Source organism: Nitrospira lenta, from assembly GCF_900403705.1.
GTDB classification, from domain to species: Bacteria; Nitrospirota; Nitrospiria; order Nitrospirales; family Nitrospiraceae; genus Nitrospira_D; species Nitrospira_D lenta.
Genome location: NZ_OUNR01000001.1, coordinates 115,343 through 225,984, shown reverse-complemented (window position 1 = coordinate 225,984; position 110,642 = coordinate 115,343). Strand labels below are relative to the sequence as shown.

At 58.1% G+C, this 110,642-nt stretch carries 117 protein-coding genes and 1 tRNA gene (2 of these 118 running past the window's edge); 76 read left to right on the top strand and 42 right to left on the bottom strand.

What is annotated here, in order from left to right:
* The 26 genes from NITLEN_RS01090 to NITLEN_RS00965 all read left to right on the top strand — a co-directional run.
* Window positions 1-771, top strand: the 3' portion of a protein-coding gene (locus NITLEN_RS01090) for a formylglycine-generating enzyme family protein (RefSeq protein WP_121987734.1). Its footprint begins 192 nt before the window's first position; 771 of the gene's 963 nt are visible here — the last part of the coding sequence; its start codon lies beyond the left edge, outside the window; the stop codon is at window positions 769-771.
* 17 nt (window positions 772-788) lie between these two features.
* Window positions 789-1,751, top strand: a complete 963-nt coding sequence (locus NITLEN_RS01085; protein ID WP_121987733.1) for a formylglycine-generating enzyme family protein — start codon at window positions 789-791, stop codon at window positions 1,749-1,751.
* 101 nt (window positions 1,752-1,852) lie between these two features.
* Window positions 1,853-2,563, top strand: a complete 711-nt coding sequence (locus NITLEN_RS01080; RefSeq protein ID WP_181416563.1) for a Crp/Fnr family transcriptional regulator — start codon at window positions 1,853-1,855, stop codon at window positions 2,561-2,563.
* 321 nt (window positions 2,564-2,884) lie between these two features.
* A complete protein-coding gene (locus NITLEN_RS01075) occupies window positions 2,885-3,433 on the top strand; it encodes a hemerythrin domain-containing protein (protein WP_121987731.1) in 549 nt (182 codons plus the stop codon).
* 232 nt (window positions 3,434-3,665) lie between these two features.
* Window positions 3,666-4,358: a hypothetical protein gene (locus NITLEN_RS01070; RefSeq protein WP_121987730.1), complete on the top strand. Its 693-nt coding sequence runs from the start codon at window positions 3,666-3,668 to the stop codon at window positions 4,356-4,358.
* A gap of 239 nt (window positions 4,359-4,597) precedes the next feature.
* Window positions 4,598-5,077 (top strand): hypothetical protein, encoded by a 480-nt coding sequence (locus tag NITLEN_RS01065; RefSeq protein ID WP_121987729.1) that lies wholly within the window; start codon window positions 4,598-4,600, stop codon window positions 5,075-5,077.
* Window positions 5,078-5,181: 104 nt separating this feature from the next.
* The gene (locus NITLEN_RS01060; protein WP_121987728.1) at window positions 5,182-6,435 is read left to right on the top strand and encodes an LVIVD repeat-containing protein; all 1,254 of its coding nucleotides are present in this window, start codon (window positions 5,182-5,184) and stop codon (window positions 6,433-6,435) included.
* A gap of 411 nt (window positions 6,436-6,846) precedes the next feature.
* On the top strand, window positions 6,847-7,320 hold the full coding sequence (locus NITLEN_RS01055) for a hypothetical protein (protein WP_121987727.1): 474 nt from the start codon (window positions 6,847-6,849) through the stop codon (window positions 7,318-7,320).
* Between the two features lie 142 nt (window positions 7,321-7,462).
* Window positions 7,463-8,014, top strand: coding sequence for a QcrA and Rieske domain-containing protein (locus NITLEN_RS01050; protein ID WP_121987726.1), 552 nt, complete (start codon window positions 7,463-7,465; stop codon window positions 8,012-8,014).
* Window positions 8,015-8,115: 101 nt separating this feature from the next.
* Window positions 8,116-9,441, top strand: coding sequence for a cytochrome b N-terminal domain-containing protein (locus NITLEN_RS01045; protein ID WP_121987725.1), 1,326 nt, complete (start codon window positions 8,116-8,118; stop codon window positions 9,439-9,441).
* Window positions 9,442-9,626: 185 nt separating this feature from the next.
* The gene (locus NITLEN_RS01040) at window positions 9,627-10,313 is read left to right on the top strand and encodes an HAD family hydrolase (protein WP_121987724.1); all 687 of its coding nucleotides are present in this window, start codon (window positions 9,627-9,629) and stop codon (window positions 10,311-10,313) included.
* Window positions 10,313-11,527 carry an acetate/propionate family kinase gene (locus NITLEN_RS01035; RefSeq protein WP_121987723.1) on the top strand — a complete coding sequence of 405 codons (1,215 nt, stop codon included), beginning with the start codon at window positions 10,313-10,315 and terminating at the stop codon, window positions 11,525-11,527. The genes NITLEN_RS01040 and NITLEN_RS01035 overlap by 1 nt, the downstream gene beginning before the upstream one ends.
* Before the next feature lie 7 nt (window positions 11,528-11,534).
* Complete coding sequence (locus NITLEN_RS01030) at window positions 11,535-13,913, top strand: phosphoketolase family protein (RefSeq protein WP_181416562.1); 2,379 nt, start codon at window positions 11,535-11,537, stop codon at window positions 13,911-13,913.
* Window positions 13,910-14,143, top strand: a complete 234-nt coding sequence (locus NITLEN_RS01025) for a hypothetical protein (RefSeq protein ID WP_146216054.1) — start codon at window positions 13,910-13,912, stop codon at window positions 14,141-14,143. Before NITLEN_RS01030 ends, NITLEN_RS01025 begins: the two co-directional genes overlap by 4 nt.
* Window positions 14,144-14,243: 100 nt before the next feature.
* Entirely contained in the window at window positions 14,244-14,609 is a 366-nt protein-coding gene (locus tag NITLEN_RS01020) for a c-type cytochrome (protein ID WP_121987720.1), read from the top strand.
* A gap of 96 nt (window positions 14,610-14,705) precedes the next feature.
* On the top strand, window positions 14,706-14,924 hold the full coding sequence (locus tag NITLEN_RS01015; RefSeq protein ID WP_219999362.1) for a YgaP family membrane protein: 219 nt from the start codon (window positions 14,706-14,708) through the stop codon (window positions 14,922-14,924).
* Between the two features lie 10 nt (window positions 14,925-14,934).
* A complete protein-coding gene (locus NITLEN_RS01010) occupies window positions 14,935-15,792 on the top strand; it encodes a c-type cytochrome (RefSeq protein ID WP_121987718.1) in 858 nt (285 codons plus the stop codon).
* 46 nt (window positions 15,793-15,838) lie between these two features.
* Window positions 15,839-16,252, top strand: a complete 414-nt coding sequence (locus NITLEN_RS01005) for an OsmC family protein (RefSeq protein ID WP_181416561.1) — start codon at window positions 15,839-15,841, stop codon at window positions 16,250-16,252.
* Window positions 16,249-17,433, top strand: coding sequence for a sulfite oxidase (locus NITLEN_RS01000; RefSeq protein WP_121987716.1), 1,185 nt, complete (start codon window positions 16,249-16,251; stop codon window positions 17,431-17,433). Before NITLEN_RS01005 ends, NITLEN_RS01000 begins: the two co-directional genes overlap by 4 nt.
* Window positions 17,430-18,047: a c-type cytochrome gene (locus NITLEN_RS00995; RefSeq protein ID WP_181416560.1), complete on the top strand. Its 618-nt coding sequence runs from the start codon at window positions 17,430-17,432 to the stop codon at window positions 18,045-18,047. Before NITLEN_RS01000 ends, NITLEN_RS00995 begins: the two co-directional genes overlap by 4 nt.
* A 38-nt stretch (window positions 18,048-18,085) precedes the next feature.
* A complete protein-coding gene (locus NITLEN_RS00990; protein ID WP_181416559.1) occupies window positions 18,086-19,096 on the top strand; it encodes a cytochrome c in 1,011 nt (336 codons plus the stop codon).
* A 346-nt stretch (window positions 19,097-19,442) separates the two neighbouring features.
* Window positions 19,443-20,504 carry a polyphosphate kinase 2 gene (ppk2, locus tag NITLEN_RS00985; protein WP_245924357.1) on the top strand — a complete coding sequence of 354 codons (1,062 nt, stop codon included), beginning with the start codon at window positions 19,443-19,445 and terminating at the stop codon, window positions 20,502-20,504.
* An 8-nt stretch (window positions 20,505-20,512) separates the two neighbouring features.
* A complete protein-coding gene (locus NITLEN_RS00980) occupies window positions 20,513-21,043 on the top strand; it encodes a c-type cytochrome (RefSeq protein WP_121987713.1) in 531 nt (176 codons plus the stop codon).
* A gap of 494 nt (window positions 21,044-21,537) precedes the next feature.
* Window positions 21,538-22,473: a DnaJ C-terminal domain-containing protein gene (locus NITLEN_RS00975; RefSeq protein ID WP_121987712.1), complete on the top strand. Its 936-nt coding sequence runs from the start codon at window positions 21,538-21,540 to the stop codon at window positions 22,471-22,473.
* Window positions 22,470-22,793, top strand: coding sequence for a chaperone modulator CbpM (locus NITLEN_RS00970; RefSeq protein WP_219999361.1), 324 nt, complete (start codon window positions 22,470-22,472; stop codon window positions 22,791-22,793). The genes NITLEN_RS00975 and NITLEN_RS00970 overlap by 4 nt, the downstream gene beginning before the upstream one ends.
* A gap of 368 nt (window positions 22,794-23,161) precedes the next feature.
* The gene (locus NITLEN_RS00965; protein WP_181416558.1) at window positions 23,162-23,605 is read left to right on the top strand and encodes a hemerythrin domain-containing protein; all 444 of its coding nucleotides are present in this window, start codon (window positions 23,162-23,164) and stop codon (window positions 23,603-23,605) included.
* A gap of 307 nt (window positions 23,606-23,912) precedes the next feature.
* Here NITLEN_RS00965 and NITLEN_RS00960 read toward each other — a convergent pair whose 3' ends face one another.
* From NITLEN_RS00960 to NITLEN_RS17965, 3 genes are all read right to left on the bottom strand, one after another.
* Complete coding sequence (locus NITLEN_RS00960) at window positions 23,913-24,770, bottom strand: universal stress protein (RefSeq protein WP_121987710.1); 858 nt, start codon at window positions 24,768-24,770, stop codon at window positions 23,913-23,915.
* A 68-nt stretch (window positions 24,771-24,838) separates the two neighbouring features.
* On the bottom strand, window positions 24,839-25,540 hold the full coding sequence (locus tag NITLEN_RS00955) for a phosphoribosyltransferase (protein ID WP_181416557.1): 702 nt from the start codon (window positions 25,538-25,540) through the stop codon (window positions 24,839-24,841).
* 40 nt (window positions 25,541-25,580) lie between these two features.
* Window positions 25,581-25,739, bottom strand: coding sequence for a hypothetical protein (locus NITLEN_RS17965; protein WP_181416556.1), 159 nt, complete (start codon window positions 25,737-25,739; stop codon window positions 25,581-25,583).
* 486 nt (window positions 25,740-26,225) lie between these two features.
* On the opposite strand from NITLEN_RS17965, the gene NITLEN_RS00950 reads away from it, so the two are divergent.
* The 5 genes from NITLEN_RS00950 to NITLEN_RS00930 all read left to right on the top strand — a co-directional run bounded on the left by NITLEN_RS00950 (window position 26,226) and on the right by NITLEN_RS00930 (window position 32,198).
* The gene (locus NITLEN_RS00950) at window positions 26,226-27,275 is read left to right on the top strand and encodes an aldo/keto reductase (RefSeq protein ID WP_121987708.1); all 1,050 of its coding nucleotides are present in this window, start codon (window positions 26,226-26,228) and stop codon (window positions 27,273-27,275) included.
* Window positions 27,276-27,337: 62 nt separating this feature from the next.
* Entirely contained in the window at window positions 27,338-28,801 is a 1,464-nt protein-coding gene (gene zwf, locus NITLEN_RS00945; protein WP_121987707.1) for a glucose-6-phosphate dehydrogenase, read from the top strand.
* 215 nt (window positions 28,802-29,016) lie between these two features.
* Window positions 29,017-29,751: an FAD-binding oxidoreductase gene (locus NITLEN_RS00940; protein WP_181416555.1), complete on the top strand. Its 735-nt coding sequence runs from the start codon at window positions 29,017-29,019 to the stop codon at window positions 29,749-29,751.
* Between the two features lie 23 nt (window positions 29,752-29,774).
* Window positions 29,775-30,812 (top strand): methyltransferase, encoded by a 1,038-nt coding sequence (locus tag NITLEN_RS00935; RefSeq protein WP_425464132.1) that lies wholly within the window; start codon window positions 29,775-29,777, stop codon window positions 30,810-30,812.
* 84 nt (window positions 30,813-30,896) lie between these two features.
* On the top strand, window positions 30,897-32,198 hold the full coding sequence (locus tag NITLEN_RS00930; RefSeq protein WP_121987704.1) for an NAD(P)/FAD-dependent oxidoreductase: 1,302 nt from the start codon (window positions 30,897-30,899) through the stop codon (window positions 32,196-32,198).
* 23 nt (window positions 32,199-32,221) lie between these two features.
* Here the strand turns inward: NITLEN_RS00930 and NITLEN_RS00925 are convergent, their stop codons facing one another.
* Together NITLEN_RS00925 and NITLEN_RS00920 are read right to left on the bottom strand one after the other, a co-directional pair.
* Entirely contained in the window at window positions 32,222-33,154 is a 933-nt protein-coding gene (locus NITLEN_RS00925; protein ID WP_121987703.1) for an AEC family transporter, read from the bottom strand.
* Between the two features lie 78 nt (window positions 33,155-33,232).
* Complete coding sequence (locus NITLEN_RS00920) at window positions 33,233-34,327, bottom strand: serine hydrolase domain-containing protein (RefSeq protein WP_121987702.1); 1,095 nt, start codon at window positions 34,325-34,327, stop codon at window positions 33,233-33,235.
* A gap of 188 nt (window positions 34,328-34,515) precedes the next feature.
* Between NITLEN_RS00920 and NITLEN_RS17960 the strand changes: the two genes are divergently transcribed.
* Window positions 34,516-34,668, top strand: a complete 153-nt coding sequence (locus NITLEN_RS17960) for a hypothetical protein (RefSeq protein ID WP_181416554.1) — start codon at window positions 34,516-34,518, stop codon at window positions 34,666-34,668.
* Between the two features lie 47 nt (window positions 34,669-34,715).
* Here NITLEN_RS17960 and NITLEN_RS00915 read toward each other — a convergent pair whose 3' ends face one another.
* From NITLEN_RS00915 to NITLEN_RS18760, 4 genes are read right to left on the bottom strand one after another with little or no spacing between them, the layout of a single operon-like run.
* Window positions 34,716-35,921: a hypothetical protein gene (locus NITLEN_RS00915; RefSeq protein WP_219999359.1), complete on the bottom strand. Its 1,206-nt coding sequence runs from the start codon at window positions 35,919-35,921 to the stop codon at window positions 34,716-34,718.
* A gap of 38 nt (window positions 35,922-35,959) precedes the next feature.
* Window positions 35,960-37,063, bottom strand: a complete 1,104-nt coding sequence (locus NITLEN_RS00910; protein ID WP_121987701.1) for a hypothetical protein — start codon at window positions 37,061-37,063, stop codon at window positions 35,960-35,962.
* A 4-nt stretch (window positions 37,064-37,067) separates the two neighbouring features.
* Entirely contained in the window at window positions 37,068-39,797 is a 2,730-nt protein-coding gene (locus NITLEN_RS00905) for an ORC-CDC6 family AAA ATPase (protein ID WP_121987700.1), read from the bottom strand.
* Between the two features lie 12 nt (window positions 39,798-39,809).
* Window positions 39,810-40,919, bottom strand: coding sequence for a DNA methyltransferase (locus tag NITLEN_RS18760; RefSeq protein WP_181416553.1), 1,110 nt, complete (start codon window positions 40,917-40,919; stop codon window positions 39,810-39,812).
* 317 nt (window positions 40,920-41,236) lie between these two features.
* On the opposite strand from NITLEN_RS18760, the gene NITLEN_RS00895 reads away from it, so the two are divergent.
* Together NITLEN_RS00895 and NITLEN_RS00890 are read left to right on the top strand one after the other, a co-directional pair.
* On the top strand, window positions 41,237-41,797 hold the full coding sequence (locus NITLEN_RS00895) for a pyridoxamine 5'-phosphate oxidase family protein (RefSeq protein WP_121987698.1): 561 nt from the start codon (window positions 41,237-41,239) through the stop codon (window positions 41,795-41,797).
* Window positions 41,798-41,932: 135 nt separating this feature from the next.
* Window positions 41,933-42,358 carry an OsmC family protein gene (locus NITLEN_RS00890; RefSeq protein WP_121987697.1) on the top strand — a complete coding sequence of 142 codons (426 nt, stop codon included), beginning with the start codon at window positions 41,933-41,935 and terminating at the stop codon, window positions 42,356-42,358.
* 201 nt (window positions 42,359-42,559) lie between these two features.
* On the opposite strand, the gene NITLEN_RS00885 is transcribed toward NITLEN_RS00890, so the two are convergent.
* Entirely contained in the window at window positions 42,560-42,814 is a 255-nt protein-coding gene (locus NITLEN_RS00885; protein WP_121987696.1) for an RNA recognition motif domain-containing protein, read from the bottom strand.
* A 501-nt stretch (window positions 42,815-43,315) separates the two neighbouring features.
* A complete protein-coding gene (locus tag NITLEN_RS00880; RefSeq protein WP_181416552.1) occupies window positions 43,316-43,891 on the bottom strand; it encodes a Tll0287-like domain-containing protein in 576 nt (191 codons plus the stop codon).
* A 196-nt stretch (window positions 43,892-44,087) separates the two neighbouring features.
* On the opposite strand from NITLEN_RS00880, the gene NITLEN_RS00875 reads away from it, so the two are divergent.
* The 4 genes from NITLEN_RS00875 (at window position 44,088) to NITLEN_RS00860 (ending at window position 47,807) form a co-directional block, all read left to right on the top strand.
* Window positions 44,088-44,573, top strand: coding sequence for a universal stress protein (locus tag NITLEN_RS00875; RefSeq protein WP_121987694.1), 486 nt, complete (start codon window positions 44,088-44,090; stop codon window positions 44,571-44,573).
* A 316-nt stretch (window positions 44,574-44,889) separates the two neighbouring features.
* Window positions 44,890-46,338, top strand: a complete 1,449-nt coding sequence (locus NITLEN_RS00870; protein WP_121987693.1) for an MFS transporter — start codon at window positions 44,890-44,892, stop codon at window positions 46,336-46,338.
* Between the two features lie 378 nt (window positions 46,339-46,716).
* Window positions 46,717-47,019 carry a hypothetical protein gene (locus tag NITLEN_RS00865; RefSeq protein ID WP_121987692.1) on the top strand — a complete coding sequence of 101 codons (303 nt, stop codon included), beginning with the start codon at window positions 46,717-46,719 and terminating at the stop codon, window positions 47,017-47,019.
* Window positions 47,020-47,072: 53 nt separating this feature from the next.
* Window positions 47,073-47,807 carry a cytochrome b5 reductase family protein gene (locus NITLEN_RS00860; RefSeq protein WP_121987691.1) on the top strand — a complete coding sequence of 245 codons (735 nt, stop codon included), beginning with the start codon at window positions 47,073-47,075 and terminating at the stop codon, window positions 47,805-47,807.
* A gap of 1 nt (window position 47,808) precedes the next feature.
* On the opposite strand, the gene NITLEN_RS00855 is transcribed toward NITLEN_RS00860, so the two are convergent.
* The 3 genes from NITLEN_RS00855 to NITLEN_RS00840 all read right to left on the bottom strand — a co-directional run bounded on the left by NITLEN_RS00855 (window position 47,809) and on the right by NITLEN_RS00840 (window position 52,510).
* Window positions 47,809-50,373, bottom strand: a complete 2,565-nt coding sequence (locus tag NITLEN_RS00855) for an AsmA family protein (protein WP_121987690.1) — start codon at window positions 50,371-50,373, stop codon at window positions 47,809-47,811.
* A gap of 237 nt (window positions 50,374-50,610) precedes the next feature.
* Complete coding sequence (locus NITLEN_RS00850) at window positions 50,611-50,844, bottom strand: CHASE2 domain-containing protein (protein WP_121988526.1); 234 nt, start codon at window positions 50,842-50,844, stop codon at window positions 50,611-50,613.
* Window positions 50,845-51,025: 181 nt separating this feature from the next.
* Window positions 51,026-52,510 carry a mechanosensitive ion channel family protein gene (locus tag NITLEN_RS00840; RefSeq protein WP_121987688.1) on the bottom strand — a complete coding sequence of 495 codons (1,485 nt, stop codon included), beginning with the start codon at window positions 52,508-52,510 and terminating at the stop codon, window positions 51,026-51,028.
* A gap of 349 nt (window positions 52,511-52,859) precedes the next feature.
* On the opposite strand from NITLEN_RS00840, the gene NITLEN_RS00835 reads away from it, so the two are divergent.
* Complete coding sequence (locus NITLEN_RS00835) at window positions 52,860-53,279, top strand: hypothetical protein (RefSeq protein WP_121987687.1); 420 nt, start codon at window positions 52,860-52,862, stop codon at window positions 53,277-53,279.
* A 94-nt stretch (window positions 53,280-53,373) separates the two neighbouring features.
* Window positions 53,374-53,736 carry a c-type cytochrome gene (locus NITLEN_RS00830; RefSeq protein ID WP_121987686.1) on the top strand — a complete coding sequence of 121 codons (363 nt, stop codon included), beginning with the start codon at window positions 53,374-53,376 and terminating at the stop codon, window positions 53,734-53,736.
* 48 nt (window positions 53,737-53,784) lie between these two features.
* Here NITLEN_RS00830 and NITLEN_RS00825 read toward each other — a convergent pair whose 3' ends face one another.
* A complete protein-coding gene (locus NITLEN_RS00825) occupies window positions 53,785-54,861 on the bottom strand; it encodes a cytochrome-c peroxidase (RefSeq protein WP_121987685.1) in 1,077 nt (358 codons plus the stop codon).
* 252 nt (window positions 54,862-55,113) lie between these two features.
* Between NITLEN_RS00825 and NITLEN_RS00820 the strand changes: the two genes are divergently transcribed.
* A complete protein-coding gene (locus NITLEN_RS00820; RefSeq protein WP_121987684.1) occupies window positions 55,114-55,683 on the top strand; it encodes a Slp family lipoprotein in 570 nt (189 codons plus the stop codon).
* Between the two features lie 39 nt (window positions 55,684-55,722).
* Here NITLEN_RS00820 and NITLEN_RS00815 read toward each other — a convergent pair whose 3' ends face one another.
* Window positions 55,723-56,343, bottom strand: a complete 621-nt coding sequence (locus NITLEN_RS00815; protein WP_121987683.1) for a short chain dehydrogenase — start codon at window positions 56,341-56,343, stop codon at window positions 55,723-55,725.
* Between the two features lie 143 nt (window positions 56,344-56,486).
* Between NITLEN_RS00815 and NITLEN_RS00810 the strand changes: the two genes are divergently transcribed.
* Together NITLEN_RS00810 and NITLEN_RS00805 are read left to right on the top strand one after the other, a co-directional pair.
* Entirely contained in the window at window positions 56,487-57,731 is a 1,245-nt protein-coding gene (locus NITLEN_RS00810) for a TCR/Tet family MFS transporter (RefSeq protein ID WP_121987682.1), read from the top strand.
* A gap of 4 nt (window positions 57,732-57,735) precedes the next feature.
* Window positions 57,736-58,458, top strand: a complete 723-nt coding sequence (locus tag NITLEN_RS00805) for an SDR family NAD(P)-dependent oxidoreductase (protein ID WP_121987681.1) — start codon at window positions 57,736-57,738, stop codon at window positions 58,456-58,458.
* A 41-nt stretch (window positions 58,459-58,499) separates the two neighbouring features.
* Here NITLEN_RS00805 and NITLEN_RS00800 read toward each other — a convergent pair whose 3' ends face one another.
* Together NITLEN_RS00800 and NITLEN_RS00795 are read right to left on the bottom strand one after the other, a co-directional pair.
* Window positions 58,500-59,402 (bottom strand): lytic transglycosylase domain-containing protein, encoded by a 903-nt coding sequence (locus tag NITLEN_RS00800; RefSeq protein ID WP_245924356.1) that lies wholly within the window; start codon window positions 59,400-59,402, stop codon window positions 58,500-58,502.
* A gap of 151 nt (window positions 59,403-59,553) precedes the next feature.
* Complete coding sequence (locus NITLEN_RS00795; protein WP_121987680.1) at window positions 59,554-59,919, bottom strand: hypothetical protein; 366 nt, start codon at window positions 59,917-59,919, stop codon at window positions 59,554-59,556.
* A 446-nt stretch (window positions 59,920-60,365) separates the two neighbouring features.
* Here NITLEN_RS00795 and NITLEN_RS00790 point away from each other — a divergent pair, with 446 nt between their 5' ends.
* Entirely contained in the window at window positions 60,366-61,706 is a 1,341-nt protein-coding gene (locus tag NITLEN_RS00790; RefSeq protein WP_121987679.1) for an ArsB/NhaD family transporter, read from the top strand.
* A 256-nt stretch (window positions 61,707-61,962) separates the two neighbouring features.
* On the opposite strand, the gene NITLEN_RS00785 is transcribed toward NITLEN_RS00790, so the two are convergent.
* From NITLEN_RS00785 to NITLEN_RS00765, 5 genes are all read right to left on the bottom strand, one after another.
* Window positions 61,963-62,967 carry a hypothetical protein gene (locus NITLEN_RS00785; protein WP_121987678.1) on the bottom strand — a complete coding sequence of 335 codons (1,005 nt, stop codon included), beginning with the start codon at window positions 62,965-62,967 and terminating at the stop codon, window positions 61,963-61,965.
* A 347-nt stretch (window positions 62,968-63,314) separates the two neighbouring features.
* Window positions 63,315-63,926 carry a VOC family protein gene (locus NITLEN_RS00780; RefSeq protein WP_121987677.1) on the bottom strand — a complete coding sequence of 204 codons (612 nt, stop codon included), beginning with the start codon at window positions 63,924-63,926 and terminating at the stop codon, window positions 63,315-63,317.
* Window positions 63,927-63,964: 38 nt separating this feature from the next.
* Window positions 63,965-65,491, bottom strand: coding sequence for an L-piperidine-6-carboxylate dehydrogenase (gene amaB, locus NITLEN_RS00775; RefSeq protein WP_121988524.1), 1,527 nt, complete (start codon window positions 65,489-65,491; stop codon window positions 63,965-63,967).
* Entirely contained in the window at window positions 65,488-66,576 is a 1,089-nt protein-coding gene (locus tag NITLEN_RS00770; protein ID WP_121987676.1) for a saccharopine dehydrogenase family protein, read from the bottom strand. The genes amaB and NITLEN_RS00770 overlap by 4 nt, the downstream gene beginning before the upstream one ends.
* Before the next feature lie 229 nt (window positions 66,577-66,805).
* Window positions 66,806-67,750, bottom strand: a complete 945-nt coding sequence (locus NITLEN_RS00765) for a glutathione S-transferase family protein (RefSeq protein WP_121987675.1) — start codon at window positions 67,748-67,750, stop codon at window positions 66,806-66,808.
* A gap of 120 nt (window positions 67,751-67,870) precedes the next feature.
* On the opposite strand from NITLEN_RS00765, the gene NITLEN_RS18755 reads away from it, so the two are divergent.
* Window positions 67,871-68,062, top strand: a complete 192-nt coding sequence (locus tag NITLEN_RS18755) for a cation-transporting P-type ATPase (RefSeq protein ID WP_425464130.1) — start codon at window positions 67,871-67,873, stop codon at window positions 68,060-68,062.
* A 542-nt stretch (window positions 68,063-68,604) separates the two neighbouring features.
* Window positions 68,605-69,027 (top strand): cupredoxin domain-containing protein, encoded by a 423-nt coding sequence (locus NITLEN_RS00760; RefSeq protein WP_121987674.1) that lies wholly within the window; start codon window positions 68,605-68,607, stop codon window positions 69,025-69,027.
* A 754-nt stretch (window positions 69,028-69,781) separates the two neighbouring features.
* Here NITLEN_RS00760 and NITLEN_RS00755 read toward each other — a convergent pair.
* On the bottom strand, window positions 69,782-70,003 hold the full coding sequence (locus tag NITLEN_RS00755) for a hypothetical protein (RefSeq protein ID WP_245924355.1): 222 nt from the start codon (window positions 70,001-70,003) through the stop codon (window positions 69,782-69,784).
* A 207-nt stretch (window positions 70,004-70,210) separates the two neighbouring features.
* Between NITLEN_RS00755 and NITLEN_RS00750 the strand changes: the two genes are divergently transcribed.
* The 3 genes from NITLEN_RS00750 (at window position 70,211) to NITLEN_RS00740 (ending at window position 73,910) form a co-directional block, all read left to right on the top strand.
* Window positions 70,211-71,044: a hypothetical protein gene (locus NITLEN_RS00750; protein WP_146216053.1), complete on the top strand. Its 834-nt coding sequence runs from the start codon at window positions 70,211-70,213 to the stop codon at window positions 71,042-71,044.
* A 22-nt stretch (window positions 71,045-71,066) separates the two neighbouring features.
* On the top strand, window positions 71,067-72,329 hold the full coding sequence (locus NITLEN_RS00745; RefSeq protein ID WP_121987672.1) for a hypothetical protein: 1,263 nt from the start codon (window positions 71,067-71,069) through the stop codon (window positions 72,327-72,329).
* Window positions 72,330-72,656: 327 nt separating this feature from the next.
* Entirely contained in the window at window positions 72,657-73,910 is a 1,254-nt protein-coding gene (locus tag NITLEN_RS00740; protein WP_121987671.1) for a cation:proton antiporter, read from the top strand.
* Between the two features lie 40 nt (window positions 73,911-73,950).
* Here NITLEN_RS00740 and NITLEN_RS00735 read toward each other — a convergent pair whose 3' ends face one another.
* Both NITLEN_RS00735 and NITLEN_RS00730 read right to left on the bottom strand, forming a co-directional pair.
* On the bottom strand, window positions 73,951-75,144 hold the full coding sequence (locus tag NITLEN_RS00735; protein WP_245924354.1) for an outer membrane beta-barrel protein: 1,194 nt from the start codon (window positions 75,142-75,144) through the stop codon (window positions 73,951-73,953).
* Window positions 75,090-76,775: a mechanosensitive ion channel family protein gene (locus tag NITLEN_RS00730; protein ID WP_121987670.1), complete on the bottom strand. Its 1,686-nt coding sequence runs from the start codon at window positions 76,773-76,775 to the stop codon at window positions 75,090-75,092. Before NITLEN_RS00730 ends, NITLEN_RS00735 begins: the two co-directional genes overlap by 55 nt.
* Window positions 76,776-77,830: 1,055 nt before the next feature.
* Between NITLEN_RS00730 and NITLEN_RS00725 the strand changes: the two genes are divergently transcribed.
* Complete coding sequence (locus NITLEN_RS00725; RefSeq protein ID WP_121987669.1) at window positions 77,831-78,010, top strand: hypothetical protein; 180 nt, start codon at window positions 77,831-77,833, stop codon at window positions 78,008-78,010.
* 223 nt (window positions 78,011-78,233) lie between these two features.
* Here NITLEN_RS00725 and NITLEN_RS00720 read toward each other — a convergent pair whose 3' ends face one another.
* Window positions 78,234-78,599 carry a c-type cytochrome gene (locus NITLEN_RS00720; protein WP_121987668.1) on the bottom strand — a complete coding sequence of 122 codons (366 nt, stop codon included), beginning with the start codon at window positions 78,597-78,599 and terminating at the stop codon, window positions 78,234-78,236.
* Between the two features lie 169 nt (window positions 78,600-78,768).
* Entirely contained in the window at window positions 78,769-79,632 is an 864-nt protein-coding gene (locus NITLEN_RS00715; RefSeq protein ID WP_121987667.1) for a universal stress protein, read from the bottom strand.
* A 475-nt stretch (window positions 79,633-80,107) separates the two neighbouring features.
* On the opposite strand from NITLEN_RS00715, the gene NITLEN_RS00710 reads away from it, so the two are divergent.
* From NITLEN_RS00710 to NITLEN_RS00685, 6 genes are all read left to right on the top strand, one after another.
* Entirely contained in the window at window positions 80,108-80,332 is a 225-nt protein-coding gene (locus NITLEN_RS00710) for a universal stress protein (protein WP_121987666.1), read from the top strand.
* 34 nt (window positions 80,333-80,366) lie between these two features.
* Window positions 80,367-80,795 carry a cupredoxin domain-containing protein gene (locus tag NITLEN_RS00705; RefSeq protein WP_181416550.1) on the top strand — a complete coding sequence of 143 codons (429 nt, stop codon included), beginning with the start codon at window positions 80,367-80,369 and terminating at the stop codon, window positions 80,793-80,795.
* Entirely contained in the window at window positions 80,792-81,751 is a 960-nt protein-coding gene (locus tag NITLEN_RS00700; RefSeq protein ID WP_181416549.1) for a universal stress protein, read from the top strand. The genes NITLEN_RS00705 and NITLEN_RS00700 overlap by 4 nt, the downstream gene beginning before the upstream one ends.
* Before the next feature lie 30 nt (window positions 81,752-81,781).
* Window positions 81,782-81,997 (top strand): DUF2934 domain-containing protein, encoded by a 216-nt coding sequence (locus tag NITLEN_RS00695; protein WP_121987664.1) that lies wholly within the window; start codon window positions 81,782-81,784, stop codon window positions 81,995-81,997.
* Complete coding sequence (locus NITLEN_RS00690) at window positions 81,981-83,387, top strand: hypothetical protein (RefSeq protein WP_121987663.1); 1,407 nt, start codon at window positions 81,981-81,983, stop codon at window positions 83,385-83,387. The genes NITLEN_RS00695 and NITLEN_RS00690 overlap by 17 nt, the downstream gene beginning before the upstream one ends.
* A 274-nt stretch (window positions 83,388-83,661) precedes the next feature.
* Window positions 83,662-84,519: a universal stress protein gene (locus NITLEN_RS00685; protein WP_121987662.1), complete on the top strand. Its 858-nt coding sequence runs from the start codon at window positions 83,662-83,664 to the stop codon at window positions 84,517-84,519.
* A gap of 27 nt (window positions 84,520-84,546) precedes the next feature.
* Here NITLEN_RS00685 and NITLEN_RS00680 read toward each other — a convergent pair whose 3' ends face one another.
* The 5 genes from NITLEN_RS00680 to NITLEN_RS00660 all read right to left on the bottom strand — a co-directional run bounded on the left by NITLEN_RS00680 (window position 84,547) and on the right by NITLEN_RS00660 (window position 89,434).
* A complete protein-coding gene (locus NITLEN_RS00680) occupies window positions 84,547-84,873 on the bottom strand; it encodes an Hpt domain-containing protein (protein ID WP_121987661.1) in 327 nt (108 codons plus the stop codon).
* On the bottom strand, window positions 84,870-87,128 hold the full coding sequence (locus NITLEN_RS00675; RefSeq protein ID WP_121987660.1) for a GAF domain-containing hybrid sensor histidine kinase/response regulator: 2,259 nt from the start codon (window positions 87,126-87,128) through the stop codon (window positions 84,870-84,872). Before NITLEN_RS00675 ends, NITLEN_RS00680 begins: the two co-directional genes overlap by 4 nt.
* Before the next feature lie 44 nt (window positions 87,129-87,172).
* Window positions 87,173-88,177, bottom strand: a complete 1,005-nt coding sequence (locus NITLEN_RS00670) for a GGDEF domain-containing response regulator (RefSeq protein ID WP_121987659.1) — start codon at window positions 88,175-88,177, stop codon at window positions 87,173-87,175.
* Window positions 88,178-88,221: 44 nt separating this feature from the next.
* Complete coding sequence (locus NITLEN_RS00665; protein WP_121987658.1) at window positions 88,222-88,860, bottom strand: response regulator; 639 nt, start codon at window positions 88,858-88,860, stop codon at window positions 88,222-88,224.
* 127 nt (window positions 88,861-88,987) lie between these two features.
* On the bottom strand, window positions 88,988-89,434 hold the full coding sequence (locus NITLEN_RS00660) for a GatB/YqeY domain-containing protein (protein WP_121987657.1): 447 nt from the start codon (window positions 89,432-89,434) through the stop codon (window positions 88,988-88,990).
* Between the two features lie 184 nt (window positions 89,435-89,618).
* Between NITLEN_RS00660 and NITLEN_RS00655 the strand changes: the two genes are divergently transcribed.
* On the top strand, window positions 89,619-89,819 hold the full coding sequence (locus NITLEN_RS00655; protein WP_146216052.1) for a hypothetical protein: 201 nt from the start codon (window positions 89,619-89,621) through the stop codon (window positions 89,817-89,819).
* On the opposite strand, the gene NITLEN_RS00650 is transcribed toward NITLEN_RS00655, so the two are convergent.
* On the bottom strand, window positions 89,816-91,210 hold the full coding sequence (locus NITLEN_RS00650; protein ID WP_146216051.1) for an MFS transporter: 1,395 nt from the start codon (window positions 91,208-91,210) through the stop codon (window positions 89,816-89,818). The two genes, NITLEN_RS00655 and NITLEN_RS00650, sit on opposite strands and share 4 nt — an antisense overlap.
* Window positions 91,211-91,401: 191 nt before the next feature.
* Between NITLEN_RS00650 and NITLEN_RS00645 the strand changes: the two genes are divergently transcribed.
* Together NITLEN_RS00645 and NITLEN_RS00640 are read left to right on the top strand one after the other, a co-directional pair.
* Window positions 91,402-92,010, top strand: coding sequence for a hypothetical protein (locus tag NITLEN_RS00645; protein ID WP_146216050.1), 609 nt, complete (start codon window positions 91,402-91,404; stop codon window positions 92,008-92,010).
* A 56-nt stretch (window positions 92,011-92,066) separates the two neighbouring features.
* Window positions 92,067-92,354 (top strand): hypothetical protein, encoded by a 288-nt coding sequence (locus NITLEN_RS00640; protein ID WP_121987653.1) that lies wholly within the window; start codon window positions 92,067-92,069, stop codon window positions 92,352-92,354.
* A gap of 5 nt (window positions 92,355-92,359) precedes the next feature.
* Here NITLEN_RS00640 and NITLEN_RS00635 read toward each other — a convergent pair whose 3' ends face one another.
* Together NITLEN_RS00635 and htpX are read right to left on the bottom strand one after the other, a co-directional pair.
* Window positions 92,360-92,953: a glutathione peroxidase gene (locus NITLEN_RS00635; RefSeq protein WP_245924353.1), complete on the bottom strand. Its 594-nt coding sequence runs from the start codon at window positions 92,951-92,953 to the stop codon at window positions 92,360-92,362.
* Between the two features lie 16 nt (window positions 92,954-92,969).
* Window positions 92,970-93,890, bottom strand: a complete 921-nt coding sequence (gene htpX / locus NITLEN_RS00630; protein ID WP_121987652.1) for a protease HtpX — start codon at window positions 93,888-93,890, stop codon at window positions 92,970-92,972.
* Between the two features lie 233 nt (window positions 93,891-94,123).
* Between htpX and NITLEN_RS00625 the strand changes: the two genes are divergently transcribed.
* The gene (locus NITLEN_RS00625) at window positions 94,124-94,537 is read left to right on the top strand and encodes a cupredoxin domain-containing protein (RefSeq protein WP_121987651.1); all 414 of its coding nucleotides are present in this window, start codon (window positions 94,124-94,126) and stop codon (window positions 94,535-94,537) included.
* 61 nt (window positions 94,538-94,598) lie between these two features.
* A complete protein-coding gene (locus NITLEN_RS00620) occupies window positions 94,599-95,588 on the top strand; it encodes a phytoene/squalene synthase family protein (protein ID WP_219999358.1) in 990 nt (329 codons plus the stop codon).
* A 7-nt stretch (window positions 95,589-95,595) separates the two neighbouring features.
* Here the strand turns inward: NITLEN_RS00620 and NITLEN_RS00615 are convergent, their stop codons facing one another.
* From NITLEN_RS00615 to NITLEN_RS00600, 4 genes are read right to left on the bottom strand one after another with little or no spacing between them, the layout of a single operon-like run.
* Window positions 95,596-95,892 carry an ATP-binding protein gene (locus NITLEN_RS00615; RefSeq protein WP_121987649.1) on the bottom strand — a complete coding sequence of 99 codons (297 nt, stop codon included), beginning with the start codon at window positions 95,890-95,892 and terminating at the stop codon, window positions 95,596-95,598.
* Window positions 95,889-96,302, bottom strand: coding sequence for a hypothetical protein (locus tag NITLEN_RS00610; protein WP_121987648.1), 414 nt, complete (start codon window positions 96,300-96,302; stop codon window positions 95,889-95,891). Before NITLEN_RS00610 ends, NITLEN_RS00615 begins: the two co-directional genes overlap by 4 nt.
* Before the next feature lie 17 nt (window positions 96,303-96,319).
* A complete protein-coding gene (locus NITLEN_RS00605; RefSeq protein WP_121987647.1) occupies window positions 96,320-96,670 on the bottom strand; it encodes a (2Fe-2S) ferredoxin domain-containing protein in 351 nt (116 codons plus the stop codon).
* A 10-nt stretch (window positions 96,671-96,680) separates the two neighbouring features.
* On the bottom strand, window positions 96,681-97,064 hold the full coding sequence (locus tag NITLEN_RS00600; RefSeq protein WP_121987646.1) for a hypothetical protein: 384 nt from the start codon (window positions 97,062-97,064) through the stop codon (window positions 96,681-96,683).
* 139 nt (window positions 97,065-97,203) lie between these two features.
* On the opposite strand from NITLEN_RS00600, the gene NITLEN_RS00595 reads away from it, so the two are divergent.
* The 13 genes from NITLEN_RS00595 to NITLEN_RS00540 all read left to right on the top strand — a co-directional run bounded on the left by NITLEN_RS00595 (window position 97,204) and on the right by NITLEN_RS00540 (window position 105,486).
* Entirely contained in the window at window positions 97,204-97,401 is a 198-nt protein-coding gene (locus NITLEN_RS00595; RefSeq protein WP_121987645.1) for a hypothetical protein, read from the top strand.
* 45 nt (window positions 97,402-97,446) lie between these two features.
* Window positions 97,447-98,550, top strand: coding sequence for an alanine dehydrogenase (gene ald, locus NITLEN_RS00590; RefSeq protein WP_121987644.1), 1,104 nt, complete (start codon window positions 97,447-97,449; stop codon window positions 98,548-98,550).
* A gap of 34 nt (window positions 98,551-98,584) precedes the next feature.
* Window positions 98,585-98,661 (top strand) — tRNA-Pro (locus NITLEN_RS00585).
* A gap of 348 nt (window positions 98,662-99,009) precedes the next feature.
* Entirely contained in the window at window positions 99,010-99,291 is a 282-nt protein-coding gene (locus NITLEN_RS00580; protein ID WP_121987643.1) for an acylphosphatase, read from the top strand.
* Window positions 99,292-99,349: 58 nt separating this feature from the next.
* Window positions 99,350-100,273 (top strand): sigma-70 family RNA polymerase sigma factor, encoded by a 924-nt coding sequence (locus NITLEN_RS00575; RefSeq protein ID WP_181416548.1) that lies wholly within the window; start codon window positions 99,350-99,352, stop codon window positions 100,271-100,273.
* Window positions 100,274-100,287: 14 nt separating this feature from the next.
* Complete coding sequence (locus tag NITLEN_RS00570; RefSeq protein WP_121987641.1) at window positions 100,288-100,803, top strand: adenine phosphoribosyltransferase; 516 nt, start codon at window positions 100,288-100,290, stop codon at window positions 100,801-100,803.
* A 104-nt stretch (window positions 100,804-100,907) separates the two neighbouring features.
* Window positions 100,908-101,468, top strand: coding sequence for a TraR/DksA family transcriptional regulator (locus NITLEN_RS00565; protein ID WP_181416547.1), 561 nt, complete (start codon window positions 100,908-100,910; stop codon window positions 101,466-101,468).
* 110 nt (window positions 101,469-101,578) lie between these two features.
* Window positions 101,579-102,283, top strand: coding sequence for a 7-cyano-7-deazaguanine synthase QueC (gene queC, locus NITLEN_RS00560; protein WP_121987639.1), 705 nt, complete (start codon window positions 101,579-101,581; stop codon window positions 102,281-102,283).
* A gap of 23 nt (window positions 102,284-102,306) precedes the next feature.
* The gene (locus NITLEN_RS17955) at window positions 102,307-102,474 is read left to right on the top strand and encodes a hypothetical protein (protein WP_181416546.1); all 168 of its coding nucleotides are present in this window, start codon (window positions 102,307-102,309) and stop codon (window positions 102,472-102,474) included.
* A gap of 7 nt (window positions 102,475-102,481) precedes the next feature.
* The gene (locus tag NITLEN_RS00555; protein WP_121987638.1) at window positions 102,482-102,874 is read left to right on the top strand and encodes a c-type cytochrome; all 393 of its coding nucleotides are present in this window, start codon (window positions 102,482-102,484) and stop codon (window positions 102,872-102,874) included.
* A 198-nt stretch (window positions 102,875-103,072) separates the two neighbouring features.
* Window positions 103,073-103,909 (top strand): SPFH domain-containing protein, encoded by an 837-nt coding sequence (locus NITLEN_RS00550; protein ID WP_121987637.1) that lies wholly within the window; start codon window positions 103,073-103,075, stop codon window positions 103,907-103,909.
* Between the two features lie 510 nt (window positions 103,910-104,419).
* Window positions 104,420-104,743 carry a hypothetical protein gene (locus tag NITLEN_RS00545; protein ID WP_121987636.1) on the top strand — a complete coding sequence of 108 codons (324 nt, stop codon included), beginning with the start codon at window positions 104,420-104,422 and terminating at the stop codon, window positions 104,741-104,743.
* A gap of 17 nt (window positions 104,744-104,760) precedes the next feature.
* Window positions 104,761-105,486, top strand: coding sequence for a hypothetical protein (locus tag NITLEN_RS00540; RefSeq protein ID WP_121987635.1), 726 nt, complete (start codon window positions 104,761-104,763; stop codon window positions 105,484-105,486).
* A gap of 280 nt (window positions 105,487-105,766) precedes the next feature.
* On the opposite strand, the gene NITLEN_RS00535 is transcribed toward NITLEN_RS00540, so the two are convergent.
* Window positions 105,767-105,964 (bottom strand): hypothetical protein, encoded by a 198-nt coding sequence (locus NITLEN_RS00535; RefSeq protein WP_121987634.1) that lies wholly within the window; start codon window positions 105,962-105,964, stop codon window positions 105,767-105,769.
* Between the two features lie 632 nt (window positions 105,965-106,596).
* Between NITLEN_RS00535 and NITLEN_RS00525 the strand changes: the two genes are divergently transcribed.
* A complete protein-coding gene (locus tag NITLEN_RS00525; protein WP_181416545.1) occupies window positions 106,597-108,303 on the top strand; it encodes a ShlB/FhaC/HecB family hemolysin secretion/activation protein in 1,707 nt (568 codons plus the stop codon).
* Here NITLEN_RS00525 and NITLEN_RS18355 read toward each other — a convergent pair.
* Window positions 108,300-108,686 (bottom strand): hypothetical protein, encoded by a 387-nt coding sequence (locus NITLEN_RS18355; protein ID WP_245924352.1) that lies wholly within the window; start codon window positions 108,684-108,686, stop codon window positions 108,300-108,302. The two genes, NITLEN_RS00525 and NITLEN_RS18355, sit on opposite strands and share 4 nt — an antisense overlap.
* A 9-nt stretch (window positions 108,687-108,695) precedes the next feature.
* Between NITLEN_RS18355 and NITLEN_RS00520 the strand changes: the two genes are divergently transcribed.
* Window positions 108,696-110,642, top strand: partial view of a YDG domain-containing protein gene (locus NITLEN_RS00520; protein WP_245924351.1) — the 5' end (the start) only. It continues 6,072 nt past the right edge of the window; 1,947 of the gene's 8,019 nt are visible here — the first part of the coding sequence; the start codon lies at window positions 108,696-108,698; its stop codon lies off the right edge, out of view.

The following is a 110,642-nucleotide window of genomic DNA, read 5'->3' as shown; positions in this document are numbered from 1 at the left end:
GTGCCGGCGGGCGAGTTTTTGATGGGCAGCGATCCCCGGAAAGATCCGGCGGCCGGGCCGCAAGAACAACCGCTGCACCGGGTCACGCTCGACGCGTTTGAGATCGATCGCTACGAAGTCTCGAACGTGGAGTACCTTAGATTTGCGCTGTCCACCGGCGCGAGTTGGCCGCAATTCTGGCGGGCGAAACCGTTCCCGGACAAAATGGCGACGCATCCGGTGATCAATGTCAGCTGGCAGGAAGCCGATGCCTATTGCCGCTGGGCGGGCAAGCGTTTGCCGACCGAAGCGGAATGGGAGAAGGCGGCACGGGGTTCCGATGGCCGGATGTTTCCCTGGGGCGATGAACCGGCCGGCTGGATTAAGAGCAACATCGCGCATCCCGGGTCCAAGCGAGGGGCCAAGTACCCGCCGTTAGCCAACATCAATCGCTACGACAAAGGGGTGAGCCCGTACGGGGTCTACCAGCTGGCCGGCAATGTCAGCGAATGGGTGTCCGATTGGTTCGACCCGGAGTATTACCGCTTGGGGGTCAACGAGAATCCGCAAGGTCCGAAGACCGGTGAATTAAAAGTGTTTCGAGGCGGCTCGTGGAATGAAGATCCGGAAGTAGCGAGATCCGCCGGACGCAACGGCGGAGAGCCGACCAGGAAGAGTTATCTCACAGGGTTTCGCTGTGCAAAATCATCTCAACAGGAGAGCGCCGGTCCGGTGTTGACGACGGAAGTCGTGGTACCCCCACCGCCGGTGCCGCATCGTCCGCATAAATGATCAGAGGAGGCCGAGTTATGGAGCGGAAGGGAACGAAGCAGTGCAGAATATGGGAGCGGATGATCAGCGCAGTCGTGATGACGGCAGCGTTCCTGGTCGTGGCGCAGGCCGCCTGGGCGCTCGATACGCAGGATATTGTCGTCGAGTGGACCGCGGCCGGCAAGAAACTCGCTGCGCAGCGGGTGGCGAACGTGAAGAGCAAGGATGAGCTGGTGCTGGTGCCGGCCGGTGAATTCATCATGGGCAGCGATAAAAAGACGGACCGGTTGGCCTATCGCGGGGAAATGCCGCAGCGCCGGGTCTATCTGGATGCCTTCGAAATCGGCAAGTACGAAGTGACGGCGCTGGAATATCTGAAGTTTATTCTGGCGACCGATCGGAAGCCGCAATTGGACTGGCGGTATGACGGCGGGAATTTCCAGGAGACGATGGCGCACCATCCCATCATGCATGTCTCCTGGTATGACGCGGATGCGTACTGCAAGTGGGCGGGACGCCGGCTGCCGACCGAAGCGGAATGGGAGAAGGCGGCGCGCGGCACCGATGGACGGCTGTTTCCCTGGGGGCCTGAACTGGCCGGCCCGACGCGAGCGAATTTCGGACGAACCGGCCTGTCCGGTCCCGTGCGCGATCGTCCGGAGCGGCTGTTGTTGTATCCCCCGATCATTTCAGTCGACCGATACGACAAAGCGGTGAGCCCGTACGGACTCTATCAAGTGATCGGGAACGTGTCCGAATGGGTGTCCGACTGGTACGACAAGGATTATTACGCATCCGCGCCGGATCGCAATCCGAAAGGTCCGGAGGCCGGCACACAGAAAGCGTTCCGGGGCGGCGGATGGATGGACAGCACCACGACGATGCGCGTCGCCATGCGCAATGGGACCGACCCCCACACCAAGATCAATTGGATGGGATTCCGTTGTGCGCGTGACGCACAGGAGCCCGCGGGGACGAAAGTGTCGATGGTGGTGAAGTAGGACGAGAGTGGCAGTGAGAGAGTGTTATCAGGCTGGAGTCTTTGGCCGGCATCATGTCGATGCCGGCCAAAGTTCTTCTCGCTCTGAATGATCGGCACATCGTGAAACGGAAACCCTGTTCCATTGAGCGGTGCGACACCTGCGCGCTTCGCGCGAAGGTCGTGTTGTGCGATCTCAAAGGCAGCGACCTCGCCGAATTCCAGACAATCAAACGCACCCTCGACTACGCGCCTCACCAGACCGTCTTCTATGAAGGCCATGCATGTTTGGGCCTCTATTTGTTGTGCGCGGGCAAGGTCAAGCTGACTCGTTCTTCGGCGCGAGGCCAGCGGCAGATCGTCCGGATCTTGGGCCCTGGTGAGCTGATCGAGAAACATGTCTTTGGGGAGCGTGCGCTCCATGAAGTGACGTGTGAGACATTGGAACCCTCGCAAGTTTGCGTCATCGACAAAGAACGCTACCTTGCGGTCATCCATAGAAATCCTCAACTGGCGATCAAACTGATTCAACTCCTCAGTCATGAGGTCGGGGTCAATATGGATCATCTCGATCAGTTCACATTCAAGACGGCTCGCGAGCGATTGGCCGGCCTGCTGCTGGAGCTCGGCGATCGGTTCGGCAAAAAAGACGACGATCATGTCCGGGTTGGACTGACGCTCAAACGGGAAGAAGTGGCTGAGATGGCCGGGATCACGGTTGAAACCGCCATCCGCCTGCTCGGCCTGTTCCGGGATGAGGCGTTGCTCACCATCGATGGACGCACCATCACCTTACTGAATCCAGACCGTCTCGCCAGAATAGCTCGGCGCTAGAAGCCGTCTTCAGCGTTCGGCCATCAGTCTGAAACGGCATTCCTCTTCGATTCCCTCTCGGCAGCATCGCACGACCCCTTCGGAATTCCGCCCCGCGCCCCCAGCATGTAGCCATCAGTCTTGTGCGTGCGACTCCATCGCGGACGGCTGATGGCGATTCTCGCTATAGGCCCAATGGCCTATCCAAAACATTGAGATACATCATAGACCGGACCGGCCAATCCCAGTGTGGCTCTGCCTTGCTGCTCGGTACAGTGAGCGCGGCATAAGGCGGACGCATCGCGCGCAGGTTTGAGCTTTCGTACAGGGGATCCTGGAACGATGGTGTCTCCAGAATGCAGGCGAACGAGTATCACCGTCGATCCGGTTGCCCTTCTCAAGCGAGAGCACCGAAAGATTCTGGATCAATTGGCCATGATTGAAACGGCGATGAGTCCTCGCTCCGTCGGGGGCGGTGAGGCGAGGGGAATGGATAGAGGTACGTTGCGGGAACTGCTCCGATTCTTTACCGGCCCCGTGGACGTTCATTTCAAACGGGAAGCGGTGTTGGTCGGAGATCTCCAGCGAATCCTTGGCCGGAAGCAGGAGAAGCAAGAGCAGTTCCAGAGCTTCTTGGACGAACACCGGATACTGAAAGCCGACGCGACAGCGGTGATGAGAACGCTTCGGAGAAAACGGGCCGATGGCCGAGATCCAGCGGCGCTACAGAGCCTCGGCGGAGTGCGGACGCTGAACACAGAGCTACGCGCGCTGATTCGTCGTTATCGTGGCCACATCTCCTCCGAGGAACGGCTGCTGTTCGTATTGGCTGAGATGCGGATGACTGCTGAGCAGAAACGGCGGATCAGCCGGCGCATGTTGGAAGTGTGATGTCACCGATGTGCGGGAAAGGCGTGATGCGCGAGATTTGCTTGAGCGAGGCCACACGAGAGCCGCTGCTGCTTCGACGATCGTAGCCGGGCTAAGGAGAGGAACGTCACGATGTTGAGACGAGTGAACCACATGCTGACGGTGCTCATGCCTCGGGCCGGCGAGTGTAAGACGGTAAGCCAACGAGAGAGCCACGAACGCTCTCATGTGCCCAATCAAGGAGGGGGACATCATGCAGGTCCAGAGAGTTGTGCGGAGCATTGGAGTGTGGTGTGTCGGAGTTGCGATCGCCGGGGGGCTCGCTGTCTCTGGTGTGTCGCCGGTCTCGGCTGAAGACACGACAACGACCGGGAATCGCGTGTTCTTTCGAGGAGGGTATCCTGGCTTGAACAGCAGCCGGGGCGGTGAGTTATTCACCGACGGGCATAATACAGCCGGCCGCAATGATGCCACCGGTGGCTATTATGTGGGAGCAGGAACGGACCTCATGCTGACCCGAGATCTGTGGGGGATGATGAAAGGGATTGGGATCGTGGGTGAGATCGGAGTGGAATTCAAGCGGTTCAATTCACACACGGTGGCGAACTCGGATACATCCACGGTGACCGGGGTCAGCAACGGCGGCCTGGCCAAGGTACCCTTGACCATGTTGACCATCGATGTCGCACCCAAAGTAAAATTCATGCAAGGCGGCGATTTTCAGCCATGGATCATTCCGATCGGGTTAGATTTCCATGTGATCAGTCCGCCGTCAAATCAGACCACTGTGCTGGACATCGGAGTCCAGTTCGGTGGCGGCGCGGAGTATCGGATTTGGAAAGAGCTGTGGCTGGGCGTCGATGCCCGGTATCACGTCGCCTCCAATCAAACCAGTACCGTGAATAATTATGGAACGGTTGGAGCGTTCGTCGGCATCGGATTCTAAGTGACGAGTGTCATACGTGGGGCCGTGTCCATCTCGCGCCGGATGACGGACGAGAATCCCAGCGCGCTGAGCAAGGCTCAGCGCGCCCACCGTCACGGTTGAGTATGTCGTTGCATGTCGCGGTGGTGACGCTGAGATCGATTGGTGTCCGCATCGTGCGTTCCTCAAGGGGGCGTTGAGTTTCCCGTGGGCAGGCCTCTTGATACCGAGGCCGCGTAAGCCGTAGAGTCGCATCGATTATGTCGCAATTTGTTCTCGTCTGGATCCATCTCCTCGCCGCAGTCGGCTGGGTGGGAGGCACAATCTTCCTCTCGCTGGCACTGGCCCCTTCCTATCGCGCGCTGGCGTCGAAGCCCGATGCCGGCGCGTTGTTCAGGACGTCGGCAAAACGGTTTCGTCTGATTGTCTGGGGAGCGGTCGCCGTTCTGGTATTGACCGGTCCCATGCTGGTGCTCTCCCACGGATGGCCGCTCTTCGAGCCCGCTCGATGGCCGTTCCCGTTGGGACTCAAGTTGTCGTTGGTGGCCGCGCTGCTGATGCTGACCCTCGCTCACGATCTTGTGTTTGGCCCTCGTGTCCGGACGATTCTGGCCCTTCCGACTGATAAAAGAACGGTCTCCGATCAAACATTTCTGACGGCTGCTACCTGGCTTCCTCGCATCGCGTTGCTGCTCTCGCTGGGCGTGTTGTTTGCCGCCGTGGTACTGGCCCGGTCATAGCCGGTGCAGGTGGCTGGTCCGGTCGGTTGCTCTCCCTCAGCAATCCTTCTAAGCTATGGGCCGGGGAGAGCATTTGTGTCGTGCGATATAGAAGGAGGCCAGCGATGAAGAGACCACATCAGCAGTCGTCGATGCGTACCATGCTCGTCGGCGGATGGGTGGCGTTGGGAGCGATGTTGGGCGGCGGCTCACCGGCTTCGGCCTACGAAGTCTGGTTGACCGATCAGTCGGATACCGGAAAGGAAAGCGGCGGCTATCTCCATATCTATGACGGCGCGCAGTTGACGGCGAATCCTGCCTCGGCGAAGCCGACGCTGACGATCGATTTTGCTGGCGACATCGGGAAGTTCTGCGAAGAGGCGACCAAGAAGGCCGTGCGTCGCCCGCATATGCTGTTCTTCAATAAAAATCAGGACCACGCGATCATCTCTTTCCTGAGCGGCCATGTGTTGTTCATGGACGCGGCGACGAAGAAGCCGGATGCTTGTCTCTCCATGGGGAAGAACGTCCACGCCGCCTGGCCGACGCCGGATCAGAAGATGGCGATTGCGGCAAACATTGCAGAAAAGAAATTCATCCGGATCTGGACGGACTATGCCGCGCATACCTTCAGCTTCGATCCTGAAAAAGATGTCGTGAACCTGGTTGCGTTCGAAGGGGGTGAGCGCCCGGATACGTCGCCGATCTGTCCGATCACTGAATCGTCGAGCCGCTATGCGTTTGTCACGCTGCGCGGCGGCGGGTTACTGGTCTTCGATGTGACGACGACCCCGATGAAGGCGGTGGCGATGCTGGATAACAACCAGGTTCATCCGGCCGGCTGCGGCGGCGTGCAAGTCGGTGACACGATGTATATCAACTCCGGCGGCGGATGGCCGGTGGCGCCGCTCTCTTATGATGTGTATGCGCTCGATATGTCGGGTCTGCCCGCGAAAGTGTCAGCCCGGCTGGTCTCGCAGCGGGACGACAAGTTTGCCGACTCGCACGGCATGGTCGGAGTCGGTCGCTATGTTTGGAGTGCGGATCGCGCCGGCAATAACGTCGAGATCATCGACACGCTCAGTAATTTTTCAGTGGGTTCCATTGCCCTCGTGAGTGACGCCAACCAGGATCCGGCTCCCGATTTGATGGATGTTGCGCCGGATGGCCAATACGTCTTTGTCGGTCTGCGTGGCCCCAATCCATTAACCGGCAACGACAAGGGCGTCCATAACGCCAAGGGAACCGTTCCCGGCGTCGGCGTGATTCATGTGGATGCCGGCGGCAAAGTCGGACACTACAAGGGACAGGCGGCCATTTCGAATAAGAAAGACGACAAAGAAACCGCCGACACGCACGGGCTCGCCGTGCGAAAGTAAGACGAGTTCTCTGGGGGCCTCCGGATTCAGGTCCGGAGGCTCAGGCTGTGTGTCGTGTGGCGTTTCAATCTCAGACCTGCTCGGCGTATTCCCGCATGTGCCCCGTTCTGCCCCAGTATGATTCATAGGACTGGGGAAAGACGTCCCTCATGAAGTCTTTCGTTCGTCTGAGATGGTACGTGTACTGGGCGTTTCTGTTAGGGCGAAGCGTTCGGATCCTGGCCGCTGCTCAGGCCCTCGGCTTGCATTTATAAATCGAGATCGCTACATCTTAGGAGGCAATCAGTACAGACTGGCCTTTGGATGTTTCAAGATACGGTGACAGTGGTCTCTGGAGCCGCGGCGGAAGATGCAGCTGAGCAGCGCGTGGGTGTGATGGGATATTCTCCGACGGGTTTTTGAAAGCATAAGATGAAAGCACGCCTCTGTCTGGTTCTGGCGGTTTTGTGGGTGGTGACGGTGGCCGTCGCCGGGTGGTCGTTTGTAAAGGGATGGACGACGCCATCATCTGACGGCCGTACGGAGATCCTCCTCGCTCCGAGCGAACGGGATATGATTCTCGGAGAAATGCGGCAGCTGTTGAAAGCGGTGCATGGTGTCGTCGTCGGTCTGGCAGAGCAGGATCAATCGGGAGACCGGCAGCAAATCGAACAAGCCGCTCGTGGAGCCGGGATGGGCATGGCAGTGGATGTGAATCCGGCGGTCATGGCGAAGCTGCCGCTTCCCTTCAAGCAGATGGGGATGTCGATTCACCGCGATATGGATGCGTTGGCCGATGCGGTCGTGAATAAGGAAACGACGCAGCAGATCCTCCTGCGTCTGTCGAGCATGACCGCCCGCTGTACCACGTGCCATGATCTCTATCGATTCGGAGTGGAGCGGTAGTGAGTAGCGGGAGAAGAATGGTCGAGGTTGCCATGATCGGAGATGATGCTTCGTCCATGAAGAGAATGCGCGGGCGGGAGCGGACGCTCGTTGAGCCCACCCGCGTAAATGCGAATGCGAGGATGAAACGGGAGAGGGAGCTATGACGTCTGATGGCAGCGGGCCAGTCAAGGGAGATGCTGGGTTTCATACGCCGGTCGGTTCGCGGCGCACGTTTTTCAACTGGGCCACGGCGGGCATTGCCGGCCTGATCGGCGCCGGACTGGCGGTTCCATTGCTGGGCTATATCATTGCGCCTGCCTTGAAACGGCGTGAGCGTGCGTGGGTCGATGTCGGCGGCGTCGGGGATGTTCCTGTCGGCGAGCCGAAGCAGCTCGACTATGCGATGACCATCCAGGATGGCTATTTGGAGACCCGCTCCCAGAAAGCGGTCTGGGCCGTGAAACAAGCAGATGGGCAAGTGACGGTCTTCGCCCCCAAGTGCACGCATCTCGGTTGCGGGTATCGCTGGGCCGGCGAGGAGAAACAGTTCAAGTGCCCCTGTCACGGCAGCGTGTTCGGCATCGACGGCCAGGTGTTGGCCGGACCGGCGCCGCGCCCTTTGGATCGCTTGCCTGTCAAAATCGAGAACGGCCGGCTCATGGTGGTCTTTGAAGAATTCAAATCGGGCAGTTCCACCTCAGAGGCATTGTGATGCGGGGTGAAGGGGCGGCAACGCTTCTGTGGCGCGGAGCGAATGGGTGCCGCGCACGATCTGGCCCGGCATTCCTGGCCTAGGATAATTACGAGGGACTCATGGCTTCACGGTTCTATCAGTGGTTGGACAGCCGGCTGAATCTCAAGCCGGTAGAGCGAACCCTTCTTGACGAGCCCATCCCGGGCGGCGCGAGCTGGATCTACGTCTTCGGATCGGTCACGCTGTTTCTCTTCGTCATGCAAGCCATCACGGGAATGTTTCTCGCGGTCTATTACGCGCCGACCCCCGACCATGCATACGACAGTATCCGATTCATCGAGACGGAGGTGTTGTTCGGCGCGTTTGTACGAGGGTTGCACCATTGGGGCGCCTCGGCCATGGTGGTGGCGATCGGGCTCCACATGCTGCAAACGTTTCTCTACGGGGCGTACAAGCCACCGCGCGAAGCGATGTGGATGGTCGGGGTCGTCTTGTTTCTCGTCGTCATGACCTTCGCCTTTACCGGATATCTGTTGCCGTGGGATCAGACCGCCTATTGGGCGACGCAAGTCGGGGTCAATATGGTGGGGACGGTTCCCGTGATCGGCGACTTCATGATGCGCGTGATGCGTGGAGGCGAGGTGCTTGGCGCGCTCACGCTGTCTCGGTTCTTTGCCATCCACGTGCTGTTTTTGCCCAGCGTCATCGTCACCTTCATCGTGCTGCATCTCTTCATCCTGCGCCGCGTCGGACCGGCCGGACCCTGGACCGACGAGCGCAGCGCCCTGACCAAAGAGACGTTCTATCCCCGCCAGGTCTATATGGACGCCGTGGTGATCGGAGCCGTGTTCGCTTTGGTGGCGACGGCGGCCTGGATGCTTCCATTCCCACTGACGGATAAGGCCGATCCATCCGATACGAGTTTTGTCCCGGTGCCAGAATGGTACTTTCTGTTCTATTACGAGTTATTGAAGTACGTGCATGGGCCGCTGGAACCGCTGGCGACCTGGGTGCTTCCGATGGTCGTGATTCTGATTATGTTGTTTTGGCCATTTATCGATCGCAACCCTGCGCGCAATCCGATCAAGCGGCCTGTGGCGCTCGGCGCAGGCGTTCTTTTTCTGGCCGTCGTCCTGTCGTTGTTGGGGCTGTCGATCAAGAACCTCTATGCCGTGCCGCGAGCCGATCCGGCGGTCGCTCGCGGGCAGGCGCTGTATGCGGGGTTCGGATGCGCGGGCTGTCATCGAATTCATGGCGCCGGTGGAGCTGTCGCACCGGACTTGTCGTTTGTCGGCGACACAAGGCCGGAACGGGAATGGCACCTGAAGCATTTCAAGGATCCGCAATCGGTATCGCCCGGGTCTTTCATGCCGAAGTTCCCACTCACCGATCAACAGTTGCAAGATCTGACGAGCTACGTGCTCAGCCTCAAGCGCACGCCATAACCGTCGGGAAAAACCTCCGTTGCGTCGTCTGAACGGAAGGTGCATTATTTGTGGGCTGGCGATGGCGCTTCGCTCGCCAGAGCGTGCCGGGGGGAAACCCATTTGATCGGCATCGGTCTCCGGCAACGGCTGCATGTGGCTCCTGAGGGGTGGAGCGGGTCTGTACGTCTGAGAAGGAGGGCCTTATGTCGTCATCAGACATCGTGTTTCTGTTTGATGTCGATAATACGCTGTTGGACAACGATCGGGTCACAGAAGATCTCGCGAATTACCTCGAGCAGGAAGTCGGACATGAGCGTCAGCAACGCTACTGGATCATCTTCGAACAATTGCGGGCCAAGCTAGGCTACGCAGATTATTTGGGCGCCCTCCAGCAGTACCGCATCGAGTACCCCCACGATCCCCATCTGTTAACCGTCTCTCACTTTCTGATTCAGTATCCGTTTGCCGATCGGCTGTACCCGCAGGCGCTGGCCGTCGTCGAACACGTCAAACAGTGGGGCAAGGTCGTCATTCTGTCCGATGGCGATGTGGTGTTTCAGCCGAGGAAAGTCGAGCGGTCGGGATTGTTCGAGGCCTTTGAGGGGAACGTATTGATCTATGTGCATAAGGAGCTGGAGTTACGCGATGTAGAGCAGCGGTATCCGGCTCGGCAGTATGTCTTGATCGATGACAAGTTGCGTATTCTCTCCGCGGTGAAAAAAGTGTGGGGCTCACGGGTGACGACGGTGTTTCCTCGGCAGGGGCACTATGCGTTGGATCCGCATCTGCCGGGCCGTTATCCGGCGCCGGATATGACGGTCGAGCGCATCGGTGACTTGCTGGCCCATGATGGTTCGGCGTGGCCGAACTCTCCTCAGCGGAGATCCTGATGTCGTCATCGCCTCAGCCGGCTCCTGGCATTCTGACGATCAATGCTGGGTCGTCCAGTATCAAGCTGGCGTTGTTTGAAGCTCAGCCGGCGCTGCGCCGCCTCATGGAAGGCCAAGTCGAACGCATCGGATTGCCCGGCACCCGGCTGTCGATGACGGATGTCGTAACCGGCCGGACGGAGCAGGTTGCGATACAAGGGGCCGATCATGCGGCTTGTATCGGGCCGCTGTTGGATCGGGTTGAACAGCGAGTCGGTGCCTCGGCGCTGCAAGCCGTGGGGCATCGCATCGTCCACGGCGGAGCGATGTACAGCCGGCCTGAGCCGGTGACTCCGGCCGTGATCGCGGAATTAAGGCGAATCAGTTCCTACGATCCGGAACATCTTCCTGCAGCGATCGGCCTGATGGAACTATTCGCCCGGCGTTATCCGCGGGTGCCTCACATCGCGTGTTTTGACACGACGTTTCATCGTGACCTGCCGCGCGTGGCTCGCCTGCTGGCGATTCCGAGACGGTACGACAAGCTGGGCATCCGGCGGTATGGATTTCACGGGTTGTCCTATGCGTACCTGATGAAGGAGCTGGCTGGAATCGGCGCGTCGGGAGAGGCCGAGGGGCGGGTCATTCTCGCGCATTTGGGCAACGGGGCCAGCATGACGGCGGTGCTGGGCGGGAAGAGCCTCGAAACGACCATGGGGTTTACGCCGGCTTCGGGTCTACCGATGAGCCGTCGCTCGGGCGATCTCGATCCGGGCGTGATGTCCTATCTCACCAGAACGGAAGGCCTGACCGTGGAGCAGTTCCACACGATGGTCAATTCAGAGTCTGGCCTGCTCGGCCTGTCGGAGAGCAGTTCCGATATCCGCGATTTGCTCGCCCTGGAGGCGCATGACCCGCGGGCCTCCGAAGCCGTCGCGCTGTTTTGTTATCAGGCGAAGAAAGCGATCGGCGCGCTGGCCGCTGCGTTAGGCGGTGTGGACACCCTGGTGTTCAGCGCAGGAATCGGCGAACACTCACCGGCTATCCGCGCCAGAATTTGTGACGGGTTGGGGTTCCTTGGCATCGCGATTGATGCTCGGCGGAACAAGGCCAATGACGCAGTGATTTCAGCCGAACAGAGCCGGGCCATCGTGCGCGTCATCCCGACCGATGAAGCGCGCGAGCTGGCGCACTCTGTGTTTCACCTACTGGCAACGACAGGAGAGGAGGGGTGAGAAGACGATGCTGCTGACAAAGAAAAAGCCGCTCACGCAGGATGTGCTCAAGAAAATGGATGCCTACTGGCGGGCGGCGAACTACCTGTCCGTCGGTCAGATCTATCTGTACGATAACCCGCTCCTGAAGAAGCCGTTGACGCGCGCGCATATCAAGCCGCGGTTATTGGGACATTGGGGAACCACGCCGGGCCTCAACTTCATCTACCTGCATTTGAACCGGGTGATCGCGCAGCATGACTTGAACATGATCAATATCACCGGTCCGGGGCACGGCGGTCCGGGCATCGTCGCGAATGCGTATTTGGAAGGCACCTACAGTGAGGTCTATCCGAATATCTCACAGGACGAAGCGGGCATGAAGCGGCTCTTTAAGCAGTTTTCATTTCCCGGCGGCATTCCGAGCCACGTGGCGCCGGAAACACCGGGCTCCATCCATGAAGGCGGTGAGTTAGGGTATTCGTTGTCGCATGCCTATGGAGCCGTGTTCGACAATCCCGACCTGATTGCCGCGTGCGTGGTCGGCGACGGCGAAGCGGAAACCGGTCCGCTCGCGACGAGCTGGCATTCGAACAAGTTTCTAAATCCGGCGACGGACGGCGCCGTGTTGCCCATTCTCCATTTGAACGGATACAAGATTGCGAATCCCACCGTCCTGGCCCGGATCAGTGACGAGGAGCTAGACCAGCTGTTTCGCGGGTATGGCTACACACCCTATGTCGTCGAAGGGCGGGAGCCGCGCGCGATGCATCAGCTGATGGCGGCGACGCTGGACGTCGTCGTCGCGGAGATCAAGAAGATTCAGCAGGCCGCCCGTGTGAAAGGATTCACCGGCCGTCCGCGCTGGCCGATGATCATTCTGCGTTCGCCGAAGGGCTGGACCTGTCCGAAGACGATCGACGGCAAGCGAACGGAGGACTACTGGCGTTCTCATCAGGTGCCCATGGGCGATATGGACAAGCCTGGGCATATTGCGATTCTTCAGCGATGGATGAAGAGCTACAAACCGGAGGAGTTGTTCGACAAGGCAGGGCGGCTTAAGCCTGAACTTGCCGCGCTGGCCCCGAAGAAGTCTCGCCGCATGAGCGCCAATCCCCAGGCCAACGGCGGGCTCCTCCTCAAGGATTTGCGCCTGCCGGATTTCCGCGCGTATGCCGTCAAGGTGACGAAGCCGGGCAAGATTGACGCGGAGTCGACCCGCCTCATGGGGCAGTTTCTGCGCGACACGATGACGCTCAATATGGACAGTCGCAACTTGCGCCTCTTCAGTCCGGATGAAAACAACTCGAATCGCTGGCAGGATGTCTTGGAGGTCACCGATCGCGCGTGGGTGGCGGATCGGTATCCGTACGACGATCACCTGGCGCCGACCGGCCGGGTCATGGAAATGCTCAGCGAGCACCAGTGCCAAGGGTGGTTGGAGGGGTATCTGCTCACCGGCCGGCACGGATTCTTTTCCTGTTATGAGGCCTTCAGCCACATTATCGACTCGATGTTCAACCAGCATGCCAAGTGGTTGAAGGTCTGCCGACACATTCCCTGGCGGCGGCCGATCGCGTCGCTCAACTATCTCTTGTCGTCCCACGTGTGGCGGCAGGATCACAACGGGTTCAGCCATCAGGATCCCGGTTTCATCGATCACGTCGTCAACAAGAAGGCCGAGGTGATCCGGGTCTTTCTTCCGCCCGATGCCAACACCTTGTTGTCTGTCACGGATCATTGTTTGCGCAGCCGCAACTATGTGAACGTGATTGTCGCCGGCAAACAATCCGCGCCGCAGTGGCTCGATATGGAGGCCGCGATCATCCATTGCACGGCCGGTATCGGTATTTGGGAATGGGCCAGCAACGACCGGGACAGCGAGCCGGACGCGGTCATGGCTTGTTGCGGGGATGTGCCGACGATGGAAACGCTGGCGGCGGTCGCCTTGCTGCGCGAGCACCTGCCGGAATTGAGGATTCGGGTCGTCAATGTCGTCGATTTGATGAAGCTGCAGCCGACGAGAGAACATCCCAATGGGCTGAGCGACAAGGAGTTCGATGCGCTGTTCACGGCGAATAAGCCGATCATCTTTGCGTTCCACGGCTATCCCACGTTGATTCACCGGCTTACGTACCGGCGCACCAATCATGGGAATATGCATGTGCGGGGCTATAAGGAAGAAGGCACCACGACGACGCCGTTCGACATGGTGGTGATGAACGACCTCGACCGGTTCCACTTGGCCGGGGACGTCATCGACCGGGTCGCGTTGCGCGGGGCCCGCGCCGATTATGTGCGGCAGGCGATGCGGGACAAACTGATCGAGCACAAGCGATACATCGCTGAACACGGCGAAGATCTGCCGGAGATTCGCCGCTGGACATGGCCGGGATTCCGGTCATGAATAAGAAGATATCCTTTTCCATTTGGTATTTCTTCATTCGCCGACTGGGGCAGGCCCAGGGTGGATTTATGCAGGTTGGGCAATCCAAAGCGAAGATTTATGCCGAGACCGACATCAAAGTCACCTTCGCCGATCGCATCGCATTGGGGCATCCTGGGACTGTCTGTGAGAACCGGTGTGGGGTGTTTCTCACCAGTTGGCGTTCGCGCGTTCATCTGTCTTCCAGATAGAGAAGCTAACTTGCTGGGATTATTGAATAGCGTTCTCGCCTGACTTCCACGCTGGTGGCACATCGCTCGCATTACTCTCCTCACGAACAGGTGAGGTGCTATGCGTGTTGTTGGAATCATGTTGTGCGTGTTCATCGGGATTGCGTCAGTGGGGTTTGGCGGCGGCGAATTGAAAAAACTTCCCGCGTCGGGGAAAGAATATGACGCGGTGACCGGTCGAGAAATCTATTCCAATACCTGTATCCGCTGCCATGGGATCGACGGCAAGGGAACGAGGGGACTGCATCTCGTTCCCTTGCCGGCCGATCTGACCTCACCGAGTATACAGAGCCGGTTAGATGGCAGCCTCTTCAAGCGAATTCACGACGGCAAACCGAATACGGCGATGGGGGCATGGCGCACGGCGTTATCAGACGACGAAATCTGGGATGTCTTAGCCTATGTGCGGACGTTCCGGCAGGAGTAGGTGGGGTGACGTTCGGACGAATCTCTTTCAGCCGCCGTGCCTCCAACCAGCCGATAGCACAGAGTTCATGCTTCTCTCAGACCAGGAGGTGCCATTGTGACATGTAACGTGGGTGGAATTGAGCGACCCATTCGGATGATCGTTGGTATTCTGGCGCTTGGAATCGGAGCCTTTGCGGAGTTACCGCCGGTGGGGACCGGGGTGGCGCTGGTGGTTGGGACCATTGCGCTGGTGACGGGCGCCATTGGATTTTGCCCGTTGTGGAGGGTATTCGGAATCAATACCTGTCCCATCACTGCTGGGAGAAAAAGCTAGCGAGGCGCTTATGCGGCTATCTCTTTGGACCTGCTGCGTCATTGTCGTTGGATTACTGGTTGGCGAGAGTGGGTGCACGCCGACCCCCAAGGCCGTTTCGGCCCTGGAGTCCGGCCACAGGGGTGACGGGTTAACATCCGCCGATATGCTGTTTGCGCCGCCGTCGCCGCAGATGATCCCGGGCGATCAGCGAGGGGAACAGATCCGCTTGGGCTACGAAATCATCGCCAATACGCAGGAATATGGGCGGTCCTATGTGGGCAATCGGCTGAATTGTACGAATTGTCATCTCGATGCCGGCCGGAATCCGAACGCCGCGTCTTTTGTGGGCATCAGCCGGTTATATCCGGAGTATCGGGCGCGGGTGGACCGGCAGATGACGCTGGCGGATCGCATCAATGAATGTTTCGAGCGCAGTATGAACGGCAAAGCCCTTCCCCCCGATAGTTCTAAGTTGCAGGCTGTCGTGGCCTACATCGAGTGGTTGTCGCAAAACGTCCCGCCGGGCAGTGCGGTGCCCTGGCGTGGGATCCCACGCTTAACCTCCAGTCACATTCCTGATCCCGTGAATGGAAAAAAACAGTTTGCCGTGAAGTGTGTGTCTTGCCATGGAGCGGACGGCCAAGGGACGAGGGCTGCGCCGCCGGTCTGGGGTCCGCATTCCTACACGATTGCGGCTGAGATGGTTCGCGTCACGGTCGCGGCGTCGTTTATCAAGTCCACTATGCCGAGAGGCTGGGGTTGGACACTCACGGACGATGAAGCCGTCGATGTGGCGGCCTATGTCAACAGTCAGCCGCGTCCGGATGTCCCCGGCAAGCAGCATGATTGGCCGAAGGGCGGCAAGCCGGCGGATATACCCTATTGAACCGTCGCTTGTCAGGCGGTCATCGGGCGTAGTCAGGAGGTGCGCGATGAATCTTACGGTGGCCTATCACGGCGGCACACGGTACGACATTACTAGCGGTCGGCATCGGGTAGTGACCGATCAGCCTGAAGAAGACGGCGGCCACAATGCGGGGATGAGTCCGGTCGAACTCTTTGTCGGTTCGGTCGCCGGCTGCGTCGGCTACTTCGTCGGTCAGTTCTGCGCGCGGCATGACATTTCGCGCGAAGGCCTGGCGGTGGATGCCGAGTGGGAGATGGCCGAAGGGCCTCATCGCGTGGGGACGATGGTGTTGGCGATCCGGTTGCCGCATCGCCTCACACCGGAGATGAAAGAGCGCTTGTTGAAGGTCGCCCACGGGTGCACGGTGCACCAATCCCTGTCCGGCGCTCCCGCCGTCACGATCCAGCTCAATCCTCATACCACCGGAGTCCATTCATGAGTGAGTCCGTGTCATCCTCTCGTCGAACACTGTTCAAGCGGATGGCCGAAATTATCGGCGGGTTCGCGGCCTGGCGTCAGGTACGACCGGCGCAGGCTCAGCAGGCGAGCTCGCCGGAAACCGGCCCGCAGACCGTGCGCGTGATGCGACCGTACGATGCGGAAACGCCGGTGCGCGAATTCACGTCCTATCTGACCCCCAATCATCGGTTTTTCGTGCGGAGTCATTTCGGTCCGCCTGCGCCTGAATTGATTGCGGAGGCCAATTGGCGGCTGCATGTCGGAGGATTGGTCGCACATCCGTTGGAACTCACGTTCAAGGATCTTAAAGAATTCGAACAGGTGACGATTACGGCTATGGTCCAATGCAGCGGCAACGGGCGCGCGTTCCATCGCCCGAAAGTGCCGGGCGTGCAATGGGAGCGCGGCGCGGTTGGGAACGCACAATGGACCGGCGTGCGATTGCGCGACGTGCTGGCCAAGGCCGGCATACGGCCGTCCGCGAAGCATGTGCAGCTTCAAGGCGCCGATCGTCCGGTGGTGTCGTCTGTCCCATTGTTTACGCGAAGCATTCCGCTGGAGAAAGCCGTTCATCCGGATACGATCCTGGCCTATGACATGAACGGGCGGCCCTTGCCGCTGCTGCATGGCGCGCCGCTGCGGGTGATGACTCCAGGCTGGATGGCGGATTCCTGCACCAAGTGGCTGACGGAGATCACCGTGCAGGCGAATGAAGCCAAGGGCTACTACATGCAGACGGCCTATCGCGTGCCGGTCACGGCGATTCAGCCGAACTCCGGTCTGCCGGGGACCTCGATGGTTCCCGTCGAAGCAATGGTGGTGAAATCGCTCATCGCCTCGCCGACAAATGGCGATCAAGTCGGACGGGGGCCGGTCACCGTGCAGGGCGTGGCGTGGAGCGGAGAAGCCTCTGTCGCGACCGTGGAGCTTTCGTTCGATGACGGCAAGACCTGGGAGCAGGCTCGGCTAGTCGGCGAGGACGAGCCCTACGCATGGCGGCAATGGCAGTTTCTTTGGAGGCCCACGGCAGCCGGTGCGGTGACGATCCTCTGTCGTGCGACGGATGCGGTGGGGCAGGTTCAACCCCAAGCGAGTCCGTGGAATCCCAGCGGGTTTTTGTGGAACGGATGGGATCGGGCCACTGTGACGGTGGTCTTATGACGATGCGGATCCTTCCGTTCATCGGCCTGTTCGTCTTGGGACTGGCAGGGGTGGCCGCGATGACGGCGGCGCAGGAAGACGACCTGGCGTCGGTGAGCGCCGCGCTGGCGCCGCGCGCCGAAGGACTGATCATCGCGCGTTGCTCGGTGTGCCATAGTCCTGATCTGGTCTCTCAACAGCGCCTGCCGAAAGACCGCTGGCTGGCCACGGTCGACAAAATGAAACAGTGGGGAGCGGAGATTTCCGACGACGAAGCCGACCTGCTCGTGCGGTACCTGTCCGCCCGCTATCACCCGGCTGCGCCGGATCATCTGCCGCCGCTCGATCATGAGTCGAGCCCAGCGGAGCCGCTGACGCAAGAGCCGGCGGACACCGGTCCGCTCGTCGGCGTTTCAACAAGAGGAGCGGGCATCTTCGAACACAATTGCCAGGCCTGTCATGGCGCCGGTGCAACCGGCGGCATGGGACCGAAGCTGGCGAAGAATCCGATTCTGAAACATGACGACCTGTTCTGGGAAACGGTGTTGCACGGGCGAGGGCCGATGCCGGCCTGGGGATCGGTGCTGAGTCAGCAGGATATTGCCGATGTGCACACATGGTTACTGACGAAGTAGCGGAAGAACGGCGTTCACCACAGAGGAAAGGAGCGGTCATGAACGTGAGACGGAGCGTGGTTGTCGGAGGGGCGTTGCTGACGTTGGTGGGGCTGATGTCGACTCCTCCTGTACTGTTCGGAGCCGATCAGCCGAAGGCGAAGGAGCTGATTCAGCAGAACTGCGTCCAATGTCACCGGATGGAAGGCCAGGCAGAGTCCCGGTTCAATCTCAAGGCGCCCGATCTCATCTGGGCGGGGAGCAAGTACAACCGGGCTTGGTTGATTCGATGGCTGACTGGCAAAGAAGCGCCGTTGTATGTCAAAGGGTATCGATGGGATCAGTCGCAAGAAGTGCACAAGCATGTGACGGTATCGGAGGCCGAAGCCAACGGGATTGCCGATTACCTGGCCGAGCACAACAAGGATTCTCGGGTGAAGGTCGGGGCGTTCGACACAGCGAAGGTCTCCAAGTATGAAGTGACGTTCGGCGGGATGGCTTACAAAGCGCATGCCTGCCTGGGCTGCCATACGGTCGAAGAAAACGGCAAACTCATCGGCGGACAGCAGAGCATCGCGTTGGAGAAAGCCGGTCAGCGGTACAACATGGATTGGCTGTTCCGTTTCGGCCAGAACCCACAGGATTTCATCATCCACACCGGCGAATTTCTGGCCGACGCCACCGAGCCGCAATTGCGGGCAGTCATCGGCTATCTCGCCGCGCAGGGTGTCTCGGACTTCAAATATTATGAACCTTGGACGGCACCGGAATTTGCAAAGGCCAGCCCGGGGCGTGGCAAAGTGATTTATAAAGAATACTGCATGCAATGCCATGGCGCGACCGGCAAAGGTGATGGCCCAGCCGCAGCCACTCTTGAACCGAAGCCCGCGATTCACGCCAATATCAATTTCAGCGAAGTGCCGACGGAATATCTCTACAATATGATCAACCACGGCGGTGCCGCGATGGGCAAGTCCGCCAACATGCCCTATTGGGGCCTGACCATCGGGCAACAGGGCGTGGCCGATGTCATGGCGTATTTGAAGACGGCATTCAAAGGGCCGAAATAGCGCACGCGCGGGAGGTCTCTTTCTCGGAGCGCAAGTCACGAATGATGTCTCACTGTTCGGGCTGTGTGGCGTCAGTGTCTCGCAGCGAAAGCGGCCAAAGAGTAGGCGCACGTCATGTGGCGGAGGACCATCTGACTCCGTTAAAAGACTTGCTTGCCGGAGTGCAAGCTGCAAATATTCCTGTAGGGGTATGCGGCACCTATGCCGTGGCGGGATAAATCGGTGGAACGAATCTGGTTGCCGGCGCGTTCGTGAAGGGCCTGCCGGCATACATCATGAGTGGCGCTGAATGTGATTGCCGTGTGGCGTTCTGATTCAGGGGCCGAGTCTAACGTGGAGGACTGTCATGGCTGCTGGAGATGAGGCGATGGGAAAAGCGAAGAATAGAAAAGCGCGCCTGGCCGAACGGAATGGGGACGCGACAGCCGATACGGACCGCGCGCGGCTGGCTGCTGAATTGGAAGACATTCCGACCGCGATTCCCAAGCTGGGCGATGGCTATCGCCAGGGACAGAGCAATGCCGTCGATCAGATCGCCTATGCGATCGGTGTCGTCGGCCACACGTTGACGGATGACGACTTGATCCGCATCAATACTCGGAGAGGGTTATTGGCGCTTCTGAAGCGGAAAGAGGTCGATCTGGAGGATGTGCGCAAGACCTTGCTGTATGAGCAGGAACTGCGGCAGCTTCAAGTCGAACTCGTTCGCTTGCAACGGTGGGTGCAGGAGAGTGGCCAGCGGATTGCGATTCTGGTCGAAGGCCGCGACGCGGCCGGCAAGGGCGGCACGATCCGGCGCTTTACCGAGCACCTGAATCCGCGTGCGATGCGCGTGGTCGCGTTGCCGAAGCCAAGCGATGAAGAAAAAGGCCAATGGTATTTTCAGCGCTATATTCGGCAATTGCCGAACAAGGGCGAGATCGTGTTTTTCGACCGCAGTTGGTACAACCGCGCGGTGGTCGAACCGGTGATGGGATTTTGCAGTAAAAAAGATCATCAACGCTTCCTGCAGCAGGTCACCGAGTTTGAACATATGCTCTATGAAGATGGGGTGACCATCATCAAGTTCTGGTTTTCCATTTCCAAGGATGAGCAGGCGAAGCGGTTTGAAGCGCGCAGACAGAATCCTCTCAAGCAGTGGAAGCTGAGCCCGGTCGATGAGAAAGCGCAGGAACTCTGGGATTCCTACACGCGCTATAAAGAGGAAATGTTCAGCAAAACGCACGCGACCTTCAGCCCTTGGATCATTGTGAAGGCGAATGACAAGCAGTCCGCGCGGCTGGAGAGCTTGCGGTATGTGTTGAATCTTCTGCCCTATAAGGGCAAAGAAGAGACGCAGATCCGCCTGACGCCGGACCCCAATATCACCACGCGTTTTCATCGCAAGATGGTGGAGCTTGATTTGTGAGGAACGGGATGGCACCCATGACAATCATGCGTATCCTGTCGGTTGTTGTGGCGTGTGGCATCGTGAGCGCCTCGGCATTGTCGGCGGCGGAGCGCCAGGGGATGTCGCCGCTGGTGCCGGCCGACAAGCTGGCGGAAGCGCGCGCATTGGCGAGTCCGTTGCCGGATTCCGCCGAGATCGCCGAGAAGGGCAAGGCGCTCTACAACGGGAAAGGCACTTGCTTCAATTGCCATGGCAAAGACGGATCGGGCAACGGCATGGCGGCCGTCGGCCTCGATCCCTCGCCGCGCAATTTTCAGCGCCATGGATTCTGGCGGCATCGGACAGAAGGCGAGGTGTTCTGGGTGATCAAGCAGGGCTCACCCGGCACGGCCATGATCGGATTCGGCGATCAGCTCACCGATGAAGAGATCTGGTCGATCATCCAATACGAGCGGCGTTTTGCCGGAGAGCATGGTCATGGGGCGATGGGACAGGGCGAAGGGATGGGATCCGGTGGAGGAATGGGCGGATGTGGCGGCGAAGCCTGTAATCGATAGGCCCGATGCGATCAACCAGGCGGTTGATCGCATCGAACACCTCAGTCAGAATCCTGTCAGTTGCGGTACCCCCAGATGAGCTGAACCAATCTTGTCCTTAGGCAATACGGGCGTCTGTTGCTCAGACGACACTTCCAGCGTGACGTGAAATGTCCCAGCCGCGCTTTCTCCCATCTCTTTTCTGCTCAGTACGCACGATTCACATCAGCGCAAGCGGCGGATGACGGGCCAGTTGAGTCTGGCAGAAACCTGACACGTTCCTTGTGAGGAATCTGTTCATTACGGATGAATCGCTATAGCTCATCACGACGCACGATGTTCACCGTAATCTGCTCATGATTTTCGCCGGCTATTGCGTTAAAATCTCGAATGCAGGGAGAGACTCAGGCGGCGAGTGAGTCGGCCGTCCGCGTTCATGAATCATTCAACCGGAGCGTAATGGACAGCCGGAGGAGCCGCGACATAGGTGACTGAACAGCCGGAGACGATGCCAGATGGAATTTAAAGATTACTACAAGCTTCTCGAGGTTGACCGCACGGCGACGGCCGACGAGATCAAGAGTGCCTATCGCAAGTTGGCGCGAAAGTATCATCCAGACGTGAGTAAAGAGCCTCAGGCGGAAGCGCGCTTTAAGGAAATCGGCGAGGCCTACGACGTCTTGCAGGATCCTAAGAAGCGCGCCGCCTACGACCAACTCGGCGAACGCTGGCGAGCGGGGCAGGAATTTACCCCTCCGCCAGAATGGGATGCGGGATCCGAGCCCGCCTCAGGCGGCGCGTATACGGAGGATGCCGCGGACTATAGCGAATTCTTCTCCAGTCTATTCGGCAATTTCTCTCGTCGCGGCGCATCCGCTCGGGCTCAGGGCGAAGACCACCATGCCAAGATCTCCATTGATCTTGAGGTCGCGTTTCAGGGCGGAACCCATGCGGTGACTCTGCGGCTGCCGCAGGTGGACGCGCAAGGCCGGGTGGTGCAGCGGGAGCGGTTGCTGAATGTGCAGATTCCCAAGGGCATCCGCGAAGGCCAGCATATCCGGCTGGCCGGCCAAGGTGCGACGGGAATCCAGGGGGCTTCCCCCGGTGATCTGTATCTCGAGATCCATTTTCATCCCCACGCTCTCTATCAGGTGCAGGGCCGGGACCTTTCGCTGTCATTTCCGGTCGCACCTTGGGAAGCGGCCCTTGGAGCGGCGGTCAAGGCGCCGACGCCGGCCGGTGTGGTGGAAGTGAAAATCCCTCCGGGCTCACAGAGCGGGCGAAAGCTGCGGCTCAAGGGACGTGGCATACCCGGTGAACCGGCAGGCGATCTCTATCTCGTCCTGGATGTGGTGTTGCCGAAAGCGGACACGGAGCAGGCCCAACAGGTCTATCAGACGATGGCTCGGGAACTGGCGTTCAATCCACGTCAAGCACTGGGGGTCTCATGATGAACAGGGAACAGAATATTCTGAGCGGAAGCGTGATCGGCGATGAGGGGGTATTGTCGATCGAGGATTTGGCGAGGGCGTGCAGCTCGGAACCGCAGTGGATTGTCGAATTGGTAGCCATCGGCGTGCTGGAGCCGCAAGGTACGGAAACGTCGCACTGGCGGTTCCACGCGACCGATCTTACGTGCGCCCGCCGAGTGGCCCGCCTGCAACGCGATTTTGACGCGAGCCTCGATGCGGCTGCCGTGATGCTGGATCTGCTCAATCAGATTGAACAGTTGCGCACTCGTCTGAAGCGAGCCGGCGTGGATCTGGAATAAACCGGACCGGCCTGGGATCTTGAGAGCGCACTCGGGCCGGCGGTTGGACTTGTCGCATTGTGCGCCAGCACGGATCGGGTTGCTGGCGCAATTGACCCCATTCTCATCGGCCATATTTCAGTAGCGTCCGCCAAGTTGTTGTCTCTGTGGCGCAAGCACATGCTGCTGCACGGGCTTCTGATGGAGCGGTCGAAGGCATGCCCATTGCTCATCCTGCTAACGTAGGCCGCTGGAGAGCGAGACGCTTGTCTGCAATCGTTCGACAGCAGATCTCAAGCAAATCCCGCGGCAATCCACTCATGGGGTGAAGGCCTGCGCGGCCGGCCACTGGGAATGGACATTGCGACATGTATGGGAAGGGAGCATGTATGCCTGAACGCACCATCAGCACCATGTTTGACGAAGACCATGCACGGTTGGATGCGCTGTTCACATCCTTTCAGACCTTGAAGCGAACCGATTTCCCCGAAGCCACGCGCGCATTTCTTGCGTTCACGGCGGGACTGCGGCGGCATGTGGTGTGGGAGGAGGAGGTGCTGTTTCCTCTATGGGAAAGAGCGTCGGGAATGACCGGCGGCGGCCCTACGATTGTCATGCGGAGCGAGCACCGTGAAATCGGCGACTGGTTGGACGCCATTCAGCGAAAGATCCAGGCGCAAAATCCCGACACCGAGCGGGAGGAAGCAACGCTGCTGGATCTGCTGGACCGCCACAACATGTCGGAAGAGGAGGTGCTCTATCCTGAAATGGATCGCATGATCAGCCCAGAGGAGCGCGAGGCCGCGTTTCGCGCCATGGAGCAGATTGCCTGAGGCTGTGGAAGTTTCAACGGTACTCCCTCAGGGTTTCAATCGAGACCGGGCATTCGGCATCTGCTGATCCGCCAGCTTGCCTCAACGCCCGTGCAGCGGGCTGAAGAGCGCGCCATTGGAAAGCGTCACGAGCGATTCCCCATCGGTCTGAGTCCGCGGTCATGGCAGAGTAGGCTCCGGTGCACATCGACGGCCTAGCCCGCGTCAGGGTTCCCGTATGTGGTCTGTCCGGCATGCTCGGGGGGACCCAAGCATACCGATGCGGAGAATGCGGTCATCGGGTGTGAATGCTTGTGTAGAGCCGGCGTTACCGTATCACGAGAACGGAACATCCGGCTTTGTGAACGATGCCGTGCGATACGCTACCGAGAAGGAATCGATCCACTCTGGTACGGCTGTGCGATCCGGCGATGAGCAAATCATATCCGCCTGCCGCCTCGCAGATCGCGGTGACTGGATCGCCCGAGCGGACTTGAGTGGTGACGGTGAATTGTGGGCCGCCCAATGCCCTGGCGGTTTCGGCGAGGATGCGCTCGGTCTGGAGGGTATGCTCCTCAGCCCACGCGTGATAGCCCGCCATGATGTCCGGCTCGACCATGGTGAGCGACGGCACGATCGACAGCAGCGTCAGCGCCACGGGATTTCTGAAGGGATGTGCTGTGAGCCACGACTGCACGCGGGCGGCATCGTCACGGCCTTCAATCGCCAGGAGCACGCGCGCGACAGGTTTGGCGTTGCCTTTGACGATGAGTGTCGGAATACGTGAGTGGAGCAATACGTGATGCGACACGCTGCCGACGAAGAACTCGGCGAGGCGGGAGTGGTCATGAGTCCCGACGACGATGAGGTCGGCGGCACTAGCCTCGGCGCTATCGAGAATGAATGAGGCGGCGTGGTGTGGCTCGGACTTGGTGGTTACGGAAGGAATGTCGGCGGGCAATACGGTTCGCCCGCGTTCGACGGCCTGGCGCCCGGCCTCAATCAGCGAAGCGCGAAACTCGTCATACCCTTGCAGATTGGCCACGCCGGCCATGAGAGGCGACTGAAACATCCCCAGATCCACACCGTGGACCAACAGGACTTCATCCGGTTTGTAGAGGAGGCCTAGCTGCTTCACGGCGGCAAATGCCTCATCGGACCAATCAATGCCCGCGACAATCTTCATGTCTGCTCCCTAACGAAACAGTTCCGGCGAGCCCCGTGCCCGCTGGCCTTGTGATGACCGATCATTGATTATACGCTTCTGGTTGTCGGTATGGCAGATGGTGTTCGTCGGGTAGGGCGGTCACCCTGGAAGGCCTCGTTGGCTTGATGCAGGGTGCGAATGACTTCGTCGTCCGTCACCTGGTCGAATTCCTCGAAGAAACAGCCGACCGCCTCGAACGGTTCCGGCGTCGAGAGAATCACGCAGGTTTCGACAAGCGCACGAATGCGCGCGGCCGTCGAGGGCGGCGCCACGGGCATCGCCACCACGACTCGCAAGGGATTCAGAGCCGCAAGTGCCTCGAGCGTGGCGAACAATGTGGCACCCGTTGCGATTCCGTCGTCGACAAGAATCACGGTTCGATGATGGAGGTGCGGCAAGCCGCGCCCTTCGCGATAGAGCGCCCGCCGCCGCTCGATTTCACGGCGTTGCGCGGCAATCAATCCGTCGAGATCTTCTTGAGACAGCTGCATCGCCCGCACGGCTTCCCGGTTGAGATAGACCGCCCCGGTTTCGCTGATGGCTCCGACGGCATATTCCGGCGATTCGGGCGCCGCGATCTTGCGGGTGATAAAGACATCCAGCGGGAGATGGAGGGCCATGCTCACCTCATGTCCCACCACGACCCCGCCGCGCGGGAGCGCCAGGATGACCGCCTGATGGTCTCCTCGGTAGACCTGCAGATGATTGGCTAGCAGAATACCTGCATGGCGACGATCGCGAAATAGCATGGCACCTCCCTCGCGGCCATGTCCTTCAACCTGATGCATCTTAAAACACTCCGCCGACGGCTCGCACTCCGATCAGAAGCAGCGCGATCACCACCACCGCGCCGATCAGCCACCAGAGGCGGCGATGGCGCGCAGGCGTCTCCGCGTGCCAGTGGATATACCAGGGGATGTCCAAGTAATGGGGATGGCGAAACATCATCGCCTCCTTTCGATGAGGGAAGACTGAACGTCCGGCCAGGTGCCCCGGGTATTGTCCGACCTCTCCAGAAGCATTGCATTGAGTCCCTGCCCGGCCGCCATGGCGCACCTCAATCAATCGGTGCACTGCTCACGAAGAGGAAGAGCATCGACGATGCCAAACAAGAAGAGGTTCTGCCGGAAAATGCAATCAGTGGAGATTCAATGAGTTCGGTCATGCAGGCGGTGTGAGCCCTGCGAGGATACGTCAGGCACTGTTGCGTAATAGGGCAGTGGCGATGAACGTGCTGGGGAGTTGTTCGCCATCGATTGCCCGCGCCGTTATTTTGAGGGGTGTGAGGTCTTCCTCCATCTTGCGTGGAACATCCTCCGGTTCTGTGGCTTCGGACCAGTGAAATCCACTATCATCGGATCTATCGATAGTCTGACGGACTGTCAGTCTGCCGACATGGGATGGTAAGTGGGGATGGGATGAGGGGATTTGGCCATGACATCACCAATGCCTGACCGGAATCTTTGGGCAGGGTCGCTCAATCGCCGGCAGTTGTTGAAGGCGATCGGCCTGCTTGGATCGATTGTCGCGCTGGGCGGCACTCGCGGACTGGCCGATGCGTTGGAACCGGCGCGCTCGTCCGCAACCGGGGAAATCCCCAAGCGCATGCTGGGGAAAACGGGCGTGCAGGTGTCCGCGCTCTGTTTCGGCGGCGCCCATTGGGGGCGAATCGAAGACGACGCCGAGGCGATTCGCATCCTTCAGGAAGCGATCGACGCCGGCGTGACTTTCCTGGACAACGCCTGGGAGTACAACGGCGGCCGTTCCGAAGAGCTGATGGGGAAGGCTCTGCAAGGCCGGCGGCAGCAGGTCTTTCTGATGACCAAGGTCTGTTCGCACGGACGCGATAAGCGGGTGGCATTGCAGCAGCTCGACGAATCGCTCCGCCGTCTGAAGACGGACTATCTCGATCTCTGGCAGATTCACGAAGTCGTCTATCTCGACGATCCCGATCGGCACTTTGCGCTGGGCGGGGCAGCCGAGGCCTTGCTCGACGCCAAGCGGCAGGGTAAGGTGCGGTTCATCGGTTTCACCGGACACAAAGATCCCACGATCCATCTGAAAATGCTCGGCCACGATTTCCCTTTCGACACCTGCCAGATGCCGCTCAATGTCTTTGACGGAACCTATCGGAGTTTTGAGCAGGAGGTGCTGCCGGTTCTTACGCAGCGGGGCATTGCCCCGATCGGAATGAAAAGCTTGAGCGGGAATGCCGAACCGATCAAGCAGGGCCTGGTCACACCGGAGGAAGCGTTGCGGTATGTGCTGAGTCTGCCGATCGCATCGCTGGTCAGCGGCATCGATTCACGGGACATCTTGCGCCAGAACCTCGATATTGTGCGGCGGTTCGTTCCGATGACGGTTGCCGAGATGCAAGGGCTGCGGACTCGCGTGGCCCGTTACGCCATGGACGGGCGATTCGAATTGTTCAAGTCCACAAACCGCTATGACGGCCGTATTGGGCGGGAGCAGCATGGACTATAGTGCCGGATCGCGGGATGTCGAGACGCCAGTCGATATGATCGGAAATAGGAGGTAGGGATCGCATGCAGCCACAGCAGGTTGAGCCGCACGTCTTTGTCATCATCGGAGCCACCGGCGATCTCACCCGCCGCAAATTGTTGCCCGCGCTCTATCATTTGCGGGATCAGGGTGTGCTGGAAACCGGCAATACGTTGATTGTGGGCGCGGCGTTACCGGAAATCGGTGAGGACGGATTTCGGCTCTGGGCGCACGAAGGATTGCAGACGGCCGGCTGGCACAACGATCACGAATTGCGCGAGTGGTGCGACGCCTGTCTCTACTATCATACGATCGGCCGGGGCACGGCGGACGACTATGTCGCGCTGGCTGCCTATATCCGGCGCATCGAACAAGAGCACGCGATGCCTGAGAACCGTATCTTTTATTTGGCCGTGCCGCCGGACGTCGCGCCCAGCGCCATCGAAGGGTTGGATCGGGTGGGATTGCTCAAGGGGCGCGGGTGGGTGCGGGTCGTCTTTGAAAAACCGTTCGGGCACGATTTCCAGTCGGCGCGCCAGTTGAACGCCACGCTGCATCGGTATGTGGACGAATCCCAGATCTACCGGATCGATCACTATCTGGGGAAAGAAACCGTTCAGAATTTGCTGGCCTTCCGGTTCGCCAATCCGATTTTCGAATCGCTCTGGAAACGCGACGCCATCGAGAACGTGCAGATTACCGTCGCCGAAGATCTCGGCGTCGAACATCGCGGCGCCTACTATCAACAGGCCGGCGCGCTGCGCGACATGCTGCAGAATCATTTGACCCAGCTTCTGACCGTCGTGGCGATGGAGGTCCCGGTCTCATTCGATGCGGCGGCCATCCAGAGCGAAAAAATGAAAGTGCTGTATTCCATTGCGCCGATTGCGGCGCAGGATGTCGTGTTCGGCCAGTACACCTCCTGGAAGATCGGCGACCAGACGATTCCCGGGTATCGCGAGGAGGCGGGCGTGCCGAGAGATTCCACGACGGAGACCTATGTCGCGTTGAAAGCGGAGATTCACAACTGGCGCTGGAAAGGCGTTCCGTTCTATCTGCGCACCGGAAAGCGGTTTCCCCGGAAGCTCACCCAGATCGCCGTCATTTTCCGTGAGGCGCCGGCCCACGTGTTTCCGTCTATCGATCCGGGCAGCATTGCGTCTAACAAGCTCTTGATTACCCTGCAACCCAGCGAAGGATTTTCCCTCTGCTTCTCCGTAAAGAGTCCGGGGCGGCCGTTCATGCTGAGCGACCATGCGTTGCAATTCGATTATCAGAAAGCGTTCGGCCAGTTGCCCGAAGCGTACGAGACGCTCTTGCGCGATGTGATGATCGGGGATCAGACGCTGTTCGTCAGCGCGGAGTTTACGGAGAAGGCGTGGCAACTATACGATCCGCTCCTGACCGGCACGCAAGCGGTGTATCCGTATTCGGCCGGTTCCTGGGGGCCGCGCGAGGCGGATGCGCTGGTGGAGCGACAGGGCCATCAATGGCAACTCGGCTGGTGAGCCGGTTCCGGGCGTTCCACGTCTCGCACTTGGCGTGTTCCCATTCTTGACGCTGGCGGCTCGGCCAGCCGATAATGCACCGGTCTTTGCAGGATGCTGGAATAATCGGCCGGCAGTGTCCTCGCCTCACTCACAGCCTCAACGTACCGCTGTGTACCAGGCCACCGGCGCATCAATCACGGCCCCGGTTTGACAGACATTGGAGCTGGTTCACGGTGAGTATCTATCAGGTGACGGCGCAGGTTGAGTCCGTCAGAGATCTGACGCACGATGTGCGACAACTCGATTTGCGGCTCATCGAGCCGGCCGCCATCGACTTCAAACCGGGCCAGTTCATTTCCTTCGACATGCCGCATCCTGAGTCGGGCCGTCTTGTCACGCGGGCCTATTCCATTGCCTCATCGCCCAGCCGTCCGGGCGTCATTACGCTGCTGTTCAATCGCGTGTCGGGCGGGCCGGGCTCCACCTTGCTCTATGGGTTTAAAGAAGGCGATACGGCACGATTCAAAGGACCGGCCGGCCATTTCACGCTGCGTGACGATCCGGGGCGCGACCTGTTGTTTGTCGCCACGGGGACCGGCATCACGCCCATCTGGTCGATGTTGTTGGCGAACGCGGAGCGGGCCGTCCCCCGGCCGGCTACTTTGTTTTGGGGACTGCGGAGCCAGCGGGACCTGTACTATCAGGACGACTTGCTTGCGCTTGCGCGGACGATACCGCAGATGACAACGGTGCTCACGCTCTCCCGTCCGGAGCCGGGCTGGTCCGGAGAAACCGGCCGGGTGCAACGGCTGGTCGAGGAGCGCATTGCATCGGTGGCCCATCTCGCCGCCTATCTCTGCGGAAGCGGCGGGATGATTGCCGACGTGACGAAGACGTTGCAGCAGAAGGGGCTGTGCCCCATCTATCGCGAAAAATATTACGACTCGGCTGCCGGAGCGGCGGAATAAGCGGCGGCTTGACGGCCGGCATGATGCTCAGTCGAAAGGATCGCTCCGTGGCAAAGAGATCGTTGTCCCCGGCGAAGGTCATGGAACTGGGCACCGGATTTTTCGGCTCGAAGACCCTGTTGAGCGCGATCGAACTCGGTCTCTTCACCGAGTTGGCGAAAGGGGCGCGCACGCTGGAGGAGTTGACCGCGCGGCTCAATCTGCATCCGCGCAGCGCGCGTGATTTTTTCGATGCCCTGGTCGCATTGGGCATGTTGAAGCGGACGGGCACGCGGTACGCGAACACGCCGGAAACGGCCTTATTCCTCGATCGGGCCAAGCCGTCGTACATCGGCGGCATTCTCGAAATGTGTAACGCGCGGCTCTATCGCTTTTGGGGGTCGCTCACCGACGGACTCCGCACCGGCCAACCGCAGAATGAAGTCAAGACCGGCGGGGATTTTTTCGGCACGCTCTATAGCGATCCTCAGCGGCTCGAAGGATTTCTCAAGGCCATGACCGGCCTCAGCATCGGGGCCGGCCGCGAGATTGCAGCACAGTTTCCCTGGAAGAAGTACAAGACCTTTGCCGATGTCGGCTGCGCGCAGGGCGGCGTCGCCGTCGAAATCGCGCTTGCGCACAAGCACCTCTCAGGTCTGGGAATGGATTTGCCTGTCGTCCGGCCGGTGTTTGAAGACTACGCGCAGACGAAGGGTGTGGCGAAGCGGTTGACGTTTCATCCCGGCAATTTTTTCAAAGAGCCGCTCCCGAACGTCGATGTGATCATCATGGGCCACATCCTCCACGATTGGAATCTCGACGAGAAGCGGATGCTCTTGCGCAAGACCTATGAAGCTCTGCCGCCGAATGGCGCGGTGATCATCCACGAAGCGCTCATCGACGATGCGCGCAAAACAAACGCCTTCGGGTTGCTGATGAGCCTGAATATGCTGATCGAAACCCCCGGAGGGTTTGACTTCACCGGCGCCGACTGCAGTAGATGGATGAAAGAGGCCGGCTTTAAGAAGGCTAAGGTCGAGCGATTGGCCGGACCGGACGGCATAGTGGTGGGATATAAATAGCGGTCGCCGTGAAAGTGCTCTGGTCCCGGTTCGAATATTGACACCGTCTTAGGGGAGGCTTAGCCTGTCCCTTAAGGTCTTTTCATGTCTGACAAACGAGTCGTCATCATCGGGGGCGGTTTCGGAGGACTGACGGCCGCGCGGTCGTTGGGTGATCTCGAGACCGTGCTCATTGACCGCACCAATCATCATCTGTTTCAACCCCTGCTCTACCAGGTCGCGACTGCCGCGCTGGCTCCCGGCGACATCGCTTGGCCGCTGCGCACTCTCCTCAGAGGGTATCCCCATCTTCGCGTGGTGATGGATGAGGTTGAGGCCATCGACCGCGAGGCGCGTCTGGTGCGGTTGAGGGACAGCGACGCGATTCCATTTGATGCCCTTATTGTAGCGCCCGGAGCGCGCCATGCGTATTTCGGACATGAGGGGTGGGAGCAGTTCGCTCCCGGGCTTAAGACCCTCACCGACGCGGTGCGTCTTCGCGAGAACATGCTGTTGGCGTTTGAAGAGGCCGAACGGCGGCGGGTCGCCACCGGTATCCATGATCGACTCACGTTCGTGATCGTGGGGGGAGGGCCCACCGGCGTGGAACTGGCCGGCGCGTTGGCGGAGATCGGTCGAAAGGCCATGGGGCCGGACTTTCCAGCTTTGCACCTTGAGAATATGTCCATTATTCTTGTCGAAGGAGGGCCCAGAATTCTTCCCGGGTTCTCCCCAGATTTATCGGCGACCGCTGCCGCTGCACTGGCGAGCAAGGGCGTTACGCTTATGCTCAATAGTCGAGTGAGTGAAGTCCGCGCCGATGGCGTCGTGATCGGAGGCGATGTCATACGATCCACGAACATCATCTGGGCCGCCGGGAATACGGCGTCCCCGCTGCTCGCCTCACTAGGAATTGCCCGTGATCAAGCCGGTCGCATTCCCGTGCTCCCCGATCTCTCAATTCCAGGCGATCCCTGGATCTTTGTCATCGGCGATGCCGCGCATTGTGCCGGACGGGATGGGAATCCGCTGCCGGGGCTGGCTCCCGTTGCCATGCAGCAGGGCCACTATGTCGCACGGCTGATTCGTGAAGGGATCGCGGCGGAGCAGCGGCGCCCCTTTGCCTATGCCGATCGAGGCACCCTGGCGACCATCGGCCGCGCGCAAGCGGTGGTGCAGCTCGGCTCATGGCATTTCTCCGGGCTGCTCGCCTGGCTGCTCTGGTGCGTGGTGCACATCTTTTTCCTGATCGGGTTTCGCAGTCGTGTGCGGGTCATGGCCGAATGGATATGGTATTACTTCACGTTCAAGCCGGGCGCGAAAATCATCTATACGCGGACGCGCCAGTCCGGCGAGGAGGGACGAACGCCTCCGGCCGATTCGCCGGGATCCGGCTCACGCGCCTGAGACGATCTGAACGCGCGCGGCTCTCAACGGCCGACCGCAGCCTCGCCCATGAGCGCGGCGGCAATCCCGGGGAGCCAGGGAAGCAGGATCACACCGAGGCAGATCGAGAGCGCTACGATCGAGGCGACAAGATCTTCGTCCAATCCGGTTTCCGTTGCGAAAATGACCGCCGTCACCGCCGAGGGCATCCCGGCGATCAGGATCACGACCGCCCGTTCCACTCCAGTCAAATCCAGCAGCCAGGCAGCGGCGACTCCTAACAACAGCCCGCCGAGCATTCGTAGCGCCACGCCCAGACAGGTGAGCCGCCAGGTGCGGTGCAATGCCACGAGGCTGATGGACAGGCCGAGGACGAGGCTTGCCAGCGGTGTCGTCATGAGGTGCACCGGCGTCAAGATGGCATGGAGCCAGGAGGGCAGATGAAGTCCGGCCGCTTTCATCGCCAGCATGACGGTCAAGGCCCAGAAAGGAGGCGAGGTGAGCAAGCGCGTGAGCGCTGAGCGCGCCGACGGTGCGGCGGTGCCGTGCCACACGGCCAGTGCATACAGCGCCGTCAGCGTGAGTGTGGTTTGGCCGAGATCAAAGAGGATTGCGTGCGCGAGACCGTCATCGCCGAACGTCGCCAGGGCGACGGGATAGGCAAAGTACACGGAGTTGATGCAGCCGATGGCCAGGAGGAATCCGCCCTGCGTCGGGCGGGCGAGGTGCAGCGCGCGCGCGAGCGGCCAGGACACGAGTACCAGCGGGAGGGAGATGAGGCAGGCGGTCAACGGCAGCTTCCAGGCTGTCGGGGCGAAGGCCACGCGATCCAACGACACGAGAATCGTCGCCGGCAGCGTGATGGAAAAGACAAAGAGCCCCAGCTTCTCCGCATAGGGTTTCCCGAGCAGGCCCGACAGACGGAGCGCAGCGCCGACGACGAAGAGAATCAGAAACGCTTGCAGGGTCGGAGGCATGGGGGAGGAGAGTAGCAGAAAACTCTGAGCGGGTCCTGGGGGAAGCGTGCGCCGCTATCGGATTATCTCGCTATGTTGCTAAGGGCAGGTCAGCCACTGTTCCACGTCGGGTCTCACTGATCGTTCAATCGCACTACCCTGTGGAAAGGTCCCGAGCGCGCCCTGGCGGGCGACGATGCCGATATAGCCGTGGCTGCGATCCCAGAACGGATAGGCCCCGTAGGCGCCGGGGCTGGAGACGCGCGTCCCCGCCGTGCAATTGAACGTGGGGCTCTGACATTCGTGCCAGAGGCCGAGCCCGTAGTGCCAGTCTTCGCCTAGGCCGTCCAAGGCCGGTGAATGGGCGATTACGACGGAAGCGGTGTGATCAGCCAGGAGCTGGCCCATCGATGTGGCATTCAGCAACGAGCCGTTTTTTAGCGCCTTGAGAAAGGCCATGTATTCCTCGCCGGTCCAGTGCATGCCGCCGGCCAGGCGGGGATTCGTGGCAGAGGGTAAATCATAGGTCGATGTGGAGAAGAGACCTGTCTGAGTTTTAAATTCTGTGAAGACATCTTGCCAAGTGGCAACGCCCCGTGCCTTGATCGCCATGAGCCCCGCCACTTGCAGATGGGTGCTGGCGTAGTAGAACTGTTGCCCTGGGGTCATGCCGTTTCCGGCGTTGGTCGTCGCGATGCTGTTCACGCAGGTTTCAAAGCTCGATCCACCGAAGTCCTGACAAGGCGGCTCGGTCGTCAGCCCGGAGGTGAAGCTCAGCAATTGCTCAAGCGTCATATTGAAGAGCGGATCGGTGTTCGTGATAGGCCAGGTTGTCATGTACCGCTGCGGTTTGTCTGTCAGGCTCAGATATCCTTTCTCCACCAGCCGCAGGATGATCACAGCAGAAACCATTTTGGAAGTCGAGGCGGATTCATAGGAGGTCAGTAGCGTGGAGCCGCCCCGGTTGTAGGTGTAGCGGCGGCCATCCTGCCGTTCAACTGAGAAGGAAAAGTCCACTTCAGACGAAGTTTGCGCCAGCGTGCTATCCATCGCTCCTTCGAGTTGCGCGACCGAACAGGACGGGCCGGTGACAGGGCTGGGCGCAGGGGGCGTGTCTGATCCGCCGCCACCGCAGCCGCTGAGCAGACTGAGCGCAAAGGAAAGGCTGATGGCCAGGAAAGGTGTGTGTCGCATGCAGTGTATAACGTGGAACCAGAAGATTCGTTGACCTACCGTACAGCTAAGCCTGATGCCACTCTCGTGAGAGTCAGGGAGGCAACGAGGACGGATTGTCGAACGGCAGGTGATGGAACTGGCACTGGTGCCCTCCCTACTATCCCGCCCTCTTGTCCGCGGCTGGGGAACTGCATTAAGCTGTATTTATGGAAGAGTCAGGCTGGGCGCTCGTAGCCGCCGCTGCAGGGATGGTCGTGATTGGATTGGTACGGCAGTGGTACCGTCGGCGGGTTGCGGCCAAACTGGCGGACCAGATACTCTCCGAAGTGATCAAGGGGAAAGACGCCTTCCGCCGATAACCCGTCAGCGGAGATCCCCATGTAAAATTCAGCCTGCCTTCAGCGCGTCACTTCGCAATCGTAATGCTGGGGACGCCCACGCGCGGAACTTCGCTGACAGTCATTTGGAACAGGAAATAGAGCAACTGAAACCCTTTGCGGTTCCAACGCGTCAGAGGTCCGGTGGTATCGACCGCGTAATGTTTGCCATGGAACTTGACCGACATATCAGCGTCGGACGGTGCGCTGTCCGACATCACAAGTTCGATCGTGTGCACGGGGTTTTCTTCCACGGGCATTGTACGGGGATCCTTCTCCACGTGGTACTCGCGTTCTTCTTCCAGCCCGCGCCCTAGAGCGCTCAGAATCGTATTGAAGCTGCGCAGCCTGAAATTTCCCCTGAGCGGATACTCTCCGCCGAAATGGCCGGGGCGAATGTCGAAGGACACATCGCTTACGTGCCCATTCTGCGTCTCATAGATCAACTGCTCCCGTTCCTCCGGCGACAGTGTGTCGGGGTCATAGTTCGTGATGAGCACGCGTCCCACAATCGGTTTCTGAAGTGTGTAGGTGGCGTCCTTTTGGTTGTAGGTAAGGAGATATTCATTTTGCAGCGATTGAAAGCCTTCGGCGCTGACCGAGTTGGCGGGAATCGTCCAGGTGCGGTGTGAAATGAGCGGCTCGGCATAGAGCTGATTCTGGTCTTGAATGGCTGAGAGGTGTGTGACCACCCTGCGGAACATTTCATAGCCCTGTTTATCAGACGGCGTATTGCGGAAGGCGACCTCCCGGCCGTCCTGCTTGATTCGCAGTTCCTGCATCATCAGCCGGAGCATCAAATCGATGTCGAACCGTTGCCGGAGTAGCAGCACGAATTTGGTTTCCTGAAACGGCGTCAACAGCCGCTTGGTGAACTCTTCCCCTTCGATGGGCACGATGCTGATCGTCGGGTTTTCCGCCACGCTGCCGCCGAACGTCGGCACGAGCGTCATGCCGGTGTCGCCCGTCAGCGCCGGAGTCGCTCCGGCATTCACGCGGAAGTCGAATGTCGCGGCGATATTCGAAACGCCAGTGAAATGAATCGGCTGATGCCGATGGGCGCGGGCAATGTTGATGAGCAGTTGCTTGGAGATGGCATCCGTCACGGCTTCATCATAGGCCGTCACTGCGCGATTCAGCGTGATCGGCGACAGACAGCCCGACAGAGTCAGGCTGTAGAAAGCCCCGGCCAACGTGAGCCGCGCAAAGGATGTAAAGCGGAGAAGCATTGTCATAAGAGCACTCACTGAAAGCCCAACCATAGATGGACGAATTATGGAACTACACTCAGTCGCGCCCTACGTTCAATATGCCTAAGTGAGTCGATGCAATCCTTCAGCCTTCCAAAGCTCCCTACCCATTTCTGGCCAATGCCATTGCTATAGAGGTCTAAGAAGCCATTTGGCGTAGGATACTCGACATGGATATCTGGATGCAGGGCCTTTGCAAAAAAACAACCTACTGCCTGTAATTTGCTGCCAGTAGGTGCCAGTAGAATTCGGTGATCTACGGCAATTTCCCAGTAAAGATCTAATAACGTTCTGACTGTTTCGCGATAATTCAGGGTTGAAGTCGTTCTTCGAGGAAGTCCCTTATTCTTTCCAGACAGAAATACTGGATTATCCTTTTCGGGCCATTCTTGCCTTAACTGTTCATGAATCCATGCTGTAGCCTGTTCTCGCCAGAGGTGGTCTGGTGGTTTCCCGTTGATTAGGAAAAGGCGACTTGGATAAGCGACATCAAGGAGGGCTTGGGTTAGAAGTTCGTTGAGAGACATAAAGGCGATAGCCGCTGTCGGTTGTCCCTGCATTGAAACACTAGACAGTCGAGTTACTCGGATTACTCCCTTAACACCGGTATAAACCTGCATGCTGGGTTGGTGAAGATCTTTGCGCGCTTTAGCATGCTCAAACATGGCCTGTGATGGGCCGTACTCTCTAGCTTCAGCATAGAAAAGCCGAACATCACAATTCATTTCCCTGCATACGTCAAGGCACAAGATAATTGCGAGCTTAGACATGGCCGAAATATCTAGAATCACTTTATCCGCGCCTAGTTCTGTTAGGGATGTTGTTAGTCTTTGAGGAAAACTTTCCGGGTTAAACCGATCGTATTCGCTTGTGCGGATACGGGAGAATCCATTGCCTCTTAGGACGGACACTATTTCATGGACCTTATTTCGTGCGTCTTGGGGGCTATAATCGAGAATGACAGCGCAACCAGATCCCTTGCAGCTTAGTGTTTTAGCCGCAGACAACGCTCTATCCTCAAATCCGCCAGATGTGATCAGTACCTCTCCATCTCTGAGACCAGACTTGGCGAGTGGTTTAAGCGCTGGAAGAAGAGCTTCGATCTTGTTCGAAACTGAATTCGTCATGGCCTCACAAGAATTCCTCATTGCTAAGGTCGTCGTATCGTGAGTCCATTTGGTTTAGATCAAATGGCATATCGATCTGGCCAGTGCCCTGTGCGGCAAAGCGTTCCCCCTGTCTGCTGATTGACAGCCTGAACTGGTCTGGCTTGAGAAGCAGGAGGCAGAAATTCTCGCAAGAGAGAGAGACACTATCCCGTTTTGATAGTGCTAAAGTGCAAAAAGGCAGAAGAAGCCTCCTTAGATATAGCCTCGGAACAAATGCTCCTCGAACGCTTTTCCCTCGTGCATCGCGCATGAATAAACCGTACCGAATGAGATCCTTATAGAGCTCTGAGGCCAAGCCGGAGAGTCTAAGTTCGTCTACAATTTCTATACGAAAGGCCATTCGAGGAACATCGCGAACTTTGGCCCCTTCCCGGATGCTGTATGTAGGTCCCAATAGTAGTTGTCGTGCGGAGGCAACAAAAGCTTCAACTATTGCTTTCAAGTGATTCCCGTAGTTGCCTCCTGCAAAATGAAAGTCAGGCTGGGTCTCTTTTACTTCCAGAAGCGCTTTATCGACCGAGCCCTTGTCTGTGGGTTGATTGCGAGCCTGCGCCTCTAGCCATTGGCCTCCTCGATTTCTAAACACGCGATCCTGCATTTCCGAATCAAGTGGTGGGCTGAAGGTAGCCGCTTGTTCTTTCGATTGATCGAGTAACTCCTGTACCAGTTGGATCATTGTCCTAGTATCGCCAGACCATAGAGAAGTGAATGTGTCCCATCCGTGATAAAGCACTTTAGGTCGTGTGGGGCCACGGCGCTGGGAGGAGGCTAGAACGCGATCATCTCCTGATTTTTCTGGGAGTTGTTTTCGGAGACGGCGAGCAAATTCGGTCTTGCTAATCCCCAGGCTACCAAGGAGTGTTGGAAGTTTCCTGCTCTCCAAGGGGATGCGATGGTCTAACTGTAAACGTCGTTCAAATACTTCATTGAGAAATCGAGCACGTTCGATCTCGCTCATGAAGAGCGATTCCTCGCCCATATCGATGAGGTGATAATCATCACCATCTTGAAGAATCTTCCCACTTGAATCTTCCGAAAGGAACGTAGTTGCTGATTCTGTCGCTACCTTGGAAACAAACTCACTGCTACGCTGGAAGAGCAGTCTGTTTAATATTCTCTGCATTGAAATAGAGACGCGAGGCGTAGTGTAGTCGTCGATGAAAAGAAAGACAGACTTCTTTGCGAGCCATGGGCAAATGCCTCTCATGGAGGAGATGAACTGGCGAAGCCATGAGTGTTGTGAAAGGTCGGCAAATCCTGGGAATACGTTCGGCTCTACCCCTCTAAGAAAGCTCCATTTGATTCTCTCAAGAAGGGAGCGATATCGATCAAGAGGATCTTCTCCTACCACTAGAGGCTGTGGCTCACTGTCCCCAGCAAGTAACATACGCATTATTGAAATAAGAGGCTCTGGAACTGCCTCATTAAATTGTCCGCGACGGGCCGATTGAATTGCTAGGAAGTCTGAAAGAACGCACAAGTTTGCATAACAAATTAGCTGGCGAGCTTGCTCTTGCGATGGCAGTGACGGAAAGCTGGAGAACGCATCGGCGATATCGTTCGCGTTAACATATAAACCTGTGAAGAGGGAGCTATCTGGGAAATCATCAATCGGCCCACATTCGACAGAAAGGCGCTCGCTCAATCGTCTAAATAGCATGGTTTTCCCGCATCCACGAGGCCCCGTGACCACAGTGGAGATGTCAGGCTCCAATATTCGTGATCTTGCCGGTACTGAAGGTACAAATAAACGTTTCCACAGTTGCCACTCATCTCCAAGCATCTCACTGACTTGAAATTGCCCAACCTTCATGATGGGTGGAGGGGGAAGTTGCGACGACTTGGGTTGAGGTGATTCTCCCTTAGCAAAATGATCAGACGGAGATGGGGCAAGAGCCCGATTCCTGAAATCCCGGAGAACTTGTAGGAGGTCTTTCGGAAGATGTCGCTCGCTCAGGCAGGTTTCATAAAGGTGTTTGCGGACAAATGTCCTAATTTCGTAGAGCATCTGCCGATCCGTAAAGTTTCCCTCGTCCCACTCAACTTTCTGAATAATCTCATCGGCAATCGCGGCTAATCCACGATAGTCATCTTTTGGCTTTTTTTCACCGCCAGATGTGCCGTAACCAAAATCAGAAACATATATAGGCTCTCTTGCCTGAAGGGAGTTGTCGAGTACAGCGTCGTCTTGCTCGCCAATTAGAATATTCCCGGCGTGAAGATCGCCATGTCGAGGTACACCTTTTGCTCGACATGCATGGAGAACGTGAAGAACGCGCTCAATTACAGCCAGAAGGAAACTTACGGGACAGGATTGTATCTCCTGGAGATATGTCTTTAAGTTACGGCCTGGGGGTATATAGTCCCAAACTGTATATTGGAAGACTTCAGTTCGCCTTTCGTGAGTAATCTGGTGTGTCCCTAGGGTATGAAAATGAACCACTCCTGGAATTGCATGAAGCTTGGAGACCTTCTTCAGCTCCGTTTGCCATCCTGCTTTGGGTGTTCCTTTAATCAGCTTTACTGCAACTTCCGACTCCAAATCTTTTCGGATAGCTTTGTACACATAACCAATTTGTCCACATCCGATGTAGTGATCGAGACGGAAATCGCCGACATCACAACCCTTGAGCGACATGAACCAAGGGTCTGGTTGCTTTGATGGTTTCCTAGTCTGGTATCGCTTTGCCATGGCTTATTAGGCTCATTGGTTTCGATAGACAAGAATCGTCTCAGCCTTTGTTCCTTTGCATTCCCTTCGGGATCTTCGTATGTCAGGAATCTTGTCTCGGTATTCTGCTATCAGCTCGAAGCCATTAAGTTCATCGTTGAGTGAGAAAACTTGCTTGGCGATCGTGGCCGTATTTATTGATTGTCCGCCGCGTGTAGCATCTCCTAGGACAAGAGCGAACACACCTTTTGATCGGATCATTGGAGCCAATCGACTGCAAACGCCAGAGAGTAGCGCTGTGAAGGCCGCCTTCTTGTTTAGAGTTCCCAATTCGAGTCCTGCGGGTAGACTTCTCTCGATGAACCAGAGTCTCAGTCTGTTATCTCTCACATAGTCCAATTCATTCATGTAGGGAGGACTTGTAATGACTGCGTGAATGCCCTGCATGCGTGGGAAACTCCTGGCGTCCACGAGAGACACTCTAGGTTTTGCCAGAGTTCGAATTGGGAATCTTTTGTACGTCCTTACGATTTTGGCAAGCATGCGGGATTTAACATCACGTTCTATATATAGTTCAGGAAATTCTGCTCGCGGGAATTTCAAGTTGCGAAGATAAGGTACTAAGTGACTACTGGGGTAAGAAAGAAAGCCAGGGCGCTGATGGTGCAAGATCCCTAATAAGCATGCCAGGAGGAAATGCTCTTGTTGATATACGCAAGCGTCCCGGAATGCGAGGGTGCTTCGGAGCGTCTCCGGATGGAAGAATGATCGAACCCATTTGGGAACTGTTCGAAGGTCTTGTTTGTCAAGAATCCGACGAGACGATTTCCATATAGTTTCGAACCTGGTCAGTGCAGTATTTAGTGTGGGCGGAGGAATTAACTTAGCCTTGGTCAGGATGTAGGCATAAGGGCTCCAATCTCCAGCCGCAACCCGACGTTTGCTTGCAGAAGCCTCAAGGGGTACCACTCCACTTCCGCAAAAAGGATCTACAACCAAGTCGCCTGGTCGAGTGAATTTCTCAATTAGTGCGCGGGCCATTGCAGCTTTCATCCGACCGATATATGGAGCAATCTGATGTAGCGTCCAATCAGTGTGAACGGTTGAAGAGTGGTCCCAAGAGAGCGAAAGGTCGGTGTTCATCTGAAATGGCCGCATAGTGTTTATGGCAGAAAGTGGTATCTGTCTTATCTTTGAAGGCGAATCTTTGAATGTACAAAGGAGCTTTGACGCTGCGAGGGTACCACACAGAGGGCTGAAATTACAGAAAGTCAAGGCGGTATAAGCGACCACCAATCCGACTCAGTTTCCACTCTTCCCAACGCATCTATTGAAATTCTCCGGCGTGTAACGTGATCCGTGTCATCTCCTCTCGCTCCCGATTGACAGCGCATTGTCTGCTCGTCACAATCCTGCCTCGTTTAGATTATGCTCAGCATGGCCACGGTAAGGGGAATACGATGGCGCAACGCTATCCCGAACTTTCTGATTCGCACATCCAATTCATCGCCAAACAGAAGATCTTCTTTGTCAGCACCGCCACGGCGGAGAGCCGAGTGAATGTGTCGCCCAAGGGGATGGATGCGTTGCGCGTGCTTAGCCCGCGGCGGGTGGTGTGGCTCAATGTCACTGGGAGCGGGAATGAAACGTCGGCCCATGTGCAGCATGACCCGCGCATGACGCTGATGTTCTGCGCCTTTGAGGGGCCGCCGGTGATTCTACGACTCTATGGAACGGCGACCGTCATTCACCAGGGTGACGTGGAGTGGAGCGAGTTATCTTCTTTGTTCCCTCCGCTGCCTGGCGCGCGGCAGATTTTCGATATGACGCTCGATCTTGTGCAAACCTCCTGCGGGATGGCGGTGCCTTATCTCTCCTATACCGGCGACCGCGAGTTGCTGAACGAATGGGCCGGCAAGAAAGGCGAGGAGGGGATACGGCAGTATTGGAAGGAGAAGAACCAACTCAGCCTCGACGGCCTTCCCACGAATATCCTGGATCACAAGGGGGAGAATTCGTGAATGAAATAACTTGTGGGAAGCCAGGCTTCCAATAGCAGTTCAGGGGTGAAGTACGGGTGCGAGGACAGGGGGGTGAACGCCCCACACACGAATAGACACGAGCGGGTCGGTAATTCCGTAACTCCAGGAGGTCTTATGCAACGCAAAGGTTCGGCTATCTGGCAAGGCGATTTGAAGTCCGGCAAAGGCACGGTATCGACGGACAGCGGAGTGTTGTCGCAGACGCAATATTCCTTTTCGACAAGATTTGAAAGCGGTAAGGGCACCAACCCGGAAGAGCTGATCGCCGCGGCGCACGCGGGCTGCTTCACGATGGCCCTGTCCGGACAATTGGGCGCGGCCGGTCTGGTCGCTGAGAAGCTGGAGACGACGGCCACGGTGACGTTCGAGAAGCTTGAAGCCGGATGGACCGTGACGGGTATCTTATTGGATGTCAACGGCACGGTGCCCAAGGCGGATCAGGCTGCGTGGGAGAAGGCGACGCAGGCCGCCAAAGCCGGCTGTCCGATCTCGCGCCTGCTCAACACGACGATTACGATGCAGGCCAAGCTGGAAGGATAATGCGGTCGCGCCGGGCGCGCCACGAGGATAGCAAGCCATAGGGCCTGCGTAGGCGGAGGTCCGTCCTGATGACGCACAGCTCTGCTCCGTCGCTCATTCTTTCCAGCGCGGCAATCGAGAGGCGGTAGCGGGGAGATGTGAGTGGGCGATGAAGGTGGTACGTGCAGAACGCGACCATCGCGCCACGGGCGTCACACTCGGTCAGCGCTGCGCGCTCTCTGTCTCCGGGGGTTCCCAGATATCCAGATGCTTGCCTTCGACTTGGAAGACCTGTTGCGCTCCGAAGATGTGCTCCACTTCATCGGGGGAAGACATTTGCACCACCCCGACGAAAAATCCTCGGGCATCCCGCAGAACGTGCACCGACTCCACTTTTCCGAACGGGACGAAAATCTGGCGGAGCTGACTTCGGGTATACGAGGGCGGGAACCCACTGATGTAGATTTGTGATGCCATAGCTCACCTCCTTGTGAGAGGTCGGCATTGTCTAGGCGAGCAACGAGCCGAACAGCACACCCAAGTGCGTAGCCAGGCACAGGGCTTCTGTATCAGCTCTTGCGCGAGGCAATGTCTCCCTTCTGTATGACTACGTACTAGTAGTGTACCAGCCGAATATCCAGCCCGCCACTAGGTAAATCCCTTGGCGCTTGCATGTGATCGGGGCGCGTTGAATTCTTTCCCTGGTCGCAGACCCATCCGCAGCCGTTGCGACTCTCTTGTATGCGTCACAGAGGTCTGTGTCTCTGGCGCATGATCGTCTGACAAAAGCGACACAGCGTTGTGACCATGTGGCTTCTTCCACCACAGTGGTGCGAGGCGACCTGGGGCTCTCGATCTTCCACTCCGTTCATTCAAAAGGACATTCCTCCTCAGTTCCGGAAAGGCAAACAGTAGCCCCTGCGTGCGCAATGACACGGGCAGGCGCCAAGGAGCGAGCCAATGGACTGGGCTTGTGCCCTATCGCCCCATCGGAATTTCGATCACGAGGCCTCCGATGGCTTCATCCAACTTAAAATCTTTCTTAGCGCTCTGGGGGTGGGTGTTGTGGCACCCCACGCAGGACTGACTGATGGCCCGGTCGGCGTAGATGGCTTGAAAGTAGGTCTCGCTCCCTTGCGTGACCGTTCCGGTCACGACTCGTTCGGGGTGTGCGCGCAACGACTCCAGGCCGGCCTTCTCTGTCGTATTCCTCGGAGCATTGAGCGGGTTGATCGGCCAGAGACTGATGAGCCGGTAACGGACCGGTGTGCCGGTCATGGCTGAGAGTGCACTGGATTCGATGAGGAACTGGGCCGGCAGGGGGAGCGTATCTTTCTTTGCCCGCCAGTTTTCGGCGGCCGTCGCTCCGCCGCCGTTCTGCAGTCGTTCGACCACGTGGATGGTATAGAACGTCCGATCCGCTTCGATCACCGCATGGAGGTAGTTTGCGACAGTTTCCGGCGGGATGCCGGCTTGTTCGCCAGCCAGCGCCGCGTTCTGCAGCGGCAGGTTCAGGGACAGAATCACGAGGGCGAGGGATGTGAGACCTCTCATGGCGGGACCTCCTTCATGAAAGTGGGGACCGACCCTATGTTTCAGCATAGTCCTCTTGCCGGGATGGTACAAATACTTCCGGCGGGCGTCGTGCGTGCGTGCGCGCGCCTCGGTGACGCCCCTCTGGAATCGGCTGATTCTCGGGAGTTAATATGTCGGGAACTTCCGTTTATTCTGTCTTATCAAGGAGCCTGGTATGAGAATTTTGTTGGCTGTCGACGAGTCTGAAAACTCCCATCGCGCGGCTCGGTATGTCGGTTCTCTCCTGCGCCGAACCCCCGATGTTTCGCTGACGCTCTTTCATGTGCTCAAGCCCATGCCGCGGGGATTGCTCGAGCATGGCGGATCGGAAGATCCCGCCACCGAGGCGCAATTGGGGGGGCGGTTGCGCGATGAACAGCAGGCGTGGATTCGGAAGGAGCGCGAATCCGAATGCCAGGTCCTAAAGGGGGTATGCGAAACACTGGGGCAATCCGGATTCGATACGAGCCGGGTGTCGAAGCAGTTCGGCCATGAAGACGATATCGCTAGAAATATTCTCGAAGAGGCTCACAGCGGCCAGTACGAAACGATCGTGGTCGGACGGTATGGCACGTCTTTGGCCAAACGTCTGTTCGGCGGCGGCGTGACGGATCAACTGTTGCGCGACGCCAAAGGTTTTGCGATTTGGGTGGTGGAATGATGTAACGGTCCCGCTGTGCGGTCATTAGGGGAAACGGCAGAGGCAGCCTCGCGTATGCTAGAGCGCTGCCTCTGCGTCGACAGGTGTATCCGTTTGCGGTAGCTTGTTTCCTGCCTCGCTTCTTCTTCGGTTCTGTGCTCATCGTTCCTGTCTGCGCCGTGCTTGCCCGGCGCTTCGATGTACAACTTGTGTACGGTGGTTGCCCGCTGTACGATTTCATCGACTCCATCAATCACTCGCTCTGTGGCGTCCCAAGGCGCATCGGCAGGGTTCTTGTTCTGCAAGAGCAAGAGATTGATGAGTGAGGAGATCATTCATGCACGCAGCACCGAGTGGGTCGATCAGCACAAATATCCCGCAGCGGATGGACCGCCTGCCTTGGTCGCGATGGCATTGGCTGGTGGTGACGGCGCTCGGCGTCACGTGGATGCTCGATGGGTTTGAGGTGTCCATTGTCGCCGCGCTCGGCCCCGTCCTCACTCATAGCACCACGTTACACTTAACGGAATCCGAAGTCGGGCTGGCCGCGTCGGCCTACTTAGCCGGCTCTGTGCTCGGGGCCGTCGTGTTCTCCTATCTCACGGACCGGCAGGGGCGAAAGAAATGGTTCATGCTCACGCTCCTGCTCTATCTGAGCGCTACGGTCTGTACGGCGTTGTCCTGGAACTTGGAAAGTTTCATGTTCTTCCGTTTCTTGACCGGCGCTGGGATCGGTGGAGAGTACGCGGCCATCAATTCCGCCATCGATGAACTCATCCCTGCCCGTTGGCGTGGGCAGGCCAACCTGGCGATCAATGGCACCTGGTGGCTGGGGACGGCAGTCGGCGCGCTGCTCACGATCGTGTTGTTGAACCCGCAGTTCATCCCTGAAGAGTTGGGATGGCGCCTGTGTTTCGGTTTAGGCGCGGTCCTGGGCGGGAGTATTGTGTTCCTCCGGCGGCACCTTCCGGAAAGTCCACGCTGGCTCATGACCCACGGGAGGATGGAGGAAGCAGAAGCGGTCGTCTCCGGGATCGAAGATCAGGTCTCGCGCGATACGAGATTGGCCGCGCTGCCGCCGCCCGAGGGTTCGATGACCATTCATACCCGGCAGCATGCGACTCTGGGCACCGTCGTCGGGCAGCTCCTCAAGATTTATCCGAGAAGGACGCTGTTGGGGATCGCGCTCATGACGACGCAGTCATTCATGTACAATGCGATTTCCTTTACCTACCCGCTCGTTCTCGTGAAGTTTTATGACGTCCCAAGCAGCAGCATCGGTCTCTATATTCTGCCGTTTGCGCTGGGCAACTTCCTCGGCCCGTTAGTGCTCGGACGCTTCTTCGATACCGTCGGCCGAAAGCCGATGATCAGCGGCTGTTATGCCGCTGCCGGTTGCCTGCTCGCGGTAACCGGGTATTTGTTCTGGCAGGGCCTGTTCACATCCGTGAGCCAAACACTGGCCTGGTCGGCCGTCTTTTTCTTCGCGTCGGCGGGAGCCAGTGCGGCCTATCTGACCGTCAGCGAGATCTTTCCCCTGGAAATTCGTGCAATGGCCATTGCCTGTTTCTTCGTCGTCGCGCAGGGAGCGGGAATCGTTGCTCCGTGGCTGTATGGCCAGCTGATCGAATCGTCCGCCACGAGTATCTTCTACGGCTATTTATTCGGAGCCGGATTGATGCTGATCGGCGCCCTCGCCGAGCTGTTTATGGGGATCAAGGCAGAGGGCCGGTCACTCGAGTCTATTGCCACGCCTCTCTCTGCGCAGAAGACCTCAGAAGGGTAGTGGCAGGGTTTCTGCCACCCAGGCCTCACCGGAGGGAGTGGTCGTCCGTCGCGCTGGTTGGCGTTCCTCCTCGGAAACGGCACCGGGAAATCCTGTTCGCAATCGAGTGCTGCCGTGCATCCAGCGGTCGTAGGGGACTGTGATGATTATCCTGCGGGATGATTCTGGACGACGCGATCGGGAAGACAAGAATCGACATAGTCTCGACGACGTTCCCATGAATGTCGTGACAACGAGCGGTGGAGGCATACCTGATTCACCTTAGGCTCAAGCCTCGGCCATTCCGTCCATCCTGCCGGGTGCTCCAGTTGCGAGTGTATTTGCAGAAACGTATGATAGGGATGTACGCGCAACATTTATTGAGAGGGAGGTGTGGTGATGGCACTGTTTCTCGCACTCTATCTTGTCTTCGTTGCAGTCGTTCCCGCATTTGCTCTTGAGGGGGCCGCATCGACCGCACCCGCCGCCATCAAAGCGGATGTAATGTATTGGGAGGGGAACGAACTCATTGTGAAGGAAATCTCCGGCCACGAGATCCGCCTCGTGGTGACTCCGGCCACCAAAATCGACGGTGTGGTAGCCGGCCGGCTGAAGACCGGCGATAAGATCTTGGCGCAGGTCGGTGAGGATCGGCGCGCGATTTCAATCAGCGTACAAGTCCCCGATGCCGGCGGCCGCTGAGGTTGCCTGGCGTTTCATTTCGATGGATCCATTCAGACTCGGAAGGCGACGTTATGAATATGGCATCAGTGACACGCATCAAGTCGAAGACTCCGGTGCCGTATGAGCTCATGGCAATTCATCGCGAGACCCACGATACCAAGACGTTTCGTTTTGCTCTGCCAGAACACGCTACGCTGGACATGTTGCCCGGCGATCATCTCTATGTCCACGCGACGCTCGGCGGCAAGCCGGCGAAACGGCCCTACACGCCGTCGTCGCTGCCCGGCGCCACGGGTCACTTCGACCTGACGGTCAAGCGCTATGAGACTGGCACGGTGTCACGCTATCTCCATGACCGGCAGATCGGTGAAACCGTCCTAATGAGCGGGCCAGTTACAGGCGGCCATTGGGTGGACGGGATGGCGACGCAAGTCGGTTTCGTGGCCGGCGGCTCTGGCATCACGCCGATGATTGCGATCATTCGGGGGATTCTTGCCAGGAACCTGAACGTCGAATTGTTCTTGCTGTATGCGAACAAGGCGGAGGCTGACATTATCTTCCGCGAAGAATGGGATGCGCAGGTCCGCGTCCATGCGAACTTTCATTGCTATCATGTCTTGAGCAATCCGCCCGCGGGTTGGACCCAAGGCGTCGGCCGTATCGACGAGGCGGCGCTGCGCGGGCATCTCCCGCCGCCCGGCGCCGAGACGGTCATCTTTCTGTGCGGCCCGCCGCCGATGGTCGATGGAATCGAAGCGACGCTCAAATCCATCGGATATGCCGAGCACGCCATCATCCTGCCGTAGCTTACCGGCCGAGCAGCCCCTTCAGTAGGTCTTTGCCTTGTTGTTGAAGGTCTTTGGGATTCGTCGTGTCTTCCAGGAGGCCTTTGACCGCCTCGTTCAACTGTTCTTTCACCTGCTCTTGGACTTTTCCCGTCAGCTCTTTTGTATCTAACCCGTAGGCGGGAGCCTGGAGGGTGCCGGCGATTTGGAAGGGGAGCCTGAGCCGCCCGTCCTTCAGCGCGATTCTGACAATGGGTGAGGACGCCGCCAGTTTCTGGCTGAGGGCGGGGGTGAGATGCAGGTTCACGGCCAGGTTGAGCGTCTGGTCGAATCCGACAGTGCCGGCGCCGGTGGCTTGAAAATCGTGGCTGTCCATCAGCAGTTTCTGCACCGTGACGAGTCCCTGCTTGATCATGACATCGGTTTCGATCGCCGAGAAGGCCGTTGCTTTGAGGCGATCGGGTGAGAGGCCGGCGACCTTCAAGAGTGCGGAGGCCTCCTCCATGAGGTTGATCCCTTCGATCTTCCCGTTCTTGATCCGCAGATGTCCTGGTCCTTCTAAGGACTTGGTCAGGTCCGGCATGGTGAAGCCGCGCCCCGTCACGGCCAGGTCCATCGCCGCCGTCCCGCTCATGGAGACCGTGCTGTTCGGACTAATGGCCGCCAGCGCGGGGCCGAGTTGCAGGCCGTCGATCTTGATCTTGCCGCGAAACGGCGGAGCCTGTGAGCCTGTCGACAGCTCTCCCTCTGCTTTGAACTGGCCGTCGAACAATTGAAAGGACGCGTTGGAGAGACGCGCGTTCGGCCCCTTGAGATTGGCATTCACGAGCAGGTTTCTGAGTTCCACGGATTTCGCGAGTCCAGTTTCGACCGGCAGGTCTCCGGTCTGCACCGAAGGCGAGGAGAGGGTCACATTCGCCTGGCCGGCCAGCAGGGTGCCTTTGACCGACAGCACAGATCTTCCCAGGATCACACCAAGGCGCAAGTCGGAGACATCGGCCATGTCCAAGGGCGGCGCAGCGGGATTGAAGGGCTTGCGGGTTTTGGCGATGACGGTGAGATCCTTCAACTCCACCGGCTTGGTCAGCGGGATGGAGACCGGCATGTCGGCGGTATTCATGGACGGGGACGTGAGCGTCACATTGGCCTGACCATTGAGGACAGTCCCTTTGAGGTGTACGAGCGACTGACCCAGCGCGACCGCGACACGTAAGTCGGAGACATCGGCAATATCCAAGGGCGGCGCAGCGGGATTGAAGGGCTTGCGTGTGCTGGCGGTGACGGTAAGATCCTTCAACTCCATCGGCTTGGTCAGCGGCAGAGCAATCGGCAGGTCTGCGGTATTTACCGATGGCGAGGATACGGTCAGGGCGGCTTGGCCGTTGAGGACCGTGCCTTTCACATGGATCAGCGATTGGCCCAGCGCGACGGCGACACGCAGGTCGGAGACATCGGCCATTTCCAATGGGGGTGCCGTCGGTATGAACGGCACACGTGTCTTGGCCGTGACGGACAAATCCTTGAGTTCCACCGGTTTGGTCAGCGGGACGGCGACCGGCAGATCAGCGGTGTTGAGTGAAGGGGATGAGAGCGTCACATTCGCCTGGCCGTTGAGGACGGTCCCTTTGACCTGTACAGAGGAATCGCCCATGACGAGGGCCAGGCTCAGATTCGAGATGTCCGCCAACTCCAGCGGCGACACACCCTGCTTAAGCGGGTACGGCGCTTTGGCGGTCACCAGCAGATCCTTGATCTGTACCGGCTTTTGCAGCGGCAGGGTGATGGGGAGATCGGCCGTGTTGATGGCGGGCGCGGACAGGGTCGCATCCAAGTTGCCTCCGGCGAGAGCTCCCTTCACGGCGAGCGCGATCTTGCCGAATCCCAGCGCGAAATCGTACTGCTGCACTTCGAGTGTTTCAACCAGCGGGCCGAACCCGCCGTCCAGCGTGACGGGAAGATTGTAGGGCAGGACTGTGGTCTTGAGGTGGATTGAAGGCGATTGTCCGAGACGGACGGACTTCAGCAAGAGTTCGACGTCCTGCGCCTGGTATTCCGTGACCGGCGCCGTCGAAAGATCGCGATAGGTCAGCCGTCCACCTTCGATCGACACACGATCAACCGCGAATACGGCCAAGAGTTGTAATGGATTTCCGCCGGAATCCGGAACCTGGCCAGGCTCTGCTGGGGATGAGGTCGAGGTCTTGGCCCCGATGGTCGAGACATTCATCACGCCGTCTTTGTTGGTGATGACCGTGACGACCGGATCACGCAGAGAGATCTCCTCGACTTCCACCTGCTGACTCAAGAGGGGCAGGAGTTTCACCCCAACGTCCAACGACGTCAGCGAGACAAAGGGCCCGGCACTGAAGGCCGGATCGTCAAGGATGACTGCCCCGCTGATACGGGCGCCGAGGCGGGGCCAGATCGTCAGGCGGATGTCTTGGAGCTGGACCTTGCGATTCAGCGCCTCTTCGATCAGCGGTTTGTACCGGTCCTGATACTGGTTCAGGTCGATGAGAAACGGCAGCGCGAGGATCACGCCGAGGAGGAGCACGAATCCGACCGCCAGGCTGACGATAATTTTCACAAGCGTCTCTCCAATCTTTTTGCAGTATAGGAAGCGCCAGGCTGATGGTCAATGCGGGGGAGTGGCTGCCAGGCTGGGGCGGCGACAGCCGAATGTGAGGTAGCCGGAATGGTGAGTCGCGCGCGATCGTGGATTTTTCAAGATGTCCGCCGGATGCTCGTGCGCACCGCCAGGAGAAGCAGTTGAGCCGCCGGAGGGCTCCTCCTCGTTCTGCATCAGGAAGGGCAGATAGACGTTTCAAGCGGCTCGCATCTCTTCGGCGACGACCGCATCAAACTCCTCCCCCAACCGATCCGGTTCGAGAAATAGGAGATCAAAGACCACGGCTTTGGCGCCGGGTTCTTTTAAGTAGTGGACGACATACCCGTGTCGTTCACGGGACCAGGGCCACTCACTGGCCGTAGGATTCCAGGCTGGCCTCATCCACCGCAACCAGTACGATGTCGTTTCCGGCTTTGGTGGAATCTGCATACCGCTGGAACCGATGGTCGAGTGTCTTGAGTTCTGTGATGGTGAGCCAGCCCGACCAGTGTAGGGCCACGGCGAGAAGCCATACTGCTCCTCCTACCAGTGTCACAGAGATGATTTTGCGGTATCGCGTGGCGGCTTGCATCGTACGGCTCCACCGGCGATGACAGGAGGCGGTCGGGGATCAGTTCCCGGATCGGCGGAAGAATTGGAGGATCTTCACGGTGAGCGACTGTCCCTCCTCTGTGGCGGACCTCCGCGTGACGGTACGATCGGCGGTTTCGCGCGTGGCCGTCAGTGATGATTGCCGTGCCGTGAGGATTGTGCCGATTTGTTCTGCCAGGGCAGGGGTCGCGGAGATGATCTGGCGCATGGCCTGCTGGCCGATGACCGTGACGGTCAGCTGAGATGTCGCTTGGACGGTGGCGGAACGCGGAGCTCCGGTGAGCAGGGACATTTCGCCGAAGAACTGCCCTTTCTTGAGCACGGCAACCGACGTCGTGTGATCACCTGTCTTGATCGCTACGTCAGCCTCGCCCTCCACGACCACGAAGAATTCATCTCCCGATTCGCCTTCCCGCACGACTTGTTCGCCGGGCAGGTAGACGCGTTTGTGCGCCTGTTCCGCCAGCGAGTGGAGGGCCTTTGCGTCGAGTATTGCTAAGAAATCGATGGCCCGGAACTGTTCCTCGAAGCCGGCCAGTTCGGCGGCCCGCAGCGCGGTCAGATCAGGGGGCTGGGTCATGTGCAAGACCCGTTGGGGATAGGGAATATCGATATCATTCCGCTCGAAGGCATACCAGACATAGGCCATCACTTCACCCGCAAGGCGTTCACAGCGTTCGTAGTCATGGAAGAAAAATTTGAGCTGGTAGCCGATGCCCGATTCCTTCAGTTCTTCGACGAAGCAGATCGGCGCGGGGGAGGCCACGACGCCAGGAACCGCTAATGCGGATTGCACGAGGATGTCTTTCACCTGCATAGGGGGATGGCCATAGTTCGCATCGACGTGGATGGCGCGGGCGCACAGGCTTTCGGGCCGGCTATGGTTGGTGATGGTGGTTTGGGAGACGGCATCGTTGGGCAGCATAATGTAGTCATAGGCGCGGGTTCGGATCGTGATGTAATCGAAAGCGATGTCGGTGACCATCCCCTCTTTGTCCATCAAGGTCACCCAGTCGCCGACGTGGATCATGCGGCCGAGTTGGATGCCCGAGACCAGTCGCGCGATGACGTCTTTGAGCGCGAACCCGACCACGGCTGTGGCGATGGTCGGGAGCGCGATCAATGTGAGCGGATCCACGTCGAGAACTGACCGGAGCAGAATGAGGGCCGCCAGGGTAACTCCAAAGAGCAGGAAGATCAGGCGGAGGGTTCGGGGGATATATTTCCCTCGCTTCTCGATGAGGTAGTCTTCGATGAACAGGAGATCGAGGGTTTTCAAGAGAACGAAGGACATCGCCAGATAGGCCAGGAATGCCGCCCATGGCCGTATCCAATGCGGGATGTGCGGGATCAATCCCTGTGTGATGAGCTCGAGCAGAAGTACGAGTACGATCGTGGAGAGGCAACCAACATAGAACCCCAGCCCGGCGGGTTTTTTACGGACGGTGCCGAGATACACAAGCAGTCCGCCGGTAATCAGGCTCAGAATCAACGCTACGCCCATAGTCGTTTGCCAGCTGCCATAGGAAGTGATCGCCGGATGCTATGGCCGCGCCGCCGAGACCGGTATGGGCGCGCCAGGCAGAAGATAGACTGGGATAAGCCTAGGATGCAAGACGGCGGGATCCTGGTGATGGGTGCGCGCGTGAAGGCCATGACGGCGGGATGCCGCTCTATCAGGAGAAGGCGCGGACGTGCGCGGGGAAATGGCTGAAGGCCTGCTCCGCGCGTGGTGATTCGAAGGTGCCGTTGTTGCCGCGTCTCATGGACCTTCCCGAGCCGTAGCGGGAAGCGCCCGCATGCCATGTCGGATCGGACTTGTGTGAAGACAATTTCGTTTGTATGATCTCTCTATGAATCTTCGTCTCCGCATCGCAGTGGTGGTCTTCACGTTGCTGGCCGTTTCTGTCGGGGCCTCTGCAGCGGAGGATTTTCCCGTAGTCGACTCACCTGCGTTGCAGTCGTTGAACGAGCAGTTTTCCCGGGGAGGCGTGGGGTCCGAAGGGCCGTTCGATGCGCCGGCCTCGTTGTCGCAGTACTCTCCGTCTTCGTCGATCTTTCGAGATATTCCGTCGATCAGCGGGCACTATTCAGTGGGTGGACGCACGATCATGCCGTACCTCGGGGCGGGATTCGGCGGCGGGTATACATCGGATTTGAATCGGTCATTGATCGGTCCTCCTCCCGTGCAATCTGACGTCGGGTTGCGTAGCCAGTTCGGGCAAGGGCTCTCGCCGAATGAGTTTCAGCTGGGCCTCCGCATTCCGTTCTAACAGAATCATCCGTGGCCGTGACGGATTGGCATGTCAGTTTTATTTCCCCCTTCTGAAGTGTGACCATCAAGCGGACCTGGCGTGAGGAGGTGCGATGATGACAGCAAGATGGCGCGGTGGGGTCGTGCTGGCAACCTGCGTGAGCGGTCTTCTCTATGGCGGGATCGTCCTGGGGCAACCCGCTTCCGAGGTTCCCCGCGGCGATGCGGTGCGCGGCAAGACGCTGTTTGTCAGAAAATGCGCCGGTTGTCACGGGGCTGCCGGCGGGGGAGACGGCTATCGGCTCTTGGGGCCCGATCCGGCGAATCTCACGTCGCTGTCGACCAGCAAGAAATCTGATGCCGAACTGCTGAAGACGATCCACAACGGTAAGCCGAACATGCCGGCGTGGAAAGGCCAACTTTCGGATAGTCAGATCCGGGATGTGCTGGTGTATATACGCACGCTCATGAAGTGACGCGAGGCGTTCGGCCTCGCGTCACGTCGGAGTAGCCCAGGGGACACACTACTTCGGCAGCTTGGGCATCTGGAACTTAACGGGTTCTCCCGTCAGTGCTTTGAGGAAGGCCACGAGGTCGGTCTTTTCTTCTGATGTCAGATTGAGCGGTTTCACGAAGGCGCTCAGGTTCTGGTTAGCCCCGCCTCCCTCGTTCAGAAAATCCACAACCTCTTCAAGCGTCTTGAATGCGCCGTCGTGCATGTACGGCGCGGTCTCCGTGATACTTCGCAAGGTCGGGGTCTTGAAGGCGCCTTTGTCCCTCTCCGCCCGTGTCACGTCGTGCCGTCCCAGGTCTTCTTTGGCCGGACCGACTTGCGGCACGCCCAGATTGTGGAACTGGTTGTCCGTAAAGTTCGAACCGCTATGGCAGAGGATGCAGCGCGCTTTTCCTTTGAAGAGGGTCAGGCCTCGTACCGCCGACTCATCCATAGCTTTTGGGTCGCCCAGCGCATATTTGTCGAACGCTGAATTCGTTGAGATGATGGTCCGCTCATAGGCGGCGATCGCGTTGGCCAGATCCTGGAGATTCACATCTGTTCCAAAAACAGCCCGGAACTGTTGCTGATAGCCTTTGATCTTGCCGAGCTTGCGGACCACGTTCTCATGGGTCTCGCCCATCTCGATTGGATTGTGGATCGGACCGATCGCCTGTTCTTCCAGCGAGCGGGCTCGGCCATCCCAGAACTGAAGGTGGTTGAAGGCGGTGTTGTAGACCGTCGGTGACTGGCGCCCGCCCACGCCGCCGTCGATCCCGATGGAGGTCTGTCGCGGGTCGGCGAATCCGGTTCCTGGATTGTGGCAAAAGGCGCAGGAGATCGCGTTGTTTTTCGACAGGCGGCCGTCGAAGTAGAGTTGCTTCCCTAACTCGATTTTGGCCGCGTAATTTAAATTTGTAGACGGGGTTGGGGTTGCGGTCGGCAGCGGTCCGATATCCGGTACGGTCACGCCGTCGATGGTGACGATTCCGTGCGGGGCATGGCCGGACGGTGAGGCCTGACTCGATTGGACAAACGACGAGAGCGCCGTGGCACTGATCAACCCGAGTATTCCGATAAGTCCTGCTGACGTCAGTTTGGTCTGCATCGTGGTGTCCCTCCTGGATAAGGCAGATGGTGCACAGAATAACATAGGTGTGGGGCATATGGTGACAACTCAGGATCCGCGCGCAGTCGGTCGAGTATGAGCGGCAGGTGCGGCAGCTTGATTCCGGTTCATGAATATGGGACTGTCCTTTCCGGCACGGTGCCGTTCAATGTGGCCTGAGGGCCGGTCGTATTTCCGATGGTCGACCGCGCGGATGCGATTAAGGGCCGCCTGGTCCATCGATAACCAAGGATGCTTCCGATGATTGTATCTGCTCGTTTTTTTCAAAGGGTCAGACCGGTCGGATGTGCGATCGGCCTGATCGTCTTGCTCGCAGGCTGTGGGAATATGCCTCGCGAATACGTACGTATGGCTGAGCCTGACGTCACCCTGACGGCGCTGACGGCTCACCCTGAGGCCTATCTCGGGAAGGTCGTGTTGATGGGAGGGACTCCTGTAGAGGAAGAGTCGGGTGAGCGATATGTGTGGTTGAGAATGAAAAACCGTCCACTGGACGAAGACGATGTTCCTCGTCGGCCGATCGATCCCGATGGGCCCGAAGCCGGTCATTTTTGGGTGCAAATTACGAAGGCGCAACTTCCTGCGGGTTATCGCGACTGGGCCAGAATGAGCCTGGCCGGGCGTGTGACCGGCAAGGTCAAGCTGGGGCACGAGCCGGTGCTTCGATTACTCTATGCCAGGCATTGGGGAATAGACTCGATCGATAGGGAGTCCTCCAGAGACTTCGATCCGAATTACGATTTCATCGTCCCCGAATCGATCGGGGTTGAGATCGATATCGGATCCGATACGAGCCATTGAGAAGCAGCCGGTAGCCGGTGCGTGTTCGTTCAGGGCTCCCTATGTTCCTCCCGTGTTCCCCGCATGATTGCGCGGATCGATCGTGAGTCCTGTCATGGTGCCTTCGACGCCGGCGAGATAGGCCTTGGCGACGGTGGCGGCGGGTAGGCCGATGGACGGATCCATTTTTCTCGCGATCAAGGTCTCGGCCACCCAGGGCGGGCTGACGATGTTGATGCGCATCCCGCGGGGAAGCTCCAGCGCGGCGGCGCGCGCAAAGCCTTCGAGTCCTGCGTTGACCATGCTGATCGACGCGCTTCCCTTCATGGGTTCTCTGCTCAACACGCCGCTGGTGAGGGTGAACGAGGCGCGGTCGTTCGCGAATGGCCGGCCGATGCGTACCAGGTTAACTTGCCCCATCAGTTTGTTGGATAGCCCGAGCTGAAAATCCGCATCCGTCAGATCGTCCAAGGTTCCGAACGCAGCCCGGCCCGCGGCGCACACGAGGGCATCGAACCGCCCCACCGTGTGAAACAATTGAGTGATGGATTCCGTTGCTGTGAGGTCCACCCGATGTGGACCCTGCTGATGCCCCACGGCCACGACGTCATGGTGTGCGGACAGTGCTGCGACGACGGCAGACCCGATGGTTCCCGTGGCGCCGATGACGATGACTCGCATATTCCCTCCTGGATAAAAGCCGAGTACGCACGCTTTCCGATGAGTCGTGCAAGGTTAGCGTCGGCGTAGTTCGGACGCAAGAGGGGCGATGTTCCGCTAGGGACAGTGTCTCCTCGCGCAACGGCCTGCTAGAATGCCTCGCCATGAACGACGCAACGACAACGACCCAGCCGCGCTCCGCCGCGGCCCTCTTCATTCTCTTCACCGTGCTCCTGGACATGCTGTCCTTCGGCATCGTGATTCCCGTGTTGCCGAAACTCGTCGAAGACTTTCTGTCTGGCGACACGGCCCGCGCGGCGGAAATCTTTGGGTACATGGGGACGGCGTGGGCGCTGATGCAGTTTATCTGCTCGCCTATTCAAGGCGCGTTGTCCGACCGGTTCGGCCGGCGGCCGGTCGTGTTGTTGTCGAATATCGGATTGGGACTCGACTACATCCTCATGGCGCTGGCGCCGAATCTGACTTGGTTATTTGCAGGGCGAGTGATTGCCGGGATTGCCTCGTCGAGCTTCAGCACTGCCGGGGCCTATATTGCAGATGTGACGCCGCCGGAGCAGCGAGCGGCGGCGTTCGGCAAGATCGGGATGGTCTTCGGTCTCGGATTTATCCTCGGTCCGGCGCTGGGAGGATGGCTCGGGGCGATCGATCCGCGATTGCCGTTCTGGGGCGCTGCCGGCCTCAGTCTCTTGAATGCCTGCTATGGATATTTTGTACTGCCGGAGTCGTTGCCACGTGAAAAGCGGTCGGCCTTTGCCTGGAAACGGGCGAACCCGGTCGGCTCGCTGGCGTTGCTGCGATCGCATCATGAATTGTTCGGGCTTGCCACGGTGGCGTTCCTCGGTTACCTCGCCCACGCGGTTTTGCCGAGCACCGCGGTGCTGTACATGAGTTATCGATATGGTTGGGATACGGCGAGCGTCGGGTTCATGCTTGCTGGGGTTGGAGTGGCGGCGATGATCGTGCAAGGAGTGCTGATCCGGCCGCTCACGGCGCGGTTTGGTGAACGCACAACGTTGCTCGCGGGATTGCTCTGCGGCGCGGCCGGCTTTGCTATCTATGGAGTTGCGCCGCAGGGCTGGATCTTTTGCCTGGGCATTCCAATCATGGCCTTCTGGGGACTGGCCGGCCCGGCGACTCAGGCGTTGATGTCGCGCCGCGTCAGCGGATCGGAGCAGGGACAGTTACAGGGGGCGACGGCAAGCATCAACGGAGTGACCGGGCTGATCGGACCGACGCTCTTCACGCAGATCTTTTCTCACTTTATCGGCGCCCCGGCCGGGTGGCAGGTGCCGGGCGCGCCGTTTCTCCTCGCATCGACGGTGTTGCTCTTGGCGGCCACAATCTCGTGGCACACGACCAGGATGCATCGAGCAGGAAACCGGAGGTAAGCATATGGGACGATTAACCGGAAAAGTGGCGGTGGTCACAGGCAGCAGCAGTGGCATCGGTAAGGCCGTTGCCCTCCGTTACGGTGCGGAGGGCGCGCGGGTCGTGGTGGCCGCGCGACGGCTCGGTCTCTGCGAACAGGTGGTGAAACAGATCAGCGCCGCCGGTGGCGAGGCGTGGGCGATTCAGACCGATGTGGCGGATGAACAACAGGTTGAGCGGCTGATTGCGGAGACCGTGGCGCGTTACGGGAGGCTGGATGTGCTGGTGAATAACGCCGGCCTCATCGCTGGTGGCCGGCGGCTGGCTGAGACGAGTACGCAAGATTTCGATGCGGTCATGAATGTGAATTTGCGCGGGACGTTCTTTTGCTGCCGGGCGGGGTTCACACAGATGAGGCAGCAGGGGGGCGGCACGATCATCAATGTGTCGAGCGTCGCGGGCGTGCAGGCCTGGGCGGGCACCGGACCCTACAGCGCGTCGAAGCACGGCGTCATGGCCTTGACCAAGGCGCTGGCCGATGAAGGCCGCGCGCACAACATCAAGGTGACCGCCATCTGTCCGGGCGGCGTGGCCGATGAACTCGTGGATGCCGCGCCGGAAGAGATTCTGCGCAGCGAAAAGATCGATCCGTTCGACATCGCCGAAGCGGCGGTGTATCTAGCGACCTTGGGCAAGCACACCGTCGTACACCAGATCGTGATCGACCGTCTCGGCGCGGATTGGTAGGGCATGAATGGGCGTGCGTCACGTTCGCACCTGCCTCACGGTCAGTGCGGTTTGGCTGCGCGCAATGCTGTGCCGCCGGATGAGAGGTGCGCGAACTGCTGCTTCAATCCATTGATACGTGTCAGGTAGGCGGTCACGTCGTGGTCGCCGCAGCGCTGGTGGGGGAGGAGGCGAAACCCTCTCCTGGCATAACTGTGGCCCGCTCCCGCTCCACAGAGATGAATGATGGCCGCGAGATCCTGTTTCTTCTGGAGTGTCGTCGCGGGCGTCTGCCTGCGGCCTATCGCGTCGGCAACGTTGCGGTCGAGCAGTGCGGCGGTCATCTCGATCGCATGACTCGGCATGACACGCGAATAGAGGCGGTTGAACCAGCAGGATTGGAAATTATTCCAGGGACCGTCTTCGACCACTTCGTGATCGTGAATGCAATAGCGCTTCGCCAATTGAAACGTTCCGTCGGTGAGCTGGTACATGCCCACGGCGCTTGATGCCGGTTGATACCACTCCAGGGGATTCCAGGACGTCCGCCACCGCCAGTAGGTTCGCGCCACGGGGTTGCCCGCGCCTTCGCTCTGAGCCAGCGCGGCCAGCAGTTCCGGCGTGATCACCGCCGTCGAATGCTCCCGGAAGAGCGTGCCGTATTCTTGCCAGGTTTTCGCCGGACTTTTGTCGAGCGCGTTGTCCAGGGGAAACAGGACTTCTGTCGGTTTGTTAAACGCGTGGTAGGTCCAATTCACGGCGAGCCAGAGCAGCAGGAGCAGCGCGGCGCTGACTACGATGCGCACGGCCGGTGTTGTTTTTCTCAAGGCCCGTAAGAACGTTCGACATTCGTGCCAGCGCGACTGCACGAAGCGGCGCGGCGCGGCCAATCGGGAGCGCCGGCGTGATCGTCCCGTTCTGCGGCGAGGCGAATGGGCATTGCGGCGATGAGATCGGGGAGGCATGCTCGTACTATAACTGAAAACGACGATCGGGTTTGCAGGTCGTACCAGGCGGTGAAGATGGCGAGGACAGGGTGAAGTGAAATAGAAACGGGCTGATCCTTTCGGATCAGCCCGGTGGGAGAGCGCCCCTCAATGAGACCGCAGCGGAAGGCTACTGAATGGAATTGGCGAAGCCGCCCTGTGTCAGCTCTGCGCGAATCTTATCGCCCACTCGCTTTTCTCCGCTGATTTTTTTGGTGTCTTTGCCGACAAAGACGCGGATTTCGTTGGAGTTGGTTCCTCCTCCGGTTGCATTGTAGGCCGGACCTTCGACGACGTAGACGTTGCCGTCAATTTTACTGACCTTCCCATCGATCATCGTAAAAGCCGGACCGGGTTTCGTATCCAATTCCTGAGCCCTCGGGTTGGATGAGGGAACGTACTCGGCTTCCGCCCATGCCAAGCCGGCGCTCAAGGCCCCGACGATTCCTACGGTCAATGCCACGGCCATTGTAGAGTGCCTGTTCAGTATCTTCATCTGATTGCCTCCTTAGGTGTCGGCCGGGCGCATGTGAGAAACCCCTCTGTTCCTCGGTCGCCCACGGCCTGCGAGGAGTTTCAGCAAGCATTATGCCGAGAGGTAGCGCCTGAGGTTTCAGATGAATTGGAAGGGATTGTAGGTCAGCCTGGTTGGCAGTCGGCTAGGTATCTCCACGCAGACTGACAAAACCTGGTCGCTTCGTGCAATTGTGGGCGGATTGTTTTTGCGCAGACTCGGATGCACTGCTCTGTTCGATCAGCTCCGTTCGGGGCGTGCGGAGAGAAGGAGCCGACTCCTTCCTGGCATCAAGGTTGGGCCGTTGCATGTGCCAAGGCAGTTGCTGTCTCCCCGAAGCGGCTTTCGTTGCATTGCGGCGGCGGCCTCTTGATAATGAGGGGCAGTCGTCGATTCACGGTCTTCCCCTAGCGAACGAGAGGTATCGAATGTCTTCAGTCTCTCTGGCTCTGTTCATTTTCGGCGTGTGCTATCTCGTCATTATCACGGAGCGGATTCACAAGACGATTGTGGCTCTGTTCGGGGCAGCGGTGATGATCGGATTGGGCGTGCTGTCGCAGGATGAGGCGTTCTACTCCCATGAGTTTGGCGTCGATTACAATGTCGTGTTTCTGCTGATCGGGATGATGGTCATCGTCAATATCGTCCGTGAAACGGGACTCTTTGAGGTCTTGGCGATTTGGGCCGCGCAACGGGCCGATGCCAAGCCGTTTCGGCTGCTAGTGTTGTTGTCCCTCTTGACGGCAGGGCTATCGGCGATGCTCGACAACGTGACGACCATATTGCTCATGGCGCCAGTGACGCTGTCGATTACCAAGCGCTTGGAGCTCAATCCCATTGCCTTTTTGGTGACGGAGGTGCTGGCGTCCAACATCGGCGGCACCGCGACGCTTGTCGGCGATCCGCCGAATATCATGATTGCCAGCAAAGCTGAGCTGGGCTATCTCGATTTCTTGGAGGTCTTGGCGCCGGTGGTCATGATCATCATGGCCGTGTTCATCGTTTCGATTTGGGGGCTCTTCGGGCGCAATATGACGGTCGCGCCGCATCTCCGCTCCGCGGTGCTGGCCCTGAGTTCGCGAGACGCCGTGCCGGATCGCCCGTTTTTGCACCGCTGTCTCTGGTTGCTCGGGATCATTAACGTGGGGTTTTGCCTGCATTCGCTTATTCACCTTGAGCCAGCCACGATCGCGCTCTTAGGCGCGAGCGCGTTCATGCTGCTTGGGCACGCCAGGCGGAAGCCGGAGGATGGCGAGGAGTTGTCGTACCTCACGGATGTGGAATGGAAAACCATCTTCTTTTTTATCGGTTTATTTATTCTCGTCGGCGGACTCGTCAAGGTTGGCGTGATTCGGTACTTGGCCGATCAGTTGGTGGTGGCGACTCAGGGGAATCTTGGAGGGGCCACCATGGCGGTGCTGTGGGGCTCAGCCTTGCTGTCGGCGGCCGTGGATAACATTCCCTACGTCGCGGCGATGAATCCGCTCATTGTGGATCTCGCTCGGTCGCTGCATCCGGAGATTTCCGACTATGCCGAGCTGGTGCATCAGCCGGACATTCTTCCGCTCTGGTGGGCACTGGCACTCGGCGCCTGTTTGGGAGGGAACGGCACGCTTATCGGCGCGAGCGCCAATGTGGTGATGGTGGATATTGCCCGCAAAGCGGGGTATCGCATCTCGTTTTGGCAATTTTTCAAGTTCGGATTTCCCGTGATGATCGGATCGACCCTCATCAGTTCCCTCTATCTTTGGTTCCTCTTTCTCCGGTGAGTCGCGCGGATTGCCTGCGTCTATTGTTGCCGGAGATTCGCTTGAACGGATCTGTGGCCGACTCATATTGAGGCGTGGATATTGGGGAGCGAATTCATAATTCGCTCCCCAGCGCTTGTCCGGCAAGGCGTTGCAAGGCTTTGATCGAAGCGGTGAGAGGGTGCTACTGGAATGTCTTATCAGGCGCGCTCTATTCAGACGGGTCTTCCGGCACGGAAGTCTCACCGGATTGAGTCGCGGCGACTCCTGCGCCCAGCTATTCCGAACAGGTCTTCATTCGCCCATACGTCGGTTCTGGAATAGCGGGTATGCGCAATTCTCGCTGAACGGTGTCAGTCGATACGGTGCGTGTTTGAGTGAGGGGTGTTTCCAAGCAGGGGAGCGTGGTGACTTCGAATTGTTCACGCCGCAGTTCGCTTCCAGTTCTGTTTCGATACACGAGTTCATCGGTTTCTAGATCGTATTCAGGGATCTCCTGGTTGTCCCATCGCTGCTCAAAGTAATGCGTGTAAAGCGTATAGAGCCCGTGGGTCTTTTGATTGTGCTGCAATACATATTCCGGCATGGTACCGATATCCAGATCGGTGCAGTAGTGCTGCAGCCATAAATAGTCGCCCAACACCACCATTTTGACGAGGGGTGGGTCGGCGTACAGTTTGAGCTTCACGGCTTTGCCCATGGCCTTGAGACGCTTGAGCAGCGCGATGCTTTGCCGGACTTCATCGCGGAATCCGTCCAGTGTGATTTCAGGATGGCCGATAGCCTGGATGCGGGAGCTGGTTTCCTGGCTGTATGGATTGACCAAGAGGATTTGTGCGCCCAGGCACTTGTCGAGCACCGAGGAGAGGTCACCCACGTGGTCGACCAGGGTGCTGTATCCGCTTGACCCGATCACCTTGATGGTGCGGCCCGTTCCCTGGTCTTCTTTGAGTTGTCTGATCCGTCGTTCCGCCCCTCGGGCGCGCCGGGGGAAGAAGGAGACGAGTCCGGCTCCGGTCGCGTAGGCCGCCAGGGCTCGGTCGCGAAGGCTGCGATGGAGAAAGTTCATCCCTGCGATCAGGAGCACGGCGACCGTCATTTCTACGGCAATCAGCGAGAGCTTGTTGTGCTCGATCTGAGACCAGAAGGAGAGAAACTGCTTGGCTCCCGCCGGGAGCAGGAGGGCAATGCCTCCGCTCAGGGCGACGATGGTGATGTGGTAAGCGCTCCCCGCGGCATTGCGGAGGAGGGCTCGACACGTTGACGAGAATTCATGAAACAAAATGCACCTCTTGAAAATGTGACAACAAACCACGCGATTGTGTCGGGCTGGTCTTGCGAGCGATGGATGATAAGGCCAACGGGGAGTGCTCAGCAGATGCAGGACGGTCTCGTGCGGACAAACAAAAATCGCGTCAGACTCCGTTACTTCAGGGGATACTGCGGCCCCTAAACTCGTGAGGTCTTACGCGATCAAGTGTCAACTTAACAGGATGCCTGGGCTTACGCAAGGTGTATCGTGATGTTGATAAAGCTCTCGCGAGATGAATAGAGAGGGCGATGTAGTGTTTGGTCTGCGTCGAGTGAGTGCTGATCAGTCTCTATGGGCGTTGCCGGAAGACAGGGCTGCTATCTTCGCGACGTCTCACGCGGCGCAGTCGATCTCATGAGGCTGTCGGCTTGCGGCGGCAGAAAGCCTTGGTATCCCCGGTGTCGTTCGGCCAGTTCCAGCACCGAGAAAGGATGTCCATCGACCATTTCCGGTGAGGAGAAAATCTGCCTGAGTGAACCGCCTTGTGCCCCGACAATAGTCCCGGCAAATACGATACCTTTCTTCTTGAGTTGCTGGACGGCGTTTTCGATATCCTCCACGCGGACCGCGATATGGTGAAAGACCTGGTCGCCGAAGTTCTTAACCCATCCGGGAATAATGCTGGTTCGTCCGCGGTCGCCCGCATAGGCTTGATCCACAAAGAGCGCGGGATAACCGGGTTTCCGAAAGACTTTGGCGTACCAGTCCTCGTATTCGAGCGTTTCGTCATAGGTATATCCGAGGGCAATGAAGGATTCGGCTCGGCGATCGATATCGAGCGTCCGCAAGGTTACGTGATCGATCACGGGAGTGAGTCCGACTCCCGCTTCGTTCAGCATGGTTTGCAGTGTTTTTCCGGCTCGATTGCGCAGAATGAATTCCTCCACCATGCGCGCCATGAGTCCATCGAGTTCCAGATTTTGATCCATGATGGCCTCCCTTCTCACTGATTGTAGTCGTCAGGTATTCAGCCGAACGTGATGCCCTGGGCGAGCGGCAGATCCGTGCCCCAATTCACGGTGTTGGTCTGACGGCGCATGTAGGCTTTCCACGCGTCTGAGCCAGCCTCCCGGCCGCCTCCTGTTTCCTTCTCGCCGCCGAAGGCTCCGCCGATTTCCGCGCCGGATGTGCCGATGTTGATGTTGGCGATCCCGCAATCACTTCCTACGGCAGAGATGAACTGCTCGCTATGGTGCACTCTCGTCGTGAACAGAGCCGACGAGAGTCCCTGCGGCACCTCGTTCTGGAGGCGGATGGCTTCGTCGATCGTACGGAACGTCATGACATAGAGGATCGGGGCGAAGGTTTCGCGCTGGACTACGGGCCAATGATTTTCTGCGCGTGCGATGGTGGGTTCAACGAAGTGACCCGGCCGATGCAGGACATGGCCGCCGCAGAGAATCGAACCGCCTTCATTTTTGATGTCGTCGATGGCGGCTCGGTACGTTTCGACGGCGGCGTGATCGATCAGCGGCCCCATCAGGACGCCTGGATCCAGTGGGTTCCCGATATGGATGTGCGCGTAGGCTTTCACGAGCTTGGCGGTTACCTCCTCATAGCGCGACTCGTGAACGATCAGGCGTCTGGTCGTGGTGCAGCGCTGACCGGCGGTGCCAACGGCTCCGAAGAGAATGGCGCGCACAGCCAGATCGAGATCTGCGGTCTCATCGATGATGACGGCGTTATTGCCGCTGAGTTCGAGCAGTGCCCGTCCCAAGCGGCTGCCGACGGTTGACGCGATCCGGCGCCCGACTGCCACCGATCCTGTGAATGAGATGAGGGGCAGGCGCGGATCCTGGACCATGGTCTCGGCCAGGCTGGATTGATCCGTGATGAGGAGCGAGAAAATGCCGTGATAGCCCTGCTGGTGCATCACACGATTGCAGATCTGTTGAACGGCGATCGCGCAAAGCGGAGCCTTCGGAGACGGCTTCCAGATGACGGTGTCTCCGGCAATCGCGGCGAGGAAGGCGTTCCATGCCCAGACGGCTACGGGGAAATTAAAGGCCGTAATCACTCCAACGGGGCCGAGAGGATGCCACTGTTCTGACATGCGATGCGCCGGCCGTTCGGACTGCATCGTCGCTCCGTAGAGCATTCGCGATTGTCCGACTGCAAAGTCGGCCATGTCGATCATTTCCTGAACTTCGCCGTCTCCTTCAGCTTTGATCTTGCCGACTTCCATGGAGACTAAGGTTCCTAGCTCATCCTTCTTTTCCCGTAGTGCCTGGCCGATGAGCCGCACAAGTTCTCCGCGCTTCGGTGCCGGAACCATTCTCCAGGTATTAAATGAATCAACCGATACATTTGCTATGCGGATATAATCATCTGATAAGCAAGGAATTATATCTGAAATTGTTTCTTCTGTTGCCGGGTTGATGGATGGCAAGACAGGTCTGTTGGATTGGTCGGACCACCACTCTGAACCGGTGCTTCCGCCTGGGTTAACCGTTTGAATACCCAGCTCCTTGAGGGCTGCTTGGATTGTGCTCATCGGAAGCATGCTCCAAAGTCGTTGGCCAGGAAGTCCTTCAGCGAGATAGATTCCTGTGTGACGAAACCATGATAGTGGGAGGGGTCGTGTAAGACGAGATCCAGCACCGTGCAGAGACTGGAAGCGGTGGTCACTTGAATAGCCGACCAGAGCCTACCCTTGATGCATTGAGGGTAGACCTTCTTGACGTAGTTCTCTTCAAAGAATCCCCCCTCTTTGATCCCGGTGACCGAGGCGTAGATCAGGACGACATCCTGGTGGGTTTGCGGAACGGCGTGTTCCAGTATTCGCTTGAGCGTGTCTCGGTCTTCGTTCAGTTTCAGATCCTTCATCAGGAGATGAACTTTTTCGCAATGACCCGGATAGCGGAGCGTCTTGTAATTCATGGTCTGTACCTGCCCGGCATAGGTATCTGCCAGCGTGCCCAATCCGCCGGATGTATTGAAGGCCTCGTAGAGCAGGCCATCCAGCTCAATGGTCTCGTAACCCTCCAACGGCTGGAGCGGGACTTTCTCGCCCGCTTCGATGCCGTAGCACAGGTTGCCGTATTCATTGATCAGGCCATCGGTCGACCAGGTTAGGGAGTACTTCAGCGCATTGCTGGGATGGACCGGCAGCGCGCCGACGCGCATCTTCACGGTATCCAGCTTCTGGAAATGTGTCATGAGGTCGTGCGCCACAATGCTGATAAAGCCAGGCGCCAGGCCGCACTGGGGCATGAAGGCTTGGGCGGCGCCGGCGCTCAATACGCGAATTTGGCTGGTCACTTCGATGTCTTCGGTCAGATCGAAGTAATGGAGGCCGTGAGTCAGAGCCAGCCGCGCCACGGTGGGGTTACAGAAATAGGGGAGACTGGAGACGATCGCATCGACGGGATGCGCCGATAGATAGGTGCTGACCATGTCCGGATTGCGGACGTCGAGGAGGCAGGGAGTCACTCGTTCGAGTTTGAGGTCCGCGATGAGGCGGTTCGCTCCGTCCAGATTCACATCGCCTAGGTGCACTTCGTAACGGCCGTGCTGAGAGATCAGGCTCGCAACGAGCGAGCCGATCTTTCCTGCACCGAGGACCAGTACTCGATACATAATGTGCCTCGCTTCTCCTCAGTATACTCCTCTCCGGGACATTCACCAGCTGTTCACTCTCGATCGATGCAGGGGGGCCGTACCTGTTCGCGTTGCGCGGCCTTTTCTTATGCGAGAGTGGAAGCGTCCACTGGGCTGAGTACGGATCTTCAGTGTGTGATTGCCGCTGTTGTGGTGGGTGCTGCGTAGAAGAGTCAATCTCCCGGTGATGGAGATTCCATCGCGCTGCTTAGCCGAGCCGAGCCCGGCCATGCGGCGTGCTCAGATCCTGATCGGGACCCAGTGGGACGATGCGGGTAGGGTTGATGTCATCATGCGTCACATAATAGTGGCGCTTGATGTGATCGAAATTGACGGTCTCGGCGATGCCGTCGGTTTGGTAGAGATCTTTGAGATAACCGAACAGGCTTGGGTAATCGATGATGCGACGGAGGTTGCATTTGAAGTGGCCGTGATAGACCGCATCGAATCGGACCAGGGTGACGAACAGCCGCCAGTCAGATTCGACGAATTCCGAGCCGAAGAGATAACGCTGATGCGCCAGCCGTGCATCGAGGATATCCAGCGCGTCGAAGAGCCGCCGGACGGCTCGTTCGTAGGCCGGTTGTGACGTGGCGAATCCCGCGCGATAGACCCCATCGTTCACGTTTTCATAGAGGAAGGTGTTGAGTTCATCGATCTCTTTGCGAAGGCCCTCCGGATAGAGATCGATCGAGCTCTCGGTGAAGCGATTGAATTCGCTATTGAAGATGCGCATGAGATCGTCGTCGGAGTTGGTGACGATGCGTTTCGTCACCCGATCCCACAAGGCTGGCACGGTAATGCGTCCGACGTAGTGCGGATCGGTGGCCTTATAGGCCTCACTTAGAAAGTGGAATCCATTGACGGGGTCGAGCGAGTGCCCCGGGCCTTCGCGAAAGGCCCAGCCCCTCTCGTCGCGAATCGGGTCGACGGAGGTTAGCCCGATAATGCCCTCCAGCCGCTTGAGCTTCCGTACGATGATCGTGCGGTGCGCCCAGGGACAGGCCCAGGATACATAGAGATGGTAGCGGCCGGCAGCGGCTGGATATCCCGAGCTCCCGGTGGAGGTCACGTAGTCGCGAAAGGCATCCGCCTGACGTGTAAACTCGCCTTCGCCGGATTGCTCGTCGGGAAACTGTGGATAGACGGTCATGCGGGCGCCGCTCCTTGATGGGAGTAGTATCCCATATTTACCGAGGATTGTGTGGACTGCGCCGGTGGTTAAGGCGGTGTCACAGTGACTCTGGCAATAGGGAGAGGATCTCAATAGGGCGTGCGAGAATGTAACCGGAATACTGGTAGGTTGAATGGGAGTGAATCGCGAGTGACACGTTACTGGCATACATTGGCAGGACCGGCGGTAGCGGCGGAATTGCATGTGGATCAGCAAGTCTGGCTTTCCGTCGAAGAGGTGAGCCGCCGACACGCTGACTACGGGTTCAACAAACTTCCGGAAGCAGCGTGATTTGCTCGCGGGACAGATTGCGTTGCTCACTGTTCTGATGATCTCCGCCCTGTTCAAGACGGCGTCATTGCCGATCGAAGATTGGGCGTTGATCGCCGCGGCGGGTGTCTTGCCATTCGCGCTTATGGAGGGCGTCAAAGTTTGGCGGCGCAGATACACGTAGCGGCCTCGCCGGGATCGAACGCGCGATAGACCGAACGTGTCCTTATGTCGTTCCCTGTTGCTGGTGTTTAAGAATTTATGAGCGATGATCCGTTCGAGGTTCGCGGGGCAATGTGTTCTCCATGCCACAATTGTGCCTTGTGCGAGAAATGTTTGGAGATAAAACATCACAGAATAGAGATGTCTTCATGAGCGTGGTTGTCGGTAAGCGCGAGCCGGTCACGCGAATTTCTCACTCCCAATGATCGGGAACCATATCGGTCGAAACCATCGTGATCGTATTGGTCCAACAGTTGCTAGTTAAAATGTGTAGAAGAGAACCCCTACGACGTAGATCGAATACGTCTATGCACTCATTCCATTATCTAAGGAGGTATTACATGCGTAAGACTCTCATGTCCACGGGCTCGCTGGCGGCGATGGCCGCACTGGTGCTCCTCTCCGCCTGTGTTGGGCCTACCACCACGAGGACCGGTGCCGTGCATGATATCAGAATCGCCGAAGGGCCGGATCCTGCGGATCTGATTGTGAACCCTGGCGACGAGGTGCGATGGGTGAACACGCGAACGTTACCGCTCCGGGTCGAACTCGTGAACGTCAAATTGAGTGAGCTCTCTTGTGAGCGACAATTCTCCAACATCTTCGGGGTTACCCGGGAGGCGGCTACGGTCGACCCGAATGAAACGGCCAGTGTCTGTTTCACTCAGGCGGGGGTCGTCAACTACAATCTCCGAATGGATTCGGCGCTTCCCGGTGGAAAGGTGATCATTCCTGGAGTGATCCGAATCGGAAACAAGCCGTAAGCGGATCGGTGAGAGGGTTGTGCAGAAGACAGCCCTCTCACCGGAGATGGTCTTGCGATCGGCTGACAATTGTTATGATGAAGTAGGGCTCTTCTATTCCGGCCTCTCCTCATGCGCGCTCTACTGAGTGACGAGCTTCGGTCGGCCTGAACGGAGGCTTGTCCTGTCGGACCGGAAGTGGGTATGATCGTGCGTGATGATGACGACATTGTATTCAAGCCGTTCACGGGGCTGGCTGCTGATCATCTGCTGTTTGTGTCTCTGTGTTCTGGCCCAGATGCTCGGCGTCCCTGCGACATTGCTGAGCCCGGCTGAATCGGCAGATCTGCTGGAGTCATCTGTGTTGGAAGGACTGTCCGTTCTTCCTCCGGTTCCGAAACTTCTCCTCCCTTGCACCTCTTTCGCCGCTCCAGACCGATTATCCACTGTGCATGCGTCGGTAATTCTTTCCACCGTGTTTCATCCTCCCCTGAGCTAGTCTCGCGGTCACATCAGAAGCTTCGCGCGTCAGGCTGTGCCGATTGCAGGCCGGTCATGCTGCGGTTCGCGAGACGGTTCTCGCGCAACGATATGAAGGAGCTGCCGCTGGCGTCGGCTGTCTTTGTCGCATCCGGTGCCGGGGTCTGGGGAAAGAGATGACGATGTGGGGCGTATCCGCTGATAACCCGATGATCGGCGCGCGGTTTAGAAAAGACTCGGCGGTATGGAACGAAGGTGTGGGGCGCGGCAGATCGCCGTGCCCCGTTGGACCGGTCTATTTGCCGCCCTGGTCCTTCGTTCCTTCTTTTTTGTCGTCGCTGAAGACCACGACGTGGCCGCCCTTGTCTTTTTTCTCCTCTTTCTTATCGTCGTTGAACACGACCACGTGGCCGCCCTTCTTTTCTTCCTTCTTCTCTTCGTTCGCGAAGGAAAGAGTCGCCATCGTGCTGAAGCTGAGGAAGGCCACCAGAGCCATCAATCCGTTGAAGCGTTTCATAAGAACCTCCATGAATGTGAATAAGAGTGTGATTGTCCGGCCAGACCTCGCGTATGACCGGTATGTAGGATCTACCAAGCGTACGGCATTCGAGACAACGGACAAAATCGCCCGGGCGGTAACCGTATTTGTCCAATGCGCACAGATTGTGGAGGAGACACAATGCACGGCATCGAAGCGCATTCTCTCTTGAATAGAAATCGCACTATGGCCAATCGCATGACAACACTGGGCCGTCTTGAAGAAGTCGTGTCAACCGCCGACGAGTTCGACCGGGTCGTCTCGCAAGCGCTGCCGCTGTTACTTGATCGGGCCGCCGGTTATACCAAGCGGTTTCTGCGTGAAACCGGGCAGTGGAGCGACGATGTCGCGCATGAGAAATTCGTGCTGCGCTGGGGCGCGGAATACCTGGAGCAATTTCTCGTTACCGGACGGAGCGAAGTGCCCTGCCGGCCGCTCTTTCTGCTGGACTCACTGGTGGCCCGGCAGCACAGCAGGCCGGAACCGTTCTGTTATCATCCGGATCTGCTCACGCCGCTGGGCCGCTTTCTCGACGGGCTGGTCGGGCGCGCGGCCGTCAGCCGCGACGCCTTAATCGCCCTCTATCATCATTGCTATGGCTTAGGGCCCGGCCAGGTCATCAGCGCGCTTCGCTTGAACGGCTCGGAGAGCCCGCGCATCTATAAGAATTTTCAGCGCTGGCGGGACTCCGGCTGGAAACGGGCCATCGGCGATATGGGCATGACCGACGCCGAGTTGAAGGGGCTCAATGAACAACAGCGCCAACAACACCGGTTCAACAGCGACGCCGAGCGTCTGCTCGGGTTTGTCCAGGCGCATTATCGTAAGAGCGAACCGGACCACTATCCCTGTCTCTCCCGCCTTCAGTGGGAAGACATGTTCCTGCAGGGATATGGGACTGATTACCGAATCTGGCATCTAGCCTTATGCCTTGAATGTTTGCGGACGGCTTGGGGTTTGGGGCTTGACGGCGCCGCGATCGTGGGAAAGCCGCGACTGGTGCTGCAACTCGAGCCATAGGACGAAACGACCGGGAGGGTATATGGAATTTGAACGGGAATGTGCTGAGTATCGCGAGCATCTATTGAGCCGCGTGAAAGCGGGCTCAGGTCGTTCTGTCCGCGGGGTGTCGGATCCCATCCACGTTTTTGTAAACCAACGGCGAGCCGGGGTGCTGGATGGGGCCGGGGCAAAAGCGACCGTACAGATTCAGAGCCAGACGTGTATCGAAAGCGTGCATCTGCGGTCGGAGGACGGCGTGCTGCTCGGAGGGCTGTCCGCTCCGGAGTACGGATATATCCGCCGCCGCATTGACCTGACCGGCGATGTCGTGGAGCTGTGCGTGCACAACACGACGGAGGGCGGATCTGTCAGCGCGGTGTTTCTTCCCGCTCCGGGCTTGTGGCGCCGCGCATGGGATGGCATGTTCAATCATGCCGCGCCGCATCCGGTCGTTGCTGGCGCGGGGCCTTGGATGCGGTCTCTCATCGTGGCTCAGGTTGTGTTAGCCGTCGGATTGTTCGGGCTTGTTGCCGACCGTTTCACCGGCTGGCTGTCGCCTGTCCGCATGCCGTTGTCCGTCACGCAGGTCGAAGCTCCTTGGGCGGCGCCGCTTGCCGATGTGGCGAAGCTTGAGCAGCAGCTTGTTGAGCTTTCGCGGATGCAGGCGAAAGCGATGGAGGCCATTTTGGCACAGCAACAGGGGATGGCTCAGATCCAGCGGACGGTGGCGAAAGTATCCTCAACGCAGGAAACGGTTGCGTCCAGTGTCTTGACCGTGAAGCAGGAGATGGAGCAACGGAAGAACGGCACCGGGCGCGATGCGGATCGCCTGACGCGCGTATTGATGAGCAAAGCCCTCAGCGAGCAGGAACAGTTGGAGGCCGAGTTGCACAGTCTCGTGATCGCAAACGAGCGGCTTGTGCGTGAGCGGGCACAGCTGGAGCAGCACAATCAGGAATTGAACCGGCGTCTAAAGACCGGCGGCACGGACGTTTCGAAGGCGGTGGCCCCGGATCGCGAGAAACCGATGACGGCGCTACAGAGCGCGCCATCTCACCCGCCGCAGGTGGCGGATGCGAAGGCCGTTCCGCCGTACCCCCCGTTCTTATTCTGGGTGACGTTTAGTGAGGGCGTCACCCAGGACAGTATTGATCAATGGGTGCGTGATATGCACGGACGCAAAGGCGCTGTGAGCGAGGGCTGGCAGGCTGTTGAGATTGTTCCTCCGGCCGAACCGGTGGAGCGGTTTCTGGATCGTCTGAAGCAAACGCAGATCGTGAAGGCCGTGCGAATCAGCCGGTAAGGCCGCTCCTTTTGACTGTGTGGCGCTGCCGGTCGAGATCGATTCGATCATGGCTGTTGAGCGTCTTCTGTACGATCAGCTCAAATTCTGATCTCCTTCCCCCGGGCGCGTGCCTGCGGATGCCCTGCCGGACGGTCTGCGCGCGGTGCGCGAATCCAATCTTCACGCGGTGCGATTGCTAGGGACTCAACGAGGGCCGAGTGATCGATGGAGCGGCGTTCGCTCGCTGTTTCTGCACGGTTTCTATACAATCGCTGCGGCATTGCCGGTGTCTGATCCAGTGCTGTGGTGCCGGTCATTCTTGATTGAATATGGAAGGGAGGCACTGTGTCGCTGATTCATACGCTCACGATTTTGATTTGTTTGGCTGCGCTGTTCAGTTACGTGAACCACCGGCTGCTGAAGCTTCCGATCACGATCGGACTGATGGCGGTGGCGCTAGTTTTTTCGCTTGCGTTGCTCGTGCTGGGGAAGCTGGGATTCGGAATTGAAGCGGAGGCGAAACGGTTCATCGGCGCCATTGATTTCAACGTGGCGCTCATGCACGGCATGCTGGGGTTTCTGCTCTTTGCCGGGGCGCTGCACGTCAAGCTCGATGAGTTGTGGAATCTCAAGTGGGTGGTCGGTTCCATGGCGGTGGTCGGCACGATTTTGTCCAGTTTGATCACCGGCCTGGTGGGATATTGGCTCTTCGATCTCGTCGGCCTTCCGCTGCCGCTGCTGTACTGTCTTCTGTTCGGTGCGTTGATTTCACCGACTGATCCGATTGCGGTCATGGGGGCGTTGCGGCAGGCGCGGCTTCCCAAGGCCCTTGAAATGAAGATTGTGGGGGAGTCGCTCTTCAACGATGGCGTCGGCGTCGTGATTTTTCTGGTGATCTTGAATCTTGTGCCGAAAGATTCGTTCACCGTTACGGATGTGCTGGTATTGTTCGCCGAAGAAGCCATCGGCGGCGCAGTCCTCGGGCTGGCGCTGGGCTATATTGCCTATCGCATGCTTCGGTCGGTGGACAACTATCAGGTTGAGATTCTGATCACGCTCGCGCTCGTCATGGGAAGTTTCGCTCTGGCAGATCTGCTGCATACGTCCGGGCCGATCGCGGTCGTTGTGGCGGGATTGCTTATCGGAAACCAAGGACGGCAATGGGCCATGTCCGAGAAGACGCGCGAGCACCTCGACAATTTTTGGGAATTGCTGGATGAATTGTTGAATGCCGTGCTCTTCGTTTTGATCGGGTTGGAGGTGCTAATGCTGAGCTTTCAGCGGTCGTACCTAGTGGCCGGACTAGTCGCGATCCCGCTGGTATTGGCCGCGCGCTGGCTCAGCGTGGTGGTGCAGGTGAAAGTGTTCAGGTTCGTTCAGGATTTCAGTGCTCACACGATCACGATTTTGACGTGGGGCGGTTTGCGCGGCGGGATATCCGTGGCGCTGGCGCTATCACTGCCGCCGGGAGCGGCGCGGGATGCGGTGGTCACGATTACGTATGTGGTCGTCGTATTTTCAATCTTGGTGCAGGGATTGACCATTGGTCGGGTTGTGGCGTGCAGCGGAATTCCTCCTGCTCGGCTCGCACAAGAGTGACCACAGGTACCGAAGGAGACAGGCGCGGGGAGCGCCTCGATTATCGGTCAAACCACCATACGACGGAACACAGCAAGAGGTGTTGTTCACGAGTGAGGGCTGGCAGGCCGGGCGCCCGTTCTCCTTGTGTGAAGAAGCCACCGTTTTGCCCAGTTGATTCGTCATATCGGTATTCGAATCGCAGTAGTGCAGTGTGCCAAGCGTGGGTCCACTTATACGCCAGAGTTGCGGTGAGGGCTTTCAACAGCTGTTCGGACCCTGAAATCCTTCCGGTACGATCCCAATAGAATTCCGGACGCAATGCAAGGCTCCAGGGGCCCGTCACATTCCAGTGGGCGTAGAGGGCTCCTCCTGTCCAGAATGTACGCGAGTGGGCAGGGTGCTCGGCAGCGTTCTCGGTTCCAATGTCGTAGGCCGCAGCCAGCGTCAGTGGGCCGTCTTTCCATTCAACGATACTGTCGCTGAAAAATCTCCAAAACTCGATGGCGGTATTGGATTGATCGGGGCCGTAATAGACGTTTTCCGTCACGGTGAGACGAGCGGTCGGCCGCCATTGGATTTGGGTGCCGTAACTGGGCTGGTCGTTCGCGCGGGATAAATAGTTGTAGCCATTGAGGACGTAGAGGCCGATCTGCAAGGAATCGTGGAAGGGATAGATCGCACCCACGCCGAACATGAAGTACGGCGCGTTATCGGCCATATAGGAGCGGGTGTAGTTGAGGTTGTTTTTGGCATAAAACGATTGATAGCCGATATAGCTGTTGAAGAGGCCGGCCGTGAGCGTGAGGCCGTTGCCGGCGGGAGCCAGGTACGACACATTCGCATGGGAAAAGTGGCGGAGCGTATCGGCAGCGCCGACCGGGCGGTCTCCGCCGGCCACAGCGGCAGGAACCAGCGTCTGCGTATCGTATCCTCCCTGTACCCCGAGTTCCATGCCCCACCGAGAGGCAGGAGAGATCTCTTTACGCACATAGGCCGAGGCGACGTTGGGCGCCAGTTCATTCACGCGGCGGGAGGTGGCTTTACTTCTCCAAAGATGATTGTCGGGAAAATTAGAGTCGAGAGCGTAACTGAGATCCACGGTCGCGCCGTAATGCCACTCGGAGGAAAGCGGGTCTTCACCAGCCGCGGGTTCGACGAGGAGGGCCAAAGCCACCATCAGCAGTCCCAGGAGGCGAATCACGGCTTGCTGCCGCTGTTCCCCGTAGTGGGCTCGTTTGTGGAAATAGGCCAAATTCTGAGTCCCGGCACGTGATAGTCCGAGGGAAGGTATGCGTCAGGAATCGTCGATTTATTTCCGTCGCGAACCTGGGTGAAATGCGGTGACATAATCTCGATGCCGGCTTCGTTGAACCGGTCTTGGATGTGCTGGTGCAATTCTGCATAGATGGAGGCCATCAGATTTGGTTGGGTGGTGTGGGCGTTGATTTCATAGGTCACATAGAAGTCGTCGAGGCTGGTTTGGAAGACAAACGGCGAGGGTTCAGGAAGAATATGGGTCGTTGCCCGCGCGGCTTCGATTAAGAGCTCATGGATCTTTTTCCATGGCACGTCGTAGCCGATTGAAATGGTTGTGTGCAGAATCAGGCCGAGTTCCTTTGCCGACGAGCTGAAGTTGATCAGGTGATTGCCGAGGACCAACGAGTTTGGGATGGTGATATCCACGTTCTTGATGGTTCGGATGCGCGTCACGAGTAACCCGGTTTCAATCACGTCGCCGATTGTGTCGGCTACTTTGACCCGGTCGCCGAGGCGAAACGGATGCATGTAGGTCAGCACCACGCCCGCAATGACATTGCTGATTGAGACGGCGGAGCCTAGCGAGAGCAGGAGTCCCAAGAACACTGAGATGCCTCGAAACCCTTCCGACTGGGAACCGGGGATATAGGGGAAGATGGCGATGGCAGCGAACACGATGACGAGAAACCGGACGATCTTGTAGGTCGGTTGTGCCCACTCCCGATTGAATTCTGTCAGCGTGATGGCGCCCCGCTCAATTCCCGTAAAGAGAAGGCGGATCAGCTTAATGATGTAGCGGGTGACGATGGCAATAATAATGATGGAGACGATGTTCGGGATGTACGTGGCAAACGCGTCCCCGATGGTGCTGAACGTCTTGAGTACGGCCCCGAACAGGACGGCTGAGATACCGCGGGTCCAGGGGAAAATGCCGAGCACGGTGGTCAGATAGATGTACAGCAGGACCAGCACGGCAGCGACGCGAATTGCTCGAATTACGGCGGTGAGACCCGCGGTTATTTGACCGGCGGACAGCAACTCGACATGTTGGACCTTAATCGATTGGATGAGGGTGCCCTTCCAGCTCTCGATTTTTGCGTACACCGTCGGGAAAGTTTTGTGGAAGAGCACGAGGAGGAGCAGCATGACGATCGTGTCAGCGGCGGCCCAGGCAACATTCACGATAAACGCGCGTTCGGTCACCTGGTCTCGGGAACGCGTCAAGGCTTCTTGAACTATGTGGGCATACTCATTGGCCAGGTCTTGCCGTTTTTTTGCCGTTGGCTGTGCGTCGAGATCGGTCACGGTCATGACCACCATGTCGCCATGGACGAGTTCGCTGGTGGTTCCCCGATCCACTGCTGTAACGGGGTAGATAGGAGTAAGGGAGTCTTTCGCCAGTTGGGTTAGGCGTTTGGATACGGCGTGGGCTCGATCCTGAGGCGTGAACGGACCCATGTGGTCGTAGAGTTCAAAGAGAGCTGTTTCTTCGAATGTAACCGGTGCGCCCGCTGACTGCGCGGGTAGGGGTGAGGAAAGAATGGTCGGTGTGGCCGCATATCCCGGTTGTAGCAGGAAGGACAGCAGAAATATGCTCAGGATATAGGAGTGAACTGAGTGTCTCATGAAGACGCACCTCCGGCCCGTAGGAGAAAAAGGCAATGGTCGAGCAATATACTATTCGATATATATGAGTGCAAACCGGACACGATAGACCGCAGCGGGTGTGATTGGAGCAGTAAGCTTGGTTGGATTCGTGACGTGCGGAGCCTGGGCTGGTTCGTGAGTTCATGAGATTGGGGTCGGTCTGTAGACGTATTCCCTGACCTGCTCGGCGGTGAGAGTGTACCCGGCGAAGTTGGCAGTGAGGAGTATCAGAAGTTATAGCGGGATTGACACCACGGCGACAGTGGCAAGTGCTGTGGCGTTCCTGATGTGTCGGTGAAAACGGCCATCATCTGGAATCAGATTGATGGTATTTGCGCGCTTGCGTTGGGCTTCGTCGGGCCTGCGGCGAAGATCTTCCCGGTCAAGAGCCGTTGGTGGTCTAACCCGATTAGTTGGCGTGGGTGGTTAGGAGATGATTGTCTGTGATGATTTTGAGCAACTCGCCCAGTTTCTGTAAGAATGGGATGGTTTAAGGCGTGTTGGGCTTCGCAGGATCGGTGAAGTCCAACATGCCAAAGGACGTCATTTCTGCGCTCTGTCCCATGCCGATCCTGATGGTCTCGCTGCAATCATGAACTGCCAGGCTGTGCGTTCGGAGGCCTTGCCGATTCATATCCAGAAATTGCTGTCGAATCTGTTTAATGCGGTTCTTCGTAAGGATTGTCTACCCATCCGATATCCCGCGCCCGTTCATTTTTGTTCTATTTGAATATGAGTAATAAGTGATTGAAATATATTGAATGTCATGAATGACCAACGTGAGTATTTCTCTTAGAAGGTTCCTTGGAGGAAGATGATTTTGACAAAGATTCATCAGGAAATGATGTCGTGAGCTACGCACATCGTATAAATGCGACAATTTGTACAATAATGTGCATGTAAGTAGTCTCCACAGAGACAATTTTATGCATTTAATTTTATAAGCTATTGATAAATATAAATATGTAGTGCTGGATCATAACTTGCTCATCCCCTTTGGCATACATCAACTTTCACCTGGGGAGGAAATAATCATGGGTTGTCCGAAATGCAAAGGCTTGATGATGTTGGAACGTTTCTCGGATTTCTTTCTGGTGTTCTATGCTTGGAAGTGTGTCAATTGTGGAGCAATCATTGATCGGACGATCTCCAACAATCGTAAAAGTAGTTTGGCTGCCAAAGCTGCGAAAGAAGTTGAAACCGCCGCTGCCTAATCGGGTATTTGTTAGGCATTGGAGCTCCGGCGCGGCACGTTCGGCATCGCGAGAATTGTAGGGCGGTGTCGGCTGGAGTTCTTAGGTGGCATTTTCAATCTATAACTATCTCAGGCTCAGGCCTGATTTCATTACGCCGGACGATGCCTCGACTCCTTCCTCCGCCAGCGGTATTTTCTTACTCCAGGGTCATCGCGCTATTTCTTAGGTTCCGCATTCTTTGTCACTGCTCTTGCTGAGAGAGTAGCCGAAGATAGGCCAATACATCGATCATTTGTCTCTCGGTCAAGTTGCCGGTCCAGGCATGCATGGGACTGAAGACGATTCCGTGTTCGATCATACGCAGCAGCTCTTCATCGGATTTCAGAAACGATCGAAATTGATGAAAGTTGGCTGGCGCGACCCTGAGCAAGGTCGCGTTAGGACCATCTCCCCAGCCAGTCTGGCCGTGGCAGGTTGCGCAGTGATGCTGATACAGCGCCTTGCCGCTGGGCAGGTCGGCGGGAACATCCTGGTCGGCAACCGCCAGCGTCCGAATGAGGAGGATGGCCGCGGCTGTGAATGCGAGCGTTCGAGAAGTCTTGTGCATCAACAACTCTTCGTGGTGGTGGCAATGAGTGAGGTGAGTAGTTGTAGCTTCGTACTGCCATAGGACGGACCGTGCAATTCACCGCGTGGGTGCTCTTTCAGGGGCGTCATGATCAGTAAATCCTTGCCGCAATCAAGATAGGTGCAATCGCATACCAGCACTGGCTCCGTTAGTGAAAGACCAGCAGTGGATATTGCGCATGATGAAGGATGGCGTGCGCGACGCTGCCGAGCACCATCCGGCTCAGCCCGTGTCGGCCGCGAGATCCCATTACCAGAAGATCCGCACTGATGGCCTCGGCCTCTTGGAGAATCGCTTCGACCGGAATACCCACGGTTGATTTCGCCTGAGAGCTATAGCCCATGCGACTCAGATCCTCCGCCACAGAGTTAATGAAAGTCTCGACGCTCCGGAGCGCCTGACCTTCCATTTCCCTTTCTGCCACAGCGTCGACCGGCCAGGGCGGCCTGGTCGGCGGGAGTACTGTGAGTACAGTGATCGTGACCGCTTCCCGGAATGGATGCTGTCGCAGAAACAAGAGCGCTCGCTCGGCGTCTTGAGATCCCTGCAGCGGCAGCAGCACCTGCTTTAGAGACTTCACAAAGTTCGGCAGGATCAGGACGGCGTTTTGGGAAAAGGTGAGCACCCGATGGGAGACACTGCCGATCACTCGTTCCTTGATCGGCCCAAGCCCGCGCGCTCCGACAAGAATGAGGTCGATCTGATGCTGCTTCGCATACTCCACGATCCGATCGGTCGGTGAGCCGACTTCCAAGTGTTTGGTTACAGGACCAGAATCCATCGGCAGGAGCGACACAATCCGATCCAGCAATCGTGCGCCATCTTCATGCATTGTACGTTCAATAGTCGTGGATAGCTCAAGTGCTACTTCCGGCACCATCATCGGGTAGGTCGGTGACGGGACATCCAGAACGTGCAGGATATGCAATTCTTTAGCGCGAGACAGGCACTTCAGTGCACGGACCGCTTCATACGATTGGTCCGATCCATCAATGGCCAACAGCAGTTTCATCGGTGACCTTTCTGTTGCTCAGTGACGATCTGTTGAACAGAAGAAGCGGCGATACACGCCGACCTCCGCATCCGGCACCATTGCTCCCGCGAGAATTCAGTACGTGTGTGTCATCGTTGCGTCCTCTTACTTGAGAGGGGCAGCAAGTCCAATGCCGTTTCGGTATTTCAGATTGCGAAAGAGAAAAGTGAGGTGAAAGCACAAGGGGCAAAAGGGTTTTGCTCCGAGTGAACTCTTCGGTCTCCGGCCATCACTCTTTACCGGGAACAGCAGCTGTTGCCTTCTGCCCCAAGAAGGGCTGCGGCACTGTAGCAGGCCTCCCCCACGTGCGAGGGAGTTGTGAAGGGGCGGCAGCCGCGTAATGGCTAGAGGTGAGCAAGCTGTTGTTTCTATGCGGGTCAACCGCGGCATGTCTTTCTCGATCCAGTGGCATTGGCCTTGCTGATAGATCAAGAGAAGTCTATCGAGCCGATAGGTGGCGATCGGGATTGCGGTGAAACGAATGGTATTAGAGGGCGCGCCGCTTGTGGAGATTGCAAAGATCGCCCGGGGCGAAAAGGTCGATCTCGTCGTCATGGGTAGTTACGGAGGACGGTCGGGAAGCGTTGATAAGATATTCTTTGGCAGCACGGCGGAAAAGGTCGTGCGGACGGCGGGTTGTCCGGTGCTGACGGTGCCTTTGTCAGTGAAGGCTCGATGATCACAACAATCTGCAACCAAGGAGGTGTGTCACGATGAGAACGCAGAGAGGGCGGATGTGGGGATGGGCGACCGTGTTGGGGGTAACGTGGGGTTTGTGGAGTGGAGCAGATTTTCCGCTCTGGTCGCAATCTGAACAGGTCGTGGACGTCACCATCAAGGATTTCAAGTTTGTGACAAAGCAAAGTACGCTCCGGCTTGGTGTGGCAACCGTGATCAGGATTACGAATGAGGATGCGGAGCGCCACGATTTCAGTTCAACCATGTTTGAAGGGATTCCGACGCAGGTGGAGAAAGACGGTGTGATTGTCTATGGGCGCGGGGTCGGGGGGATCATCCTTGATGCCAAGCGGGATGCGGGGGTGTGGTTCAATATGTCCCGCCCAGGCCGTCACGAATTCCGGTGCTCGATCCATCCGAACATGAACGGGGAACTTCTTCTCTTGAATGTGGAGGCGGTGTGAGCGGAGAGACTGACAGCCCACGCGTCTTCCTGGCGACCGATTTTTCCAAGTGGGCGCTGCGGGCCGAGGAGTACGCCTGTTGTCTGGCTGCCACATGGCGGGCCACGCTGACTGTGCTTACGGTGCTGGAGTTCCCCCCCGGCATTAATCCGGAGTATCCCGTCAATCAGGTCTATCTCAGCGAGCTCATGAAGGCTGGGGCGAAACAGTTGGTGGAGCTGAAGGCGCGGGCATCATCTCGCGGGATTGCGTTGCATACCCGCATTGCCACGGGGATCCCTTGTGAGGAGGTCTTGGCGGCTGTGAAAGCCGAGGATTCAGATCTCGTGGTTGTCGGGACGAAAGGCAAGTCCGGGCTGGCGCATGTGCTACTTGGAAGCACCGCAGAGCGAGTCATTCGCACGGCGTCCTGTCCGGTGCTCACCGTGCGTATGGATCCTGATGAGGTGTATTCAGCGGAGGCGGGGTCGTGTGGGGGAATTAGCCTCAATCGAATTCTGGTCCCGGTCGATTTCTCAGATTGCTCCCTCGACGCCGTGGAGTATGCCGCACTTATGGCTCAGCGCCATCGCGCATCCGTGACACTCCTGCACGTACTGGAGCCTGTCTCCTATGGGTTGGACTTCACGCTTTTGCATAGCGCGAAGCGGGAGGAGATGCGGGAACGGTTGACGGCCCGCTTAGATGATATGACGCGGGCACTGGTTGAGGCTAAGATTCAAGCCGTATCGCAGGTGCGCGGAGGGACTCCGTTTGAGTCGATCCTCGATAGTGCGAGAACGATTCAGGCCGATCTGATCGTGATGGGAACGCATGGGCGCCGAGGGCTGTCCCATGCGTTGAGCGGGAGTGTGGCGGAGGCGGTGCTGCGTCAGTCTCGTTGTCCCGTGCTCACGGTACGCAGCCCGAAGTTTGGGTCGGGGCACCGCCGGGTATTGCCCGACATGTCCATGTAAGTGTCCAGTCTTTCACCAGGGAGAACGACTATGGCGACCGTGATCCGCACGCGAAAGACTCCACCGACCAGCCGACTGTCTCGCGCGGACAATCCGATCGAATTGCCCGATGGCATGAGGGATCGTATCGCCGTGAAGGCCTATGAATTGTGGCATGAGCGTGGTTGCCGAGATGGGCGAGACCTCGAAGACTGGCTTGATGCGGAAACGATTGTGACGGAAGAGATTCATGAAGCTCGCGAATGAATCAACAGCCGGTGTATGGGCGCCGTTGCCGCCGGGGCTGGATGGCCTGATGGCTCGGTTAGAGGCGCTGTCCCTCGGACCGATGTTTGCGGCAGAACGAGATCGTGCCTTGCGCCAGGCGCTGCGCCCGTACTTTGAGTTTGCCGGGAATGCGCCGCTGCCGCCGTTTGCTCAGGAAGCCGACCTCGCGACACTCACGATCTATGCAGACTACTATCCCCAGGGCGGTCAGCTCACCCTGATCGAACAGTTGCGCGATGTGGTGACCGAGCATATCCCTGAGGAAGAGCGGGCTTGGATGGACCCGCTCAAACACTCCTATATGGATCTGGTCGAAATCCTGCCAGACAGCGAAGCCACGGAGAAGTGGACTTGTCGGTCTTTAGGAAACGGACGTCTCTATCAGGTTCAAGGTGGTGACTCCAGCCGTGGATTCAAAACCGGTCAGGTGTTGTTGACCCGGTTCGTGCAACAGCCCGGTGATCCTCAAACGAACGAGGTCGTACTCGGCGGGAGCGCATTGCTGCTCTCTCCTGAGGAAGGCCGGACCTTGTACGATGCCGTCTGCGCATTGCGTCGCCGACGGGAAATCAATGCTGGGTCGTTCGAGCTCGGGGACTGGCATGAGTTTGCCAAGCGATTCGGACATGAGTTGCTCTGGGTCTATTCCCAGATGCGCCTGAGAGCGCTGTTCAAGGTCGTAGCTGGAATCCAATACTGCAATTCCGATGGGCAACCGTATTTGTACTCGTTTGCGCTCTACGAACATCGGGAGTTCAAGTTTCTTCGTGAGATCTTGGCCGGGATGAATGGTCTGGAGGCTGATCCGGCAACGAGTGACGCAGTCGATGGATCGCGCGCGCGCATGCAGTGGTTTCAGCGAAGCTCGGCTGAGACAGACAACACGAGTATCGTCAGTCGTCTCACCCTGACGCCTACCCAACTGTGGGTGGAAACGGACTCGCCTGAACGGCTGGATACTCTGAAACACGAATTGGCGTCTGCATTGGGGTTTTCGCTTCATTTCAGGGGGGAAACGACCGTTCCTCCGCCACACCCGCTGAGTGAGGAAGAGCTTGATGCTGAGCAGCCGGTGCGAGCCGTTGTGACTCCAGAACAAGATGCGACGTTGTTGCAGGCATTTCTGGAACGCGTCTATCTGGATTGGACCGATCAGGAGGCTCCGGCGCTGGCCGGCACAACGCCGCGTCATGCCGCCACGACGGTGGCAGGCCGTGAACAGGTCGGCCGGCTGTTGAATGACATGGAACGCAATGATCCGGGCTGGTCTCGTATCGGTCGGTCGGCATTTGACTATAACGTGTTGCGTGGGCATGTTGGGCTTGATGAGGTATGTCGTGAGGACGCTTCCACAGAGCGATCTCGGTGATCTCCTGACGCATGCGCGTCTCGCGCAGGCCGCACCCGTCGCCTTGACTTCTTGGTTCGTGTATCTTCTGCATAGCACAGAGCACGCGGAGCCTGCTTGCTGAACTGAGAGGCGTGTCGTAGGGCTAGACGATTCAGAGAGTCTACATGATGGCGCTCAATCCGGCGCTGGATCATTTGCTCCACGGCGAGAATTCGCGCAGAACATGATGTGCGGTGATGGGCTCTCAACGTAATGGTAGTGGCGGTCTAATTGTGTGGCTGATGGAGGACCTATGAAAGCGCTTGTGGCGACTGATGGATCGAAGTACGGCCGATGGGCTATTGAATGGGCGGCGAAACTTCCACTGATGGCTAAGCCCGTATTGCGTGTCTTGCATGTGGTGGATGTGGCCAGCCTCCGGGCGCCGTTCATGATTCAGCCGGTACTGGTGGGAACCGAGCGATACATTCAGCAGGAAGTGAAACGCATGGAAGCGGCGGCGAAGGCTGCGAAGACGGAGTCGAAGAGCGTCCTTTCTTCGTTGGGCATCAGTGGCACGGTCACTCTGGAGCGTGGCGCGGTGGCCTCGACGATCACAAAGCATGTCTCACGAGGGGTCGGGTTATTGGTGATCGGATCACGAGGTCTGGACGCGTTGGACCGTTTTATGCTGGGGAGCATCTCGACTCATGCGATTCATCATGCGGCCTGTTCGGTGCTTGTTGTGAAAGAGGCGGCTCGTCCGCTCAAGCAGATTGTGCTGGCGATCGATGGATCGGCGGCATCGGACAAGGCGGTTCGGTTTCTCCTCAAGAATATCAATCCGCAGCCGAACGGGCCGGAAGAACAACCGGTGAATGTCACCGTCGTGCACGCCATGCCGTTCCTCAAATTTCCAGAGGTGCGGGAGGCGGGCAAGGCGGTTGTGCAGCGGTATGCCGACAAGCTGGCGAAGGCCGGGTTTCAAGTATACGAGGCTCCTAAGCTGGGCAAGCCGGCCGAGGAGATTCTCAAAGTCGCCAAAGCCCATAAGGCAGATCTGATCGTCACTGGGGCTAAGGGCCTCGGCGCCATTGGGCGGGTCTTGTTGGGAAGCGTATCCACGCGCGTGGTGCAGCACAGTTCCTGTTCGGTCTTGGTTGTCCGCTGAACGCGGGAAGCCGACCGCCAAACTCGACTATGCGCGGTAGATGATGTGGACGCGGGCGAGAAAGTCTTCGAGCGCTGTGGTCTGGCGTCGGATCGCAGGCTCGTCGCGCCGGCCGGCCGCGAGTTCCATTATGCCGCCGATGTCGCTAATGGCATTGAATCCGTACCCACCTCCGTCGCCTCGCATGCGATGACCGAGAATGCCTATCGTCTCGAAATCCTTTGCCGCGATGGCGGTTCGTAGCGTCTGGAGGTCTTTCTGGCGGTTGGCCAAGAAGGTCGGGATGATGTCCTCCAGATCTGGATCGATATAGACGGTGATGCGTTCGGGCGAGGCGAGCTTGGGGGTGGTCATGGGCAGTGTCCTTTACAGGCTTGTAAGAGTTCGATCAGGGTCGTCTTTTTTACGGGTTTGGTCATGTGCGTATTGCACCCGGCCTCAAAGATCTTCACCGCTTCTTCCTTCAGCGCCAGGGCGGTGAGGGCAATGATGTGTGTGGCTGGCAGGTCGTGATCGCGTTCCCACCGGCGAATAGTTTTTGTGGCGGTCAGACCGTCCATCACAGGCATTTGCATATCCATGAGAATAAGGTCGTAGTGCCCGTTCTTGAATTTTTCGACGGCAATGGCGCCGTTGTCGGCGATTTCCAGGCGGTGAGTGGTGCTCTTGAGATAGGAGCGGATCAGCAGTTGATTGTCTGCGGAATCTTCGACCAGCAGCACTCGCAGGGATGGTGCCGGAGTGGTGTGTTCCGGGATGGCGGCGTCGGCCACCGGTATCGGGATACCTTTGGTACGTCCCAAGGCGATGCCGATCGTTTGGTATAAATCGGACCGTCGGATCGGCTTGACGAGATAGCCGCCCAACCCAAGGTCATAGGTGCGGGCGATATCGTCGGCCCAGTGGTTCGACGTGAGCATGATGACTGTCAGGCCTGTTCGAATAGGCGAGGCGTTCAACGCTTCGGCCACGGCGAATCCGTCCATGCCGGGCATACGGCAATCCAGCAAGAGTAGTTCGTACGGCATAGCGGCTTCGGCTGCCCGCCGGAGTTCAGCCAGGGCCGCGGGACCGTTTTCAGCTTCGGTGACGGTCGCTCCCCAGGCAGTCAAAGTCTCTCTCAGAATCAGACGATTGGTAGGACAATCATCCACCACTAAGGTGTGCACGCCTGACAAGTTGATCTGCGGGACGGCTCGGTTGGCCGGCAGGTGGGACGTGACGTCAAAGGCGAGGGTGCAATGAAACGTGCTTCCCTGTCCCACCGTACTTTCAGCCCAGATGTGTCCGTTCATCCGTTCTGCTAAGTGTTTGGAAATGGTCAGGCCCAATCCGGTCCCTCCGTAATGTCGGGCGGTCGAACTATGGGCTTGGGTGAAGCTGTCGAAGATCTTTGCCAGTTGCTCCGGAGGAACTCCGATTCCTGTGTCCGTAACGGAAAAGCGGATGACGCCAGGCATGGCGGCATCCGGCTCATTGGTAATGCGGACGATCACGGAGCCCTTGTCGGTAAACTTCAAGGCATTGCCGATCAAATTGATCAAAATTTGGTTGAGACGATGGGGATCGCCGGTCAGGGACGAGGGCACCTCCGGCGCCATGTGGCAGGCGAGCTCCAATCCCTTTTCATTTGCGCGCATCGCCAGGATCTCGACGGCTTTGTCGAGAACTTCGTTGAGATCGAAGTCGATGGATTCCAGCTCCAAGTGCCCTGATTCGACTTTCGATAAATCTAGAATATCGTTGATGAGGTTCAGGAGGTTGCTGCCGGCCCGTCGAAAGATGCGCAGATACTTCCGTTGCTCAGGAGTCATCTGGGTTTCCCAGAGCAGATCCGCCATGCCGATGATGGCATTCATGGGCGTACGAATTTCATGGCTCATGCTGGCGAGAAACTCGCTCTTTGCCTGACTCGCCACTTCAGCCGCTTCTTTTGCGACGCGGAGAGCCTGTTCGACCTCCCGGCGCTCGGCGGCTTCCAGCGCTAGCGTGGCCATGGTGGCGAGGGAGCTGGCGAGATGGATCTCATAGGGTGTCCATTGCCGGCCTTCGCCTGCATGTTCTGCGCAGAGAATTCCGACCACCTGGCCTTTTTGTCGGATCGGAGCATCGAGCATGGCCCCGATGTGTTCCGGCCGGAGGTAGGTATCCGCGAAATCTTTGGTGCGCGGGTCGGAGAAGGCATCGTGAGCGGCGATGGCATGTTCTTCGCTGGCTATTGCGTGAAAGTATGCGGGATAGTCCGCGACTTTGAGTGTGGCATTGGCCAGACGGCTATGATGGCCGCGTGTATACAGATCGATCTGAGAGATGGCCAGCCGGTTTTTGTCGAAGAGCCAAATGCTGGCGCGGTCCACGTGCAACAGATTTCCGCACTCGGTGGTAATGGCCTGAAAGGCGGCGGGCAGATCTCCGCCGGTGAGGGCGTCATTCTGCGCCAGGGCCCGTAACGCATCTTGGTATTGCTCCAAGAGTGCGGCCGGGGTGGTGCGAGGACGTTTCGGCGTGGTACTGCGTGGAGTCAATGGGGTAAGGCGAGCTTGCCGGCGGGGAGCGGCGGCCGATGGGCTGGTCGATTTTCGTCGAGGAAGATCTGGGTGACGTGGCATGCCGCTCTCTTCTAGATCAGTTCGGGTGATCTTCTCGATCGAGCTTAGCTGTCGCGGGTGTCTTGTACTAAGGAGAGGAGTCCAGCGGGTTTGACACGATTCCGGCCTTCCTGTTTGGCCAGGTAGAGCGCCTGGTCGGCGGCCTTGATCAAGTCGGTCGGCGAGGTCTGACGAGTGGGAACCATGCTGGCATAGCCGACGCTCACGGTCACCAGTACGTCGTCCGTATGAGAAATTCGCAACTCCTCGACTCGCCGGCGGAGACCTTCGGCGACTTGCGCCGCGCCGTCGATGCCGGTACCGGGAAGGACGATGACGAATTCATCCCCGCCGTAGCGGGCCACCAAGTCTCCCGGCCGGTTGACGGCTCCCGTGACGGCCGTGGCCACTTGCTTGAGACACTCATCTCCAGCCGTATGCCCTTTGCTGTCGTTATACGTTTTGAATCGATCGATATCGAACATGATGAGCGAGACGGGAGTCGATTCGCGGACGGCGCGGCGCCATTCCTGGTCGAGAAAATCATCAAACTGCCGCCGATTGGTAATGCCGGTGAGGCCGTCCAGGCAGGAGAGGCGGAGCAGCATTTGGTTGGCTTCCTGCAACTGCCGCATGACTTCAAGAAGTTCCTGTTCCCGTGCCCGCCGCCGGTCGATTTCATGGACGAGCCGGAGCACTGACCGCACACGGGTCAGCAGTTCGATCTTATTGACGGGCTTGGCGACGTAGTCCATGGCGCCGGCGGCAAACGCGAGCTGCAGTTCCACCGGGTCTGTCTTGACGGTCACCATGATGATGGGCGTATCCCGGAATCGGTCGTTCGCTTTAATCTGGCGACAGGCTTCGATCCCGCTCATGGCCGGCATGAGAATATCCATGAGAATCAAGTCGACTCTGGCGGTCGCTTGTTTCCCGTTGTCCAGTCCGATGAGTTTGAAGGCATGATTGGCCGATTCGGCTACGAGGATTTGCTCGTATCCGGCGGCGGAGAGGATCGATTGCAACAGCAAGCGATCATCGGGGGAATCGTCGACGATCAGAATAGCCATGTGTGTAATGTACTCGTTGTAAAGTGCTGAAGGAACGGTAGCAGCTAGTCTGGGTAAACACCAGGATAAAGCTTTTTGACACAGGGCTGGCAGAGACCATGGCTGAATTCGGCTTCGGAGTGATCGCAGAGGTATTCTTCCAGCTGCTGCCAGAAGCCTCCGTCATTGCGGATTTTCTTGCAGGAGGCACAAATGGGAATCAGGCCGCGAAGGACTTTCACTTCTTTGAGTGCGCGCTGCAACTCCTCGTTGCTCCGTTGCAACTCGATTTCTCGCTCTTTCCGGCAATCCATCTCATGTTTAAGTGCCAGGGCGGACGAGACGCGGGCAAGGAGTTCCACGCTGTTCACGGGCTTATTGATGTAGTCCGTGGCCCCAGCGGCAAAGGCCTCTTTCAGATTACTGAGGTCGTTCTTAGCGGTGACCATGATGATCGGGATGTCGCGAAGGTGGCTGGCGCTTTTTACCTGTCGGCAGGCAGAGACGCCGTCAAGCTCTGGCATCAGCACATCCATGAGGATGAGATCGACCGGAGCGGACAGCGCGGTTCCCTCCAGGTTCAGGGTGGCAAACGCGGCTTTGGCGGATTCCGCCGTCAGGATATCTCCATGGCCCGCCTTGGTCAGGAGTGAGCGAAGGAGCAGGTGCTGGTCAGGGGAGTCATCGACAATAAGAATGGCCATGGTACTTTCTCTTAACGGACGATTGTAGGGAAAACTGGAGAGGGCACGGATGGTCTATCCTCTCCACGAAGTATTTCCTAAGTATAGCAAATGCGAGTGAGACGTCCGCGCGGGGCTGAAAAATAGGCTATTGGAGTTTCGATTTGACGAGGTCGCTGATGACTTTCCCGTCGACCGGTTGCCCGGCTAGGCGAACCATCACGGCTTTCATAATCGCGCCCATGTCTTTCAGTGAACTCGCGCCGGACTCGGCGATCACGCTTTCGACAAGGTCCGCGAGCTGCTGCGGGGAGAGGGCTTGAGGGAGATAGCCTTCAATAATGGTGATTTCTTGACGCTCTTTTGCCGCCAGCTCAGGGCGCTGGGCCTTTTCGTATTGCTCGACGGAGTCGCGGCGCTGCTTGATCAAGGTCGTCATGATCTTGCTCATTTCCGCGTCGTCCAAGTCCTTTCTGATCTCCATCTCCTTGTTCATGATTGCGGCCTTGACCATGCGAATGACATCCATCCGAAGCTGATCTCTCGATTTCATCGCCAGTTTCAAGTCTTCTGTTAGGCGGTCTCGTAACGACATGCTCACCTCAATCATTCATCTGTTTATCGGAATCAATCGTCGTGAATCAGAATACTCTGGCCTCTTGAGCGAGTCAACGAAGAGGGATGTCATGGTGTTGGATGATGTGAACGCGTAGTATGATGGGTACCAGCGGGCTGCGGTTGTGTTGAGATGGTCAATCGACTGGATGAAAGGGGAGGGTATGAGGAATCGAGTTCGAGTGATGGGCGCCGGGGTGGTTGTGGCGGGTATGCTTCTCGGTTGCGGCGGCTGTGCGAGCGAGGCCCCGAAGTCGACCTCTACGATGACGCCGGAGCAGGCGCGCGGCCATGCCGACAAGGCCTTTGAGCGACTGAAGGTAGAAGAGCAGGGCCGCTCGTCCGATCCCGCGATGCCACGCTAGAGCGAGGGGTGCTCCCGCAGTCGAAGGAGTCGCGCGCCCAAAGGTTTGATCAGGGGAAGTTCCAGAAATAGTCGCGCCGGGGTTCGCTGTTCGACCCGTCGTGGTTCGTGGAACGTTCTGAGCAACGCCAGGGAGATGACGAGTCGCAGGCTTCCTGAGATGAAGAAAATAAACGGGAGATTCGATACCGGATCAATGTGCAACGATCCGAATTGGAGGTTGCCCGGCACGGCGCCGATGAGCCAACTGCCGGTAAGCGTGCCCATGGCCCATCCGATCGCATTCACCGTGCTTGAGACGGCGACCGCTTTCGCCCGATCCGCCGGACGCACGGCGTCGAAGACGTAGTTGCTCAGTCCGAGCGACAGTCCCGCCCAAAGGACGCCTCCAAAAAAATTTACCAGTACCAGGAACAGCCAGGTCGTGCTGATCAGATACAGCATAGGGAGAAACGCCACCAGCAGTCCTGTACAGGTGAGCAGCGCCTTGTTCCCAAACCGATCCCCGAATTCGCCCCAGCCTGGGAGCGTCACGAACTGGCCGACAATGGCGGCAGCCGCCCAAGTGCCGTAGGCCCAGTACGAGAGATGCAAGTCCTGCAGCATATAGATCACAAAGAATGGGCCAGAGATCAACACGGCGAGATGCATCAGGCCTGAAAAGAGCAGGAAGCGGCGGAAGTCTTTCGTCGTGCCGGTGCGGAGAAACGCAAGAAAGCCATGGCTTGCCGGTTCCTCGTGGTGGATCGGGATATCGGTCACACCGGTCAGCGAGATGGCGGAGAAGCTTCGACATACGCCAGCTATCACAAAGAGTACGGCGAACCCGATCCAGAGGCGGTTATAGTGCTCGAAGAGACTGAGGAGTGCACCGCCCAGGCACAGCGCGGCAAAACTTGTGATGGCCATGAGTTGCGACCGTCTCGCAAAATAAGCGCCGCGTTCGTTGGCGCTGAGCAGATCGGTGATCAGGCTGGCCCAGGCAGGAGAGGTAAAATGGGTCGAACCGAAGTAGAGGGCGGCGCCAGCAACGATCAGCCACGGTCCCCACTGAGGGAAGAGAAGGGGGAGCACCAGAATCGGCAGCCAGGCGAGAGACTGGCCGATAATGCCGCAGCGCACGTGGGCTTTGCGATGGGGAAACCAATGGGACACCTTCACGGATATAAATTGAGCCCAGGTGCCGAGCAGTTGAGGAAGCGCAGAGAGCAGGCTTAGCTGAAACGGAGTGGTGTGCAGCATCAGGGCAAAGGCCGAAAGATACTGCTCACCGGCTCCCTGTGTCGTGGCCTGAAAGATGCCGTCGCGCAGACCAAACCGTCGTCCTGATTCATGGGCGGCGACTGTTTCGGCGGATGGCTGAGTCGCGGCGGCGGGGATGGCTGAATTCATGTGTGTATGTTCGCAGGGACCTGTGACCGTCACGGTATTTTATCACAGGCCGTGACGACTCATCTCTTTATCGGTCGAGGCTAGTGTATGGTTGACCCCTGTTGCTGACTCCCGATACCATGAGTATGAGGGTGAGGACCATGAGACGTCTCTGGCTCAGAGGCTGCACAAATCGATGGCGTACTCTTCTCGTGACGCTATCCTCTGCGGGGTGCTGCCTCCTGGTAGTGGGCCTCTGGCTTCTTCCGGCACACGGCAAAGACTTGATGCCTCAGAAGGAGCAGGAAACGACTGAGGTGGGATCGACGAGCAGTCCCTCGTTCGACGACCAGAAAGCCGGAACTCCTCAGTCACTGTTTACCTGGATCAAGATGGCTAGGGGGTATGAAGTCGAGTGGGATACCTTCGGTCGAAAGGGCTGGTACACGCAGGATCCTCGATTGAAACCGGTGGATCCCGCCTCGGTGTTCACGCCAGATGCTGCGGTGGTCTACATCGTGTTCGAATCGGCGCCTCTGGAAGATCCGACTCAGTTCAGCGCGCAGTGGTTTCTGGAAGGGGACGATGGTGCATTGCCGTCCAAGCCGTTCGGGCAGGATGTGCTGGAGTTGCCCGGGTACGAACGCTATGGGTTTCTTGAGTTAAAGCGACCAGGCGAGCGTTGGCCGGTGGGAGCGTATGTGGTCAAGCTCTACATTGCTCCGCATGGACAGCAGTCATTTCATGCGGTCAATCAGGTGGGGACGCTCCGCTTTACGATTACCGACAAGGAGCTTCCTCCCTCTCCGCCGGTGCGCTAATCTCTGCCAATCCACACATGAGTTCATGACGAGATCGCGAAGGAGTACATGCCACGATGGGAGAACGTGTGAAGGTGACCGATGTAGAGAAGCTGACCTTGCTCTATGAGCGGTTTCGGGATGTTTGTTTGGTCGAAAAAGAAGTCTGGAAAGAGATCTTCATGCCGCGGGATATCACGCTAGGAGGACCAGTGCGGACCAATATCCAGGATCGTTATGACGTCGAGATCGATGACGTTGCCATCGAGGACACGCTGGAGGCGAATATTCCTCTGGGCAAGGCTTCGTTGGAAGCCGCGATCCAGGAGTATCGGCCGCACATCACCTTTTACCGTCGTGCGTGACGCCGCTACTTTGCGGCTAACACCCGCTCTACTTCCTGGACGATTTCCGGCGACGACGGTTTCATGCGGTGCGGGAAACGCGCCACGATATTGCCGTTCCGATCGACCAGGTATTTTTGAAAGTTCCACTCTACTTCACCGGGGAACGGACTGTTTTCAGTCAGGTATTGATAGAGCGGGTGCTTGTCTGATCCCTTGACGCTGATTTTGCTGAAGAGGGGGAAGCTGACGCTGTATTTCGTCAGGCAGAATCCCTTGATCTCCGCATTGGTACCGGGCTCTTGCTGGCCGAAGTTGTTGGCGGGAAATGCCAGCACCTCAAACCCCTTGGCATGATACTGCTCGTAGATGGCCTCAAGCTCCGTGTATTGCGGAGTATTGCCGCAGAAACTGGCCGTGTTGACGAGCAGAAGGGCCTTGCCCTTGTATTGGCCGAGGTTCACGGGCTTTCCGTCGATATCATTCATCGTGAAATCATAGAGGCTGGTTGTTTTCGCGGCCATTAGTAGTCCTTCCTGTTCGGCCCGTACGTCCGGTGCCGCTAGCAGGAGCCCGCTCATGAGTGTCATCAACGATGCGGCGGTGATGAAGGCTTTCATAACGGGCTCCTTTTCCTTAGAGCTGTTCCAGTGCCGCGACTCGCTCTTCGATCGGCGGGTGCGTGGCGAGGAGATGCATGAATCCTGAGGTGCTTCCTGAAATCTTCATCGTGGCCAAGGCATCCTGATTGCTGGGTTGAAACTGAGTGCGGCTGACCCATCGATCGATGCCGCGTAATGCCCCGATCATCGATTCTTTTCCGTACACCTTGGCGGAGAAGGCATCGGCGGCAAATTCTCGGCGGCGTGAATGCCAGCTCACGACGATCATGGCGAGAAACGAGAGCACGACCTGCAAGACGATGTAGACCACGAAGGCCAGAATCGGATTGCCGGCAGAGCTGCCTTCTTCCCGGTCTTGCCCCGAAGATTGCCCCACCATGCTGGAGAGGAAGTTGCTGATGTAGAACACGAATGTGTTCATCAGCCCGGCGAGTACCGTAGTGGTGAACATATCGCCGTTGTAGACGTGTCCCATCTCATGGGCGAGCACGGCTTTGACTTCGTTCTCATTCAAATTCTGCAGCAGGCCGGTGGAGACGGCGACCATGGAGTTGTTCTTGCTGGGACCGGTGGCAAAGGCGTTGGGATCTGGTGAGTTATAGACCCAGACCTCGGGCATCGTGATCCCTAGCCGTTGAGCAATCTCCTGGACCGATCCATAGATCACATGCTCTGCCTGCGATCGGGGCTGGGTGATCTGTTCGCAGTCGAGCATCGCACGGGCCATCTGCTTCGAGAAGGCCAAACTGATGAACGCGCCGCCGAATCCGATCACGAGCGACCAAACGAGCAGTTGCTGGTTGAACACCCCTCGCACGTCGATGCCAAACGCCGGGAGTACGCTATTGATCAGCAGATTGGCTGTGAACGAGAGCGTGAGATAGATTAAGAAGTTTGCAATTAAGAAGAGCCCAATGCCCTTAAGCCACTTCATCGATAGCCTCCTTACAGACAGAAACTCGCCACCGCAGGGAGCGAGTAATGATGTTGTCCCGATTATACACAAACCCTTCGTGTGAAATGCAGAGGACGGTGTATCGCGTCGTCCCGATGCAATATAAGACTTGATCGGCAAAGGTCAAGGCTTCAGAAGCGTCTGAAACGCTGAGGGAATATTGACCGCTTCGGCGCGATCCTGTTAGAAGAGTCTCATTAAAAGAGGTGCGTATGCGAGGGGTGGCGCTGATCGGTTTTGTTGGATGGTTGATCGCTCAGCAGATTGCAGTGGCCGAGGCTGCGGATGGTGCTCCGCCGGTTCCACCTGTTGTGATTCCGCTGGCGGTTGACGGAGTTCAGCGCGCCACGATCACGCTCGATAGTTACTCCTATACGCCGAAGCATCTGATCGTTGAAGCCGGGAAACCTGTAGAGTTGACCTTGACGAGCGTGACGACCATTACGCCGCATAACTTTATCGTCAAGGAGCTCTCCGTTGAGCAGGATGTGTCGGCCGGAAAAACCATCGTCGTCACGTTCACGCCGACGCAGCCCGGCCTGTTTCCTATTTATTGTGATAAGCGTCTCTGGCCTCTGCCGAGCCATCGCGACAAGGGGATGGAAGGCACGCTCGAAGTAAAGTAGAGGGTGTTCCACGAGTACGAATCCTTCCAAGTCCGCGCTGCTTCACGACCTGCTCAAGCAAGTGTCCCGTCTGTTCTATACGACGCTGGCCGTCGTTCCGGCGGATGTACGGGATCAGATTGGCCTGGGCTATTTATTCGCCCGTGCCGCCGACACGATTGCCGATACGGATCTGATTGCGCGTGCACAGCGGCTTGAATATTTGAGTCAGCTGAAAGCGCAGTTTGTGGGTGACCAGATTTCCTGGTCGCAGGTCCGTGAGATCCAGCAGGCCATGGGGCTGGTCCAGCAGGATTCATCGGAGCGCGTGCTTCTTGAACGATTGGAAGACATTTTTAGACTCTTCCAGGAATGCTCTCCTGAAGATCGGCGGCGCGTGCAACGGCTCATGACGACGTTGACGCAGGGCATGGAAATGGATCTCCTCCGTTTCCCAGGGCAGTCGGTCGACGAGCTGACGGCGTTGAAGACGCTCGACGATCTGGATCGGTACACCTATTACGTGGCCGGTTGCGTCGGTGAGTTTTGGACCGATCTTATGTGTGCCCATCGGAAAGCGCTGGCTTCGTGGAATGTGAAGCACATGTCTGACGTAGGGATCCGCTTCGGGAAAGGATTGCAGCTCACGAATATTGTAAAAGATGTCGCGCACGATCTGCAGAAGGGGCGCTGCTACATTCCAGAGACCCTGCTGGACGAGGTAGGGCTTACGCCGCGTGATCTGTTGAGCGAGGCCACTCTTCCGCGCTTTCGGCCGGTCTTGAGCCAGTTAGTTCGAATAGCTGCTGAGCATCTTGATCAGGGCTGGATGTACACCATGTCGATTCCGCGCCACGAGATGCGGTTGAGGCTTTCCTGCATGTGGCCGATTCTCTCAGCCGGCGAATCGCTCAAGATGGTGCTGCATTCGCCGGATTTGCTGAACCCTGCCGTAAAAGTCAAAATCCCCCGCAGTAAGGTCTACAAAATCCTGGCGCTGACCACCTTTACCGGCGCCTGTGGCTCCATCGGAACGGCCTATTGGGGCAGGTTGAGGAAGCAGATCGCCTAAGCGGGTGCTACTTCTTCTGCGGCGCCAGGATCTTCTCGCCCTTTTTGAACACCGCGAAGATTGCTTGTGACGGACAGGCGTCCAGGCAGAGACGGCAGCTTTCCAGGCAGCGGGAGGGATCGAACTTATACGGCGGCGTGGAGAGCCAGGCGCTGGTCGGGCAAATCGGAATGCAGATGCCGTTGTGCAGGCAGCGATCCGGGTGCCGGACCAGGTGATCGCGAATGACCATCATAGGCTTCACTCCTTCAAAGAGACCTTGGGAAAAGATCTCAAACATGTTTTTGTCGGGCAGACTGCTCACTTCCACTCCTTCACGAGGGCTTTCAGCCGGTCTTTGAGTTCGGGAATCTGTTCGAGGTTATTCTCGATCGCGCCGATGATCTTGTCCGCTCTGGCCGACTTGAGCGCATCCTTGTCTTTCTTGGCCAGCCGATCATACGCCACATAGGCGGCCGGGTGCTTCGGCTCAAGTTGCGCGCGGGCGTCAATCAGGGCCTGGCCGAACTCCCAGGCTTCCGGCGCCAACGGGGGCACGATGGTAAACGCGCCGTCGGTATAGACAATCACAGCCGCGCCCTGTTTGCCCGTTAAGGGAAGCACGGCATGGACGGTTTTGCCTTCGCACGTCTTCCAGTCCAGCGTCAGCCCGGGAAACTCCTTGGCGAAGGCCACCTTTTCCTGGTTGGCTTTCCACTTTTCTTCGACAGCCATAGCGTCCGTGTCTCGTCTTATTGGGACAGCGGTGGGAGTTTCGCCGGTGCAGGGTGATCGGGCATGAGTAGCCGGTCCACGATCTCGCCCTTCATCACATGGCGTTCCATGATTTCTTTCACATCGGTTTCCGACTTGACGGTGTACCACACCCCTTCGGGGTAGATCACGACGCTCGGTCCCTCGGCGCAGCGGTCCAAGCAGCCGGCCTTGTTCGCGCGGACGGTGTTTTTCAAATCCAACCGTTTCGTTTCCTGCTTGAAGACGTCGTGCAAGGCTTGCGAGCCGAGCTTCGAACAACTGCCGCGGGGATCATCGGGCGACCGCTGGTTGGTGCAGACGAAAATATGACGCTTGAATCCAGGCATCGGTAGTGTCCTATACGGGCATGGTGGCAGTGTTCAGTCGTTCCATCTGCAACTGGACTTCTGCGACATTGAGAAACGGAGACTGGCCAGGTTGGGCGTCCAGGATCGTGCGGATTTCGCGCAGGCGCAAAAATGCGCGTCGAAATTCTTCGCCTTTGGCCAGTTCAGACGAGTGCGCGGCGGAGAGCTTGTCGTATTCGGTTCGAATATCGCGGAAGTCTCGTTGCAACGTCTTATGCATGGAACAAGACTCACAATACCACCGTGGGCTGTGGTCGGAAGAGGGTGACAGCCGATCGTAGGGGCGGCCAAAAAAATCTTTTCCCAGTGAATACTTGATCACCGGGCCGGAAGAAGCCTGACAGGCATGACACGATCCGGTCGACAGGTCCATTGGGTGCCTCCTCGATAAGATGAGCGGGAAATTTTCAATGGTGGGCGCATCTTACACCAGGGGTTTTTAGGCTGTCTAGCCGCGCAAGAGGCTCTGCTATAGTTCCTTAAGGAACGCGGAGGAGGTAGGCATTTCAGGCATGACCGACACCAATCTCGTGGTGGGGCCGGTTGGTGGGTTGGAGCATAAAATCGAGGGCTATCACATGATGCGGAATATGCATGAGATGGTGTTCCCATCCGGGCAGAACACATTTGCTATTACCGATAAAGGAATGGCACGATCTATAAAAGTGACGCAAAGTGACGAAGGTTGGGACCTTGGCGGAGGCGTATGAGATTATGACAGGCCGCCCTCTGAGACCTGCCAATTAGGACTGCGCATGGTTATCGGCGTTCCCAAAGAAATCAAAGACCACGAATATCGCGTCAGCCTGACCCCGGATGGGGCGTCGGCTTTGCACAAGGCCGGACACACGATCTGGGTGGAGCCGTCGGCCGGAGCAGGCAGCGGATTCACCGACGACGAGTATCGACAGGCTGGTGCGACGATCGCGTCATCCAAAGCGGAAGTGTTTGAGAGGGCGGGGTTGATCGTCAAGGTCAAAGAGCCGTTGCTGTCTGAGTGTTCGTTGTTTCGTCCGGGTCAGGTGTTGTTTACCTACCTGCATCTCGCCTCTCTTCCCGAACTTACGAAGACCCTCTTAGATACGAAGATCACGGCGATTGCCTATGAAACAACTGTGGCCCGCGATGGCAGCCTTCCGATGCTGAGGCCAATGAGCGAAATCGCCGGGCGTATGTCGGTTCAGGTGGGCGCCCACTATTTGGAAAAGCTTCAGGGCGGACGCGGGGTGTTGTTGGCTGGTGTGCCCGGGGTCGAGCCGGGGAACGTCGTGATACTTGGAGCCGGCGTGGTTGGGGCCTCAGCCACTCGGATCGCCGTCGGGTTGGGCGCGCAGGTGACCGTGATCAATTTAGATGTAGACCGGCTGCGCTATCTGGATGATCTATATCAAGGGCGTATTGTCACGCGCGCGGTGAGTGAGGCCGCGGTGGAACAGGCGGTATGCGCAGCCGACCTGGTAATCGGCGCGGTCCTCATTCCGGGGGCCAAGGCGCCCAGGCTGGTGTCGCGGGCCATGGTCGCGCGCATGAAACCGGGGGCTGTCGTGGTGGATGTCTCGGTCGATCAGGGCGGCTGTTTCGAGACGACCAAGGCCACAACACATTCCGATCCCGTCTATCTCGTCGATGGCGTGCTGCACTATGGTGTGGCCAACATGCCGGGCATCGTCCCGCGGACGTCGACGTTCGCGCTCACGAATGCCACCTTCCCGTATCTGCTTCGCCTCGCCTCAGAAGGAGTTGATCGGGCCATTCAATCCGATCCAGGATTTGCGAAGGGTGTCAACCTAAAAAATGGGCAAATTACTTGCGCTGAAGTTGCTGACGCGCATGGCTTGCCTTTTACCCCCATCTTGTAAGACAATCCGGTTCCCGTTTTTTGAGTTGCCTTGTCGGGGCGTAGCGCAGCCCGGTAGCGCACTGCGTTCGGGACGCAGGGGTCGAAGGTTCAAATCCTTTCGCCCCGACCACCTCACTCTCTCTCGGCCCGGAGCCTCTTCGTTCATCGAGGCAACGGGCGGGATGCTCAAGCTTTCTTTTCAATTCAATCCATCCTGTCGTGTGAGCCAGGCCTTCTGAGTCGGCGCATCACCGTGATGTGTCGAACACACAACTCCAAAATCTTCTTCTCATTGATGCGGTGCACGGAAGTTACGGACGCAACGCTCTCGTGCGCGCGGCTGAATCGATGACGGCCGGTTCTGGTTGTGCGTTTGTACGCGCGCGTAGATTTGCAAAACGCGTGACGGGTCTGAGGAGGTGTGAGAGTATTCCACCGTGTTGCGCAATCTGTTGTAGTTCGTAAGGCTGACTCGAGGATGACATCTCAGGTGCGCGCTCATATTGTAGTGAATGGTCGTGTGCAGGGCGTCGGGTACCGGGCCTTTGCGGCTCGTGTCGCGACGCAGCGCAAGTTAGTCGGCGGGGTGCGCAACCTCGACGATGGGCGAGTCGAGTTGGATGTCGAAGGGCCGCGCGAGACGATCGAAGCGCTGCTCACTGAACTCGGCCTTGGCCCTCCGGCAGCACGGGTGACGGCGGTGACGGTGGAATGGAACCCGGGGACCGAACGATTTACCGATTTCCATATATGGTACTAGCGAACCGAGTTAAAGGACACCGACGGATATGAGTCGACAGGACGAGGAGCTTCAGGACATGAGTGAAGCCCGACGACAGTCGGCCGACGAGATCGAGGAGATTGAAGTGGACGGTTCGCCTGACCGCGAGGAGAAATCCTCGAATCGGTCGGAAGGACTGGATACGCTCAAGAGTTATCTGCGCGAAGTGCGTCGTTCGACGCTGCTCAATTTCAAACAGGAACAGGAGCTGGGGAAGCGGGTGCAGGCCGGCGATGAGCAGGCGCGGCAGATCATGATTGAGTCCAATCTTCGCCTGGTGATCAGTATCGGCAAACGCTACATCAATCGAGGCTTTCCTTTTTCGGATATCGTCGAAGAAGGCAATCTTGGATTGATCAAAGCGGTCGAGAAGTTCAACTACAAGCGCGGGTTTCGTTTCAGTACCTACGCCTCCTGGTGGATTCGTCAATATATTGAACGGGCCATCATCAATCAGGGCAAGCTTGTGCGGTTACCCGTCCATGTGGTCGAGCGGCTGAACCGGTATATGGGGAAGGTTGAGCAGTTGGTCCAGGAGCTTGGCCGGGAACCTCTGGCGCACGAAGTGGCCAAGAAGATGAAGACCAATGAGGAGGAGATCCTCGATCTGAAGCAGTTGGCCAGGACGACCTGCTCGCTGGATAGTCCCATCAATGATCGCACCGATACGTTCCTGCGAGATGTCATCGAAGATCCCATGTGTATGTCTCCCGATGACACGGCGGATGGAATCAGGCGCCGGACAGAACTGATGAGTTGGGTCAAGGAGTTGCCTGAAAAAGAGCAAACTGTTATTGTGTCGCGGTTCGGGCTCGACGGTGATGAGTCCAAGACGCTGGAAGAGATAGGCCGGGTGATGGGGTTAACCCGTGAGCGGGTCCGCCAAATCGAAACAACGGCCTTAGTCCGGCTTCGAGGCACCATCGAGCGAAAGACCATGACGCAGGCCGACCTGCTCTAATTCCGGGGACCGCCATCAACTATCAAGCCCTCATCCGCGAAGTGCCGGATTTTCCCAAGCCCGGTATCCTCTTTTACGACATTACAACATTGCTGAAGGATGCTGCGGCCTTTCGCGCGCTGACCGACGACCTCACGGCGCGATACCAAGATGCACGGATCGATAAAGTCGTCGGCATCGAGTCGCGAGGATTTATCTTTGGAGGCGTGTTGGCCGGTCGGCTGGGGGCCGGGTTTGTGCCGGTCCGTAAACCGGGGAAATTGCCGGCTGATTGCTTCGAGGTGAAGTACAGCCTTGAGTATGGATCGAACACCTTGGCCATTCATCGGGATGCCATCGGATCGGGTGAGCGAGTCCTGATCGTAGACGATCTCCTGGCCACGGGAGGGACGGCTGAGGCGACCATCAGCCTAGTCCGCCAACTCGGAGGGGACGTCGTGGGCCTCGATTTTCTCGTTGAGCTAAAAGGGCTCAAAGGAAGAGAAAAGCTCGCTGGCTATCCCGTGCATTCGACGATTCTCTATTCCTAGGGTTCTCCTAGGTAGCGACCGCTAGCCCTTGTCAAAGCCTACATGCCGTGATATAGATGCCGGACTTTTTTTGGGGGGATTCTCTACCCAAGGAGCATTATTCTATGGCAACCAAAGTGCCTGCAAAAAAGAAAGCAGAAGTGAAAAAGACAAAACCAGCCTCTGTCGTTGAGTCCAAGAAGGCGGCCCCCGCAGTCGTTGTAACGGCAAAGGCGGCTCCTGCGCAGATTATTATCGAGGCGCTACGTCCCAAGGAATCGGCGAAAGACCGGGATGCCCGTGAACGCCGCCAAGAGACATTGCACCAGATGTTGATGGGCAAACGCCAAGAGATCATTCGTGAAATCGAAGGCAATCTGGGTCAGTCGTTGACGGAGGATCAGCAACGCCGGCTGGAGTCTGCCCGTGATGTCGGTGACCAGGCGTTGATGGATCTTGATCGCGAACTCGGCATCTCGCTCATGGAGATGCGCAATCGCCGTCGGCAGGCCATCGATGAGTCGCTCAATCGCTTGCGTGACGGTACCTATGGTATGTGTGCCGAGTGTGGTATTGAGATCAGCGAGAAGCGGCTTCAAGCCGTGCCGTTTGCCAAGCTCTGCGTCGAGTGTCAATCCAAAGCCGAGCTGCTGGAAAAAATTGAAAAGGAAGAAGATCGCGATTGATCGCGCTCTTCTTCCCGCGCCCCATCATGCGTGGAGCTGTGTGCCTCTTTCGGTTCGGCATCGCGTAAAATCCCCTGTCAGGGGGAAAATTTCTGACTTCCCCTCCATCCATGCCTCTTGATGCAGTACCCCAGCGGCGTGCCGTTATTCTCCTGAGCGGAGGACTGGATTCTACGGTTACGGCCGCTGTGGCGAAGCAGGAGGGGTGCGACCTCTTTTTGCTGACCATTGCCTATCGGCAGCGACATGCTATTGAGATTGAGCAAGCCAAGCAGGTGGCTGCTTCGTTCGGCGTCCAACACCATCAGGTCGTAGAGGTCGATCTTCGTGCGTTGGGGGGATCGGCTCTGACCGGAAATCTGGCGGTTCCCAAGGATCGCAAGGAGCAGGAGCGGACGCAGGGCATTCCGATCACCTATGTTCCTGCCAGAAACCTGATCTTCCTATCGTTGGCTGCGGCCCATGCGGAAGTGGTGGGGGCGTCGGTCGTTTATTTCGGCGCGAACGTGCTGGATTACTCAGGCTATCCCGATTGTCGCCCTGAATTTATCCGCGCATTCGAGCAAGCTGTCGCGGTCGGCACAAAGAGCGGCGTCGAGGGGACGCGCCTGGAAGTCCGTGCGCCGCTGTTGACGATGTCCAAGGCAGAGATTATTCAATTGGGTATGACGCTCCACGCGCCGCTTCATCTGACCCATAGCTGTTATGATCCCGTTGGATCGCTCGCCTGTGGACATTGCGATAGCTGCCTCATTCGCCGCCAGGGATTTGCCCAAGCGGGAGTTGAGGATCCGGTCGCATATGCGGTACGGTAAGTTTCAATAGAAAGTGAGCCGTGATGTCTCCTGAAGAATTTTTCATGTATCTGACTATCGGGTTGATCGTGCTCGTACCGGTTGGTGCGCGGCTGTACCGCCGCATCACGCTGGCGAAGACGCAGGCGATGTTGCAAGAGCAATTCGGGCAGCCGTCTCAGCCACCCGATCAATCCACGCCGAAGGAGTAAGTTGACGATGACGATCTCACGGACCTGTGGCCTGGCGGTTGTATTATGTGTTCTCAGTGTTGCTCCGGCCTGTAGCCAGGGAGAGTCGGCGCCCAAGGCGGTCGCGAGCGGCGCGGTTCCGGCCGGCTTGCAGACGGGTGAAGCCAAGTTTAAAGCCAACTGTTCAGGCTGTCATGGTGCAGGTGGCGCCGGCACAAGTCAGGGGCCGCCGCTCGTGCATAAAATTTATGAACCGAATCATCATGGCGATGCCGCCTTTCAGCGAGCGGCTGCCAACGGAGTGAAAGCGCACCACTGGGAATTCGGCAATATGCCGAAAATTGAGGCGGTCACTCCTGAGGATGTCGATCAGATCATCGCGTATGTGCGCTGGTTGCAGAAGCAAGCCGGCATTTTCTAACGTCCTTCGCGGTATTTCTCCTCCCGTCGTCAGAGCGTCTCTCAGAGCTACAGGGCTTCCTGCACAGGTTTGACAATCCGTTAAAGCGCTTCGTAAGGTGTTGCCACGAGATTGATTCGCGGCTGATTGGCGCCGGCTATTCAACTATCATCGTCTTGCCCCGGTGTGCATGCGGCGGGGCTAACCGAGGAGGAGCGTATGAGGAGAGACGGGAGCAGCCTGAGTGGAGTCGTGGTGGCAGTCGGTTTGATGGCCTTGGGAACCGGGTGCGTGGCCATCGAGGCGGGTCACGAAGGGGTGTTGGTTGAGCAGCCGTTTTTCTTCGGCCATGGCGGTGTTGATCCCGTGCCCACCAAGACGGGACGAGTTGTGGTGGCGCCGACGACCAAAGTGGTGGATGTCGATATCCGTCCGATCCAGTACTCCGAGCATTTCGATATCATCTCGGCCGAGAACGCGCCGGTCTCCTTTGATGCGTTTCTGATCGCCAACGTCATTGAGGGGAAATCGCCGGAGCTGATCAGCAAGTACGGTCCGAACTGGTATGCCAACAATGCCAAGGAAGCGTTTCGCACCTTTGTGCGTGAAGAAGTGCAGAAGTACCCCCTCTTTCAGTTGACGACCGATCCGACCACCAGGCAGAAGTTGCAGGATGCCATCGCCAAAGAAGTGCAGACCAAGCTGATCGAGCGACAGGGCATTCCTATCCGGCTGAATCGCGTGGTTGTCGGGAGCATCCTGCCGCCCAAAGGCGTGGTAGAGCAAACGACGCAGACCATCATTCAGGAGCAGCGCAAGATTACCATGGTGGAATTTCAAAAAGCCGAGGAGTCCCGTGAGAAAGCCGAAAAGCAGCGCGGCATCGCTGACCGCGCCTATCGCGAATCGTTAGGGTTGACCGCGCCGGAGTTCGTCGATCTGCGCCGCATCGAAGTGCAAAAGGAAATCGTTCAGCACTCACCGAGCGCCTTGACCGTTATCATGGGCTTAGAGCGAGTCGGCATCAACATGCCGCCGCTGGCATCGGGCCAATAGACATGTGCGGCGCCTTCCGTTGAGCAGCTGAGGGTGGCTGTATTTTAAGTACTAGTGCTGGTAGCGGACCGAACAAGAACCGGTGTCGATCCTGGCTTGAGGCGCAGGGCTGAAGCGTGAAACGGAAGCGGTAGAATCTAGCTGGATCTATCCAAGTAGGGAGCCTTCCAAACGGGAGGCTCCCTTTTTCTTTTGGTGCATCTATTTCACGGCCGGAGGTAGGCTCCGGCAAAAAGGATCCACGGTTTTGCGGAACAGAAACAGCGCGGTGTCTTAAGGTGAGGCGGTGAGTGTTGCTTGTGCGGTAATGCGCAGGTCATCCGCCAAACAGGCTGGTTTGGGTGGTTCTTGTCATCAAGCTGAGGTCGCCGATTGACAGGGAACCTCTCAATCGCTAGGGTTTGCCCTGATTAATTAGGAATAAATATAAAGATTGCCATTTGAGCCTTTCAAAGTGAACGTGGTGCAAGGTACGTATGGCGAGCTCTATGCAAGGAAGACCATCAGGACATGAGTGAACCAAAAGGCAAGACCCTCCAATTAAATGTGCGGTTGAAGTCGAGTGAATCGAGCGCCCATCCGCTCGCAACGAACTACACCAACGTCGGCGTCGCGCAGGGGATTGCCTATGTGGACTTCGGGTTCATCGAACCCGCGCTGCTTGGGGCTATTGCGAAGACTGCGAAGGATGGCCAGGCCGCGCCCAAGGGATTGGAAGGTCATCTCGTTACCCGTGGCGCCATGGGCGTGGATGTGCTGGCGCGATTGCACCAGCAGATTCAGCAAGTGCTGGTCAGTATGCGGGATGCGCGGCAGGGGGAGCTGAAAACGTAAACGAAGGGATGTCTCAAATGGCAAATATTCGACTGCAAGACCTAACTCTAGTTTCTGTGATGCCCCTAGTTTCTTGGGTTCGGCTATTCAAGACGATCTGCTTATTTCTGGCTTGGGGGGTGAACATGAACGCGTACGCAACAGATACATTTACATGGAAAGAGGAAGCGCTGTTGCCTGACGGCAAGAAGATTATCGTAGAAAGGTTAGTTGAACGTGGTGGGCGACATGAGATAGGGCAGGAACCACCCATCAAGGAGCAGCGCGTAACCTTTAATCAACCCAGTACAAGCGAAACCATTACATGGGAGGATAAATTTACTGAAGATGTCGGCGGCGCAAACTTTTTGCCAATGCTACTTGGGGTGCGTGAAAATTCGGTTTATTTGGTGGTTCATCCGATGGGACGTGTGTCATTTATGAAATGGGGAAGTCCGAACCCGCCTTACGTCATTTTTAAATATCAAAGCAAAAAGTGGAATCGCATTACGCTACACGAGTTGCCCATGGAACTTACAAGGCCGAATTTAATTTTTTCCTCACCCGATCATGAGGCGAAGAAAGCAGGCCAATCCGTTGTTTCAGCAGAGGTGATCAAACGGCTGTATGACGGGTACAGACAACCGGAATACAAAAGCATTGTCCGTACCCCCGTTGACTATGGACCGCCTCGCCCAGAACATAAGGGCCCGAAAGCCCCGCATCCAATTACTCCATCGATGACAAAGGATGACACCAAATAGTCATATCCGTGGATTGAACGGGTCATTGAGAGGAGGAAAAGGTGTCAGGAACCATTGTTGGCAGTGGCGGCATGAACTAAGGGGGGCCATAGGGCGACCGTCACGACAGACTGCGGCCGATGTGGTCTATCACGTCTTGAATCGCGCCAACGCACGCCGGACCTTGTTCGAAGACGACAGGGACTATGCGGCGTTTGAACGAGTGCTGGGGCAGGCCTGTGATCGAATGCCGATGAAGAAAAAAACGGGGACCTTCTGCACTTCCAGGCAGCCTAACGAACTAGCGTGGGTTATGCCACGCACGGCGCGGGTCTCCGTCGGAGAGTATTGTTACCACATCATCAATCGTGGCAATGGCTAGGCCTAAGCCTTTCATACGGACGGAGACTATCAGGCCTTCATCGGTTTGCTGGGGCCGGCCTGTGACCGGATGCCGATACGACTCCTGGCGTGCGGTCTCATGCCGAATCATATCCATCTTGCGCTCCATCGAACTGAATCCCGTCCGTGCACATCTTGTGGCCCGCGCCGAAGATTGGCGAAGGTCGAGTGCGCGTACGTGGAGCGAATCTGGGCAAGGTCTTCGGGGGGAAGCCGGTCCCGTTCCGCGACCAGAGCCTTGGCTCACATGGTGACCAAGCCGTGGAGGAAACAGCGGTCCATCGAATCCGACGGCGCATGAATCCTAACGCCCCGTTTGGATCGGACGCATGGATGGCGGTGACGGCGAGGTTGCTGGGGCTGGATGCGAGCCTCCGACCAATCGGCTTCCCGCAGAAACTGGTGGAAAGGTAGAAGGCCTCCGTTCTTTGCCCAGCCCCTCGCCTGCTAAGCGCCTGACGTCACTGATCGAGAGCGGCGATGATGCCACTCGACTCTTAGCCCGCTGCGTGCGGAATCAAAATAAATTAAGGTAAGTAATGTAAGGTTCCTGATGTAAGTACCATTCAAGAAATGCCGACTTGGCGCTACTCGTATTGTTACGTGCTGCGCACCAGTACGGTATTTATCATTAAAGTTTTATCGAATTTTTCCGATAGTAACTACGACTGTTTGGTGGCATCCACCCGTCTTGGTTGCCAAGCTCAGGTTTGTATCAGAGAGGCAACCGTGATCGCTTTGTCAGGAACATACCGGGTGGCGTTGCTCATGAGTCTCGCGCTGACGACGGTCGGCCACGTGAGCCCCTACGTGTCACTCACCCTGGCGCAAACCGTGCCGGACGCCGGCGGGCTTCAGCAGCGGCGCCAGCAAGAACGTGACCAGGAGCGCCTGGAACAGCTCCCGTCCCAAACCCCAAGCAACACGCCCGCGCGGCCCCTTCAAGAGCCCGCTCCACCCTCCGCCACGGTCAGAGTTTCCGCCTATCGATTTGAGGGGAATACCCGCTTGACCGCGGAAGAGCTGCAAGCCGCGGTGGCGCCGTATATCGATCGTCAAATGGATCTGCCCTTACTGAGAGAGGCCGCTGCCGCCGTCGCTGATCGCTATCGGAACGCCGGGTGGGTCGTGCAGACCTATCTCCCGCAGCAAGACATTACGGATGGCATGGTTCTCATCGCGATCGTCGAAGCGACTTTGGGCCAGGTCTCCCTTGATGACCCGCCGCCCACGCGGGTCGAGCCGGAATACGTCGTAGGCCTCATCGATCGGCAACTTCAACCGGGCCAGCACCTCAACAGCCACGCCCTTGATCGAGGGCTGCTCTTGGCTGACGATTTGCCGGGAGTCCAGGTGTCGGGTGCCCTCGAAGCCGGCACGGAGCCCAGCACGACGAATGTGCGCGTCAGGACCGCCGACGAACCGATCGTGCACGGCGATCTGAGCATCGATAACAGCAGCCCGCGTGCTACCGGTTCCATTCAGGGCCTTGCCAGCCTGCGTTTGCAAAGCCCCTTTCATCGTGGGGATCTCATCACGGTGAACACCATGTGGTCGGAAGGGAGCCAGTACGGGCGAGTGGCCTATACCCTGCCTCTCGGCCGTGACGGGTGGCGCATCGGCGTCAACGGCTCGTGGCTCGCGTATCGCCTGGTGACCTCGGAATTCGCCGCGCTCGATGTCAAGGGAAACGCCTATAGCCTGGGGGTGGAGGCGTCGTATCCTCTCGTGCGAACCAGGGATTACAACCTGTACTGGAAGATGACCTACGATCACCGGCATTTTGACAATGACGCCGCCCATATCCGCCAGTCTGACTACCGCATCAATGAAGGCTCCGCAGGCCTCGCGGGCAATTGGTATGAAAACATCTTGGGCATGCCCGGCGCGACGTTCGGCAGCCTGACGCTCGTCCAAGGATACGTCGATCAGGGCACTCGCCAACTCGGCGAAAATCCCCATGTCGAAGGCACCTTCACCAAGCTCACGTGGTATGCGGCCCATGAACAACGGGTCCATCCCTGGGTCTCTCTCTACGGGTCCTTCCTCGGGCAGAAAGCCTTTTCCGCCATGGATTCGGCGGAACGATTGTATATCGGCGGCCCCCAGACGGTCCGGGCCTATCCCGTCTATGAAGCGGGTGGCTCCACCGGCTGGGTCACGACCGGTGAGGTGCGAGGGTATCTCCCCTGGGGATTCGGTCTGACCGGATTTTTCGATGCGGGACATGTCTCGAACCAATCGTCCATCGGACACAGCTACACCCTCAAAGGCGGCGGCGTGACGCTGAGTTGGCGCAGTCCGCTGGGCTTGGTGGTGCAGGGCACTTGGGCGCATCGACTCGGGGACAACCCGAATCCGACCGCCGCAGGCAAGGATCAGGATGGGTCGCTGGACCTCAACCGCTTCTGGTTTTCGGCGAGTTATCTGTTTTAGCGCGGGGCGCGCGAACACGTCGTTCCCGTGTCTCCGTCCACCTTCAGGTGGTGTGCAGGAGCCGGTCGTTCCGCAGGAGCACCACCAGAGCGAGCGAGAGAAAGAAAGAGAGAAAGAGAGAAAGAGAACGCCGACGCATTGTTCACGTATTTGGCAAAGGAGTCCGTGCCATGACCGCGTCTGTCTGGTCTTCGTCGATGCAGCCACTCCCCGCGCCTCACGGTCCCCGGTGGCGTCGGGCTCTGTCCGCCGTCAGCCTGGTAGCGCTGCTGCTGAGCCCCCATCTGATCGGCCATGCCGCCGGCCCCGCGAGCCCGCCCGCCCCCGCCCAACTTCCCACCGGAGAACAGGTCGTCGGGGGACAAGCGACGATCGGCCGCCATGACTCGCTGATGACGATTCAGCAAGGGACCACCCGAGCCGCCATCGACTGGCAGAGCTTCAATATCGGCAGCGCCGCCCACGTCGATATTCATCAGCCCTCCTCGGGCAGCGTCCTGCTCAATCGTATCCTTGGCCCCGAGGCCTCACAGATCTTCGGCAAGCTGACCGCCAACGGACAGGTCTTTCTCTCCAACCCCAATGGGATCTATTTCGCGCCCAGTGCCACCGTGGATGTCGGCGGCCTCTTGGCTACCACCCATCACATCACCCTCGATGACTTCATGGCCGGCCGCGACCGGTTCACGCGCAACGGCGCCCTCGGCAGCATTGTGAACGAAGGCCAGCTCCGCGCGTCGCTGCAGGGCTACATCGCTCTGCTCGCGCCAGAAGTCCGCAACCACGGCGTCATCATTGCCGAACTCGGCACCGTCGCGTTGGCCGCGGGTGAAGCCTATGAACTGCGGTTTGATCCCAGCCGACAGCTCCAAGGGATTCGGGTGGAGCCCGCGTCGATCCAGACGCTCGTGGAAAACAGCCAGGCCGTCTTGGCGCCCGGCGGTTATATCGTGCTCTCCGCCGTGGCCGCCCATCAGCTCCAGGGCAGCGTCGTGCGGAACGACGGCCGCCTTGAGGCCTCCAGCCTCGTCAGTACGGGGGGGCGTATTCGGCTTGAAGGCGACGCCATCACGCTGGGAGCCCGGTCGATCACGGCCGCGACCGGCGCCACCGGCGGAGGAGAAATCCTCGTCGGCGGGGGGTGGCAAGGCAGCGGGACGATGCAGCACGCGACCACCGTCACTATGGCCGAAGGCGCCGGCATCGACGTCAGCGCCACCCAGCGCGGCGACGGCGGCACCGCGGTGCTGTGGTCGGATATTCATCAGCCCCAGTCGAGCACCCGCGTGTTCGGCGAGATTCGGGCGCGCGGCGGCGCGTTGGGCGGCCACGGCGGGAAGATCGAAACCTCGGGGTACCGGCTCGACGTGGGCGGCGCCTACGTGGACGCCGGCGCGTCATTCGGCGACGGCGGCCTCTGGTACCTGGACCCGACGGACTCGACCATTACCCAATCGGTCGCCAACAGCTACGCCACCACACTGAACACCGGCACCTCCGTTTTGAACGACGTGACCGGCAGCATAACTTGGAATTCCGGCGTGACGCTGAACAAGACGGCCGGTGGCGACGCGACGCTCACCTTGCGAGCGGGCAACCCATCGGGCGGCAGCCACATTACCCTGACCAACCCCACCATTACCTCCACCTCAGGCGCACTGAACCTGGTGTTGTGGACGCGGTACAACAGTGAGGGCAACGACGGCCGCATCTACGTCAACGGCGGCAACATCGCCACCAACGGCGGCCATCTCTGGATGGGCGGCGGAAATGTGCTTGTCGGCGGGTGGAACGGGTTGACGGTCGGAAGGGCCCAGGCCTCCACCTGGTCGTATGATGTGACAGGGGCGTCGATCGCCGGCAGCAGTATCAGTACCGGCGCCGGCAGCATCTCCATCAACGGCAAGAGCGCCTATACCGCCACGACCACGGGCAACCTGAACGTCGGCGCGGCCGTCTACGGCGGCAGCACCCTCTCCACCACCTCGGGAGACATCTCGATCGACGGGTCCCTCGATGGGCGCTATATCAACGGGATCGGCACGGTCATCGGGAATGCGCCGTCCGGCTCCACCACCGGCAACGTGCTGCTGTCCACCACCAGTGGGAACATCTCGATTAGCGGCAGCGGCTCCAACTCAAGCAGCGGGAGCGGGTGGCGCCATGGGGTGTTAGTGAACGCGAAGAACGCCAACGAACAGGTCACGGTTCGCAGCACCACGGGCAGTATCACGCTCGACGGCCAGGCGCAGTTCACCTCGGCGGCAACCAATGACGCGTCCGGTCTGCAACTTCAAACCTCCGGCACGACGAGCTCGATCGCGGTGGTGTCGCAAAGC

Excerpts from the sequence above, each read along its gene's own strand:
- NITLEN_RS01085 (WP_121987733.1), top strand. The coding sequence starts at position 789 with ATGGAGCGGAAGGGAACGAAGCAGTGCAGAATATGGGAGCGGATGATC.
- NITLEN_RS01075 (WP_121987731.1), top strand. The coding sequence starts at position 2,885 with ATGGTGTCTCCAGAATGCAGGCGAACGAGTATCACCGTCGATCCGGTT.
- NITLEN_RS01070 (WP_121987730.1), top strand. The coding sequence starts at position 3,666 with ATGCAGGTCCAGAGAGTTGTGCGGAGCATTGGAGTGTGGTGTGTCGGA.
- NITLEN_RS01065 (WP_121987729.1), top strand. The coding sequence starts at position 4,598 with ATGTCGCAATTTGTTCTCGTCTGGATCCATCTCCTCGCCGCAGTCGGC.
- NITLEN_RS01060 (WP_121987728.1), top strand. The coding sequence starts at position 5,182 with ATGAAGAGACCACATCAGCAGTCGTCGATGCGTACCATGCTCGTCGGC.
- NITLEN_RS01055 (WP_121987727.1), top strand. The coding sequence starts at position 6,847 with ATGAAAGCACGCCTCTGTCTGGTTCTGGCGGTTTTGTGGGTGGTGACG.
- NITLEN_RS01050 (WP_121987726.1), top strand. The coding sequence starts at position 7,463 with ATGACGTCTGATGGCAGCGGGCCAGTCAAGGGAGATGCTGGGTTTCAT.
- NITLEN_RS01045 (WP_121987725.1), top strand. The coding sequence starts at position 8,116 with ATGGCTTCACGGTTCTATCAGTGGTTGGACAGCCGGCTGAATCTCAAG.
- NITLEN_RS01040 (WP_121987724.1), top strand. The coding sequence starts at position 9,627 with ATGTCGTCATCAGACATCGTGTTTCTGTTTGATGTCGATAATACGCTG.
- NITLEN_RS01035 (WP_121987723.1), top strand. The coding sequence starts at position 10,313 with ATGTCGTCATCGCCTCAGCCGGCTCCTGGCATTCTGACGATCAATGCT.
- NITLEN_RS01030 (WP_181416562.1), top strand. The coding sequence starts at position 11,535 with ATGCTGCTGACAAAGAAAAAGCCGCTCACGCAGGATGTGCTCAAGAAA.
- NITLEN_RS01025 (WP_146216054.1), top strand. The coding sequence starts at position 13,910 with ATGAATAAGAAGATATCCTTTTCCATTTGGTATTTCTTCATTCGCCGA.
- NITLEN_RS01020 (WP_121987720.1), top strand. The coding sequence starts at position 14,244 with ATGCGTGTTGTTGGAATCATGTTGTGCGTGTTCATCGGGATTGCGTCA.
- NITLEN_RS01010 (WP_121987718.1), top strand. The coding sequence starts at position 14,935 with ATGCGGCTATCTCTTTGGACCTGCTGCGTCATTGTCGTTGGATTACTG.
- NITLEN_RS01005 (WP_181416561.1), top strand. The coding sequence starts at position 15,839 with ATGAATCTTACGGTGGCCTATCACGGCGGCACACGGTACGACATTACT.
- NITLEN_RS01000 (WP_121987716.1), top strand. The coding sequence starts at position 16,249 with ATGAGTGAGTCCGTGTCATCCTCTCGTCGAACACTGTTCAAGCGGATG.
- NITLEN_RS00995 (WP_181416560.1), top strand. The coding sequence starts at position 17,430 with ATGACGATGCGGATCCTTCCGTTCATCGGCCTGTTCGTCTTGGGACTG.
- NITLEN_RS00990 (WP_181416559.1), top strand. The coding sequence starts at position 18,086 with ATGAACGTGAGACGGAGCGTGGTTGTCGGAGGGGCGTTGCTGACGTTG.
- ppk2 (WP_245924357.1), top strand. The coding sequence starts at position 19,443 with ATGGCTGCTGGAGATGAGGCGATGGGAAAAGCGAAGAATAGAAAAGCG.
- NITLEN_RS00980 (WP_121987713.1), top strand. The coding sequence starts at position 20,513 with ATGGCACCCATGACAATCATGCGTATCCTGTCGGTTGTTGTGGCGTGT.
- NITLEN_RS00975 (WP_121987712.1), top strand. The coding sequence starts at position 21,538 with ATGGAATTTAAAGATTACTACAAGCTTCTCGAGGTTGACCGCACGGCG.
- NITLEN_RS00970 (WP_219999361.1), top strand. The coding sequence starts at position 22,470 with ATGATGAACAGGGAACAGAATATTCTGAGCGGAAGCGTGATCGGCGAT.
- NITLEN_RS00965 (WP_181416558.1), top strand. The coding sequence starts at position 23,162 with ATGCCTGAACGCACCATCAGCACCATGTTTGACGAAGACCATGCACGG.
- NITLEN_RS00960 (WP_121987710.1), bottom strand. The coding sequence starts at position 24,770 with ATGAAGATTGTCGCGGGCATTGATTGGTCCGATGAGGCATTTGCCGCC.
- NITLEN_RS00955 (WP_181416557.1), bottom strand. The coding sequence starts at position 25,540 with ATGCTATTTCGCGATCGTCGCCATGCAGGTATTCTGCTAGCCAATCAT.
- NITLEN_RS17965 (WP_181416556.1), bottom strand. The coding sequence starts at position 25,739 with ATGATGTTTCGCCATCCCCATTACTTGGACATCCCCTGGTATATCCAC.
- NITLEN_RS00950 (WP_121987708.1), top strand. The coding sequence starts at position 26,226 with ATGACATCACCAATGCCTGACCGGAATCTTTGGGCAGGGTCGCTCAAT.
- zwf (WP_121987707.1), top strand. The coding sequence starts at position 27,338 with ATGCAGCCACAGCAGGTTGAGCCGCACGTCTTTGTCATCATCGGAGCC.
- NITLEN_RS00935 (WP_425464132.1), top strand. The coding sequence starts at position 29,775 with ATGCTCAGTCGAAAGGATCGCTCCGTGGCAAAGAGATCGTTGTCCCCG.
- NITLEN_RS00930 (WP_121987704.1), top strand. The coding sequence starts at position 30,897 with ATGTCTGACAAACGAGTCGTCATCATCGGGGGCGGTTTCGGAGGACTG.
- NITLEN_RS00925 (WP_121987703.1), bottom strand. The coding sequence starts at position 33,154 with ATGCCTCCGACCCTGCAAGCGTTTCTGATTCTCTTCGTCGTCGGCGCT.
- NITLEN_RS00920 (WP_121987702.1), bottom strand. The coding sequence starts at position 34,327 with ATGCGACACACACCTTTCCTGGCCATCAGCCTTTCCTTTGCGCTCAGT.
- NITLEN_RS17960 (WP_181416554.1), top strand. The coding sequence starts at position 34,516 with ATGGAAGAGTCAGGCTGGGCGCTCGTAGCCGCCGCTGCAGGGATGGTC.
- NITLEN_RS00915 (WP_219999359.1), bottom strand. The coding sequence starts at position 35,921 with ATGACAATGCTTCTCCGCTTTACATCCTTTGCGCGGCTCACGTTGGCC.
- NITLEN_RS00910 (WP_121987701.1), bottom strand. The coding sequence starts at position 37,063 with ATGACGAATTCAGTTTCGAACAAGATCGAAGCTCTTCTTCCAGCGCTT.
- NITLEN_RS00905 (WP_121987700.1), bottom strand. The coding sequence starts at position 39,797 with ATGGCAAAGCGATACCAGACTAGGAAACCATCAAAGCAACCAGACCCT.
- NITLEN_RS18760 (WP_181416553.1), bottom strand. The coding sequence starts at position 40,919 with ATGAACACCGACCTTTCGCTCTCTTGGGACCACTCTTCAACCGTTCAC.
- NITLEN_RS00895 (WP_121987698.1), top strand. The coding sequence starts at position 41,237 with ATGGCGCAACGCTATCCCGAACTTTCTGATTCGCACATCCAATTCATC.
- NITLEN_RS00890 (WP_121987697.1), top strand. The coding sequence starts at position 41,933 with ATGCAACGCAAAGGTTCGGCTATCTGGCAAGGCGATTTGAAGTCCGGC.
- NITLEN_RS00885 (WP_121987696.1), bottom strand. The coding sequence starts at position 42,814 with ATGGCATCACAAATCTACATCAGTGGGTTCCCGCCCTCGTATACCCGA.
- NITLEN_RS00880 (WP_181416552.1), bottom strand. The coding sequence starts at position 43,891 with ATGAGAGGTCTCACATCCCTCGCCCTCGTGATTCTGTCCCTGAACCTG.
- NITLEN_RS00875 (WP_121987694.1), top strand. The coding sequence starts at position 44,088 with ATGAGAATTTTGTTGGCTGTCGACGAGTCTGAAAACTCCCATCGCGCG.
- NITLEN_RS00870 (WP_121987693.1), top strand. The coding sequence starts at position 44,890 with ATGCACGCAGCACCGAGTGGGTCGATCAGCACAAATATCCCGCAGCGG.
- NITLEN_RS00865 (WP_121987692.1), top strand. The coding sequence starts at position 46,717 with ATGGCACTGTTTCTCGCACTCTATCTTGTCTTCGTTGCAGTCGTTCCC.
- NITLEN_RS00860 (WP_121987691.1), top strand. The coding sequence starts at position 47,073 with ATGAATATGGCATCAGTGACACGCATCAAGTCGAAGACTCCGGTGCCG.
- NITLEN_RS00850 (WP_121988526.1), bottom strand. The coding sequence starts at position 50,844 with ATGCAGATTCCACCAAAGCCGGAAACGACATCGTACTGGTTGCGGTGG.
- NITLEN_RS00840 (WP_121987688.1), bottom strand. The coding sequence starts at position 52,510 with ATGGGCGTAGCGTTGATTCTGAGCCTGATTACCGGCGGACTGCTTGTG.
- NITLEN_RS00835 (WP_121987687.1), top strand. The coding sequence starts at position 52,860 with ATGAATCTTCGTCTCCGCATCGCAGTGGTGGTCTTCACGTTGCTGGCC.
- NITLEN_RS00830 (WP_121987686.1), top strand. The coding sequence starts at position 53,374 with ATGATGACAGCAAGATGGCGCGGTGGGGTCGTGCTGGCAACCTGCGTG.
- NITLEN_RS00825 (WP_121987685.1), bottom strand. The coding sequence starts at position 54,861 with ATGCAGACCAAACTGACGTCAGCAGGACTTATCGGAATACTCGGGTTG.
- NITLEN_RS00820 (WP_121987684.1), top strand. The coding sequence starts at position 55,114 with ATGCTTCCGATGATTGTATCTGCTCGTTTTTTTCAAAGGGTCAGACCG.
- NITLEN_RS00815 (WP_121987683.1), bottom strand. The coding sequence starts at position 56,343 with ATGCGAGTCATCGTCATCGGCGCCACGGGAACCATCGGGTCTGCCGTC.
- NITLEN_RS00810 (WP_121987682.1), top strand. The coding sequence starts at position 56,487 with ATGAACGACGCAACGACAACGACCCAGCCGCGCTCCGCCGCGGCCCTC.
- NITLEN_RS00805 (WP_121987681.1), top strand. The coding sequence starts at position 57,736 with ATGGGACGATTAACCGGAAAAGTGGCGGTGGTCACAGGCAGCAGCAGT.
- NITLEN_RS00800 (WP_245924356.1), bottom strand. The coding sequence starts at position 59,402 with ATGCCTCCCCGATCTCATCGCCGCAATGCCCATTCGCCTCGCCGCAGA.
- NITLEN_RS00795 (WP_121987680.1), bottom strand. The coding sequence starts at position 59,919 with ATGAAGATACTGAACAGGCACTCTACAATGGCCGTGGCATTGACCGTA.
- NITLEN_RS00790 (WP_121987679.1), top strand. The coding sequence starts at position 60,366 with ATGTCTTCAGTCTCTCTGGCTCTGTTCATTTTCGGCGTGTGCTATCTC.
- NITLEN_RS00780 (WP_121987677.1), bottom strand. The coding sequence starts at position 63,926 with ATGGATCAAAATCTGGAACTCGATGGACTCATGGCGCGCATGGTGGAG.
- amaB (WP_121988524.1), bottom strand. The coding sequence starts at position 65,491 with ATGAGCACAATCCAAGCAGCCCTCAAGGAGCTGGGTATTCAAACGGTT.
- NITLEN_RS00770 (WP_121987676.1), bottom strand. The coding sequence starts at position 66,576 with ATGTATCGAGTACTGGTCCTCGGTGCAGGAAAGATCGGCTCGCTCGTT.
- NITLEN_RS00765 (WP_121987675.1), bottom strand. The coding sequence starts at position 67,750 with ATGACCGTCTATCCACAGTTTCCCGACGAGCAATCCGGCGAAGGCGAG.
- NITLEN_RS00760 (WP_121987674.1), top strand. The coding sequence starts at position 68,605 with ATGCGTAAGACTCTCATGTCCACGGGCTCGCTGGCGGCGATGGCCGCA.
- NITLEN_RS00755 (WP_245924355.1), bottom strand. The coding sequence starts at position 70,003 with ATGAAACGCTTCAACGGATTGATGGCTCTGGTGGCCTTCCTCAGCTTC.
- NITLEN_RS00750 (WP_146216053.1), top strand. The coding sequence starts at position 70,211 with ATGGCCAATCGCATGACAACACTGGGCCGTCTTGAAGAAGTCGTGTCA.
- NITLEN_RS00745 (WP_121987672.1), top strand. The coding sequence starts at position 71,067 with ATGGAATTTGAACGGGAATGTGCTGAGTATCGCGAGCATCTATTGAGC.
- NITLEN_RS00730 (WP_121987670.1), bottom strand. The coding sequence starts at position 76,775 with ATGAGACACTCAGTTCACTCCTATATCCTGAGCATATTTCTGCTGTCC.
- NITLEN_RS00725 (WP_121987669.1), top strand. The coding sequence starts at position 77,831 with ATGGGTTGTCCGAAATGCAAAGGCTTGATGATGTTGGAACGTTTCTCG.
- NITLEN_RS00720 (WP_121987668.1), bottom strand. The coding sequence starts at position 78,599 with ATGCACAAGACTTCTCGAACGCTCGCATTCACAGCCGCGGCCATCCTC.
- NITLEN_RS00715 (WP_121987667.1), bottom strand. The coding sequence starts at position 79,632 with ATGAAACTGCTGTTGGCCATTGATGGATCGGACCAATCGTATGAAGCG.
- NITLEN_RS00705 (WP_181416550.1), top strand. The coding sequence starts at position 80,367 with ATGAGAACGCAGAGAGGGCGGATGTGGGGATGGGCGACCGTGTTGGGG.
- NITLEN_RS00695 (WP_121987664.1), top strand. The coding sequence starts at position 81,782 with ATGGCGACCGTGATCCGCACGCGAAAGACTCCACCGACCAGCCGACTG.
- NITLEN_RS00690 (WP_121987663.1), top strand. The coding sequence starts at position 81,981 with ATGAAGCTCGCGAATGAATCAACAGCCGGTGTATGGGCGCCGTTGCCG.
- NITLEN_RS00685 (WP_121987662.1), top strand. The coding sequence starts at position 83,662 with ATGAAAGCGCTTGTGGCGACTGATGGATCGAAGTACGGCCGATGGGCT.
- NITLEN_RS00680 (WP_121987661.1), bottom strand. The coding sequence starts at position 84,873 with ATGACCACCCCCAAGCTCGCCTCGCCCGAACGCATCACCGTCTATATC.
- NITLEN_RS00675 (WP_121987660.1), bottom strand. The coding sequence starts at position 87,128 with ATGCCACGTCACCCAGATCTTCCTCGACGAAAATCGACCAGCCCATCG.
- NITLEN_RS00670 (WP_121987659.1), bottom strand. The coding sequence starts at position 88,177 with ATGGCTATTCTGATCGTCGACGATTCCCCCGATGATCGCTTGCTGTTG.
- NITLEN_RS00665 (WP_121987658.1), bottom strand. The coding sequence starts at position 88,860 with ATGGCCATTCTTATTGTCGATGACTCCCCTGACCAGCACCTGCTCCTT.
- NITLEN_RS00660 (WP_121987657.1), bottom strand. The coding sequence starts at position 89,434 with ATGTCGTTACGAGACCGCCTAACAGAAGACTTGAAACTGGCGATGAAA.
- NITLEN_RS00655 (WP_146216052.1), top strand. The coding sequence starts at position 89,619 with ATGAGGAATCGAGTTCGAGTGATGGGCGCCGGGGTGGTTGTGGCGGGT.
- NITLEN_RS00650 (WP_146216051.1), bottom strand. The coding sequence starts at position 91,210 with ATGAATTCAGCCATCCCCGCCGCCGCGACTCAGCCATCCGCCGAAACA.
- NITLEN_RS00640 (WP_121987653.1), top strand. The coding sequence starts at position 92,067 with ATGGGAGAACGTGTGAAGGTGACCGATGTAGAGAAGCTGACCTTGCTC.
- NITLEN_RS00635 (WP_245924353.1), bottom strand. The coding sequence starts at position 92,953 with ATGAAAGCCTTCATCACCGCCGCATCGTTGATGACACTCATGAGCGGG.
- htpX (WP_121987652.1), bottom strand. The coding sequence starts at position 93,890 with ATGAAGTGGCTTAAGGGCATTGGGCTCTTCTTAATTGCAAACTTCTTA.
- NITLEN_RS00625 (WP_121987651.1), top strand. The coding sequence starts at position 94,124 with ATGCGAGGGGTGGCGCTGATCGGTTTTGTTGGATGGTTGATCGCTCAG.
- NITLEN_RS00610 (WP_121987648.1), bottom strand. The coding sequence starts at position 96,302 with ATGGCTGTCGAAGAAAAGTGGAAAGCCAACCAGGAAAAGGTGGCCTTC.
- NITLEN_RS00605 (WP_121987647.1), bottom strand. The coding sequence starts at position 96,670 with ATGCCTGGATTCAAGCGTCATATTTTCGTCTGCACCAACCAGCGGTCG.
- NITLEN_RS00600 (WP_121987646.1), bottom strand. The coding sequence starts at position 97,064 with ATGGACCTGTCGACCGGATCGTGTCATGCCTGTCAGGCTTCTTCCGGC.
- NITLEN_RS00595 (WP_121987645.1), top strand. The coding sequence starts at position 97,204 with ATGACCGACACCAATCTCGTGGTGGGGCCGGTTGGTGGGTTGGAGCAT.
- ald (WP_121987644.1), top strand. The coding sequence starts at position 97,447 with ATGGTTATCGGCGTTCCCAAAGAAATCAAAGACCACGAATATCGCGTC.
- NITLEN_RS00580 (WP_121987643.1), top strand. The coding sequence starts at position 99,010 with ATGACATCTCAGGTGCGCGCTCATATTGTAGTGAATGGTCGTGTGCAG.
- NITLEN_RS00575 (WP_181416548.1), top strand. The coding sequence starts at position 99,350 with ATGAGTGAAGCCCGACGACAGTCGGCCGACGAGATCGAGGAGATTGAA.
- NITLEN_RS00565 (WP_181416547.1), top strand. The coding sequence starts at position 100,908 with ATGGCAACCAAAGTGCCTGCAAAAAAGAAAGCAGAAGTGAAAAAGACA.
- queC (WP_121987639.1), top strand. The coding sequence starts at position 101,579 with ATGCCTCTTGATGCAGTACCCCAGCGGCGTGCCGTTATTCTCCTGAGC.
- NITLEN_RS17955 (WP_181416546.1), top strand. The coding sequence starts at position 102,307 with ATGTCTCCTGAAGAATTTTTCATGTATCTGACTATCGGGTTGATCGTG.
- NITLEN_RS00555 (WP_121987638.1), top strand. The coding sequence starts at position 102,482 with ATGACGATCTCACGGACCTGTGGCCTGGCGGTTGTATTATGTGTTCTC.
- NITLEN_RS00550 (WP_121987637.1), top strand. The coding sequence starts at position 103,073 with ATGAGGAGAGACGGGAGCAGCCTGAGTGGAGTCGTGGTGGCAGTCGGT.
- NITLEN_RS00545 (WP_121987636.1), top strand. The coding sequence starts at position 104,420 with ATGAGTGAACCAAAAGGCAAGACCCTCCAATTAAATGTGCGGTTGAAG.
- NITLEN_RS00540 (WP_121987635.1), top strand. The coding sequence starts at position 104,761 with ATGGCAAATATTCGACTGCAAGACCTAACTCTAGTTTCTGTGATGCCC.
- NITLEN_RS00535 (WP_121987634.1), bottom strand. The coding sequence starts at position 105,964 with ATGGATATGATTCGGCATGAGACCGCACGCCAGGAGTCGTATCGGCAT.
- NITLEN_RS18355 (WP_245924352.1), bottom strand. The coding sequence starts at position 108,686 with ATGGCGGCCGATCGTCGCTTGTCCCCCGACGACCTGTTCTCCGGTGGG.